General features: G+C 43.4%; 120 protein-coding genes (2 of these 120 cut by a window edge). 58 read left to right on the top strand and 62 right to left on the bottom strand.

The window, feature by feature from the left end:
* Positions 1–64 carry the 5' portion of a thioredoxin domain-containing protein gene (locus tag PHI47_RS05690; RefSeq protein WP_299934803.1) on the bottom strand. 1,853 nt of this gene lie to the left of the window's left edge, so the window shows 64 of its 1,917 coding nt (coding positions 1–64); it begins with the start codon at positions 62–64; its stop codon lies off the left edge, out of view.
* A 147-nt stretch (positions 65–211) separates the two neighbouring features.
* On the opposite strand from PHI47_RS05690, the gene dsbD reads away from it, so the two are divergent.
* From dsbD to PHI47_RS05675, 3 genes are read left to right on the top strand one after another with little or no spacing between them, the layout of a single operon-like run.
* Positions 212–2,050, top strand: a complete 1,839-nt coding sequence (dsbD, locus tag PHI47_RS05685) for a protein-disulfide reductase DsbD (protein WP_299934800.1) — start codon at positions 212–214, stop codon at positions 2,048–2,050.
* A gap of 2 nt (positions 2,051–2,052) precedes the next feature.
* Positions 2,053–2,436 (top strand): thioredoxin family protein, encoded by a 384-nt coding sequence (locus tag PHI47_RS05680; protein WP_299934797.1) that lies wholly within the window; start codon positions 2,053–2,055, stop codon positions 2,434–2,436.
* A 54-nt stretch (positions 2,437–2,490) separates the two neighbouring features.
* The gene (locus PHI47_RS05675) at positions 2,491–2,874 is read left to right on the top strand and encodes a hemerythrin family protein (RefSeq protein WP_299934794.1); all 384 of its coding nucleotides are present in this window, start codon (positions 2,491–2,493) and stop codon (positions 2,872–2,874) included.
* Between the two features lie 4 nt (positions 2,875–2,878).
* On the opposite strand, the gene PHI47_RS05670 is transcribed toward PHI47_RS05675, so the two are convergent.
* Genes PHI47_RS05670 through PHI47_RS05660 form a run of 3 tightly spaced genes read right to left on the bottom strand, consistent with a single transcriptional unit; the run spans position 2,879 to position 4,807 of the window.
* Positions 2,879–3,406 carry a hypothetical protein gene (locus tag PHI47_RS05670; protein ID WP_299934791.1) on the bottom strand — a complete coding sequence of 176 codons (528 nt, stop codon included), beginning with the start codon at positions 3,404–3,406 and terminating at the stop codon, positions 2,879–2,881.
* Positions 3,399–4,448, bottom strand: a complete 1,050-nt coding sequence (gene lpxB / locus PHI47_RS05665; RefSeq protein ID WP_299934789.1) for a lipid-A-disaccharide synthase — start codon at positions 4,446–4,448, stop codon at positions 3,399–3,401. The genes PHI47_RS05670 and lpxB overlap by 8 nt, the downstream gene beginning before the upstream one ends.
* Positions 4,445–4,807: a cytochrome c gene (locus tag PHI47_RS05660; protein WP_299934787.1), complete on the bottom strand. Its 363-nt coding sequence runs from the start codon at positions 4,805–4,807 to the stop codon at positions 4,445–4,447. The genes lpxB and PHI47_RS05660 overlap by 4 nt, the downstream gene beginning before the upstream one ends.
* A 63-nt stretch (positions 4,808–4,870) precedes the next feature.
* Between PHI47_RS05660 and PHI47_RS05655 the strand changes: the two genes are divergently transcribed.
* Entirely contained in the window at positions 4,871–6,088 is a 1,218-nt protein-coding gene (locus tag PHI47_RS05655; protein WP_299934785.1) for an amidohydrolase family protein, read from the top strand.
* A 138-nt stretch (positions 6,089–6,226) separates the two neighbouring features.
* On the opposite strand, the gene PHI47_RS05650 is transcribed toward PHI47_RS05655, so the two are convergent.
* Positions 6,227–6,526 (bottom strand): chorismate mutase, encoded by a 300-nt coding sequence (locus PHI47_RS05650; RefSeq protein ID WP_299934783.1) that lies wholly within the window; start codon positions 6,524–6,526, stop codon positions 6,227–6,229.
* Between the two features lie 318 nt (positions 6,527–6,844).
* On the opposite strand from PHI47_RS05650, the gene PHI47_RS05645 reads away from it, so the two are divergent.
* From PHI47_RS05645 to PHI47_RS05625, 5 genes are all read left to right on the top strand, one after another.
* Entirely contained in the window at positions 6,845–8,203 is a 1,359-nt protein-coding gene (locus PHI47_RS05645) for an FAD/NAD(P)-binding oxidoreductase (RefSeq protein ID WP_299934781.1), read from the top strand.
* 111 nt (positions 8,204–8,314) lie between these two features.
* Entirely contained in the window at positions 8,315–8,785 is a 471-nt protein-coding gene (locus PHI47_RS05640) for a thiosulfate oxidation carrier protein SoxY (RefSeq protein WP_299934779.1), read from the top strand.
* A gap of 13 nt (positions 8,786–8,798) precedes the next feature.
* Positions 8,799–9,131: a thiosulfate oxidation carrier complex protein SoxZ gene (gene soxZ / locus PHI47_RS05635; protein ID WP_299934776.1), complete on the top strand. Its 333-nt coding sequence runs from the start codon at positions 8,799–8,801 to the stop codon at positions 9,129–9,131.
* Positions 9,132–9,149: 18 nt separating this feature from the next.
* Positions 9,150–9,878 (top strand): sulfur oxidation protein, encoded by a 729-nt coding sequence (locus tag PHI47_RS05630; RefSeq protein ID WP_299934772.1) that lies wholly within the window; start codon positions 9,150–9,152, stop codon positions 9,876–9,878.
* 11 nt (positions 9,879–9,889) lie between these two features.
* Positions 9,890–10,327 carry a hypothetical protein gene (locus tag PHI47_RS05625; protein WP_299934770.1) on the top strand — a complete coding sequence of 146 codons (438 nt, stop codon included), beginning with the start codon at positions 9,890–9,892 and terminating at the stop codon, positions 10,325–10,327.
* Between the two features lie 22 nt (positions 10,328–10,349).
* On the opposite strand, the gene PHI47_RS05620 is transcribed toward PHI47_RS05625, so the two are convergent.
* Positions 10,350–10,901, bottom strand: coding sequence for a YceI family protein (locus PHI47_RS05620; RefSeq protein WP_299934767.1), 552 nt, complete (start codon positions 10,899–10,901; stop codon positions 10,350–10,352).
* Between the two features lie 83 nt (positions 10,902–10,984).
* Entirely contained in the window at positions 10,985–12,544 is a 1,560-nt protein-coding gene (locus PHI47_RS05615; RefSeq protein ID WP_299934764.1) for a B12-binding domain-containing radical SAM protein, read from the bottom strand.
* Positions 12,545–12,614: 70 nt separating this feature from the next.
* On the opposite strand from PHI47_RS05615, the gene ppsA reads away from it, so the two are divergent.
* Positions 12,615–15,011 carry a phosphoenolpyruvate synthase gene (ppsA, locus tag PHI47_RS05610; RefSeq protein WP_299934761.1) on the top strand — a complete coding sequence of 799 codons (2,397 nt, stop codon included), beginning with the start codon at positions 12,615–12,617 and terminating at the stop codon, positions 15,009–15,011.
* Positions 15,012–15,023: 12 nt separating this feature from the next.
* On the opposite strand, the gene PHI47_RS05605 is transcribed toward ppsA, so the two are convergent.
* Positions 15,024–15,278: a high-potential iron-sulfur protein gene (locus PHI47_RS05605; RefSeq protein WP_299934759.1), complete on the bottom strand. Its 255-nt coding sequence runs from the start codon at positions 15,276–15,278 to the stop codon at positions 15,024–15,026.
* Positions 15,279–15,488: 210 nt separating this feature from the next.
* Here PHI47_RS05605 and PHI47_RS05600 point away from each other — a divergent pair, with 210 nt between their 5' ends.
* Positions 15,489–17,111 carry a YcaO-like family protein gene (locus PHI47_RS05600; protein WP_299934756.1) on the top strand — a complete coding sequence of 541 codons (1,623 nt, stop codon included), beginning with the start codon at positions 15,489–15,491 and terminating at the stop codon, positions 17,109–17,111.
* Positions 17,112–17,125: 14 nt separating this feature from the next.
* Here PHI47_RS05600 and PHI47_RS05595 read toward each other — a convergent pair whose 3' ends face one another.
* On the bottom strand, positions 17,126–18,919 hold the full coding sequence (locus PHI47_RS05595) for an HD domain-containing phosphohydrolase (RefSeq protein ID WP_299934753.1): 1,794 nt from the start codon (positions 18,917–18,919) through the stop codon (positions 17,126–17,128).
* A gap of 168 nt (positions 18,920–19,087) precedes the next feature.
* Here PHI47_RS05595 and PHI47_RS05590 point away from each other — a divergent pair, with 168 nt between their 5' ends.
* Entirely contained in the window at positions 19,088–19,918 is an 831-nt protein-coding gene (locus tag PHI47_RS05590; protein WP_299934750.1) for a GGDEF domain-containing protein, read from the top strand.
* 32 nt (positions 19,919–19,950) lie between these two features.
* On the opposite strand, the gene PHI47_RS05585 is transcribed toward PHI47_RS05590, so the two are convergent.
* Entirely contained in the window at positions 19,951–20,538 is a 588-nt protein-coding gene (locus tag PHI47_RS05585) for a hypothetical protein (protein ID WP_299934747.1), read from the bottom strand.
* 293 nt (positions 20,539–20,831) lie between these two features.
* On the opposite strand from PHI47_RS05585, the gene cysK reads away from it, so the two are divergent.
* The 8 genes from cysK to cobA all read left to right on the top strand — a co-directional run bounded on the left by cysK (position 20,832) and on the right by cobA (position 28,854).
* Positions 20,832–21,767 (top strand): cysteine synthase A, encoded by a 936-nt coding sequence (gene cysK, locus PHI47_RS05580; protein WP_299934744.1) that lies wholly within the window; start codon positions 20,832–20,834, stop codon positions 21,765–21,767.
* Between the two features lie 23 nt (positions 21,768–21,790).
* Positions 21,791–22,021 (top strand): DUF2061 domain-containing protein, encoded by a 231-nt coding sequence (locus PHI47_RS05575; protein WP_299934740.1) that lies wholly within the window; start codon positions 21,791–21,793, stop codon positions 22,019–22,021.
* A gap of 9 nt (positions 22,022–22,030) precedes the next feature.
* Positions 22,031–22,738, top strand: a complete 708-nt coding sequence (locus tag PHI47_RS05570; RefSeq protein WP_299934737.1) for a phosphoadenylyl-sulfate reductase — start codon at positions 22,031–22,033, stop codon at positions 22,736–22,738.
* A gap of 119 nt (positions 22,739–22,857) precedes the next feature.
* The gene (cysD, locus tag PHI47_RS05565; protein WP_299934734.1) at positions 22,858–23,769 is read left to right on the top strand and encodes a sulfate adenylyltransferase subunit CysD; all 912 of its coding nucleotides are present in this window, start codon (positions 22,858–22,860) and stop codon (positions 23,767–23,769) included.
* Positions 23,769–25,178, top strand: a complete 1,410-nt coding sequence (cysN, locus tag PHI47_RS05560; protein WP_299934732.1) for a sulfate adenylyltransferase subunit CysN — start codon at positions 23,769–23,771, stop codon at positions 25,176–25,178. Before cysD ends, cysN begins: the two co-directional genes overlap by 1 nt.
* 10 nt (positions 25,179–25,188) lie before the next feature.
* Complete coding sequence (locus PHI47_RS05555) at positions 25,189–26,769, top strand: nitrite/sulfite reductase (protein ID WP_299934730.1); 1,581 nt, start codon at positions 25,189–25,191, stop codon at positions 26,767–26,769.
* Positions 26,741–28,048, top strand: a complete 1,308-nt coding sequence (locus tag PHI47_RS05550; protein WP_299934728.1) for an aminotransferase class V-fold PLP-dependent enzyme — start codon at positions 26,741–26,743, stop codon at positions 28,046–28,048. Before PHI47_RS05555 ends, PHI47_RS05550 begins: the two co-directional genes overlap by 29 nt.
* Positions 28,045–28,854: a uroporphyrinogen-III C-methyltransferase gene (gene cobA, locus PHI47_RS05545; RefSeq protein ID WP_299934726.1), complete on the top strand. Its 810-nt coding sequence runs from the start codon at positions 28,045–28,047 to the stop codon at positions 28,852–28,854. The genes PHI47_RS05550 and cobA overlap by 4 nt, the downstream gene beginning before the upstream one ends.
* Here the strand turns inward: cobA and PHI47_RS05540 are convergent.
* From PHI47_RS05540 to PHI47_RS05490, 11 genes are all read right to left on the bottom strand, one after another.
* On the bottom strand, positions 28,847–29,260 hold the full coding sequence (locus PHI47_RS05540; RefSeq protein ID WP_299934723.1) for an Rrf2 family transcriptional regulator: 414 nt from the start codon (positions 29,258–29,260) through the stop codon (positions 28,847–28,849). The two genes, cobA and PHI47_RS05540, sit on opposite strands and share 8 nt — an antisense overlap.
* A gap of 82 nt (positions 29,261–29,342) precedes the next feature.
* Positions 29,343–30,530 carry a hypothetical protein gene (locus PHI47_RS05535; protein WP_299934720.1) on the bottom strand — a complete coding sequence of 396 codons (1,188 nt, stop codon included), beginning with the start codon at positions 30,528–30,530 and terminating at the stop codon, positions 29,343–29,345.
* Positions 30,531–30,640: 110 nt separating this feature from the next.
* The gene (locus PHI47_RS05530) at positions 30,641–31,417 is read right to left on the bottom strand and encodes a polysaccharide deacetylase family protein (RefSeq protein ID WP_299934717.1); all 777 of its coding nucleotides are present in this window, start codon (positions 31,415–31,417) and stop codon (positions 30,641–30,643) included.
* A gap of 54 nt (positions 31,418–31,471) precedes the next feature.
* Positions 31,472–32,608: an ABC transporter permease gene (locus PHI47_RS05525; protein WP_299934715.1), complete on the bottom strand. Its 1,137-nt coding sequence runs from the start codon at positions 32,606–32,608 to the stop codon at positions 31,472–31,474.
* Positions 32,601–33,524 carry an ABC transporter ATP-binding protein gene (locus PHI47_RS05520; protein WP_299934712.1) on the bottom strand — a complete coding sequence of 308 codons (924 nt, stop codon included), beginning with the start codon at positions 33,522–33,524 and terminating at the stop codon, positions 32,601–32,603. The genes PHI47_RS05525 and PHI47_RS05520 overlap by 8 nt, the downstream gene beginning before the upstream one ends.
* Entirely contained in the window at positions 33,511–34,467 is a 957-nt protein-coding gene (locus PHI47_RS05515; RefSeq protein ID WP_299934709.1) for an HlyD family efflux transporter periplasmic adaptor subunit, read from the bottom strand. The genes PHI47_RS05520 and PHI47_RS05515 overlap by 14 nt, the downstream gene beginning before the upstream one ends.
* 339 nt (positions 34,468–34,806) lie before the next feature.
* The gene (locus PHI47_RS05510; RefSeq protein WP_299934707.1) at positions 34,807–35,286 is read right to left on the bottom strand and encodes a rhodanese-like domain-containing protein; all 480 of its coding nucleotides are present in this window, start codon (positions 35,284–35,286) and stop codon (positions 34,807–34,809) included.
* Between the two features lie 139 nt (positions 35,287–35,425).
* Positions 35,426–35,596 (bottom strand): hypothetical protein, encoded by a 171-nt coding sequence (locus tag PHI47_RS05505; RefSeq protein ID WP_299934704.1) that lies wholly within the window; start codon positions 35,594–35,596, stop codon positions 35,426–35,428.
* Between the two features lie 205 nt (positions 35,597–35,801).
* On the bottom strand, positions 35,802–37,061 hold the full coding sequence (locus PHI47_RS05500; protein WP_299934701.1) for an NAD(P)/FAD-dependent oxidoreductase: 1,260 nt from the start codon (positions 37,059–37,061) through the stop codon (positions 35,802–35,804).
* Positions 37,062–37,072: 11 nt separating this feature from the next.
* Positions 37,073–37,351: a peptidylprolyl isomerase gene (locus PHI47_RS05495; RefSeq protein ID WP_299934698.1), complete on the bottom strand. Its 279-nt coding sequence runs from the start codon at positions 37,349–37,351 to the stop codon at positions 37,073–37,075.
* Positions 37,352–37,383: 32 nt separating this feature from the next.
* Positions 37,384–38,043 (bottom strand): GNAT family N-acetyltransferase, encoded by a 660-nt coding sequence (locus tag PHI47_RS05490; RefSeq protein WP_299934695.1) that lies wholly within the window; start codon positions 38,041–38,043, stop codon positions 37,384–37,386.
* Between the two features lie 188 nt (positions 38,044–38,231).
* Here PHI47_RS05490 and PHI47_RS05485 point away from each other — a divergent pair, with 188 nt between their 5' ends.
* Positions 38,232–38,441: a hypothetical protein gene (locus PHI47_RS05485; protein ID WP_299934693.1), complete on the top strand. Its 210-nt coding sequence runs from the start codon at positions 38,232–38,234 to the stop codon at positions 38,439–38,441.
* A gap of 37 nt (positions 38,442–38,478) precedes the next feature.
* Here the strand turns inward: PHI47_RS05485 and PHI47_RS05480 are convergent, their stop codons facing one another.
* Entirely contained in the window at positions 38,479–39,393 is a 915-nt protein-coding gene (locus tag PHI47_RS05480; protein ID WP_299934690.1) for a DUF234 domain-containing protein, read from the bottom strand.
* 29 nt (positions 39,394–39,422) lie between these two features.
* Positions 39,423–40,895: a HAMP domain-containing sensor histidine kinase gene (locus PHI47_RS05475; RefSeq protein WP_299934687.1), complete on the bottom strand. Its 1,473-nt coding sequence runs from the start codon at positions 40,893–40,895 to the stop codon at positions 39,423–39,425.
* A gap of 224 nt (positions 40,896–41,119) precedes the next feature.
* Between PHI47_RS05475 and PHI47_RS05470 the strand changes: the two genes are divergently transcribed.
* The gene (locus PHI47_RS05470; protein ID WP_299934684.1) at positions 41,120–42,490 is read left to right on the top strand and encodes a phospholipase D-like domain-containing protein; all 1,371 of its coding nucleotides are present in this window, start codon (positions 41,120–41,122) and stop codon (positions 42,488–42,490) included.
* Between the two features lie 11 nt (positions 42,491–42,501).
* Entirely contained in the window at positions 42,502–43,239 is a 738-nt protein-coding gene (locus PHI47_RS05465; RefSeq protein WP_299934680.1) for an endonuclease/exonuclease/phosphatase family protein, read from the top strand.
* Positions 43,240–43,241: 2 nt separating this feature from the next.
* Here PHI47_RS05465 and PHI47_RS05460 read toward each other — a convergent pair whose 3' ends face one another.
* From PHI47_RS05460 to PHI47_RS05445, 4 genes are all read right to left on the bottom strand, one after another.
* Positions 43,242–43,817, bottom strand: coding sequence for a hypothetical protein (locus PHI47_RS05460; RefSeq protein ID WP_299934677.1), 576 nt, complete (start codon positions 43,815–43,817; stop codon positions 43,242–43,244).
* A gap of 8 nt (positions 43,818–43,825) precedes the next feature.
* A complete protein-coding gene (locus PHI47_RS05455) occupies positions 43,826–44,527 on the bottom strand; it encodes a thioredoxin fold domain-containing protein (RefSeq protein WP_299934674.1) in 702 nt (233 codons plus the stop codon).
* A 61-nt stretch (positions 44,528–44,588) separates the two neighbouring features.
* Positions 44,589–44,795, bottom strand: coding sequence for a hypothetical protein (locus PHI47_RS05450; RefSeq protein ID WP_299934672.1), 207 nt, complete (start codon positions 44,793–44,795; stop codon positions 44,589–44,591).
* 258 nt (positions 44,796–45,053) lie between these two features.
* Complete coding sequence (locus PHI47_RS05445; RefSeq protein WP_299934670.1) at positions 45,054–45,722, bottom strand: hypothetical protein; 669 nt, start codon at positions 45,720–45,722, stop codon at positions 45,054–45,056.
* Positions 45,723–45,862: 140 nt separating this feature from the next.
* On the opposite strand from PHI47_RS05445, the gene PHI47_RS05440 reads away from it, so the two are divergent.
* Entirely contained in the window at positions 45,863–46,330 is a 468-nt protein-coding gene (locus tag PHI47_RS05440; protein ID WP_299934668.1) for a heme-binding domain-containing protein, read from the top strand.
* A 14-nt stretch (positions 46,331–46,344) separates the two neighbouring features.
* Here PHI47_RS05440 and PHI47_RS05435 read toward each other — a convergent pair whose 3' ends face one another.
* From PHI47_RS05435 to PHI47_RS05420, 4 genes are all read right to left on the bottom strand, one after another.
* Positions 46,345–46,698, bottom strand: a complete 354-nt coding sequence (locus PHI47_RS05435; RefSeq protein WP_299934665.1) for a 4-fold beta flower protein — start codon at positions 46,696–46,698, stop codon at positions 46,345–46,347.
* Between the two features lie 339 nt (positions 46,699–47,037).
* Complete coding sequence (locus PHI47_RS05430) at positions 47,038–47,283, bottom strand: hypothetical protein (RefSeq protein ID WP_299934662.1); 246 nt, start codon at positions 47,281–47,283, stop codon at positions 47,038–47,040.
* Between the two features lie 83 nt (positions 47,284–47,366).
* On the bottom strand, positions 47,367–48,164 hold the full coding sequence (locus tag PHI47_RS05425; RefSeq protein WP_299934659.1) for a family 1 encapsulin nanocompartment shell protein: 798 nt from the start codon (positions 48,162–48,164) through the stop codon (positions 47,367–47,369).
* 10 nt (positions 48,165–48,174) lie between these two features.
* Positions 48,175–48,549, bottom strand: coding sequence for a ferritin-like domain-containing protein (locus PHI47_RS05420; RefSeq protein WP_299934657.1), 375 nt, complete (start codon positions 48,547–48,549; stop codon positions 48,175–48,177).
* 173 nt (positions 48,550–48,722) lie between these two features.
* On the opposite strand from PHI47_RS05420, the gene wrbA reads away from it, so the two are divergent.
* Positions 48,723–49,334: an NAD(P)H:quinone oxidoreductase gene (gene wrbA / locus PHI47_RS05415; protein WP_299934654.1), complete on the top strand. Its 612-nt coding sequence runs from the start codon at positions 48,723–48,725 to the stop codon at positions 49,332–49,334.
* 42 nt (positions 49,335–49,376) lie between these two features.
* Here the strand turns inward: wrbA and PHI47_RS05410 are convergent, their stop codons facing one another.
* From PHI47_RS05410 to PHI47_RS05400, 3 genes are all read right to left on the bottom strand, one after another.
* Positions 49,377–49,820, bottom strand: a complete 444-nt coding sequence (locus tag PHI47_RS05410) for an SRPBCC family protein (protein ID WP_299934652.1) — start codon at positions 49,818–49,820, stop codon at positions 49,377–49,379.
* A gap of 3 nt (positions 49,821–49,823) precedes the next feature.
* Entirely contained in the window at positions 49,824–50,210 is a 387-nt protein-coding gene (locus PHI47_RS05405) for a hypothetical protein (protein ID WP_299934649.1), read from the bottom strand.
* Between the two features lie 207 nt (positions 50,211–50,417).
* Positions 50,418–51,626, bottom strand: coding sequence for a diguanylate cyclase (locus PHI47_RS05400; RefSeq protein WP_299934646.1), 1,209 nt, complete (start codon positions 51,624–51,626; stop codon positions 50,418–50,420).
* 251 nt (positions 51,627–51,877) lie between these two features.
* Between PHI47_RS05400 and PHI47_RS05395 the strand changes: the two genes are divergently transcribed.
* From PHI47_RS05395 to PHI47_RS05385, 3 genes are read left to right on the top strand one after another with little or no spacing between them, the layout of a single operon-like run.
* A complete protein-coding gene (locus tag PHI47_RS05395) occupies positions 51,878–52,525 on the top strand; it encodes a CPBP family intramembrane glutamic endopeptidase (RefSeq protein WP_299934643.1) in 648 nt (215 codons plus the stop codon).
* A 58-nt stretch (positions 52,526–52,583) separates the two neighbouring features.
* Positions 52,584–52,802 carry a hypothetical protein gene (locus tag PHI47_RS05390; RefSeq protein ID WP_299934640.1) on the top strand — a complete coding sequence of 73 codons (219 nt, stop codon included), beginning with the start codon at positions 52,584–52,586 and terminating at the stop codon, positions 52,800–52,802.
* Between the two features lie 55 nt (positions 52,803–52,857).
* Positions 52,858–53,043, top strand: a complete 186-nt coding sequence (locus PHI47_RS05385; RefSeq protein WP_299934637.1) for a hypothetical protein — start codon at positions 52,858–52,860, stop codon at positions 53,041–53,043.
* Between the two features lie 64 nt (positions 53,044–53,107).
* Here PHI47_RS05385 and PHI47_RS05380 read toward each other — a convergent pair whose 3' ends face one another.
* The 12 genes from PHI47_RS05380 to glmU all read right to left on the bottom strand — a co-directional run bounded on the left by PHI47_RS05380 (position 53,108) and on the right by glmU (position 64,579).
* Positions 53,108–53,572 carry a hypothetical protein gene (locus PHI47_RS05380; protein WP_299934635.1) on the bottom strand — a complete coding sequence of 155 codons (465 nt, stop codon included), beginning with the start codon at positions 53,570–53,572 and terminating at the stop codon, positions 53,108–53,110.
* Between the two features lie 4 nt (positions 53,573–53,576).
* A complete protein-coding gene (locus PHI47_RS05375; RefSeq protein WP_299934632.1) occupies positions 53,577–53,858 on the bottom strand; it encodes an XRE family transcriptional regulator in 282 nt (93 codons plus the stop codon).
* Complete coding sequence (locus PHI47_RS05370) at positions 53,855–54,193, bottom strand: type II toxin-antitoxin system RelE/ParE family toxin (protein WP_299934629.1); 339 nt, start codon at positions 54,191–54,193, stop codon at positions 53,855–53,857. The genes PHI47_RS05375 and PHI47_RS05370 overlap by 4 nt, the downstream gene beginning before the upstream one ends.
* Before the next feature lie 473 nt (positions 54,194–54,666).
* Positions 54,667–55,437, bottom strand: a complete 771-nt coding sequence (locus PHI47_RS05365; protein WP_299934626.1) for a hypothetical protein — start codon at positions 55,435–55,437, stop codon at positions 54,667–54,669.
* Between the two features lie 235 nt (positions 55,438–55,672).
* Positions 55,673–56,602, bottom strand: a complete 930-nt coding sequence (locus tag PHI47_RS05360; RefSeq protein WP_299934623.1) for a hypothetical protein — start codon at positions 56,600–56,602, stop codon at positions 55,673–55,675.
* A 176-nt stretch (positions 56,603–56,778) separates the two neighbouring features.
* Positions 56,779–58,659: a molecular chaperone HtpG gene (htpG, locus tag PHI47_RS05355; RefSeq protein WP_299934620.1), complete on the bottom strand. Its 1,881-nt coding sequence runs from the start codon at positions 58,657–58,659 to the stop codon at positions 56,779–56,781.
* A gap of 184 nt (positions 58,660–58,843) precedes the next feature.
* On the bottom strand, positions 58,844–59,572 hold the full coding sequence (gene truA / locus PHI47_RS05350; protein WP_299934617.1) for a tRNA pseudouridine(38-40) synthase TruA: 729 nt from the start codon (positions 59,570–59,572) through the stop codon (positions 58,844–58,846).
* Positions 59,569–60,591, bottom strand: a complete 1,023-nt coding sequence (locus PHI47_RS05345) for an LptF/LptG family permease (protein WP_299934614.1) — start codon at positions 60,589–60,591, stop codon at positions 59,569–59,571. Before PHI47_RS05345 ends, truA begins: the two co-directional genes overlap by 4 nt.
* The gene (locus tag PHI47_RS05340; RefSeq protein WP_299934612.1) at positions 60,584–61,336 is read right to left on the bottom strand and encodes an A24 family peptidase; all 753 of its coding nucleotides are present in this window, start codon (positions 61,334–61,336) and stop codon (positions 60,584–60,586) included. Before PHI47_RS05340 ends, PHI47_RS05345 begins: the two co-directional genes overlap by 8 nt.
* Positions 61,333–62,010 (bottom strand): di-trans,poly-cis-decaprenylcistransferase, encoded by a 678-nt coding sequence (locus PHI47_RS05335; RefSeq protein ID WP_299934609.1) that lies wholly within the window; start codon positions 62,008–62,010, stop codon positions 61,333–61,335. The genes PHI47_RS05340 and PHI47_RS05335 overlap by 4 nt, the downstream gene beginning before the upstream one ends.
* The gene (coaBC, locus tag PHI47_RS05330) at positions 62,007–63,275 is read right to left on the bottom strand and encodes a bifunctional phosphopantothenoylcysteine decarboxylase/phosphopantothenate--cysteine ligase CoaBC (protein ID WP_299934606.1); all 1,269 of its coding nucleotides are present in this window, start codon (positions 63,273–63,275) and stop codon (positions 62,007–62,009) included. Before coaBC ends, PHI47_RS05335 begins: the two co-directional genes overlap by 4 nt.
* Positions 63,275–64,579 carry a bifunctional UDP-N-acetylglucosamine diphosphorylase/glucosamine-1-phosphate N-acetyltransferase GlmU gene (glmU, locus tag PHI47_RS05325; RefSeq protein ID WP_299934603.1) on the bottom strand — a complete coding sequence of 435 codons (1,305 nt, stop codon included), beginning with the start codon at positions 64,577–64,579 and terminating at the stop codon, positions 63,275–63,277. The genes coaBC and glmU overlap by 1 nt, the downstream gene beginning before the upstream one ends.
* Positions 64,580–64,719: 140 nt before the next feature.
* On the opposite strand from glmU, the gene fliP reads away from it, so the two are divergent.
* Genes fliP through PHI47_RS05310 form a run of 3 tightly spaced genes read left to right on the top strand, consistent with a single transcriptional unit; the run spans position 64,720 to position 67,528 of the window.
* Positions 64,720–65,427 (top strand): flagellar type III secretion system pore protein FliP, encoded by a 708-nt coding sequence (gene fliP, locus PHI47_RS05320; RefSeq protein WP_299934832.1) that lies wholly within the window; start codon positions 64,720–64,722, stop codon positions 65,425–65,427.
* A gap of 17 nt (positions 65,428–65,444) precedes the next feature.
* Complete coding sequence (gene trmA / locus PHI47_RS05315; protein WP_299934600.1) at positions 65,445–66,560, top strand: tRNA (uridine(54)-C5)-methyltransferase TrmA; 1,116 nt, start codon at positions 65,445–65,447, stop codon at positions 66,558–66,560.
* Positions 66,557–67,528 (top strand): IMCp domain-containing protein, encoded by a 972-nt coding sequence (locus PHI47_RS05310; RefSeq protein WP_299934597.1) that lies wholly within the window; start codon positions 66,557–66,559, stop codon positions 67,526–67,528. The genes trmA and PHI47_RS05310 overlap by 4 nt, the downstream gene beginning before the upstream one ends.
* A 3-nt stretch (positions 67,529–67,531) precedes the next feature.
* Here the strand turns inward: PHI47_RS05310 and PHI47_RS05305 are convergent, their stop codons facing one another.
* Positions 67,532–68,044, bottom strand: a complete 513-nt coding sequence (locus tag PHI47_RS05305) for a rhodanese-like domain-containing protein (protein ID WP_299934595.1) — start codon at positions 68,042–68,044, stop codon at positions 67,532–67,534.
* Positions 68,045–68,149: 105 nt separating this feature from the next.
* Between PHI47_RS05305 and PHI47_RS05300 the strand changes: the two genes are divergently transcribed.
* The 5 genes from PHI47_RS05300 to PHI47_RS05280 all read left to right on the top strand — a co-directional run bounded on the left by PHI47_RS05300 (position 68,150) and on the right by PHI47_RS05280 (position 72,708).
* A complete protein-coding gene (locus PHI47_RS05300) occupies positions 68,150–70,048 on the top strand; it encodes an ATP-binding protein (RefSeq protein ID WP_299934593.1) in 1,899 nt (632 codons plus the stop codon).
* Positions 70,049–71,371 carry a methyl-accepting chemotaxis protein gene (locus PHI47_RS05295; RefSeq protein ID WP_299934590.1) on the top strand — a complete coding sequence of 441 codons (1,323 nt, stop codon included), beginning with the start codon at positions 70,049–70,051 and terminating at the stop codon, positions 71,369–71,371.
* Positions 71,371–71,739, top strand: coding sequence for a response regulator (locus PHI47_RS05290; RefSeq protein ID WP_299934587.1), 369 nt, complete (start codon positions 71,371–71,373; stop codon positions 71,737–71,739). The genes PHI47_RS05295 and PHI47_RS05290 overlap by 1 nt, the downstream gene beginning before the upstream one ends.
* 121 nt (positions 71,740–71,860) lie before the next feature.
* Positions 71,861–72,304, top strand: a complete 444-nt coding sequence (locus PHI47_RS05285; RefSeq protein WP_299934584.1) for a DUF4395 domain-containing protein — start codon at positions 71,861–71,863, stop codon at positions 72,302–72,304.
* On the top strand, positions 72,304–72,708 hold the full coding sequence (locus PHI47_RS05280; RefSeq protein WP_299934581.1) for an Rrf2 family transcriptional regulator: 405 nt from the start codon (positions 72,304–72,306) through the stop codon (positions 72,706–72,708). Before PHI47_RS05285 ends, PHI47_RS05280 begins: the two co-directional genes overlap by 1 nt.
* A gap of 12 nt (positions 72,709–72,720) precedes the next feature.
* On the opposite strand, the gene PHI47_RS05275 is transcribed toward PHI47_RS05280, so the two are convergent.
* The 3 genes from PHI47_RS05275 to recO are packed head-to-tail and all read right to left on the bottom strand — an operon-like array spanning position 72,721 to position 75,094.
* On the bottom strand, positions 72,721–74,166 hold the full coding sequence (locus PHI47_RS05275) for a helicase HerA-like domain-containing protein (protein WP_299934578.1): 1,446 nt from the start codon (positions 74,164–74,166) through the stop codon (positions 72,721–72,723).
* A 9-nt stretch (positions 74,167–74,175) separates the two neighbouring features.
* On the bottom strand, positions 74,176–74,421 hold the full coding sequence (locus PHI47_RS05270; RefSeq protein WP_299934576.1) for a hypothetical protein: 246 nt from the start codon (positions 74,419–74,421) through the stop codon (positions 74,176–74,178).
* Positions 74,422–74,476: 55 nt separating this feature from the next.
* On the bottom strand, positions 74,477–75,094 hold the full coding sequence (gene recO, locus PHI47_RS05265; protein WP_299934573.1) for a recombination protein RecO: 618 nt from the start codon (positions 75,092–75,094) through the stop codon (positions 74,477–74,479).
* Positions 75,095–75,278: 184 nt separating this feature from the next.
* On the opposite strand from recO, the gene gltB reads away from it, so the two are divergent.
* The 11 genes from gltB (at position 75,279) to PHI47_RS05210 (ending at position 86,986) form a co-directional block, all read left to right on the top strand.
* Positions 75,279–79,712 (top strand): glutamate synthase large subunit, encoded by a 4,434-nt coding sequence (gene gltB, locus PHI47_RS05260; RefSeq protein ID WP_299934571.1) that lies wholly within the window; start codon positions 75,279–75,281, stop codon positions 79,710–79,712.
* A gap of 4 nt (positions 79,713–79,716) precedes the next feature.
* Entirely contained in the window at positions 79,717–81,099 is a 1,383-nt protein-coding gene (locus PHI47_RS05255; RefSeq protein ID WP_299934568.1) for a glutamate synthase subunit beta, read from the top strand.
* Positions 81,099–81,827, top strand: a complete 729-nt coding sequence (locus PHI47_RS05250) for an inositol monophosphatase family protein (RefSeq protein ID WP_299934566.1) — start codon at positions 81,099–81,101, stop codon at positions 81,825–81,827. Before PHI47_RS05255 ends, PHI47_RS05250 begins: the two co-directional genes overlap by 1 nt.
* Positions 81,824–82,666, top strand: a complete 843-nt coding sequence (gene accD, locus PHI47_RS05245) for an acetyl-CoA carboxylase, carboxyltransferase subunit beta (RefSeq protein WP_299934564.1) — start codon at positions 81,824–81,826, stop codon at positions 82,664–82,666. Before PHI47_RS05250 ends, accD begins: the two co-directional genes overlap by 4 nt.
* Positions 82,666–83,223 carry a thiamine phosphate synthase gene (locus tag PHI47_RS05240; protein ID WP_299934561.1) on the top strand — a complete coding sequence of 186 codons (558 nt, stop codon included), beginning with the start codon at positions 82,666–82,668 and terminating at the stop codon, positions 83,221–83,223. The genes accD and PHI47_RS05240 overlap by 1 nt, the downstream gene beginning before the upstream one ends.
* A complete protein-coding gene (locus PHI47_RS05235) occupies positions 83,220–83,678 on the top strand; it encodes a 23S rRNA (pseudouridine(1915)-N(3))-methyltransferase RlmH (protein ID WP_299934559.1) in 459 nt (152 codons plus the stop codon). The genes PHI47_RS05240 and PHI47_RS05235 overlap by 4 nt, the downstream gene beginning before the upstream one ends.
* A gap of 9 nt (positions 83,679–83,687) precedes the next feature.
* A complete protein-coding gene (gene dksA, locus PHI47_RS05230) occupies positions 83,688–84,041 on the top strand; it encodes an RNA polymerase-binding protein DksA (protein WP_299934556.1) in 354 nt (117 codons plus the stop codon).
* 12 nt (positions 84,042–84,053) lie between these two features.
* Positions 84,054–85,076, top strand: a complete 1,023-nt coding sequence (locus PHI47_RS05225; protein WP_299934554.1) for a hypothetical protein — start codon at positions 84,054–84,056, stop codon at positions 85,074–85,076.
* Between the two features lie 54 nt (positions 85,077–85,130).
* Entirely contained in the window at positions 85,131–86,120 is a 990-nt protein-coding gene (locus tag PHI47_RS05220; protein WP_299934551.1) for a tRNA-dihydrouridine synthase, read from the top strand.
* Entirely contained in the window at positions 86,114–86,440 is a 327-nt protein-coding gene (locus PHI47_RS05215; protein ID WP_299934549.1) for a hypothetical protein, read from the top strand. Before PHI47_RS05220 ends, PHI47_RS05215 begins: the two co-directional genes overlap by 7 nt.
* Positions 86,441–86,518: 78 nt before the next feature.
* Positions 86,519–86,986, top strand: coding sequence for a tetratricopeptide repeat protein (locus PHI47_RS05210; protein ID WP_299934546.1), 468 nt, complete (start codon positions 86,519–86,521; stop codon positions 86,984–86,986).
* A gap of 9 nt (positions 86,987–86,995) precedes the next feature.
* Here PHI47_RS05210 and PHI47_RS05205 read toward each other — a convergent pair whose 3' ends face one another.
* Genes PHI47_RS05205 through PHI47_RS05195 form a run of 3 tightly spaced genes read right to left on the bottom strand, consistent with a single transcriptional unit; the run spans position 86,996 to position 88,662 of the window.
* Positions 86,996–87,892 carry a hypothetical protein gene (locus PHI47_RS05205; RefSeq protein WP_299934543.1) on the bottom strand — a complete coding sequence of 299 codons (897 nt, stop codon included), beginning with the start codon at positions 87,890–87,892 and terminating at the stop codon, positions 86,996–86,998.
* Positions 87,889–88,236 carry a flagellar motor switch protein FliN gene (gene fliN, locus PHI47_RS05200; RefSeq protein WP_299934540.1) on the bottom strand — a complete coding sequence of 116 codons (348 nt, stop codon included), beginning with the start codon at positions 88,234–88,236 and terminating at the stop codon, positions 87,889–87,891. Before fliN ends, PHI47_RS05205 begins: the two co-directional genes overlap by 4 nt.
* 3 nt (positions 88,237–88,239) lie before the next feature.
* A complete protein-coding gene (locus PHI47_RS05195; RefSeq protein WP_299934537.1) occupies positions 88,240–88,662 on the bottom strand; it encodes a chemotaxis protein CheX in 423 nt (140 codons plus the stop codon).
* Positions 88,663–88,789: 127 nt separating this feature from the next.
* Between PHI47_RS05195 and PHI47_RS05190 the strand changes: the two genes are divergently transcribed.
* The 8 genes from PHI47_RS05190 to PHI47_RS05150 all read left to right on the top strand — a co-directional run bounded on the left by PHI47_RS05190 (position 88,790) and on the right by PHI47_RS05150 (position 102,720).
* The gene (locus tag PHI47_RS05190) at positions 88,790–89,527 is read left to right on the top strand and encodes a sulfite exporter TauE/SafE family protein (protein WP_299934535.1); all 738 of its coding nucleotides are present in this window, start codon (positions 88,790–88,792) and stop codon (positions 89,525–89,527) included.
* Positions 89,528–89,533: 6 nt separating this feature from the next.
* Positions 89,534–92,350, top strand: a complete 2,817-nt coding sequence (gene uvrA, locus PHI47_RS05185; RefSeq protein ID WP_299934532.1) for an excinuclease ABC subunit UvrA — start codon at positions 89,534–89,536, stop codon at positions 92,348–92,350.
* A 31-nt stretch (positions 92,351–92,381) separates the two neighbouring features.
* Positions 92,382–93,200, top strand: coding sequence for an HDOD domain-containing protein (locus PHI47_RS05180; RefSeq protein WP_299934529.1), 819 nt, complete (start codon positions 92,382–92,384; stop codon positions 93,198–93,200).
* Positions 93,201–93,209: 9 nt separating this feature from the next.
* On the top strand, positions 93,210–95,939 hold the full coding sequence (gene polA, locus PHI47_RS05175) for a DNA polymerase I (protein ID WP_299934526.1): 2,730 nt from the start codon (positions 93,210–93,212) through the stop codon (positions 95,937–95,939).
* A gap of 16 nt (positions 95,940–95,955) precedes the next feature.
* Positions 95,956–97,050: a YqiA/YcfP family alpha/beta fold hydrolase gene (locus PHI47_RS14560; RefSeq protein ID WP_366882596.1), complete on the top strand. Its 1,095-nt coding sequence runs from the start codon at positions 95,956–95,958 to the stop codon at positions 97,048–97,050.
* A 14-nt stretch (positions 97,051–97,064) separates the two neighbouring features.
* Positions 97,065–98,417 carry an NADP-specific glutamate dehydrogenase gene (gdhA, locus tag PHI47_RS05160; RefSeq protein WP_299934523.1) on the top strand — a complete coding sequence of 451 codons (1,353 nt, stop codon included), beginning with the start codon at positions 97,065–97,067 and terminating at the stop codon, positions 98,415–98,417.
* Between the two features lie 75 nt (positions 98,418–98,492).
* Complete coding sequence (gene ccsA, locus PHI47_RS05155) at positions 98,493–101,618, top strand: cytochrome c biogenesis protein CcsA (protein WP_299934520.1); 3,126 nt, start codon at positions 98,493–98,495, stop codon at positions 101,616–101,618.
* Position 101,619: 1 nt separating this feature from the next.
* Entirely contained in the window at positions 101,620–102,720 is a 1,101-nt protein-coding gene (locus tag PHI47_RS05150; RefSeq protein WP_299934517.1) for a hypothetical protein, read from the top strand.
* A 3-nt stretch (positions 102,721–102,723) separates the two neighbouring features.
* On the opposite strand, the gene PHI47_RS05145 is transcribed toward PHI47_RS05150, so the two are convergent.
* Positions 102,724–104,463 (bottom strand): HD domain-containing phosphohydrolase, encoded by a 1,740-nt coding sequence (locus PHI47_RS05145; RefSeq protein ID WP_299934514.1) that lies wholly within the window; start codon positions 104,461–104,463, stop codon positions 102,724–102,726.
* Positions 104,464–104,513: 50 nt separating this feature from the next.
* The gene (gene dnaJ / locus PHI47_RS05140) at positions 104,514–105,629 is read right to left on the bottom strand and encodes a molecular chaperone DnaJ (RefSeq protein WP_299934511.1); all 1,116 of its coding nucleotides are present in this window, start codon (positions 105,627–105,629) and stop codon (positions 104,514–104,516) included.
* 116 nt (positions 105,630–105,745) lie between these two features.
* On the opposite strand from dnaJ, the gene recR reads away from it, so the two are divergent.
* Positions 105,746–106,315 (top strand): recombination mediator RecR, encoded by a 570-nt coding sequence (gene recR / locus PHI47_RS05135; RefSeq protein ID WP_299934508.1) that lies wholly within the window; start codon positions 105,746–105,748, stop codon positions 106,313–106,315.
* An 83-nt stretch (positions 106,316–106,398) separates the two neighbouring features.
* Here the strand turns inward: recR and hrpB are convergent, their stop codons facing one another.
* From hrpB to PHI47_RS05115, 4 genes are read right to left on the bottom strand one after another with little or no spacing between them, the layout of a single operon-like run.
* Positions 106,399–108,909: an ATP-dependent helicase HrpB gene (hrpB, locus tag PHI47_RS05130; protein ID WP_299934505.1), complete on the bottom strand. Its 2,511-nt coding sequence runs from the start codon at positions 108,907–108,909 to the stop codon at positions 106,399–106,401.
* Complete coding sequence (locus PHI47_RS05125) at positions 108,906–110,567, bottom strand: NAD-binding protein (protein WP_299934502.1); 1,662 nt, start codon at positions 110,565–110,567, stop codon at positions 108,906–108,908. The genes hrpB and PHI47_RS05125 overlap by 4 nt, the downstream gene beginning before the upstream one ends.
* Before the next feature lie 11 nt (positions 110,568–110,578).
* Positions 110,579–110,956 carry a DUF6394 family protein gene (locus tag PHI47_RS05120; RefSeq protein ID WP_299934499.1) on the bottom strand — a complete coding sequence of 126 codons (378 nt, stop codon included), beginning with the start codon at positions 110,954–110,956 and terminating at the stop codon, positions 110,579–110,581.
* 31 nt (positions 110,957–110,987) lie between these two features.
* Positions 110,988–112,196 carry a putative glycoside hydrolase gene (locus PHI47_RS05115; protein WP_299934497.1) on the bottom strand — a complete coding sequence of 403 codons (1,209 nt, stop codon included), beginning with the start codon at positions 112,194–112,196 and terminating at the stop codon, positions 110,988–110,990.
* Between the two features lie 118 nt (positions 112,197–112,314).
* On the opposite strand from PHI47_RS05115, the gene PHI47_RS05110 reads away from it, so the two are divergent.
* A complete protein-coding gene (locus tag PHI47_RS05110) occupies positions 112,315–113,694 on the top strand; it encodes a DEAD/DEAH box helicase (protein ID WP_299934496.1) in 1,380 nt (459 codons plus the stop codon).
* Between the two features lie 24 nt (positions 113,695–113,718).
* The gene (arfB, locus tag PHI47_RS05105; RefSeq protein ID WP_366882629.1) at positions 113,719–114,138 is read left to right on the top strand and encodes an alternative ribosome rescue aminoacyl-tRNA hydrolase ArfB; all 420 of its coding nucleotides are present in this window, start codon (positions 113,719–113,721) and stop codon (positions 114,136–114,138) included.
* Between the two features lie 6 nt (positions 114,139–114,144).
* Here the strand turns inward: arfB and PHI47_RS05100 are convergent, their stop codons facing one another.
* The 3 genes from PHI47_RS05100 to PHI47_RS05090 form a co-directional block, all read right to left on the bottom strand.
* Positions 114,145–114,336: a hypothetical protein gene (locus PHI47_RS05100; protein ID WP_299934490.1), complete on the bottom strand. Its 192-nt coding sequence runs from the start codon at positions 114,334–114,336 to the stop codon at positions 114,145–114,147.
* 1 nt (position 114,337) lies between these two features.
* Complete coding sequence (locus tag PHI47_RS05095; protein ID WP_299934487.1) at positions 114,338–115,105, bottom strand: hypothetical protein; 768 nt, start codon at positions 115,103–115,105, stop codon at positions 114,338–114,340.
* Between the two features lie 110 nt (positions 115,106–115,215).
* On the bottom strand, positions 115,216–115,343 hold the 3' portion of the coding sequence (locus tag PHI47_RS05090; RefSeq protein ID WP_299934485.1) for a hypothetical protein. 76 nt of this gene lie beyond the right edge of the window; the window shows 128 of its 204 coding nt (coding positions 77–204); its start codon lies beyond the right edge, outside the window; it ends in the stop codon at positions 115,216–115,218.

The following is a 115,343-nucleotide window of genomic DNA, read 5'->3' as shown; positions in this document are numbered from 1 at the left end:
CCAGTGGATTATTTTTGTGTTGTTGGAGATAAGGAGAATCCTCAAGGGCTAGGCGGTTTGACATAATTTATTCCTTTTACGTTCAAAACAATGTCTGTAGTGTAGCATTTGAGGCTATGTCTAAACTGAAAAATATTAACAATGTTGCTCTGTGAGTTTGGACACAGTTACTTGTGATAAAATAGAGATGAAATTTTCATAAGGTTTATGCATGCGTTGGCTATTGTTTTTACTTATTTCATTAAATGTTTTTGGAGTTGGTTTTTTACAGCCTGAAGAGGCTTTTAAAGCTTCAGCCAAAATGGTTGACTCCAAAACAATCGGTGTCGAGTTGACAATGGGGGATCAAATTCACATTTACGCCGATAAGTTAAAAGTGGAGGACACTGATAACAATGACGGGATCGATTTTAGAACGATCACGATGGCTAAACCGACTCAACTGGATGGAGAAATTGTCTATGAATCTTCACCTGCTATCCGTATTGCTTTGGTAAAAACCAAAGAGCTCAGCGGTGAAAAAAAGGTAAACGTCAAACTCTCTTATCAAGGGTGTTCATCGGCAGGATTGTGTTATGAACCGATCGAGAAAACGTTGGAAGTCACGCTTAATGCTGATGTGATTCCGTTGAAACAATCAGTAGAATCTTCCTCAATCCTAAAAACGCCTGTCGCAGAGACCAAAATGGTTGAACCTGCACCGATGCCTCAGCTAAATACTGAAGTAAAAAAAGAACCAATAATTCAGCCGAAAGGGTCTGAAACCGATCAAATTGCCGGAGTTATCAAAGGGGGAAGTCTTTGGTTTATCATCCTTAGTTTTTTTGGATTCGGGCTTCTTTTGGCACTGACACCGTGCGTTTTTCCAATGATACCGATTATTTCATCGGTCATTATGGCTCAGGGGGCAGGATTAGGGACGAAGAAAGCATTTTGGCTCTCGGTTGTGTATGTTCTCTCTATGGCGGTTGCTTACACGATCGCCGGTATTTTGGCAGGATTGTTCGGTGCAAATTTACAGGCGGCCTTTCAAACACCATGGATTATTACGTTGTTCTCTCTGATTTTTGTTGTTTTGGCGATGTCGATGTTCGATCTATTCGAACTTCAAATTCCCAATGTGATTCAGTCTAAAATTACTCAGATTAGCGGATCGCGCAACGGTGTTATCGGTATTGCGATTATGGGATTTTTATCAGCGTTGATCGTCGGACCGTGTGTCGCCGCACCATTGGCTGGAGCTTTAATCTATATCGGTCAAACGGGAGATGCACTTCTGGGTGGGGTGGCTCTATTTTCACTTAGTATCGGTATGGGAGTCCCTTTGATCGCAATCGGAACGAGTGCTGGTAAATTCATGCCTCGCCCCGGCGTATGGATGGATAACATCAAATCGATTTTCGGAGTGATGTTGATTGGTATTTCAATTTGGATGATCAGCCGTATCCTCGATGAGAATATATCAATGATGCTGTGGGGAGCCTTGGCGGTATTCGTAGCGGTCAATATCGGAGCTTTGGAACCGATTCGCGGACGATGTATCCGGTGTGCACGTGCTAATAAAAAAGCGCTCGGAATTGTCATTTTCCTTTATGGTATGTCGCTGTTGCTAGGTGGTATGGCAGGGGCAAAAAATCCTCTCCATCCATTAAATCCGTTTCTCCCCACACAAGCACCGGCTGCTGTAAGTGCGCCGCAGCATAAAACATTTGAAAAAATCACTTCGATCGAAGAGTTGGATGCCATCTTGACTAAGAACAAAGGAAAAAAAATAATGGTCGATTTTTACGCCGATTGGTGTACGGCATGCAAAGAACTCGAAGAGAAAACGTTTAGCGATGAGAGTGTAAAAACGGCAATGGACAGTTACGTGCTTGTACAAGTGAACCTGACTGCCAACGATGAAGCGGCACATGCGATCAGCAGCAAATTCGGTATCTTCGGTCCTCCTGCGATCTTGTTTTTCGATGAAAACGGGGTACATCAGAAAGATGCCGATATCGTCGGGTTCAAAGAACCGCAAGAATTTATCAAACACTTAGGAAAATAAGCATGGGAAAAATAATCTTAGCACTTTCATTATTAGCAAGCTGCGCTTTGGCAGAACTTAAATGGGCACCGTCGTATGATGCCGCATTGGCACAGGCGAAAAAAGAGAAAAAAAATGTGATGGTAATGCTCTCCAAAGAGAATTGTCCGGCATGTGAATATATGACCGACGTAGTTTTCGAAGAGAAAATGGTGATGTCCGAAGTAGCAAAATCGTACGTTCCGGTGCATATCGATATTCACAATGATTTTATTCCGGAAGGATTGGGGTATATCGGAACCCCAACATTTCATTTTCTTGATGCAAGCGGCAAAAAAATCGGTCGTTATGACGGCGCTGCGAATGTCCCGTCGTTTATGGGCATCTTGGGAAAATACAAAAAGTAGACTCTCCCCTAGAGTAGAACGATAATTGAATACCTTTTATAAAAAAGGCTCTCTATGTCACCTTTGCCGGATGCTCTGAAAGTCGGTGTAGATTCTATCGATAAAAGACACGAAGAGTTCTATACTCTGTATGATATCCTTAAAAATAGTGCCGATAGCGAGTTTCTAGAGGCTTTTGATGCCGTTATTCTCCATACACAGGGGCATTTCGCCGAAGAAGAAGCGGATATGGAAGGGATCGTTTATCCGAACAAAGCCGAACATAAACAAGAACATCAAAAAGCGCTCGAAGAGATGAATTATTTTAGAGAGAAAGTATCAAGCGGAAAGCTGATGTTTGCCAAAGCGTATGTGAAGGATCGTTTGGGGGATTGGTTTCGTAATCACTTGCTCAACATGGACAGCGATTTGGCTCGGGTAATTGCCCTAAGCCGCTGAAATTTTACTTGTTTTCGACCAGTTTATCCAAAATATAGAGCTGCATGTTTTTATGCGGTATCTCTTTTTCTAATGCTTCCGAATAAATCCTTGCAACTTCTTTGGCATGAAGGTCATAATCAAAATGGGGAAAATGGTTCTCCCATGCACTTCTGATAATCTTCAAGGCGACGGTGTCGATCAAATACTCTTTATAGAGGGCATACGTTGCAAAAAACATCCCGGTAAATACAATTGCCATAATAATCAATAAATGGCAGTCTATTTTGGCTAAAAACGGATGAAATGCAACCGAAATTGGCAAAATGATCAGATGCCAAAGTCCAATAAAGACCAGAAAACTTCTCCCGGTACTGAGACGAAATCCCGGTATTTTCCCTTCTAATTTCAATCCCTCTTGATACATTTTATTGGTTTTGAGCAAATCCCGAAAGAGCATCGGTCCATCACTCAACGTAAAGACGTAGGGGATGATTTTCTCATCGCTAAAGGTGCTTATCTTGGTTTTGATCCATGAAAAAATTCTAAACATTATGTTCCTTAATAATCTGGCTGACACGAGCGGCACTGCCATGTTCTAATAGGCCGCGCAGATGTCCGGCATCGTTAAAAAAAGCCTCTTTGTCCATTTTACAATAGGCATTATACAGATTTTGAGCATTGACTTCGTTTTGGATAAATTCCGGATGAATAGAACGATTGTATTCGTGCGAAAATAAGATGTTTCCAAGGCCGACATAATCAAGCTTTACAAGTGCCTTGGCAATGCTGTAATCGAGTTTTTTGGCGATGTATGTGAGGATAAATGGGGTTCCGATAAGGGCAGCTTCAAGTGTCGCCGTACCACTGCAGATAAAAGCAAAATCTGACTCTGCCAAACTTTGATGTGCTTCATGGGTGATTTCAAAGGTTGAAATATCACCGTAAAGTTCTGCAATTTGTTCAGAGCTAAAATGAGATGGAATTACAAGCAGTGCTTGTGTATCTAACAGCAAGCGCAGCTCTCGAAAAACCGGCATAAGCCGTTTGATTTCTCCCGGTCGGCTTCCGGGCATAAAAGTGATCTTGCCGGTAGGAATAAGGCTCTCTTTTCGGATCGTAATCTCATCGAGAAGCGGATGTCCGACGTACTCGATAGGAGCGGATGGAGAATAATATAACGGTTCGAACGGGAGAATGGAACACAGTCGTGTAATTGTCTTTTCGAGGACGGGGATCCGTTTTTTCTTCCATGCCCATGCTTGAGGAAGGATATAGTAGATGATCTCTTTTTTTGGGTAGCGTTTGCGTATCGCTTTGGCCAGCGGAAGATTAAATCCTGACGAGTCAATCAGTAATACTTTGTCCGCTTCGGCGGCTAATTCAACCATTTGATCTTTGAGCCGGAAGAAGAAAGGGAGTTTTGTGAGGGCATCGACAAATCCCATCACGGAAGTGGCACGCAGATCAACGATACTCTCTCCCAACGATGAGTCAAAAATGCCGGAGAGAGCTACTTCGTCTCCCAACTCTTTTGAGAGATATTTTAAATGGACATTAGCAGAGTGTTCGAGTGCACTGACGAGGAGTTTCATGAGCTGCCATCCCCGGTATTGGAATCATCAGGAGTATACTTTTCTTTAGTGTTTTCGTGATAGTCGCTTAAAAAAGTGGTCAGGGCATCGATTTGCGTGTCGGTAAGTGCCATCGCAAAGGGGATCATCATGGGTGCCAGCTGAGTATTGCCTTGTTTGGATCGAAGCTGTTTGAGTCTGTAGACCAAAAAGGCTTTACGGCGATAAGCGAGTGCAGGATAGATGTTGGTTCCGCCGGCGGATACACCGTGACAGCCATTACATCCTTTTGCAAAATAGAGTTTTTTACCTTGATCATAAGCCGATGGAGCAGCCATAAGTGCCATCATCGGTAAGAACAAGAAGATGATTTTGCGCACTCTAATCCTTTTTCAAACATTCTTAGACTAAAATGGCGTAATTATACCGAACGGGAGCTAATTATGGTCATTTCTGACGTCATTATCTGTGATGCACGAGGGCAACGCAAAGGGGATGTGAGAATCGAAGAGGGGGTAATTACTCAAATCGGAGAGAATCTTAGCGGCGACGAAATTATAAAAGGTGAGGGATGTTATTTGATCCCCGGTCTTGTGGATACCGATGTGCGGCTTAAAGATGCGCAGCTAAGCCGTACAAACCTCGAAAAGCTTTCAACACGCGCACTTAGCGGTGGGGTAACAACGGCTGTATTATCGAGTGATTCTCACCCTCGAATCGACAACGAAATTACCTTGGAGTTTGTCCAACAACATCGTTGCTTGCCACATGGCGCAACGATTGAGAGTACGGTAAGTGCATTGAACGAGACAGACGCTTTGAGCAATATTGCTATTATGCTTAAAAAAGGCTCTCTAGCCGTACATACGGCGACACTTGCCGATTACAATCTAATCACTCGAATCGCACAATATTTAAAAATGGCGGATAAGGCTCTTTTTTATAAAGCGGAAGAAAAAAGTTTGACTGAAAGCGGTGTCATGTCTGATGGAGCGATCGCTTCACAGCTCGGATTACCGGGGATATCTCCACTATCTGAAGTGGTTCATGTTGCGTCGATGATCGAAATTGCACGCTATTTCGGGATAAAAATCGTATTTAAAAGTATTACGGAGCCTCGATCGATTGAGTTGATCTCTGAAGCACGTGCATTGGGGGTGAGTGTAGAGTGTGAAGTGGCCATTCACCATCTCTTTAAAAACGATTCGGCATGTTTGGGCTTTGATACAGATGCTAAAATTAATCCGCCGTTGGTGAATGAATCGAAACGCTTGGAGCTTATTGATGCATTGAGACGAGGCGATATACATTCTCTTACATCACTGCATCAGCCAAACTCCGATATTCATAAAGATATTACGTTTTATGATGCGCATGTGGGAACTACATCAATCGCCGAATATTTACCGTTGCTTTATACCTATTTGATTCTAACGAATGTGATTGAGATGCCAAAACTGGTGGATGTTGCTTCCAGCGCTCCAGCACGACAGATCGGGATAAGGGCAGGGGAGATTAATGTAGGTTCATCGGTGGATATGATTCTGTTTGATCCATCCCAAACGACGCAGGTTACACACCATCACAGCCTCTATAAAAATGAAACACTGCAAGGCAAAGTAATTATGTCATTCTGCCGAGGCGAAGTGACACACTTTTAAGGAAGAAAATGGGAGAAGCTATTCTCCCCTCTCTCCAAAAAAACTGACTACAATATAAAGTACTGCGAAAACAAAGGGTACAAAATACAATAACATATAGGGGTTTTCAAAATCTAAAATGTTCATATTGAATTTCCTTTATAGTGATTTTGCATTCCGGAACTCAGAGATTTCAGATTCTACCATCGCGTCAATCATTATAGAATAGAGTTTAGTGAGAAGATTCGGAGAGACGCCGAATTCCATTGCTTTGTAACGAACTCGATCCATGACCGCTTCCATTCTCTCATTGGCTTTTATATCTTCTATGGAATGTTTGAAATTTGCGGCTTGTTTGACGTAAGAATTTCGAGCAGCGATCAGTTCGACAATTTGATCGTCCAAGTCATCAATATATTGACGCACCTCTTCCAAACTCTGGCAATCGTTAATTTCCATACTCACATCCTCCTTGCTCAAATAATTTCCTTTATCATAGCATTTTGTACTTTAAGGAGTTATCGATTTTTATATCACATTTATATCACTCATAATTGCAAATTGATACTACAATTATTTAAATTTTATTTGTTATTAATGTGATAATTGACTGTTTTTTCGCTATTTTCAGGCTATTTTAGTGATAAGTATGTGAGATTTAACTCGTGTTGATAATTCCTATAAGATAAGTATTAATAATATTTAAAAATCATTAAGGTTACCGTAGATACACTGCCGGCTGATACAAAAATCTTATACTTAACGAAGGAGTTAACGATGGCGCTATCAAGAAGAGATGCGATGAAATTTACCGGATTGGCGGCGGTTACGGCTGCAGCATCAAGCGGTTATGCAGCAGGGAATGAGGGGGGAGCTAAAGCGGCAACGCAAAGTATTTTACTTTCACCTGCTCCGATCCCTGCAGCAAAAGGACCGCGTGTAGTTATCGTGGGTGCAGGACCGTCAGGTTTGACAATTGCTAAATATGTCAAAAAGGCTAATCCGAAAGTTGATGTTGTTTTGATGGACAAACGTTCCGTCTTTATGTCGGGCTTTATCAGCAACTTGGTAGCGACAGGTGTTTTACCACTTGATTTTATCACGCACGATTTTCTAGAAGGTGCACGCAACGGTAACTATACCTTTTTACAGGCAACTGCACACGAAATCGATCGTACGTCTAAAACCGTCTATACCAATGAAGGGATCGTAAAATACGATGTATTGGTATTGGCTCCGGGGATTGATTATGATTACTCTAAATGGACTAAGGGTGATGTTGAACTCGAAACAGCGCTTAGAACAAAATTCCCGGGTGCATTCATCGCAGGTAGTGAAACGTTGACCCTCAAATCTAAAATCGAAAACATGGAAGGCGGTGTGTTTGTTCAAACCGTTCCCGGCGGAAACTACCGTTGTTTGCCTGGGCCGTATGAGCGCAGCTGCTTGATCGCTGATTATATGAAACGTAATAAAATCAAAGGTAAAGTGGTCATCTTGGATGAAAATCCGAATATCACGATTAAAGCCGACGGTTTCCACTCAGCGTTTGAAAAATTGTATAAAGATTATATTACGTATATGCCAAGTACGACGATTACAAGTATCGATCCAAACAAACAAAAAATTGTTACGGAACTTGGTGAAGAAATCGATTTCACCGATGCTGCACTTTACAGCCGTGTTCGCGGTAACAAATTGCTCGAAATTGCCGGTGTTGCGAAAGACAGCGTATTTAACAAAGGTGAAGCGAACATCGATCCGTTTACGTATCAAGTTATCGGTGATAAAAACGTATTCTGTACGGGTGACGTTCGTCCGATGGGATTCTCTAAATCAGCGAATACGGCGAATACCGAAGGTAAAATCGTTGCTAAAAACATCGTTAAATATCTTGCAGGTGAAGAACTCAGCCAAAAAACATGGAGCTCTCCGCTTACTGTATGTTATTCTGCAGTTGCAGGTGATCCAATGCGCGCTATTTCGGTTCATGCTGAATACGCATACGATGAAACCAAAAAATCATTCGGATTTGCTAATGCAGGAACGATGGAAAAATGGGACGGAGCTGACGGTCTTGCCGGCGGTAAAGGTCTTGTCGAATGGGGTAAAGGTCTTTACAGAGACTTCTTCTAAATCATACTTCTTGCACGGTGATACCGTGCAAGGCAAATTCAAGCAATTATGGATTGTTTAGATTTGTCTTGCTGTTATAATACAAGATGATTTTTTGAAAGAGAGGAAGATATGCAAAGACGTAGTTTCATAAAAGGGACGTTTGCCCTTGCAACGATCGGTTTGCTCAATCCGATTCTTTTCCGCCATGGATTAAGTGCGGCAGAAGAAGCGGTTGAGATGCCGTATACTGAGTTATTAAATGAGTATTTATCAGGGAAAAAAGCGGAAGACGGAAGCTCTATCATGACGCTTAATATCCCTGAAGCACCTGAAAACGGTGCGGTTGTACCGATTGAAGTGACGATTAACCATCCGATGAATGCCGATAACTACATTAGCAATATCACAGTGTTGACGACGAAGAATAAAGCAAACAAAGCAATCTCTTTTGATTTGACTCCTGCGAGCGGAATCGCATACTTGTATGTCAACGTGAAAATGGGGCAAACTCAGGATGTCGTTATTTTGGCAAAGACCAATAAAGGACAAATTTTTAAAGCATCACAAAACGTCCGAGTCGCTCTCGGCGGATGCGGTTGATAAGGAGATTGGAATGGAATTACGCGGAACAGTAAAAATTTTAGATCAAAATTACAAAGTCGGTGATGTTATAAAAGCCAAGATCATTGTCATTCATAAAATGGATACGGGATTTACCAAGGATAAAGAATCGGGTAAAACGTTTCCTCGCTTTTACATGAAAGAGATTACGGCCACTTTTAATGGTGCGGTTGTTGCCCATTTTGAATTGGATGTGGCTACGAGCCAAAATCCGGTTATCCAATTTCCGTTTAAAGTGACAGGCCCGGGTACATTGGTGGTGGATTTCGTTAATTCGGATGATGACAAAGCACAAAAATCGGTAGCTATCGCCCCTGCGGGTTGAGAGAGGGGATAATTGAGAATGGAACGCAGAAGTTTTTTGAAAGTTATGGCGGCTGGGGCTACGATTGTAGCGGTAAACCCTTCATTGATTCGCGGTACATTATACGCGGATGACGGACGCCTCTATAGTGCGTATGAAAAAGCGCAGATTGTGGATGGGGCAGGTAATCCGATCAAAGCTTCTTCCCTTGAAAAAGAGGTAACCTATATTTTTAACTATCCTTATGCTTCGACACCGAGTATGCTTATCAATCTTCCTGAACCGACACAGCAGGAAGTGGCGTTAAAATCGGAAGCGGGCGAAGAGTATGTTTGGAAAAGCGGTGTTGGAAAAGAGCGGACAATTGTGGCGTACAGCGCAATCTGTGCTCATCAGTTGACACACCCGACCCCTAATGACAGTTTTATTAAATACGTCCCTAAAGCAACACCAACGATGGCATACAGCAAAAGCGGCATTATCGTTTGCTCATCCCATCTCTCGGCGTACGACGCGTCCGCCGGTGCGAAAGTACTAGGCGGAGCGGCAAGTCAGCCTCTTGCGGCGGTTGTTTTGGAAGTGGCTGCAGATGATACGATTTGGGCGGTAGGTGTTTTGGGATCGGATAAATTTCAGGATTATTTTAAAGCATTCAAACCTGAATTTAAAGAGTTTTTTGGAGGACCTGCGCAAGCGAAACAGCTTGTTTCCCTTTCGGCTAAAACGGTTAAACTGACCGAATATTCCAAAGAAATCATTCAATACTAAAAGGCACATACATGAAAAAAGCAGTAACAGCATTGGTACTTTCTTCCCTTCTTGCAGGATCATCACTTTGTGCCGCTGATAAGGCTTCCAGCGAAGCCACTGAGAGAGTTCATCGAACAATGTTGATGAAAGATATGCGCAGTATGCTCGATGCTATGGAACAGATTCAGCGTGGCGGATTGTACAGTTCGTCAGAAGATATGAAATTAGGGGTTAAGAAACTTCAAGGGACACTAAAAACGCTTGAGAGTGATGAGATAAAATTCATCCTTCCGAAAGATCAAGTGTACGCTTATAAATTTGCCCAAAAAACAGCGAGTATGCTCAGACTCTATTCGGATGATATGGTAACATCCATTGAAGCCGGGCGTATGGATGATGCTTTGGAAGATTATACACAGCTTCTAAAGCAATGTACGTCGTGTCATATTCGTATCCGAAACTGGTAGGTATTTCTCCAAAGAGAAATACTTAGTAGCAATTATTGGCTACAGGAATTTCAAATCCTATTTCTACATCCTGCCACGTTTTTCCGGCATGGAGTGTGAAGCAGGTAGTGTTGATGGATTGCAGTGCTTTTAACATGCTAAAGTCACTGAGGTCGATCACCCCTTTCCCCACAATTTTCCCCTCTTGAATCGCATAACTCATCGGTATGGGTTTTGTAATCCCATTCATGCTGATTTCTACTTGTGCTTTGGATTCTTTGGCAGAGAGGATTTTAGCCGTGATCGTATCGATATTTTGGACTTTGAAGAATGAAGCAACGAGGGTAGCATCGCGGCCTTGATTTCCGGAGTTGACACTGGATGTTTCGATACTCATATGAGCACCGGTCAAGAATTCTTCGGCTGTTTTTGCTGATTTCGGGGAGAAAACTGCATGATCAAATGTTCCTCCAACCCCAATTTTTTCATAGGTTTTAAATGCTTTCCACGTTACTTTCGCATTTTCTGAATAATAGGTGCATTCGGCAAATGCACTGGATGCGAGTAATAGCCCGGCTAAAATAAATGCTCTCATGTATATCCTTTAATCTTTGGTATTTCTAGTTATAGCCCAAAAACTTTTCCAAACGATTAAGGAGAGGAGATTAGCTCGACTCTTTAAGCCGTAGGTTGCGCCCGCTTGGCTTGGCGTTTTGGGGTGACGCTATTATCTGCACTTTTTGGGCTGGCTTGCGTTTTTTGTCTGAGAAAAAACGGAATGGTTTTCTCCGGTCGTGTCGATAAATCTTCCATAAGCGCTTTTTGTACCTGCTCTTCATCATGAGTAAGGATCAAATATTCATATAGCAAGGTAATCTGACGCTCCAGTGCGATTTTCCACGTCGAAAGTGTTTGGGTATAGATCCATTCGCTAAAGGCGTAAAATCCGTCAAATACTTTATCCTCACTCCAAAGTAACTGTACGCTTGTATTAAAGCTGCCGCTATTGTAAAAAATATCCCAAAAACGGGCAAACCGCTTCATCTTTTGAATCTGAACAAAACTCAGCAGGTTGTTTTGGAGGATATCATACGGCGGTGTATCGCTGTAAATCATTCCGTGTTCTCGGTCGTGACGAGAGAGGGTTGTACCGGAGAGATTTTTGAGTATGCCGATCTGAATTTCGCTGTGGGTGAGAGAGACTAGTGTATCAAGATTGCGTCCGAATCCTTCGATACTCTCTCCTGGAAGACCAACGATGAGGTCGAGATGCATGTGGGCGGAAGTTTCGTTTTCCAAAAATCGCAAGTTGTCATAAATCTTTTCGAGTTTTAAAGGACGGTTAATCCCTTTGGCAATGATCGGATCGAGGGTTTGAATCCCGATTTCGAGTTGCAATGATCCTGCGGGAAAACGGGCGATTTTTTCTTTGAGTACTTCGGGAAAATGGTCAGGGATCACTTCAAAATGGGCAAAATAGGGCGGCTCTTTGGAAAGAAAAAAATCTAAAATTCGGTTGGCAAATGTCATATTCAGATTAAAGGTGCGGTCGATGAATTTGAAGCTTCGTGCCCCTCTTTGCCATAAGACTTCAAACTCTTCGAGAAGTTGATCGAGGGGGAAGTTACGGACCTTTTCATCGATGGAGGAGAGGCAGAACTCACATTCAAACGGACAACCGCGCGATGCTTCGACGTAGATATATCGGTGTGCTACGTCTTCGTCATCGTATGCCGAGTAGGGGAGATGAATCGATTTTAGATCAGGGAGTGGGGCTTTAATGAAATGGGGAACTTCCGTTCGTGGTGAGCTTGTCGAACCATGAACCCCTTCGACAAGCTCAGGGCGAACGGGAGAAAGCAATTCCTTGCACAACTCATAAAAAGCCACTTCCCCCTCACCGCTGATAATGTAGTCCGCTTTGCTCAAATCGACACGATGAGGGAGATGTCCCGCTTCAGGTCCGCCGAGGACGATAATGGTCTGGGGAGAGACTTTTTTGAGGGTTTGGATTAGTTCAGCACATTGTGAAGCATTCCAAATATAGACACCGATACCGATGATGCGGGGAGAGTGGATAAGGAGTCCCTCCGCGATGCTCTGAATCTGCTCGTTCATCGTAAATTCGACGATTTTTGCATCGGATTGTAACTCGTGAAGGTTGGCATAGAGATAGCGCAGACCTAACGCGGTATGGGCGTAACGGGCATTGAGAGTGGTAAGCACTATGGATGTCATAAGTATTCCGATACGATATTGAAAATTGTATGGTATTCTATCCAAATGTGTTGTTTCTAAAGGAGTATTTATGGACTATATTCGCAGATTAGATTCATTGAGATTAGAAGATATTGCTTTAGTCGGAGGGAAAAATGCCTCTTTGGGTGAGATGATCAGCTCCCTCAAATCACTGGGGGTAAACGTTCCCGAAGGGTTTGCCGTGACCGCCGATGGATACCGTCTTTTTATTAAACACAACGATTTCGAACCGAAAATACGTCATTTTTTTGAGGGGGTTGATCTCACCGACATTGAAGCGCTGAACCAATGCGGAGACGCTATCCGTTCTTTGATGCTCAGCGGTGAGATGCCGGATGTTTTGAAAACGGAAATTGCTGAGAGTTATCGTGTGATGGAACACGAGTACGCGATGGTGAGTGTTGATGTTGCGGTACGTTCATCCGCCACGGCGGAAGATTTACCCGATGCGAGTTTTGCCGGTCAGCAGGAGAGTTATCTCAACGTTCAGGGCGAGGTGATGCTGATAGAACATGTCAAGCGGTGTTTTGCTTCCCTCTTTACCAACCGTGCGATCAGTTATCGCCACAGTCGAAATTATGATCATTTTGCCGTCGCTCTCTCGGTGGGGGTACAGAAAATGGTACGCAGCGACCTTGCCAGCAGTGGGGTCATGTTCACGATCGATACTGAAAACGGTTCTGAGAATCTGATCCTCATCAACTCGATATGGGGATTGGGTGAGAATATCGTCGGAGGCAAGGTCAATCCGGATGAATTTTATGTATTCAAACCGACCCTTAAACAGGGAAAAACAACCATTCTAAAACGTCAAATCGGTTCCAAAGCCCTCACGATGTGTTACGATGAACGTCACCACACGATCAATCTTGCTACTCCAAAAGAGCTGCAAGAGCATTTTTCGATCAACGATGATGAAGTAGCAACATTAGCGCGTTATGCGCTTCTGATCGAAGAACATTACACTGCCATCGCAGGGGAATATCGACCGATGGATATCGAGTGGGCAAAAGACGGCCAAAGCGGAGAACTGTTTATCGTGCAAGCCCGTCCTGAAACGGTACAAAGCCGCAAGATGGGTGATAACAGTTTTGAGCAATACCACATAAAAGAGGGTGCTGAAGCTAAAATACTTCTCAGCGGAAAAGCGATCGGTGAGAAAATCGGCTCGGGCAGAGTCAAAATTATCCACTCTCCCCATGAGGGGGATCGATTTGTTGAGGGAGATGTCCTCGTCGCCGATATTACCGATCCGGATTGGGAACCGATCATGAAAAAAGCTTCAGCGGTCATTACCAATCGCGGAGGGCGAACGTGTCATGCGGCAATCGTAGCGCGTGAGATCGGGGTTCCGGCGATCGTGGGAACGGTCAATGCGACTGAACTGCTTCACGATGGCGATGAAGTGACCGCAAGCTGTGCCGATGGCGAGAGCGGTCGGGTTTATGCGGGATTGTTGGAGTATGAGACGACGCGTATCGATTTGGGTAATCTCACGCAGACGAAAACAAAGCTTTATATGAATGTCGGTAATCCTGACATCGCATTTAAAGTGGCAAAACTTCCCAATGACGGAGTAGGGCTGGCTCGGATGGAGTTCATTATCACCCATTATGTAGCGGCTCACCCGATGGCATTGGTAGAGCTTTCGCAGGGTAAAGAGATTCGTGATATCAAGGACGTGCACCGAACGATGCGCGGGTACGATGATCCGAAGAAGTTTTTCATAGACAAGATAGCCGAGGGGGTAGGGATGATCGCGGCGGCATTTTATCCCAGACCGGTTGTTGTTCGTACGAGCGATTTTAAGTCCAATGAATACAAACATATGGTCGGCGGCGCAGCGTATGAGAACGATGAAGAGAACCCGATGATCGGCTTTCGCGGAGCCAGCCGCTACTATTCACCACAGTACAAAGAGGCATTTGTGTGGGAATGTGAAGCGCTTAAACGGATACGCGACGACATGGGGCTGGGTAATGTCAAAGTGATGCTCCCGTTTGTCCGAACTCCTGATGAGGGGCGCAAAGCCATAGCGGTCATGAACGAAGCGGGATTGGTACAGGGGGAGAACGCATTGGAAATATACGCGATGTGCGAAATCCCCTCCAACGTTATTCTCGCGGACCAGTTTCTGGAAATATTTGACGGCTACAGTATCGGTTCCAATGACCTCACTCAGCTTACCCTCGGAGTCGATCGTGACAGCGCATTGGTCGCGGCGGTATTTGATGAGCGTAACGATGCAGTGACACGGATGCTCTCCATGGCGATACGCGCGTGTAAAGAGCGGGGAAAATACATCGGTATCTGTGGTCAGGCTCCGTCGGATTATCCTGAAATCACCCGATTTTTGGTCGAAGAAGGGATCGATTCGATCTCGCTCAACCCCGATTCGTTGTTGAAAATGCGGCAGGTAGTGAGTGAGATAGAAAGTAAGAAGTAATCGTATATAAGATTACGCTTTTTTGGGATCTTTTACGTAAAACGTACACCAACCTTCAGGATTTATTTTTCCTTCTACGAGTTTACATTCGTTTGAAGCTGCTAGAAAATGGAGACATTCTTTGCATTTTTTGCCGTTGGTGGATTTTTCCTGATATTTTACGGACATTTTAGTCACTTTAGCATATAAAGGAGAAGTCAAAAAAGTAACTGCCCCGATTGCCAACATATGTTTGAAAAAGCTTCTGCGGGATAAGGCTGTTGTCATTTCATATCCTTTTGGTTTAGCAACCGTTATGAGAGATGTAATACATGAAAATCCTACAGCGCAATCTATTAATGTATTATTATTTTTAATATATAATAAACTTGTTTCATAACGATAACGCTGTAAATATATTTTTCGTTATACTTTCGGTATAAGCGTAAGGGTCTTGGTTTCTCCGATTCACTGCACAATTTACTCATAGGTGAACCCATGAATCTACTCTCTAAAAATGCCCCAGTCGAAGAATCCATCAAGCGAATGCAGAACATATTAAACGAGATGGGGTGCAATGTCACCTACTCACGTGAAAAACATCCGCTCAATCATTGCTATTCGGTGAATCTCGCATCGATCGAAGCTCCGAAACATATCTATTCCAACGGCAAGGGGATTTACTCTGAAGCGTCTACGGCGAGCGCGCTGGGTGAATACATCGAACGGCTCCAAACCAATAACTTTTTTATCGATTTTCATCTGCCCCAGCGGAAATATTATCCCGATGAGGTGGCGTTTGATTTTGAGGGTGGATATCTCAACCCTCAATTAATGGAAGTCTATGATCCCAACCATGAACTAAGTCAGGATGAGCTGATCGATTTTAACAGTGATTATGAAGATAAAATTGTCGCATTGCCATTTCATAAACTCTCTTCGGATGAGGTGGTCTATTTCCCGATCAATATTCTCAGCAATCTTTATGTCAGTAACGGTTTGGCGACGGGGAATACGGCAAAAGAGGCACAGGTTCAGTCGATGAGTGAGATTTTAGAGCGGTATGCGAAAATCGAGATCATTAAAAACGGCTATGCTCTTCCGCACTACCATGATGAGTTTTTGCAGCAGTTCGAACGTCTTTACAGTGATTTGACAAAGTTGCGCGAACTCGGCTATATCGTGAATGTTTTAGATGCATCATTGGGGGGAAAATATCCTGTTACGGCGATTTCGTTTATCAATCCACTCAATGCTACCCTTTTCGTTTCATTCGGAGCTCACCCGATTTTGGAAGTATCGCTGGAACGGACGATGACCGAGTTGATGCAGGGACGCGGATTGGAAAATCTGGAGAGTTTTGAAGTACCGACATTTGATATGTCGATTATCTCGGAGAGTTTTAATCTGGAATCACATTTCATCGACTCAAACGGCAAGATGGGAATACAGTTTCTAAGCGCGAAAAAGAGCTTTGAGTTGGCTCCTTGGAAATACAGCGGAAGCAGTACGGAAGATGAGTTTGCCTACCTCACAGGAATTTTTGAATCCATGGGAAAAGAAGTCTACATCCGTGATTATAATTATCTCGGCTTTTACTCATGCCAGATGATCGTTCCCGGAGTCTCCGAAGTGTATCCGATCGATGATCTGATCTATAACAACCGAAATCGGGGCAAAATGTACCGCGAAGTAATTTTGAACTTTGAACAATTCGATCCTGAAGTCGTACTCGATGAGATCGAAGCACTCGAAGATCATCTCAATGTGGAAAAATTCATTGGGGTGATTTTTGAGGAGAATTTTACGATCGGAGAACTCAAAGCGCAGATGCATCTGTCGTTAGGGAATATCGAAGAAGCAGTGAGTTATTTGGAATTTAGCATCACACCGATGAATGTATTGGTGGTTGAATTGATCAAAATGGCGGAGTTTGGTCTTGAATTCAGTGATTACAGCCAAGCTTTGTATGATCTTTATAGCGTAGATCGGGTGGATAAAGCGGTCGAGATTGTAAGCGGAGAAGCGTTTTTAGTCAGCACGGCATTACATCGTGATTATGACAATATGCTTGAGATGTACGATCGGCTTGAAGTGAAAAAAGGGTTGATACTAAACTAATAGATTCTTTCTCTTTAGAGAGAAGGAATCTGTTTGCTGATGATAGACTCTTCGAGTTTACTGATACTGTCGATTTTCTTTTCGAGGAGATGGATGCTATTGATTGAAGTTGTAATATTTTTATCATGTAATAACTCTTCCATGAATGCATAAGAGGGAGTCATATCGATGAATTCTTGGCTCAGGATGATAAAGGTATCTCCGAATATACGGTAAATATGATAGTGTTGGAAGCGATTTTTTAGCAGATCACTAAATTTTTCAAGCAGAATATTTCCACTATGCCATCCCTTTTCACGATTGAATGCCATCAAGTTTTCCAGTGTGATGACCGTTGCAAACCGATATTCGAAAGTATGCTGATTTATTTTTAGAATGGATTCAAGCGCCCAGTGATTGTTCAATCCGGTCAATTGATCTTTGAGATAATAGGCAAATCGTTCTTCTTCCAAACTTGTTTTCGGGAACTGCTCGGCTGCATTGATTGTGACATCTTTTAAAACAGCGATGGCTATATCCGCAACCTCAGGATCAAATTGCGAACCTTTGTGCAATTCAAGCTCTTTAATTGCTTCCTCAACACTTTTGCGTGGTTTATAAATACGGTCAGTCGTCATAGCATCAAAAGCATCGGCAACAATCATAATACGAGAAAGCGGAGGGATTTGATCACCTGAAATCCCTTGGGGATACCCTTCTCCATCGTAGCGTTCATGGTGATAGCGCATGATTTCGGCGAGCTCTTTGTACATATCTACTTTTGAAAGAAGATCGTATCCTGCGGTGAGATGGTAATTGATTAGCTCTTTTTCAGTGGGCGTAAGCTTTTCAGGTTTCAGTAATATAGAATCGGGGATTGCGATTTTACCCACATCGTGTAATACGGCTGCCTCTTTGATTTTGTTAACGAGGGATTCATCGTGATACATGGCTCTCGTAATGATTTCACAGTAATGCGATACCCTCTGAGAATGTCCGGCGGTGTAGGAATCTCGTTTATCTATCAAATCAATGACGAGGGAAATCATACTTTGATAATTTTTGATTTTTTCAACCTCAGTGGCATGAAGCTGAAGCGATTTTTTTTCCATTGCTTTTGAAGCGGCAATAATCGCACCACTTACCAATATCCAAATGAGAAAGAACCAGATATAGGCATTAATCAATGTCTGCCGTGTCATGTCTATAAATGCTTTTAAGGGGACAGAGATAGAAACACCACCGCGTATATCACCGACTTTATTTTCGGATGGGTTGTGACATTTGAGACAGCTTATTTCGACATACATCGGAATCATCATCCGGATGTATTCACCCTCATTGCTCTGGTGCAGCTCATAAAAATCTGTTTTTGTTGGATTGGCTTGGAGATAACGAAGTGCTTTTTCCTCCCAAGGATTGGCCCTATTTACGGGATTAAGCGGTTTTAGGGACGATATTCTCGTTTTTTCACCGTAGAGTGTTCCGTAGCTTTCCATCATTTGTCGTAACACGTAGGATGAATTCATTAGAGTAAGTGATTTTTCAGCCGGAGTTTTAATATCTCGTTCAGGAACGTGAGACAGCCAAGGGCTTGGGGGAGTCCTATTATCGATCGGAACGTAAACCCCGCCGTGTGAAATGACCCATTCACGGCTTGCAAGATCTTTGTTAAGGGCTGTTTTGGCTGTATTTTTGGCGAGTTCAATAATTTCTTGAGAGTGTTCGTGGTGATAAAAAAGGGCTGCGATGAGAACTAAAAAAGTCCATCCAATCACTTTGATCCATTGTGATCGTCGATAGGCTGAGACGATGTCCTGATCTTCCATATTTAGCCTTTTTTGTAACTATAGTATATATTATAAACTAAAAAAGGGGTATTTTAACCTTTATAATTTTTATAAATAGTTATACAAAAAATCGTAGTAAATTACACTGTTTTAGCTATACTTTTAAAAATATATACTTATATATTGTACAAAAGGAGGAGAAGAAGAATGTATGAAAATCAAGACATTTTGCAACGTATTTCTACTGAAACGATCAACTCTGCTAATGCTTTAAGCGTTGTCACCCCAAGTATTTATTCCAGTTTATTTTTTAAATTTGCAGCAGAACATGGATTAGAGATAGAGGATGAAGTCAATATCGCTGAGAATGAATTAAATGAAAAAATTTCACTATTTACCAATTTAAACAACGAAACATCCAAAAATATGCAACAGTTGAGCGAAAGTACCAATAAAGCTATACATGCGATTCAAGAGAAAGATGAAACTGTACTCAATGAGGTTTTATCGGAGACCAAACTGCTGCGTGAAGAGATTGAAAAGCTCAAAGCCTCTGTCTATAAAGATGAACTAACGGGTGTGTTTAATCGAAAATGGCTGCATGATACTTTTTTAGACGGAGAGACTCAGCGTTTTAAGTGTGCAGGAACGTTTGTGATGATCGATTTAAATTATTTCAAAATTATAAATGATACTTTCGGGCATATTATCGGGGATAAAGTTTTAATCTATATCGCAAATAATTTAAAAAAAGTAGATAAGAATATCATACGATACGGAGGAGATGAATTTATGATTCTCTTTTCGGATACGGTTTCAGAAACGGATGCATTACATAAACTTCATAGTTTAAGAGAAGATATTTTAAGTAAGAAGCTAAAGGCACACGAAACGACGTTTAAACCAAGCTTTTCATTTGGAGTGAGTAAGTTTCAAGTACATGATAGCCTGATCGATGTTATAGAATCAGCCGATAAGAAAATGTATGATGACAAAATCGCGATCAAAAAAAGAGTCACCGGTATTGAAATCGGTTAGAAGTACAAAAGGGTTGGATTCCCAATCTACCTTCAAGGGGTATGTGAAGTCGGGAATGACGAATTCTCTTCGGTAAAAAGCTTCAAAATCTTCGAATATTCTCCAAATGCTTGCTTATACAGATGTTGAGTGTGATTGTTGCTCTCATACAGCTCCGTTGCACTCATCCCGCTCTCCAGTGCATTTTTTAGTAATTTTGTCCGTCGCAGGTAGGTAAAGGCAAGATTCGGGAAATGCTCATGAATTTTATCACGAATCATCACTGCGTCATTGGGATTTTCTATCATATTAGCAAAAACCAAAATCGTTTTCTCTCTAAAATGTTTAATGAATATTAGACTTTTCATAATAGAGTTAAGATCATTGGTCGTCGGCAGAATAATAATATCCGATTCTTGCAGTATTTCATTGGCATGAGGGTTTTCAAATCCTCCGAAATCGTAAACCGTATCAGGGTAGAGGGGAATTTTATTCGGATAATAACGGGCATTTTTATATTTGTTAAGGACGACCGACATATCGTTTGTTGCATAACGGTAACGAAGATCTTTTGCGAGTGAGAAAGCAAGAGAGGTTTTACCCACCCCCCCTTTGGTTGAAGCAATAGAGATAATAGCCATATATATCCTCTAATTTTTTGGGAATGGTAGCATAAATAGTAAAATCGGGTTCAAATTATAGCAATTTTGCTCTATTTAGAGCTACTAACTCTATATCCTTAGTAATTCACTATGAATTGTATGCTTTTTAAAAGTCCGTAAAATAGGGCATCAGAAATAAAATACGCAATAAATACAACTAATTCAATAGAATTACTTGACAATAAAAAAATATCCTCCTATAATTTCTCAAATTTAAAAAATGAATGAGAGTTCATCTTTAGAGAGAATCTCATCCGCGAAAGGAGTGAATTATGAAAATTGCAGCCAATGTTACGGAACTTATCGGGAATACACCGCTCATTACGTTAAATCATTTTTCAAACGGATCGACAACGATCATAGGAAAATGCGAATTTATGAATCCATCAGGTTCGGTCAAAGACCGGATCGGATGCAATATGATACTCCAATCCTTGCAGCGTGGTGAGATTACGGATGAGAGTGTCATCATCGAACCGACAAGCGGAAATACAGGTATTGCGTTGGCGAGTGTCGCCGCAAGCCTAGGATTGAAGTTGATATTAACAATGCCAAGTTCAATGAGCTTGGAGAGACGACGCCTTTTAGCGGCGCTTGGAGCGCAAATCGTTTTGACAGAACCGGAAAAAGGGATGGGCGGAGCGGTTGTAAAAGCAATCGAATTGGGAGCCTCAATTCCCGGTGCAATCGTTTTACAACAGTTTAATAACTTGGACAATCCTGAAATCCATCGTCAAACGACGGCAGAAGAGATATGGAGAGATACCGACGGGAAAATCGATATCTTTGTTGCGGCTATCGGAACAGGCGGAACGATTACAGGTGTGGGGGAAGTACTCAAAAAGTACAACCCGAACATTCAAATCATTGCGGTTGAACCGGATGCTTCGGCAGTCCTTTCGGGCGAACCGGCAGGTCCGCATAAAATTCAGGGGATCGGAGCAGGGTTTGTACCTAAGGTTCTCAATCGTGAAATATACGATGAACTCGTTCGGATAACCAATGCGGAAGCAATGGAAACGGCACGAACAATAGCGAAAAGAGAGGGACTTTTGGTAGGTATTTCTTCCGGAGCCAATGTTGCTGCGGCTGAGAAAATCGCGGCACGGGCGGAAAATAAAGGGAAAACGATTGTAACAATCCTGTGTGATACCGGTGAACGGTATTTGAGTACTGAATTGTATGAATACCCTCCTGAAAATGTCTGATTGAAGAGAAAAGTAGGATAACCATGCAAGAGAAACACTATCGCAGTATTATCAAAGCCATTTCATGGCGAACGGTCGGAACGATCGATACGATGGTCGTATCTTTTTTTGTTACGGGAAATCTTGTGATGGCGATTTCGATCGGATCGGTCGAAGTAGTGACCAAGATGGTTCTGTACTATTTCCATGAACGAGCGTGGAATAAAACAAATTTCGGAAGATTAAAAGTTGTCGAAAACGATTATCAGATATAGGGTGAAGAGATGAATGGAGATTTTAATTTATTAAATGAATGGTTTGCAGATGTATCGGTAGAAAAGGTACTCACCCATTTTTTACAGACCTATAAAGCGCGTATCGCTTTGGCTTCGAGTTATGGTGCGGAAGATCAGGTTCTAACCGACATGATCGCAAAAATTGACCCTGTAGCAAAAATATTTACGCTCGATACGGGTCGTCTTCCCGAAGAGACGTATACGGTGATGGATCAGACCAATAAAAAGTACGGTATCAAGGTCGATGTTTATTGTCCACAGCAAAGTGAAGTGGAGAAACTCTATCAAATGCAGGGGATTAACGGATTCAGAGAGAGCGTTGAAAACCGAAAAATGTGTTGTCAGGTTCGTAAAATCGAACCGCTTCGCCGAGCTCTGGAAGGTCTTGACGTATGGATTACAGGTTTACGACGTGCGCAATCTCCGACGCGTGAGACGATGCAGCTTATCGAATGGGATGAAGCTAACTCTCTTATAAAACTTAATCCGCTTATCGAGTGGAGTGAAGAAGAAGTTTGGGACTATATTAAAAAGAATAAAGTCCCTTATAACGCGCTGCACACGCAAGGCTATCCGAGTATCGGATGTGCTCCGTGTACGAGAGCGATACGTGAAGGAGAAGATATCCGCGCCGGCAGATGGTGGTGGGAAAATCCTGAGCACAAGGAGTGTGGACTCCATTTAAAAGGGAACTAACAATGAAAAAGTTGTTGGATTTTTTATATGGAATACTCGATGATGACGAGTATTCGCATCGCAAAGAGTTGGCTGATTGGGCTATTTTTATTTAATCAATAGGTAGAAAAGGAGAAACGATGATACCTCATGAGAGAAAAACACATTTGAAGGCATTAGAAGCCGAAGCGATTCACATTATGCGTGAAGTGGTTGCGGAATTTGAGAATCCGGCAATGCTTTATTCGATCGGTAAAGATTCATCGGTGATGCTCCATTTAGCGATCAAAGCATTTTATCCGGCGAAGCTGCCGTTTCCACTGCTGCATGTCGATACGACATGGAAGTTTAAAGAGATGATCGAATTCCGTGATAAACGGATTAAAGAACTTGGATTGACTTTACTCACGCATGTGAATCCTGAGGGGATTGCACAGGGGATTAACCCCTTTACACACGGGAGTGCGGTTCATACCGACGTGATGAAGACGGAAGGGTTGAAACAGGCATTAAATTATTATGAATTTGATGCCGTTTTCGGCGGAGCGCGACGGGATGAAGAGAAAAGTCGGGCGAAAGAGCGGATCTATTCCTTCCGCGATAAAAACCATCGCTGGAATCCGAAAAATCAGCGTCCGGAATTATGGAATATTTACAATGGACGGATTCACAGCGGGGAGAGCATTCGGGTATTCCCTCTTTCAAACTGGACGGAGCTGGATATTTGGCAATACATCTATTTAGAAGGTATCCCGATCGTACCGCTTTATTATGCGGCACCGCGTCCGGTAGTCGAACGTGACGGAGTGAAAATCATGGTGGACGATGATCGTTTTCCGCTTAATGAGGGAGAAGTCCCTACGATCGAAAACGTCCGCTTTAGAACCTTGGGATGTTATCCCCTAACCGGAGCGGTGGTGAGTGATGCGGTCACTTTGCCGGACATCATCCAAGAGATGCTTTTGACAAAAACGAGCGAACGCCAGGGTCGTCTGATCGATGCCGACAGTTCTGGTTCAATGGAAAAGAAAAAAATTGAAGGATATTTTTAATGGCACATCAATCCGATTTGATAGCCACCGATATCGAGGGCTATCTTCATGAACAACAACACAAAGAGTTGCTCCGCTTTATTACGTGCGGCAGCGTAGATGATGGCAAAAGCACCTTGATCGGTCGTCTTTTGCACGATTCAAAAATGATTTTCGAGGATCAACTCGAAAGTATTAAAAATGACAGTAAAAAATCGGGGACGACGGGGGATAAAATCGATTTGGCCCTCCTCGTTGACGGTTTGCAGAGTGAACGGGAACAGGGAATTACGATCGATGTAGCGTATCGCTATTTTTCGACTGATAAGCGCAAGTTTATCATCGCTGATACTCCGGGTCATGAACAATATACCCGAAACATGTCGACAGGGGCCTCTACGGCAGACTTAGCGATTATTTTGATTGATGCTCGATACGGAATAGTGACACAGACGCGTCGCCATTCGTATATCGTCCGTCTTTTGGGAATACGCAATGTCGTTGTTGCCATCAATAAAATGGATTTGGTCAATTTTGATCAAGAGGTCTTTGATAAGATCAATGCGGAATATCATGCCTTTGCCAAAGAATTGGGGATTCAGGGGATTTATTCCGTACCGCTTTCGGCGTTGGACGGAGACAATGTAGTCACGAAGAGTGAACGGAGCCCTTGGTATCAAGGATCAACGCTTTTGGAGATTCTTGAAGAGGTTCCTCTCGCCACTGCGGCAGTTGATGCGCAATTTCGAATGGTAGTGCAATATGTTAACCGGCCAAATCTTGATTTTCGGGGATTTTCGGGGACAATAGCCTCCGGAACGGTTCGTGTAGGTGATCGTATCACGACGTATCCTTCCGGAAAACAGGCAACGATAAAATCGATTGTAACCTATGATGGCGATTTGGAATCTGCCTCTACCGGTGATGCGATAACGTTGCTTTTGAATGAAGAGATCGATATCAGCCGCGGAAATGTTTTGGTTAAAACGCACGAGAGTATTTTGCAGAGCAATGCGTTTAGTGCCAATTTGGTTTGGATGGATGAGGAGAAGTTTCTCCCAGGTAAGAGTTATTTATTTAAACGTGCATCAACAGTCACAACCGTGTATGTTGAGGGGATTGACTACCGCGTGGATGTTAATACTCAAGAACGTCATGATGCCGAGTCTTTAGGACTCAATGACATAGGATCGGTACGTTTGGTGTTAGCCGAATCGATTGCATTTGATTTGTATGAAGAAAATCGAGAGATGGGGGGATTTATCCTCATCGATAAAATTACTAACAATACCGTAGCAGCCGGAATGATTACCCAAAGCACGGAGAAGGAGAGAACGGTACAAAAAAGTGCCGTATCTGAATTTGAGATAGAGCTCAATGCTCTTATTCGGCGGCATTTTCCGCATTGGAATGCCGCGACAATCGTTTAAGGAAGATGTTATGGCGAATGAAACAAAAGCGGAGCGTATCGAGCGTATTAAGCGCGAGAAAGATGGATTGGAGGTCATCGCCGACATCTATCGATATGCTACAACAGGTGACGTGATTGATCCTGAAGATATCGATCGGTTTAAATGGTACGGTATCTATACCCAAAACCGAAATCTTCAGGAAGCGGATGATGAGACACAGTATTACATGCTTCGTGTCAAGCTTGAAGGAGGATATTTATCCTCTCAACAAGTCGAAGTATTGGGAGAAATCTCGGTTCAGTTCGCTCGTGAAAGCGGCGATCTTACGACACGGCAGGACATACAGTTTCATTGGCTTAAAATAGAGGATTTTCCGGAAATTTTGGAACGTCTTTCGAGCGTTGGTCTGAGTGTGCTTGAAGCATCGGGAGACTGTCCTCGTAATATCGTGAGCTGTCCGGTGAATGGTATTGATCATGCCCAAATTGATGATGTCCGTGACGTTGTACTTGCGTTGAACAATTTGTATCGGGGAAATCCCGATTTTTCGAACTTGCCAAGAAAGTTCAAAATCGGCGTGAGCGGATGTAACAAACATTGTATCCAGCACGAAGTACAGGATTTGGCCTTCACCGCTGTCAAAAACGGTGATGAGCTCCGATTCAGTGTCAGTGTCGGAGGCGGTCAAGCGAGTAACCGACGTATTGCCGATCATATCGGCTATGTGAAACGTCGGGATATTGTGAAAATTGCCGAAGCAGTAGCTCGTATCTATCGTGATTTTGGTCGGCGTGATAACCGTTCCAAAGCCCGTTTGGGACATTTAGTCGAAGAATGGGGTGTAGAGCGTTTTGTGAGTGAATTGGAAAAAGAATCGCATGTTGACTTAGAACGTTATGATGCAGCGCCGTTTACACCGTATCCGAGACGCAGCCATTTTGGCGTCGGAGCAACGGTCAAAAAAGGGTATAACACGATAGGGTGTGCCTTGACCAGCGGTCGGATCAAGGGTGAAAACCTGTTGAAACTCGGACGTATCCTAGACCTTTACAAGGCTGAGGGGATTACACTGACGACGACGCAGAATTTCGTGATTTTGAATGTTCATACCGATGCAACGGAACCGATGATCGATACGCTTCAAGCGGTTGGATTTCATCCCTATCCATCGGTTTTTGAAGCGCGGACATTGGCGTGTACGGGGCTGAATTTTTGTAAGTTTGCGGTGAGTGAGACAAAAGATTTGGCGATTGAGGTGGTGAACTATCTGAATGGCAAATTCCCCGATTTTGATGAACCGGTGAGTATCAGCATTAACGGCTGTCCGAACTCGTGTGCCCATCCTCATATCGTTGATCTGGGGTTTGTCGGTGCGATCGTAAAGCGGGGCGATGAACGACTCAAAGGGTTTGATCTGATCGTTGGAGGTCATCTCGAAGGTGAACAAAGCCGTTTCGCCGTAAAAACGGGGGTCAAGGTTGCTTCTGATGAAGTCGCTGTGTTGATCGAGTCATTGATTAACGATTTTGAGAGCAGCAACAGCAGCGATTTTGGAAATTTTTTATTGGAGAAATACGATCATGAATCAACTATTTCGTCCACTCCTTGAAAAAGGTGATAAATTTAAGCAGATAGGTCGTAATACGATCGGGATACATAAAAAGACTTATTTCGATTTTACCGCGTCCGGTCTGGCGTATGAACCGATCGAAGCGCGTATTCATGAAGTGCTTGAAACCTATGCAAACACTCATTCGAAAGAGGCGTCGATGGCGGCTCGAACCGATAACTATTATCGTCAGGCACGTGAGCATCTAAAATCGCTTTTGGGTCTGGATGAGGGGTTTGCCTTAATGCCGTGCGGATGCGGTGCTACGGGTGCTGTTAAACGGCTGCAGGAAGTATTGGGACTCTATATCCCTCCCGCAACTCGGGCACGTTATAAGGCGTTACCGCCCCTTAATGAGCTTCCGTTGGTGATCGTTGGACCGTATGAACATCATTCCAATGATATCAGTTACCGTGAAGCGCTTTGCGAGACGGTAAGGGTCGGATTGAATGCCAAAGGGTTGGTCGATCTTGAACAGCTTGAGAGTATTCTCCAAGAGAATGCAGACAGAGAGATTATAGGGACATTTTGCATCGCTTCGAATGTAACCGGAACGATTACTCCGTATGCGGAGATATCGGCAATACTTCGTCGTCATGGCGCGGTTGTCTGTTTTGATGCGGCGGCTTCGTCACCGTATATCAACATACCGTGCGAATTGTACGATGCGATGTTTTATTCACCGCATAAACTTTTGGGCGGTCCGGGATCGTGCGGATTGTTGGCTATCCGAAAAGATTTGTTCGATATGGATGCCAAGCCGACCTTTGCAGGGGGTGGAACGGTGCGTTATGTGAGCCGCACCAGCCACTTTTTTGTGGATGAAGTGGAAGAGCGTGAAGATGCCGGTACACCGGGAATTTTACAGCTTATACGTGCCGCATTGGCATATCAGCTTCGTAATGAGCTTGGGTTCAAGTGGATTGCTTCACGGAAAAAAAGTTTATACAAACGTTTTATCGAAGGGTTAAATAAGATTGAGGGAGCAACCTGCTACGGCTGTCGAAAGGCAGAAAATATCGGGATTGTTTCATTTAATATTAAACATATTGACCCGTATGCATTGTGTGAAATTTTGTCCGAGTCGGACGGATTTCAAACACGTGCGGGATGTTCATGTGCCGGACCTTACGGACATGATCTGTTAGGATTGGAGGATGATACCCCTTTCCAAACGCGGCCGGGATGGCTGCGGATTAGTATCCATTATTCGCAGGAGAGCAGTGATATCGATGCGTTGTTGGAGGCTATTAGAAAATCGATAAAGAGGCTCGAATGACAAAAATTATTCACAACAATTCAGCCGAAACCAATTATTCGTTTTCGGCGAGAAAAGGAAAAGTATACCTCGTAGGCTGCGGTCTGGGGGATGTAGAACAGTTGACGCTCAAAGCGTATCGGATTATCCAAGAAGCTCAGATCGTTTTGTATGACCATCTCATCACGGATGAGATTTTGGCATTGATTCCATCTGAAACACGTAAAATCTATGTCGGCAAACCAAAAAGCTGCCACAGCATCAGCCAAGAACGGATAAATACGTTAATTGCTGATTATGCGGGGCAGGGATTTAGTGTTGCACGCCTTAAAAGCGGTGATCCCTATATTTTCGGACGGGGTGCGGAAGAAGCACTTTATTTGGGAGAACAGGGGTATCAGGTAGAAATTGTGGCCGGTATCTCTTCATCAGTAGCCGGACCGGCATGTGCCGGAATTCCGCCGACCGCGAGAGGATATGCTTCCAGTTTTTCTGTGGTATCGGCACATCTGAAAGATGCTAAGTTTAACACAGATTGGATACCGCTTTTGAAAGTACCCAATCATACGACTGTGGTATTGATGGGGTTAAGTTTGGCAGGCGCTATTCGTAATGCAGCTCTGAAATCAGGAGTAGCAAGGGATTTTCCGATAGCGATCGTTGCCAATGCTTCCCGTCCTGAACAGCAAAGCGTTGTAACAACCTTGGCAGGATTGACAAAAGCGGCAAAATTGGTCACAGGTCCGGCCGTAATCGTGTTTGGAGAGGTCGTAAAACTCTATGGAAAACTGCCGCAGTATCAACTGCAACAGGTGGAAATTAAATAAAATACATTGATTGTTGATCCAGAGCATTCCCTTGATCGACGAGATCTTGGAGTGTTTCGTGAAAAACACCTTTCATATCTTCTCGAATTCGGTTCCAATATATATACAAAATAGCTTGTAACCGCTCATCAGAGGGGTTACAAAGTTCCCCTTCCAAAGCGATTAATATGTCAAATACTGAGATTGTATTGGGAGCTTTTGCGAGCAAGTAACCGCCTCCCGCTCCACGTATACTTTGAATCAATCCTTCTTTACGTAATGTTGCAAGAATTTGTTCCAGATAGTTTTGCGGAATATTGGCTTTTTCGGCAATATCACGAATTTGAAGATGACCTTGTCCATAATGAAGTGCTAACTCATACATAGCGGCGAGACCATAGCTGCCTTTTGTCGAAATACCTGCCAATGTTATCTCCTATTGGATAGTGTAGAGACATTGTATTCGAGTTAGCGTTAATATACCATTAATTAGATCGATTTATAAGAGATTATTCGCTCTCTTTAGGCGATTTGAATGATTTGACGTCTATTCGGCGAGGGGGACGTTTCGGTGTAGCCGGTGCTTCTGCGGGCTTTCGGTCATTGTATGGTTTTTTATCTCCAAACGCTTTTTTGTCACCGTATGGCTTTTTATCACCAAAAGCAGGCTTGTCGCCATAAGGTTTTTTGTCTCCAAATGCTTTCTTGTCACCGTATGGTTTTTTTTCTCCGAAAGCAGGTTTATCACCGAAAGGCTTTTTATCTCCAAACGCTTTCTTGTCACCGTATGGTTTTTTATCACCAAATGCAGGTTTGTCGCCATAGGGTTTCTTGTCTCCAAACGGTTTTTTATCCCCGTAAGGCTTCTTGTCCCCGTACGGTTTTTTCTCTCCATCGGCTGGTTTTCGCCCATCGGAACTTCCGGCTTTGTCACCAAAAAACTTCGGTTTGCTGCTGTAAGGAGTTTTGGTCGCTTTTTCAGTATCGGAGCGAGGTGTTCCGTCGATGTAATGGTTGCGTTCGCGGGTTTTCCCCTCGAAGATCGGTTTACCGCTTTCATCTTTACCGACAAAGCGAGGTTTACTGTTATGCTGTTTTTTAGAAGTAAATCCGTCATCCACACCGCGTGCAGGTCGACGATCACTGCGTGCATCATCGCGTACGCGTTCCGGGCGTGCATTGGTATCACGGATCGGTTTTTTATCACGATTTCGCGGATCTGACGCATCACGAGCTTCCCGCTCATCACGTCGTGCTTTTGCTTCGGCTTTTTGCTGATTGTCTACGGCGATTCCGAAATCGGGTTCGAATCCTTTGACCACTTCTTGAGTAATGGTTCGTCCGTTGAGTAATTCGATAGGATAGAGCCGTTTTTGATCTTGTTCATCGAGGGTGATGAGAGCGTATTCACTCGCTCGGGCAAAGCGTGACATATAGACGATCGCTTTTTCAGGGAGGTCATAACTGATAAGCACTTCGCAGCGAAGATCGGGAGTTTCTGCCAAAGCAGCATCACATAAAACGGTGATGTTTTTTCCGGCGAAAAGGGTAGTGAGTTCTTCGTATTCATTCGAAGTAACGATCAGAATCTTTTTTCCGGCATTGCGTTCGATTAAAAAATGGATAAGTTCATTTTTGCGTGGACGGTTACACGGGTGGATACGATGGTTCTGGCGTTTGATAGGTGTCGATGACATAAAATAGTCCTTGGGTACATAGGCCTCATCTAAGAGGGGGGATAAGCGGTCGTTGAAGAATGTCAAGCGTAGACCGAAGACGCAAATGATTATGTAATTATAGCGTAATTCTATCGGTACGCTTTAATCACCAGTAATTCATCAAGGCGGAGAAAGGTATAACCCAGTTCCGTGAGTTTTTCGATAACCCTCGGGAGCGCACCCACACTGGTCGGATTTCGGTGCATCAGGATAATATCGCCGTTTCGGATGTTGTTTGTGACATTGGTTACAACGGCATCGGGATCTTTGAGTGTCCAGTCTAGCGAATCGAGTGACCAGAGGACGGTGGTCATTCCTTGTGCATTGACAGTATCCACAACGAGGGGATTGATCGAACCATAGGGTGGTCGATAAAGGAGTGGGTAGTGTCCGGTAATCGTCTCGATACGCTCTGCGGCTTGGGTTAGTTGTTGGGTGATGGCACTTTCATTGAGATCGGTGAGACGCGGATGGTTAAACGTATGGTTGAGGACAAGATGACCTTCATCGCTTGCTCTTTGGACTACGGTGGTATTACTATCAACCATGGTGCCGCCGATCATGAAAAAAGCCGCTTTGACATTATGGGTTTTGAGAATATCGAGGAGCTTGCAGGTGTTGTTCTCATCGGGGGCATCATCGAAGGTGAGAGCGATCGTTTTATTCATAGGTGAGCCGTTGACAATCACATTGGTGTAATTTCCCTCTTTAACGGGGGTGATGGTATTCGTGCGCCATTTGTCTAAAAATTGAGTTAGGTTGGCATCCAGAAGGGGAGATTCTCCACGAATGTCATAAATAACACGCGTATCGGCGAAAAGGGCAAGATGAAAGAGGAATGTGAGAATGAAAAAAAGTTTAGACATAGGGACCATTTCAATACAAAATAGGCGAAATTATAGCGAGATAAGGTCTATTTTTTAGTCGAGGGTCTTTTTATAAAACTTGACAGCTAAAATCATCGTTAGCAGACAAATAAGCATAAGAGGCCACATGTTTGGCCATAAGGCCGCAAAATCGTTCCCTTTTAAAACAACACCTCGGATCAGGCGGTTGAAATAGGTGAGTGGAAGCAGTTCCCCTACATGCTGAGCCCAAGTCGGCATTCCTGAAAAGGGAAACATAAAGCCTGAGAGCATGATGCTGGGGAGAAAATAAAAGATGGTGAGCTGTAGCGCCTGCAACATATTTTGTGCCAACGAAGAGATGGTGATCCCGATGGTAAGATTGACGACGATGAAGAGCAGGGCAACACCGTAGGCCAAAATGATTGAACCGTTAAACGGAACGTTAAAGACAAAATACGATGCACATAAAATAAGGGTAGCTTGGAGAAGACCGATAAAGACGTAGGGGATGATTTTCCCTGTCATAATCTCCAGAGGCCGAGCAGGGGTGGCGAGGAGATTTTCCATCGTCCCCCGTTCGCGTTCACGCGTGATAGCCAATGCGGTCATCATAGTAAGGGTCATGGTCATCAGTGTCCCCATGAGACCGGGAATGATATTGTACTGGTTGATACCGTTGGGATTATAGAGGCGATGAATCCGTACATCAAATGGTTTTTGCAGATTGGCAAATCCTGCAAGCGCTCCCGTTAAATCTTTTTTAGCGACCTGTGTGGCTATACCTTCGATCGATAGCAGTGCCGTTGATACGGTAACGGGGTCGGTAGCATCGGCTTCGAGAAGTAATGAAGGTTTTTCACCGCGCAGAAGTTTTTGGGTAAAATCAGCAGGGATGGTGAGGATAAAAAGTATTTTTCCTTTTTTTAATGCGTCTTGCGCATCGTTGGGGGTCGTATAATGGGTATCGATTGCATAGTATTGTGATGTCTGCATAGCCGATATGAGGGTACGGGTAAACTCGCTTTTGTCATACGAGACGACGGCGGTGGGGAGATGTTTGGGATCGGTGTTGATGGCAAAACCGAAAAGTGCAAGTTGGATGATAGGGATTCCAACCATCATGGCGAAGGTGACACGGTCACGTTTGAGCTGTAGAAACTCTTTGATGATAATTCCCCACCATCGTGAGAAGCTGAAGGCATTAAACACTCTCATCTCCAAAATTATCTTGGGTTTGTTTCATCAGATAGATAAAAACATCTTCGAGCGACGTGGGAATGGGCGCAAAGTTTTGTCCTTCTAATAGAGTTTCGATCGCTTGTGGATTTTTTCCGCTCACATGGAGTGTTGTACCGAAAATAACGGTTTGCTCGATGGCCTCATGCCGTTCAAGAAATTTGGAAATATCCATCAGATTTTCACCTCGTATCTCGTAGGTAGATAGACCTTGCGTCTGAATAATATTTTTGGCACTTCCTTGCGCGAGGAGATTTCCATAGGCGATGTAGGCGAGCTTGTGACATCGTTCAGCCTCATCCATATAGTGGGTACTTATAAGTACTGAAACCCCCTTTGAAGCCAGTTCGTGAAGTTCTTCCCAAAAATCGCGCCGTGCACTGGGATCGACCCCTGCAGTCGGCTCATCCAAAAGCAGCAGTTTGGGATGGCGAAGCATACAGGCCGCTAGGGCAAGACGCTGTTTCCATCCGCCGGAGAGTGAGCGTGCGAGTTGGGATGAGCGGGAGGTGAGTCCGAGGGTTTCGAGCGCTTCGTCGACAACGTGCTTACGGTTGGCCAGCTCATACACCCGTGCGACAAAATCGAGATTTTCGCGAATACTCAAATCTTCCCAGTAGGAGAATTTTTGGGTCATATACCCCACTTCGCGCTTGATGGCATCACTTTGGGTTGCTATATTGTATCCGAGGCAGTGTCCTTCACCGCTATCGGGAGTCAAAAGTCCGCACATCATCCGAATGGCGGTTGTTTTACCGCTTCCGTTTGGTCCTAAAAATCCGACGATTTCACCGCGCCCCACTTGGAGCGAGAGATTTTTGACAACATGTTTATCCCCGAAATATTTGTTGAGATCTCGAACATCGATCGCATAATCAGGAGTGTTCAAGAGAAACTTCCACAGGCTGACCGGGATGGAGTAATGGAGCATCGGAACTCAGCGGATAGGCTTCGATCATATAAATGAGTTGATCTTTGGTTTCGTTACTGTAAATGATCGGAGGGGTATATTCCGCTTCCGTTGAAATATAGGTAACATGTGCGGAGAGCTTTTTCCCGTCACTGCGTGAAACGATGGTCAGATTTTGATTGACGGTAAGTTTTTCAGCGATATTCTGCGGCACAAAAAAGCGTATTTTCCGATTTTGCGGCGGGAGTAAACGTACCACGATTCCCCCCATAGGGACGAATTCTCCTTCACGGTACAACGTGTCAAATACGATTGCATCGGAGGGTGATTTACGCGCTTTTTCGCTCAACTTCCACGTGGTTTGGGTGATTAGCGCCTGAATTTGATCTATTTTGGCTTTTTGGGCTTCAATACGGTCGCTACGATCACCGATCTGGGCGACCTTCAGGGTTTTTTGCAGTTCATTCACCAACGCCGCACTTCTATGAGCGGATGCTGTCGTGTTATCGAGTGCTTCTTTGGAGAGAGCGTTAGCTTTATAGAGTTCTTGGTTACGGTTAAGTTGTTCTCTAAAATTATCGGCATCCGCTTTGGCTTGGGTGAGTTTGGCTTTGATAACATCGAGTTCTTCGGTACGGGAACCTTTTTGCATATCGTTTAGCACCGCTTGCGCTGAGGCTAATTCGGATTCATTTTGATGAAGCTGTGCCGTTTCATTTTCAGAATCCAATACAAAGAGGGGTGAATCGGCTTTTACATTGTCTCCCCGTGACACAAACAGCTTATCGAGTCTTCCGCTTTGAGATGAGGCTATGTTGACGTATTCGCCCTCAACATAGCCTTGATACGTTATCGGTTCATCTTTTTTGCATCCGGTAAGTATCAACACGGATAAGAGAAAAAGGAGAAATATTTTTGGCATCGATGACCTTCGTATAAATACGTTAATAGGGTGTAGTATAGCGAAATGAAGGTTTTAGATATCTATCATTCTGACCAACACAAGATAGGGCTCACTCTCCAAGATATTCAAAGATACGCCAAAACGCTGAGAAATGTGTTTTCGCTGTCCCTCGCTCAATTCAGATAAATGGATCTTGTAGTAGTGATGCCCACTGTCTGAATTCACTTGCATATGAAAAGTGTAAATATCTTCAGGGGAGGGGTCATAATGGATGTATTTTTGCACATTGCCCTTTCGAGTCTCTGTTTCATATTTAGAGACTCATTGTAGGGGATTTGAGATTAATATTCCATTTGTCTATTGTGCTTCGATGGGATATTTGTTCTCTTTCCATTCGCCAAATCCGTTGAGTAGCCAGTACACATGGGTATATCCGAGTTTTCGAACGGCTAAAGCGGCTTCATACGAGTTGGCACATGTTTCCCCGTAGCAATAAAACAGAACTTTTTCGTCTTTGTCTTTAGGAAGCTGTATCACGATGTACTCTGCTTTGGAAACATCAAAATAGACCGGATAGGCTCCTTTGATGTGCTCTTTTAGATAATGGCGTTTTTCGCGTGCATCATAAAAATTGCATTTTTGATCGTAAAGTTTTTTTGCCGTTACGACGTCGACAACGTTAACCCCTTTTGCGATGGCGTCATCAACCTGAGGAGGGATGACACATACATCGTATTTGGTTTCGAAAATAACACTTTTTTCACCGTCGTATTCGACACCACTCACTGAGGAAGATAACAATCCGACAAATAGGATAGAAGATAGCATCCGTAACATGACTGACTCCTTGGATAAATATGACACATGATAAAACAGGAAAAATAATTAATATATAAGTTTTCTAAATATAGAAATAGACTAAGGATTTATTTAGCGTGGAGATAACTAGTAGGGGTGCTCAAATGATTTTGTCAGATTATTTGCTATAAATCATTACAATATCGAACATTCCCATAGCCTTCATTAATAGATTGACAAGATATCCTTCCGAAATCCCGGCAAAAACGCCTAAAAGTATTCCATTCTTGATTAATTCCAAGGAATAGGGCGTCGTCCACTCTTGCCATAATACTGATAACTCGTTCATACCTTCCCCTTTAAGTAAAGATGTATACGCTCAATGTATTTTTTTAAAACCAAATATAATAATCTTAGTGCTTGTATACTAAAAGAATATTTAAAAATAATAAATTTTATAGCGTAAAAAATCGGATAATAAGGAGATGAATCTTTTTGCGGTATTTTTATGGAAAATGTATTTGTGTATGTGGACGGAGAGTGTGTTGGCTTTCCTAATGGAAAAGTGATCCCAAATGTCCCGCCAGATATCCGCTGGCAAATGACCATTGTAAATTATATCCGCCGCATGGACCGTCGAGATCCATCACTTCGCCGCAGAAGTAGAGACCGTTGATGATTTTACTCTCCATGCTTTCAGGGCGTATCTCTTTGAGCGATACACCGCCACGGGTGATCATTGCCATTTTAAATCCGTCATGACCGATCACGGTAAGCGGTGTCCATGCTAGGAGCTTGATGAGACGGTCTCGCTGGTAGCCTTCGAGTTTATTAAACCCTTTATCGGGATCGGCTTCGGCAAGTGTGCAGAGTGCACGACTCAGTGATTCCGGCAAAAGGGTCATCATATGAATTAGTATGGATTGTTCGGGATTTCTGTCTATCTCTTTTTTAATATGAGCTCGAATCTGCTCTTCATTCAGCCCTTTGGTCATGTTGATCAGCAGAGGAACGGAGCCGTATTTTTCGATAAGCGGAGTGATATAGCGGGCGACATCGAGGACGACGGGGCCGCGAATACCGTTTTGGGTGAAAATTAGATCCCCATGAGCGCGGATATTTTTGGCTTTAGTCAGATCGATACGAATCTCGACTTTGGGGATGGTGTCTGCACGGCACTGCGCTACCCATATCTCTTTGGTACGAAGAGGCATCATAGCGGGATAGAGTTCCGTAACTTTGTGCCCGATTTGGGATGCAAGATTAAATCCGTCCCCTTCCGCTCCCAGTTGCGGATACCCCAGACCCCCTGTGGCGATGATGACGTTAGGTGCATTATAGACTTGAGAATCGGTACTTACTGCGCAGATACGTTCACCGTTGTGTTCCAGCCCCTCGACACGTGCCGAGGTGATGAGGGTAATTCCCAGCCTTTCCATCTCCTCTTCGAGTGCGGTGATAATAGTGACCGAGCTGTGGGAAATCGGAAAAACACGGTAACCATCCGGTGCATGACTCTCTACCCCGATTTCGGCGAAAAAAGCGATAAGTGCTTTGTGATCCAGTGCGTTCAAAGCAGGGGTCATAAACCGTCCGTCCCGTCCGAATCGTGCCATAAAATCGTCATTTGAGAGGGTGTTGGTAAGGTTACATCGTCCGCCGCCGGTTGCTTTTAGCTTTGCGGCGATTTTGGAGAGTTTTTCGAGGAGTAGGACGCGATGTCCCCGCCGTGCGGAAGTAATGGCGGCCATGATACCTGCCGCTCCGGCTCCGACGACGATTAGATCATATGAAGATTCAGGGGTACTTTGCATACCGGAGGTGATTACCCTCTGCTCGTTACTTCGAGTAAGTGGTAACCGAATTGAGTTTTAATTGGGCCATATAGTACGCCGACATCACCGGTAAATACCGCTTTATCAAATTCAGGAACCATTTGTCCGGGGCTGAATCGTCCCAAATCTCCCCCTTTACGGCCGGATGGACATTGTGAATGTTCTGCCGCTATTTCAGCGAAAGAGGCTCCGTTTTCAATCTCTGCTTTAAGTGCGTTGCACTCATCTGCGGTACTTACTAAAATATGTCGTGCGGTTGCCCATGCCATGAGAATCCCTTTGATTGTTTTTGAAATTCTACTCAATTTATCCTTGGAGATTGGGATAACTCTTTGAAGATTTTCAGTTCCCCCCGAACATAGCTCTTTCCGAGTTTGAGAATATCCGCTTTATGGATCAGGCTTTGAGTTGGGGAAAGATGACGTTCATTGCCATCGATTTTGGCATTGATTTTGGCTAGATTTGATCCGATCAGAGTCTTGATATCCGATTCTTGGACCATTTCTATTATTCCAGCGAGTCCGCTTTTAGGAAGGGGGAGATTGCAGTAGTAATCACCGATATCGTTTACTCCCCAGTAGATAAATCCGAGTATCTGATAAAAATCGAGTGATGCGGAAACGGAAGAAAACGTGATTCGGCGGACGTGTTTTTCGAGGGCTTGATCGAGTATCAGTCGGAGCATGTGCGTGGCGTATCCATTGCGTTGGGAGTTGAGAGGGGTAAAAAGGTTGTAGAGGGTGATGTATTCGCCATAGCGATCGATTTTTGAGAACAGATAGCATAAATGCTCATTTCTTTCATTGCACAGCACCGCACACCCTTGCGCATTCCAGCTGAAATGGCGATCCCACCATGCTAACGACTGATCAGCAAAGCGTATGCTCTCACGGTCTTGGAACTTTGCGATGGAAGTGATATAGGCATCACGTCCCAGCGATTCGATATGGTAGAGGGGCATCGGTATCCTTTTTACCCTCTATGGACGTAAAAAGTTCCCCAAAAAAGGGAGCCGATTAAATGGAAGTGAGTAAAAAGATTATAACCGCTTTATGAGCTGTGAAGGGTTTAAAATTTAAGCAGTTCTCTGTAAGGGAGTCAATTTTGTACTATAATCAATGTCATGAAAAGTAAAACAAGGAGATGATTATGGACGCTGTGCAAAAAGATCTCGAAAATCGAAAAGAAGAGATACAAAAGGCGATGCTAATGATGTTTAAGGCAAACATGACAATTACCGATTGGGACGTGCCTGAGGGTGATGATCGTGAAGCGGCGAAAATTTTGCTTTCCATTATGCAAGATTCGCTTGATACTATCAAAGCGGATATTGAAGCGGGAAAGTACGATTTTTATTAACTTTGAGCACGGGACGACGTTATAGTCCATCGTCTCATTAGTACTTTTTATTGGTATTAACGAGAAGGTCTTTTTCGCTCAGATCGTCCATGAGTATTTTGAGATTTTTGAGGGAGTAGAGCTTAAGCGTATCGCTCTTCTCCTTTTTAAACTCGCTTGAAAATCCGTTTTTGGAGAAAATAACGAAAATATCCGCTTTGAGTTTAGCCTTATCGCATCTCTCTTGGAGTTTTGAAAGTTCAGATTTGTTGGCTTTTGATTTGGAATATTTACACGCACCAGCGAGCGTTTTACCCGATTTAGTTCGTCCTAATATCTCGATTTCACTGTTTTTATCCCAATAGGAACCGACTTTAGCCACCCAGTCCTCTTTGAAACTTTGTTTTACCAGGGCGATAACAAGACCCTCATAGACCGAATCGAAAAAAGCATGTTTGGTATTTTCCCATCGCTCTTTCACCTCAGTAAAGTCCCCCTCTTTGATCCCCTTGTAATACGGAGAGACAGAGGAGAACCAAAAGCGTAGGAACGCAGCGGTAAATACGAGGCGATCGGATACTTCCTCCTTCTCATCGGCTGGCTCTTCTTGGGATTTTTCACGCGTTAGCAAGCCAAATTTGATCAAAAAAGCCGCAGATTCCTCTCCCTCTTTCCGGAGTAAATTGGCTCGTCGATACGCAGAATGTTCCCGTCGATCGCCGAGTGCAAGGGCTGAAAGGAGAGCATGATGTGATTTGTTGCTTTGGGTGATCTTGGTCAAGTCACCATGTATGTATCGATAGTTTGCCAGTATTTTTTCTTCGATCAGCTCTTCGAGAGGTTTCGTCATATCAACATTCCATCCCATCCCTCCGAATACGGCGAAATACTCAATAGCGCTTTCGATATCGGTTGCGTTGTTTTGAAAACAAAATGAGCGGAATTGTTGGAGGAGAGTTGGGTGTTTGGACATAGGGAGAAAGCCTTGCTTATTTTTTACCATTATAACCTAGTTATTGAAGTCGGTGGAAAAGGGAGTTTAATCACGAAGAGTGCCCCCTCGTTAAAATTATGGGCTTCGATGGTACCGTTAAGCTTTATTTCGACAATCATTTTAGCAATAAAAAGACCCAATCCTGTCCCTTGAGATTGGTGTTTTGTCGTAAAATAGGCATCAAACACTCTGTCGATTATTTCAGGAGAAAATCCTCCGCCATTGTCGTATATTTTAAGAAGATTTCCCGTTTTCTCCTGTGTACACTCAATAGTTATGTTATTGCTAAGAGCATCGATGGCATTGTTGATGATGATTAAGATAACCTGTTCTATTTCACTGATTGAACCGTAAGCAGATGCCTTTTCGTCGAGATTAAATGTTATTGATACTTTTTTATTTTCTAACGTACTCCCTATCAACAGCATACTGTCTTCAATGGCTTTTTTAAGTGAAAAGACCTCCATACTTTTATCATGTTGGTCATTATTCAAAAAGTTTTTAAAAATATCAATGGTTTTTGACATGAATTCCACTTGATTATGTATGTCCTTAAACAACTTGTCCTGATAGTGTAGATCGACGGTTCCCATCATCCCTTTTAGAGTTAAATCGGTAATGCACAGTTCAATAACATTTAAGGGCTGTTTCCACTGATGCGCTATATTGTTAATCATGGTTCCCATTTCAATGAATCGTGACTGCTTCATTAAAAGAGCGTCTTTAATTCTATTGTTCTCTTTTTCGATCTCTTTTTTTTCCATCGTTTCATCAATGTTTTGCTGCATATGGAGAAATCCGTTGACAATCTCTGATATTACATCATCCGTATGTTTGCTAAAGGATTCAAAAACAAGTTTATCGCCGGGCATATAACCTTTGATTTGGGAAGCAATTTTTCGTAAAGGGGTGAGAAGCTCTTTTAATAGGCGCATTTCGAGGTAAAAATACAACGTAAGTAATAGGACCAGTATGACGCCGACCGTATAATATTTCATGGAAAGTTCTTTGAGCATATGGTGGGCATACGCTATTTGAAGCTTTCCAACTTTGTTATTTGAGGTGCATAATCCCGGATTATAAACGGCTTTTTCATATGTTAACTTGTACGGATCATCCGGAGTGTATTCGCTTGAGTTGACTTCGGATATTAGGATTCCATTGTTATCTTTGAAGGTTATATTTTCTAAATTATAGTCGATTAGCAAATTTTGGAGAAACTCTTCCATATGCATATGCTCATTATCTTTGTTGATAAAGTACCATATGCCTACTTTTGATGAAAGCGATTCTGAGATTATTTCAATATGTTTTTTTTCGGATTCTATAAATATATTATTGACCAGTGTATAGATAAATACACCGCTTAGCGTAAAAATCATGGAAAGAGCAATAACAACGAACAAAAGTAATTTACGTTGCAGTGAAATAGTGCTGAACGTTTTTAGAAAACCTTTGTATGAAGAGGTATGTATAGCCAAAAAATTATTCCTATATTCTTGAAAAATGGATAGTGATTTTAGACATTAAAATTGAGTATTGTAGGGAGTGTTAGTTTAGATATGTATAAAATATACTTTTTACTGTTATGAAATATAATTATACATATGGTTTTTTTATGAGAATTGTTATAGGCTGAGCATTCGGCTTGTTTTATGAATCAAGAACGGTATAATCAAGGGAAGAAATAGCAGGATGGCCTAGCATGAACTATATAACTATATACGTAGTACTGGTTATAGTTGCACAAGTTATTACCCTGCTTCATATGCTATATTTACGAAGAAACCACAGCACTATTCTTGCCTGGTTTATGGCGATACTGATGTTTCCTTTTCCCGCATTTATCTTCTATTTTGTTTTCGGAAACCGAAAAATACGGCAAAAAAGTAAAAAAAGTACACTGATCCTACATGAACTGCATCAGCCGCAAAAGGCATATCTCAATCCGATAGAAACGGTACTTTCCGCGCATGCTATAGCAGCTAAGAGCGAGTGTAATAAACTACAGCTTTATTTTGACGGGGTTGATGCCTACACTGTTTTGCTGAATGAAATTGCACATGCATGCGAATCGATTTGTATCAGTACCTATATTTTACGAAACGATTCAACAACGAAAGTGATTTTGGATGCATTGACGAAAAAAGCCTCTGAAGGGATTGCTGTGCGAGTATTGATCGATGCGGTCGGATCCTACAAACTCTATTTTAATCAGAGTCCTCTTCATGCGCTGAGAAAGGCAGGGGGGCAAGCGGTTTTTTTCATGCCGATCTTAAAGCATCCGCTAAAAAATTACATCAACCTGCGCAATCACCGAAAAATCTATCTTTTTGATGATCGTGTTGTTCTTGCCGGAGGGATGAATCTTGAAGCGCGATATTTGGGTTCTAAGGCGTTAAAAAAACGATGGATCGATATGATTTTCCGTCTGGAAGGGGAAGCCGTTTTCTCTTACGCGGAGATTTTTACGGCAGATTTCGAATACGCTTCGGGTGAAAAGAGAACAGCGATAAAAAAAGAGTTTAAATGTGCTGAACACAATGGTGTTCAAGTCGTTCCATCCGGTCCCGATATGCACAGTGATGCCCTCTATGAAGCATTGTTAAGCGCGATCCATTCCGCCGGTCATAGGATATGGATCGTCACCCCTTATTTTGTGCCCGATGAGACGATTCTTCGGGCTCTGATCATCGCTAAACACAAAGGGGTCGATGTCCGATTGATCACGCCTCGTATCTCCGATCATTGGATAAGCGATATAGTCCGCAGCAGCTATATGCGTGAAGCCGAAGAGAATGGCATCGACGTGTTGCTTTATCAGGGCAATATGCTTCATACAAAAGCCGTTTTGTTCGATGATTATGCGGTTATGTTGGGGTCGGTTAACATTGATAACCGAAGCCTATTTCTAAATTACGAAGTGGTTAGTTTCGTCTATACGGAGCCGGTCATTGCGCAGATGGATGAGTGGATAAAAAGTCTCATTGCGCATTCGGTATCGGGTATGAAAAAAGGGTCGAAACAAAGGGTGGTATTGGAGAATTTCATGCGGATATTTTCACCCCAATTATAGAGACGAATGATATGAAAACCCTCAAAATAATCCGCAATTGCCTTGACCCTAAGGGAGAAAAATGTTTACCCAATGAATTTGGGCTTTTATGCTGGAATGTCCATAAACAGAATCTCGGGTATCGATTCGATCACTTTTTAAAGAGAGTTCTTGAGGATTACACGATTGATCTATTAGCACTTCAAGAAGTAAAAATTACGTCAAATACTTCTTCTTTATTGGATAGCTTTCATTTTGTATTTGCACCGAATATTCGATTCATAAATCATATGTACGGGGTATTCAATGGCTCTCGTATTCCAGAATATGAGTCATTTTCCCTACTATCCTCTCATCGCGAAAGTATGATTCAAACACGAAAAAGTGCGATTTTCTCCACGTATACGCTTCATAACGGTGAGATGCTTTTGCTGGTCAATCTCCATGCGATCAACTTTAGAGCGACCAAGGTATACCATAAAGAGCTTGAAATGATTTTCGACTCAATACGTCACCATCATGGACCTATAATCCTAACAGGGGATTTCAACAGTTGGAATAAGCAGAGGATTAGTTTTCTGATGAAGCTTTCAGGCTCGTTAGAACTCCAAAATAGTGAGATAGAACACGCTCATTTGATTAAATCGTTTATGGGCTATAAACTGGATCATATTTTTTATCGGGGGTTGGAAGTGGTAGAGAGTTATGCCATCGATGTCAAAAAGCTCTCAGACCATAATGCGTTGTATGCACGCTTTAGAGCTATTTAGCATTATTTGCGTTCGAAATAGTAAATCGAGCTTTCCGATTTAGGTTTTTTATCTTTCCATGCTAAATAGGAACTTTTCAGATGTTTGCCGTCATCGCTGATCTCATGAATGATCTGGTGGACATGATCCTCATCGGATTGGCACAGTTCGGTGGACATATCGCACTCAAAGATGATTTTGGTTTTAGTACTATCGTGAAGATTGGCTAGAAATTCGGGTTGGTTTTGTTTTGTGCAGTAATGGGTCGCTTTGAGGTTGGTACACGCGATATCTTTGCAATGGTACATACTCACCATCTGTTTGGCGGTATTGGGGAGTAAATCTTCTTGGATCGTCACATCTGCACCGATGAGTTTAAATGCCATGGCGGTCGTATCGGTACCTATCATAGGAAGAATTGCTTTATGTTTATACGATTCGGTTCCGATTTGTGCCTCGGCAGGGGAGAGTTTCCATTCCCCTTTCAGCGCAGATTCCATCCAGTCGAACAGTTCCCATGCCGTTGTATTTTCAGAGGCATGAACTGAAGTGAGCAGTAGGAGAGAAGAGGATAGAATGAGGACGTTTTTTTTGAACATAGCGATTCTTAAAGCGTTGGCCAGTTTAATTTTTTCATATCACTGTCCAAAACGGTCGGAGTTCCGCGTATTTCTGCATCTTGGGCTACAGTTATCAAGGTGTTAATGATCTGTGTCAATTGTTTATCTTCTTCAGGAGTCAAGACGAGGTTTTTATACTCTATCGAGCCGTTTGCTATGGCGATCAGTCTTTCACCCTTTTGGGTGCCGTCTTTGCCTTTGAGTATCCATTTGCTCATGGGTATCGCGTTAGCATGAAACGGAAGAGGGAAGAGATAAATTTTAAAGGTGTATTTATCTTTGAGTTTCGGGATCACTTTTTCGAATTCTTTGCAATACGGGCATTCCGGGTCGGTGAAAACATACAATATCTCTTTACCTGTTCCGTAGCTGAAAGCTTCTTTACCGGCAATAGCACTTTTATCTATCGGAAAGCCGACTTTATCTTTGGTATCCGTATGGATAGCATCGCCCATAATAAGGATTTTTTTGTCTTTGGTAATGAAGAAATTAAACGGTTTTTTTGACTGACCTTCGGGTACCCGTGTCGGTTCGCCGTTGATGAGGTATAGATTTCCTTCATCCTGTACTTTGAGGATATGTATTTGACTCTCTTTAATGATGTTCAAGGCACTTAATTCATCGATGAGCGGATCGTTCGCCATCAAAGCGGAAGCCATCGTGAATACAGCTATGAGTATCTTTTTCATTGTCATTCCTTTTTGTGTCATTCTATCAGATTATTATAATGAAAAATAAACACCGTTCTTTCTAAAGGCGCTCAGCGCCTTTTTGGGTTAACAACAACGTCACACCGTCTTCTTTGGTTTCGATCACTCCGTCGTTTTTGAGCTCATCCATTGCGATTTGGAAAGGGCGGTCTTGTTTGGAATCGAGTTTTTTCAGAATATGAGTGATGACATCCTGTTTGCTCATGATATGACCGGCAACGGCTTTGCGAATTTTGAACCAGTTCATAAACATCGCTTTGATCTCATTTTTTTGAGTCGTTTCGACGCTCTCTTTTTTCGGCGGTGCTTTGCGTTGAAAGTTGGGAGAAGGTTTTGAATAGGCTTTTTGTCCGCTAGGCTTTTTCTTATTGACAGGTGGTTTGATGGGTAATCCTTGGTATCCGTTTAATAACCGTATTGTAATGATTTTTACTAAAAATAGAGATACGATGAGCGTATAAAACAGAACTTTGAGCTGTTTCGGGCTGTTTTTATTTTTGCTTTATTAGCGTTTCGAATTACTAAGAATGAGATCGTGAGGTAAGGAAAATTCTATTTTTTCCAAGGCGATCTCTTTTTTTGTGACCATATCAAAAACCCCTTCGACCTCTTTTGGATTTACATTGTTATATTGTCCGATATATCCATCGGAAAGGGTTGTCTCAGCAATATAGTATTTTTTCCCGTTGAACGTCAAATACGAAACCGGTTGTTTTAATATGCTCTCATTAGGTACATGTACGGCAATGAACCCATGATCTTTTGTCGTGACCAATAGACACTCATACTGTTTTTGTAAAAGCAATGTGGCCAATAAAAATGATTTTTCGTCACAATCGCCTCCATTTTGATTAATAACATCGGATGGATTTCGATCGGTTGTACTCTCTTTGTAAGGGATTTTAAGAACATATTGATAGGTATGGTTAATTTCGCAATAGGGATCACCGTTGCACTCTTGGGAGAGCATATCTACTATAGGTTTCATTTCATTATGTTCATAGACGTCGTATTTATAGAATCGGTCATGGATTTTGACCATTCCCTTTCTTTTGCAATACTCTTCATCTGTTTCAGGTTGCACATTTGCTTTTGCATACAGTGAAAATGCGATGATTCCCGCTAACCCATACAATCCAATACGGTACAAAAGCCGTTTATTAAAGAGTGCCATATTGAATGCCTTTGGAAAAGTGGAAAGGATTATTGATTTTAGCAAAATTTGATTTGTTCTTGATTAAGGCTTCATTGAGCCGTTTTGTTACTTTAAACCTGTATGCTTCCGGTAAAACTTTGAATAGATGGGTGAAAAAGATGAAGCTAGTAATGTATTTTGTAATTGGTATTGCGATCGTGATACAGTTTATCCAACCTGATTTTAAAAATCCGGCAGTGGATGAGAAGGTTGCGTTAAACAGTGATCCACATGTTATGAGTGTTCTGAAAACCTCATGTTATGACTGTCATTCCAGTGAAACAAAATACCCATGGTATCAAAACGTTGCCCCTGTCTCATGGGTCATGTCGGATCATATTGTAAGAGGTCGCAAGGCTCTGGATTTTTCAAACTGGGCTAATATAGACGCTAAAGTAAAATTAGAGCGACTGGAACGTGCAAAACAAATGGTCAACAATGAGATGATGCCAAAACATGAATATCTTCTGATGCATAAAAATGCTGTTTTAAATGCTAAAGAAAAACAAACGCTTGAACAATTTTTTGATTCACAGATAAAAGAGCTAGGCGGCACACCAAACACTCTGAAAGCATTTAATATTTAACTCTGCCTCGGCTTTTAGCCGTCTAAAAAAAATTCCCACTTCAACGGATTCCAATGATATGAGGTGTGGGAAACTTTAGGCGGTATAGGTGGAATCGGAGTAGCCGATGGGATTGTTGGAATCGGCGGAGCCGGTGTAATCTCCGGGATAGGAAGTCTCGGATCGGCGGAGGCTTCATCCATATATGCTATACACTGTCCTCTTCTATCACGTAAGATTCCTTGATACATTATTCCAAGATGCTGGGCGTCGTAGGTAAAGATATTGCCGTCACGTATGAACGCTCTATAGCAATTTTTACGGTCATAAATGACACCATTAAAAAGCCATCCGACTGTTTGTCCATGACGGTTAAATATAGGTTCCATTACTACTGATCCTCCCGGTTGGATATTTTCAGGGTATAAATTGTAGCAGACAATTATCAAAAAAATCTATATTTTGTCATTTAAATATCAATAGTTAAGGTGATGTGGCAATGTCACTTCTATAAAGACCGGAATACTGTCGTGAAACAGTATTCCTATCGCATGGCATTTGCAAGTAAAATCAATAAAAACAAATAATGCATATCATAAATAATTGCACAAATCATACTATATTAACTCAAATTCGAGGAGCGGTTGAAACTATATAATTAGAAAAAAAGTAGCTTGTGAAATCTCTCCTTTTTCCTTTTTATTATTCAAATGGATAACGACTGTATATTATGATGGTTTACGTCGGTGCTTTTCAAAGTCGTAACGAACGCCTTTTTTGATATGATGTTTCGTAATCACCTCTTCGAGAATCCTCTCTTGTTCCGCTAGCACCTCGTCGCTTATACTGCAGGTTGAGACCGCCAGCTCTTCAGAGAGATCCGGATCTTTGACTAGCTCACTTCGCTGATCTTTGATCAGGGCGCAGACGCTTAAAATCACTTCCTTTTGTTTTTCCTCTGAGAGGAATTCCATAGCGTCGCCCACAGCTTTCTTGATCTGCCGGGAGCATTCTGAGGTTTCAGTTATAGAGGGTTCCATCCGTTTTCCTTTTTAGCTCACAGAGTGATAAGAAGTGCCGCTTCGGGGTTAATGATGCGGAATGTGCAGCTTTCACTGATAAAAAGGGTATAGCTGTCCTCTTTTTCTTCGGTAAATCCGATGCTGACATCCAGTCCGTTATACAGGAAGAAATCTCCGCCTCTTTGTGAAAGCGCCAGAATTTTGTCGTCACCGATGCTCTCGCAAACCACAAAAAAGTTGGCTCCGATCAGGGTCTCCAAACGGCTTTTGACACTGACTCCCCCTTCGCTTTCTCCGACCATCTTGATCAGTGTTGCGGTTGAGAGGACGAGCTTGTAGGGCCCTTCGACAAATTCGGAACCGAAAGCGGCGATCATCGAGGCGACCGCGTCAATCAGCCCCTTGATATTTTTGGCATGTATCGGTTTACGCGGGATATTGTTCAAAATTCCCTCAATATCTGCTTCTTTCACCCCATCAAGAATCAGCGAATTCTCAACGGCGCTGAAACGGTTGGCAACTTTTTTGAAGATCGAGTCGTCAAAATCGGGTTTGTCCCGCTTGAACGCCTCGACAATCGATTTGGGGAGATCGAAATCGTATCGTATTTCCACCATCGGAATGGGTTTTCTCATTGACAGGGTTAGCGCTTCCGAAGCGGTAATCGTTTTCAGGTTTCCCGTAGCAACGGCATCGGTTTCAAAAGGGACGGGGGTAAACCCGACGAGGCTACGCAGTTTCAGCCGCTGGCTGAGCAAGGGGGTAAACACACTGTCAATCTGAGTCCAGACAGCCGCCGCAATCGGTGACGTTTCGCGATTTAAAAATTTCATTGTCAGCTCCTTAGCTATTGTTGCCGATTTTCAGTGTCCCCGTTGGCGCTGCAACGATTTCGGGACTGCCCTGAACGGTTTGATCCGTATTGCCGGACTCCTGCACGACGATATCCGTAGTTGTGAATAGAAATTTTCGCATCATGGTATCCCATATGATGGAATTGCGTCTGAGCCATTCTAGCCCCATACAGGCGTGCTCAATCTCTTCATCCCTGTTGTGTTCCATGATTGCTTTTGCCATAGGGTCGCTTGCAGCTTCGGCGCGTTGGTTGTACCAGTCTACTGCTTCGAGTTCTTCCATGGTACTTTGGATAATGCGGTGATAATCTTTTGTAAATTCTGAGAGTTTAGTGGGATCTTCGTGAAAACCTTCATGTGCCATAATTGCTCCTTTGCGTTCAATCCTGATATCCCTAATGGTACAGAGGCAAAAGAAAGGATGTCAATAGAATTTATCGGGAAGTGTTTCTTTTAATTTTTAATTAAGAAAGGAATACTGGAAAAGATAAAAAAAAGTTATGTTATTATTGAACAAAATCGACAAGGAGGCAACGTATGACAGTCTTGATTGTGTACTACTCGATGTACGGACATATCTATCGGATGGCTCAGGCGGCAGCGGAAGGAGTCGTATCAATGGAGGGGGCTGAAGCGATATTACGCCGTGTTCCTGAGACGCTTTCAACCGATGTTCTGGACAAGATGGGGGCGACTGAAGCTCAAAAAGAGCAAGCCGGTATTCCTGTCTGTACACTGGATGAACTTGCTGAGGCCGATGCTGTGATCTTCGCCACGCCGACGCGATTTGGTAACATGTGTGCTCAGATGCGTCAGTTTCTCGATGCAACCGGCAAACTGTGGGTCAAAGGGGCTTTGGTCGGCAAGGTTGGAAGCGTAATGACCAGCTCCGGTACTCAGCACGGCGGACAGGAGTCGACGATCCTAACGTTTCACGTTACGCTGCTGCATCATGGTATGGTAATTGTCGGGCTACCCTATACCTTTGCAGGACAATCGTCTTCTGACCAGATCACCGGTTGTTCGCCCTATGGTGCGTCGACGATTGCGGGTGGCGACGGCAGCCGCTTCCCAAGTGATAACGAACTCTCCGGAGCTAGATATCAAGGCAGGCATGTTGCCGCTATAGCCTTGAAACTTACTCGATAGGATGAGAGAATTTTAGCTTCGTCTTTTGTTCTCGATATTCTGTTACTGCTGAATTTCAGGCTCAACAAGCATTGCCAATTGTACAAGCGACTCTTGCCAGCCGAGATAGCACATTTCTAGGGGAATCGCATCCGGAATCCCTTCTTGTATGATGCTCAAGTCTGTACCGCATGAAACCGGCTTGAGCGTAACCGCAACCTGCATGATTCCAGGCAGATTTGGGTCGTCAAAGGTATCGGTATATCGAAGGAACTCGTTGGGTACGAGTTCTAAGTATTCTCCGCCAAACGAATGGCTTTGCTGTGTTGTGAAGTTGGTGAATGACATTTTGAATGTTCCGCCAACGTTTGGTTCCATGTGGTGAACCGTGCAGGTAAAACCAAAAGGCGGAATCCATTTGGCCATTGCTTCTGGTGTAGTGAATGCCCGGTATACACGCTCGGGCGGTGCTTTCAACACATGATGAAGATGAACAGTTCCTGACATGATTTATCCCCCCGTTTTTTCGATCATATGATTAATGACAATACTGTGCTCGTGTTGAGGGCTGAACATTATGATTTCAGCGTCTGCGTCAACCCTCACGTTGTGGCCGGGCGGCCAGTAGAAGAGGTCATTTGCGTGGACTGTTTCTTGGAAACCGTGATTGTCTGTCGTGGTGAGCTGACCGCGTAAGACGAAGCCCCAGTGGGGGCTTTGGCAGGAATTGCTTTCCAGTCCCTGAAACAACGCAGTTGTATCGACACCCGCCGAAAGAGTGAAATATTCGCAACTGATTTTGCCTAGCCCCGTTGCGTCCCCGAAATTCATATGCTGACGAATCACGGCACCTGGAATCTGCATTCTGACGTCTACGTCATCTTTGGCTATACGCATGATATTCCTCCTATCATAGGAAATCTATACTTTTCAACAATTCTACATTTAAACACTTAATACTATTTGATAATTTTATAGGTGTGTTTTTCTTTTTAGAAAAAATAAATATCCAAAAAAGCGTCCTCACACCAGATTATTAACGACTTTACTTTTGTGCTGTGATAGAAAAATAAAGATTGAATATCTGACCCCTATATCCTGATTTTATTTCGTCGTCGGTTGGATAATTATGCTCTCGCTGCGGTTGCGACCTTTTTGCTTGGCAGTATAGAGCGCTTCATCTGCATGCTTGAGCAGGGTTTCGAAAGAGACGCTATCATGAGGAGCAGAGGCAACACCGAGGCTGATGGTCACTACGTCGGCACATTTGGAAGCTTCATTGTTGATTTGCAGCGCTTCAATTTTGGTGCGTAGCAACTCGGCAACCTGAGCACCCCCTTCTGGCATGGTATTGGGCAGCATGATAATAAACTCTTCCCCGCCATAGCGGGCGATGCAGTCCGGAGGTCGTCGCAGCTGATGTTTCATCGCTTCGGCCACCGTTTTTAGGGTGATATCTCCTTCTATATGGCCGTAGCGGTCGTTAAAGCCTTTGAAATAGTCGATATCGATCATAATCAAGGCGATTGGGGTATGGTTGCGTCCGGCACTCCGGAACTCTTCTTCGGCCCGTTTCATAAAGAAACGGCGGTTGGGAATCTCTGTCAGGGGATCGATAATGCTCTGTTCTTCGAGCATTTGATAGGCTCTAGCGAGGCGGCGACCGAAGAACAGAATAAACAGCAGTCCTGCCGCAGTAACTGCCAGATAACCTGTGATGCGTGGTGAGAGGGAAGCGTAGCGGTTGTAGGGGAGGGTGATGCTAATACCGCCGCGGATGTCTCCGACCTTATACCCCTGCTGTTCGTGGCATTTCATGCAGCTTTTTTGCATAAACAAGGGGGCCATGTAGCGATAGTGTCCGTCCGTAAAGGTACCTACTTCGTTGATACCTGTTTCGAAAGATTTCAGAGCTTTGCGTTCCCATGGCGTCGGTGCGTTAGCCGGACGGATGGGTTTGAGACTCGTGATATGGATCTGTGCTCCGTTGTACTGCGCGGCGAGTTCGGAGAGCTGTCGGGTCATATAGGCGGGGTTGATTTTGGTCAGCAGTTTTCCATTTTGTAGGGGAATGTCCCGCTCCGGGTCTTTGACAAGATAGGGATTTGGCGGGGTCTTCTCATCGGCATAGACATACACGCCGCCGTGGCAAGCGTTCCATTCTCGCGTGAGGACAATCTGCCCGAAGAAAGCACGGCTCATTTCCAATATGCTTTGGTCATCCTTCTGGCGGCTGTTGTAATATCCCCATCCAAATGAACAGAGCACGATAACGATCCATCCGAGGCTAAAGTATGCGATCTGGCGATACATGCATTTTTCTCCTACTGGAAATAAGTTGATACTTTGAAAGCTGTTTATCGGCTTTCATAGAATGTTCTTGTATGCTACTATTATCATAATATATCTAAACTACTATCATGATTATTAAAAATCAGATAAGTAATTTGAATTTGTGTCGAGAGTGTTTCGGTGAAGAATTTTAGAAAATATAGTTATGATATTTTGAGCTATAGTAGCGGTTCATGAAATCAAGTTTATTTTGTTCAATAAAGGCTCTATGGATGGTAAAGCTATATTTTGAATTTACGCTCATTTTTTTACTTGTCCCACTGCTTTTGTTTCTTGTCACCCCTAATCCTGTTTTACTATTTTTATGGATAATCACGCTGATTTGTCTGCGTATCCTTGTAAAGGATACTTCATTTGACCGTCAAAATTTTTGGCGGAAAGAGTCGATAGCATCTTTTTTTCAACCTATGCTGATTCAGTTTTTGGTTATTTCTCTGCTTTTGAGTCTATTACTCTATTTTTTGAAGCCTGAATCGCTTTTTTTACTTATGCGTGAAAAGACGTTGCTTTGGATAGCGATCCTCTTTTTCTATCCGCTTTTTTCAGTCTATCCGCAGGAAATCGTTTATCGGGCTTTTTTCTTTCACCGCTATCAAGTGCTTTTTCCCAATCAGCAGGTTATGATTTTTGTTAATGCACTTATATTTGGCTACATGCATATTATCTTTCATAATTGGATTGCCGTAATCCTTGCAATTGGAGGGGGTGTTCTCTTTGCGAGTCTTTATGCCAAAACACACTCTCTTGCTCTCATTTTTTTCACACACTCCCTCTATGGGTGCATGCTTTTTACAATAGGATTGGGGCAGTTTTTTTATATGGGTACTCTTGCAACAATAGTACAGACATTCTCTTTTTAAAGTATCTATCCCTGTCATACTGCTCAAAGGCAACGGTGGGATCACGATCAACAACGAGATGATGGAACTGCTGACGATCACCCTCGCGCACGGGTGCATCGGACTGCCGCTGAAGGCGTTGTATGCGGAGAACGTCTACATCGTAGAAAACAGAGAGTCATTTAACGAGATACACAAACAGATCAAAGAGAAACCGTGCTGTTTTGTCTACGGTATCGATGGACTGGATGAAGAAGATATGAAACGGATCAAAGCACAGAGCATTACGTTTGTGTAGTCTATTAGAATAGAGAATGCATCTGACACTTTAGAAAATAGTACAGGAGTACATTATGGAGTTTTTTTGTCAGGCGTGTGATTTTGTGATCGATGTAGAGATGATAGCAGAACTTGATAAGGGAAAATGCCCAAATTGCGGTAAGTTGGAAGGGTTTGGAAGCGTACCCAAACACTCTATGCCTAACAGTGCAAATTCTCATGTTTTGAATGATTCGGATTTTTTAGAACGGGATTTTTAAATAACGTTGAGATAAGTTATCATTCGCTTCCAAGCTCCAGTTTGGGAGAGCATAATATCTTATTTTAATTTACTGTAAATTTCTGTCTTGTGACGATTCCCCAATACGGGTCATCATAGCTCTCTTCGGTATATTCTGTCTCGACAAAAGACTTTATTGTCTTGCGCCAAAATTTACTGGCGTACTCAGCTCCCTGAATCTGTTTGATCTCCCAATCTCCGGGATAGTTTTTCCAAATAGTGTGGGCGAAGTGCATTCCGATACCACTTTTCCGAAAGTAGGGAACTACGTAAAATTCACATATTTCGTAGGCTTGAGTCTCTTTACAACGGATCGCAGCGATTCCGGCAGGGGCATTGTCGATTTGTAGCAGAAAGGCTAGCGTATCGTCTCCTAAATGGGTATCTAGCTCGAACAGACCCGAAGCGTTTGGTTTCTTCCCAGTGATCGGTGAGAACTCGGCTTCGTAGGATTGTATGAGGTTGTGATAGATAGGGGAGTTGATTTCGGTAATAGGGGTGATTTTCATAGGATTAAACCATCTGAATCTGTAATCGTTTACCCATTGCATTAACCGCACTTTCGATAGTTGCAAGGGTAATCGAGGTATTGAGTGGGTCTAGGAGACGATCGATGGCACTGCGACTGGTTTTCATCCGCTTTGCCATTTCCGTTTTGGTGATATGCTCTTTTTTCATCGTCTCTTCGAGTTGATAGGCGATAACCCGTTTGATTGCAACCGCTTCGGCTTCTGCGAGCATCCCCTCTGCTTCTAAAAAATCATCGAAATTGGTTCCGATTCCTTGAGGTTTCATCGTATCTCCTTTAGGCGTTTGATCGCCAAATCTATCTCTTCTTTCGGGGTTTGTTGGCTCTTTTTGATAAACCCGTGGAGCAGTACCATCCAATCGTCTATTATCGTGAAAATCACCCGTGCGATCCGTTTATCGGAAATATTGCTTCGCACCTCGTACAGTTTGTTTCCGAGCGGGCGTGATACGGGCATACCGATAGGCCATCCGTATTCGACGGTTTTAATATCACTGCCGACGATCTGACGGTCATGCGGCTCTAATGATTTGAGCCATTCGCGCACAGGTTCGTTACCGCTTGGACTTTGATAAAAAACGACGTTTATTTTCTTATTCATTGGATTGTACCATTTTTGGTACGATATGTCAAAGGTGGGGTATATTTAGGGAAAAAGGTTTCGGGCATAGTCAACTCCCTTTTTAAAAAATAGTGTAATACTTTGATAGGGTGTTTTGAAAATATATTGCAGTATGAAAGATTATGTCCTTTTCTTTTTCATAAGAAAAGAACGAAAAGAAAATCGCCTTGCGCCAAATCGCTGGCGGTACGTTTCGCCCTACGGCGAACGACCTTGCTCTGTGTGGTGTCGCAAGGCATGATTCTATTTAAATTATTCCCGCGATCCAATACCTAGAGCCGTTCCGAAGGCAGTAGTGCCGAGAGGAACGAGTGTTCTTGGATCGCGGTATGCTCTTTTGCTACTTTTCGGCTAAACAGAAAAGTAGGGAGGAAGTTTGAAATGTGGAGTGAGGGATTGGGAAAAAAGTATCATAGTCCCTTCTTTATTTTTTTGTAAGCAGTCAAAATCATTTACAGATTAAGTTCTTTGCGTTTTATTTGTATTTCTAATTGATCTTTCTGTAATTTAAGTTGCTCTTTTTGCGTAGCCATATCAGTATTGGATTTTAAGAGTTCTTTTGATTTTTCTTCTGCTTGTTGCAACTTTGTTCCTGCTTCATTTACAATAGCAATAATTGCGCTTTTCATTGTTCCTGCACTGTAGTATCGAATTACATCTCTCATTGCAGCTTCAAGTGGATAATCTTGGCAAGATTGCTTTATGGATTGCTGTATGTCAGTATAAACCTCAGCACGCAGTTGGTCCATTTTGATAACTAACATTATTTCGGAGTTGTTTTGAAAGAAATTTTTATCGATAGAAGCTTTAGTCCCTTGAATAGCAGTAGCTACAGCAGAGAGAACTTGAGGTGTTTCACCTCCTGCAAATGACGCTGTTCCAGTTAATGCTAGTAACAATATGTCGTATGATGTATTCATGGCTGCTTTACCTGTGATTAACTTACCTTTAATTTCACGGTCATAATAGGAATCAATCCCATTGATCATTAGATAAATTTGGCGGTTACGCTCATTTTTCGCTTCTTCTTCGGATCCCATTTTAGACATGAGTTCGTTATATCGATTCTTATATGTTCCATCGATAAAACTTTGAGCAACTTGTTCATTCCAATTTGAACGAATAGATATAATAGGATTTGTTGAAGGTTTAAACTCCTCCATCGATGCACATCCAGTTAGAAGGATGAGAGAAGCAAATAAGGCAATTTTCGAAGATTTCATTGTTTATCCTTATTTCGAAATATAATAATTTTATATCAAAATATAATAAAATTAAATATTATATAGTTTATTAATAGTTTCTACTACTAATTCCTTAAGAATGTAGAGCTATGAAAACACTATTTATTGATGTAATATCTTAAGAAGAAAAGGTTCTCGTAAAGAGTAAAGTACAGAGAAGATTTGAAATGTGGGGTGAGGGAAGGGAAAAAAAGTAGCCTGTCTTCTTTTTTCATTAATCAGATTGAATAATATGTTCAATATTTTCAAGTTCATTAATTGTTATTATTTTTATCTTATTTTTTAGTTCAGAGTTAGTCTTATTCAAGAGATTTAAAGCCAATTGGGATGGCTCTTTATTACTAACAACAATAACTGGGCAACCGATACTTTGAACAAGTGGTATAAGTTTATATATTGTATTAGCTGAAACGATGTTATCAGAGAATTTCACTTCAACTGCAAATACTGGCTTTTTATTTTTCATTATAATGAAATCTACTCCAGTATTAATTGGCCCTTGACGAATAACTGATTCCACTCCATATAGTAATTCAAGTTTTTTCCCAACAAATTCTTCAAACTCAAATGCTTTTTTGATTTTGTCTTGAAAAATTTCATTTTGTTCAATTACGCGTTCTGTAACTTCTTCTTCTCTTTGTTTGCTTACCCTGGAGGCAAGACTATATGTAGCGAATAAAGAAGATATTATTCCTAATAGTGCTGAAAATAGTGAAAGCCAATTGAATTTTTTAGGTTCTTTTAGTTCATTTTGATCTTTGATAGGTTTAATTGTTGCTCGAATTGAATCTATTGTTTCAACCAGTTTTTTTCGTGATTCTAGGGTAATGAATTTATTTGATACAAAACTTTCTTGAACTTGTATAAGGAGTTCATCTACGCTATAAGGGTAATTTACATTATCTCTTAGTTCTTTACCTTTGATCAATGTTTCTATATCGTGAAGATCTATTTGCTGTTGATTATAGACAAGTTCTTGAATGGTGCCTATAAGCTCATTGTTTATTCCTTCTATACGCTTATGTTTTAAATCTTCTGAATATTGAGGAATATAATAGACAGAAAAATAAATCGTTAGTAGAATACCAATGAGTGAGAATAAATGCGATAAGTTGTTTTTGATCCATAAAAACATGTCTTTCATAACTATTTTGCCACTTTCTTAAAAAATAAAATATTTATAACAATTTTAACAAAAATTATTTAAAAACAGTAAAAAGCTTTAGTATAGGAGTAGAGCTAAATTTTTCTTCCCGCCTTCGCAGGAATAACGGGGAAAATGGGGATGGATTCCCGATCAAGTCGGGAATGATGGAGAGATTAGAGCGCTTTCGCCATAATGCGATTTAAACGTGCGATAAACCCTGCCGTATCCGCAAGGGTTTCACCCTCATAGAGTTTCGCTTGATCGAGCAACACATGCGCCGCATCATCGATGAGATTCATATCCGCTGAATCACTAAGTTTTTTGATCAACTCATGGTTCGGATTGATTTGGAGGATCGGTTTCGGAGCCGGGAAATCCCCACCCATATTTCCGAACTGTTTCATCATCTGCGCCATCATGTACCCTTGGTCTTCTTTATCGACTCTCAAGCATACCGCAGAGTCAGTGAGATCAAACGTCGTTTCGACTTTCGATACGTTCTCACCGAGAGCATTTTGGAGCTGACCAACGAATGATTCCATCCCTTTGGCTTTCTCTTCGTGCTCTTTTTTCTCCTCTTCGGACTCTTCGAGTTTCGCATCGGAAACATTGACGAATTTATACTCGTTGTACTCGGTTACCATCGGGAAGACGATCGTGTCGATCTCTTCGTTGAGCACCAATACATCGATCCCTTTTGATTTGAAACGCTCTAACGCCGGAGAGTTTTTGAGCATTTGAAGAGACATTTTTGCACTGATATAATAGATCTCTTTTTTCTCTGCATCTACACCCTCGACGAATTTGCTGAACATGACCGGCTCGGCAGAATTGAGGGTATTGAGTTTGAGAAGCTCTAGGATTTTTTCACGGTTGCCCATGTCGCTGTAGAGTCCCTCTTTGAGAACATTTCCGAACTCTTTGTAGAACGCATCGTATTTTTCTGCGTCGTTTTCAGAGACTTTTGCGAGTTCGCCGAGCACTTTTTTGACCGATGCGTTTTTGATTTTCGCCATAACGCGGTTGCTTTGGAGGATTTCACGGCTGACGTTCAATGGAAGGTCGGCAGAGTCGATTACCCCGCGTAGGAAACGGAGGTAGGTTGGCATAAGCTCTTTTTCATCGTCAGTGATGAAGACACGGTTGATGTAGAGTTTGATACCGCTTTGGTAATCGACGCGGTACAAGTCCATCGGCGCTTTTGCAGGGACGTAGAAGAGGGTAGTGTACTCTAATGTCCCCTCGGCTTTGTTGTGCATCCATAATAGCGGCTCGCTTGAATCGTGGGCGATACTCGAATAGAAATCTTTGTACTCTTCATCGGTGATGTCGCTTTTTGAGATTGTCCATAATGCATTCGCTTTGTTGACTTGGACGTTTTTGGTCTCGTTGTGACCTTTTTCTTCACCCTCGGCTGGGGCTACCCACTCCTCTTTGTCCATGAAGATCGGGAATGGGATATGGTTGGAGTATTTTTTGATTATGCTGTCGATGCGGTGCGTCTCTAGAAATTCGCTCTCATCGTCTTTTAGGTGCATGATGATGCTCGTACCGTGACTGTCGCGTTCTGCCGGCTCAAGGTCATATTCAGAACCTGCCATAGATGACCATTTGTAGGCTTGCTCTTCTCCGGCTTTACGTGAAATAACTTCCACTTTGTCTGCTACCATAAACGACGCATAGAAACCGACACCGAACTGACCGATAAGGTTGGAGTCTTTTTTCTGATCGCCGGATAGTTTTTCCAAGAACGCTTTGGTCCCCGATTTTGCGATGGTTCCGAGGTTTTCGACGAGATCGGCTTCGTTCATACCGATACCGCTGTCGGAAATCGTAAGGGTTTTCGCCTCTTTGTCGATGATGATGTCGATACGAGGAGCGAAATTTACCCCTTTGTAGGCATCGTCGGTGAGGACGAGCATGTTGAGTTTATCGAGTGCGTCGGAGCTGTTGGATACGAGCTCACGGACGAAGATTTCTTTGTTGGAGTACAAAGAGTGAATCATGAGATGTAAGATTTGTGAGACTTCAGTCTGGAACTGATGTTTTGCCATGTGACTATCCTTAAAGGTTAAAATTTGAGCTATGATTGTAACGAAATAGCATTAATAATGCAAGAGATATCAAGTAAGTTTAGTGTATTTGACTAAAGGTGTTCTCTGCCGTCATCCTCGGACTTGATCCGGGGATCCATCCCAAGGTAAGCTGGATTCCCGCCTTCGCGGGAATGACGGGAATTTAGTATTTAATATGTGTCAGATATAAACCATTATGCGGCGCGATATCCGTCGAGTACCGCTTAATGCAATTCAATTGCTCGATAAGCTGCTCTTTCGTCGCTTTCCCTGCTGAGATACGGAGTAAAAAACCGACCATCAGACGGATTTGGGAGCGTAAAAATCCATTCCCCTCGAACACGAGGACAAAATACCCTTTGTGAGAGTAGGCGTAGGCGCGATAGATCATACGGGTAAAGTGCTCCAAGTCGTTGCCGCTTTTTTTAAAGAATTCAAAACTATGAGCTCCCTCGAAACATTTGATCGCATCAGTAATGATCTCACGGTTGAGATTGGGGACGAAGGTGACGAAATTATCCTCGAAAGGGTTGGTAGTTCCCTCTTTGATGAGATAACGGTAAACCCGTTTTTTGGCACTGTAGCGGGCGTGGAATTCGCCCTCTACAAACTCGATGCGTAAAATCCGCAATGTGTTGGGGAGCTGGAGGTTGAGCATATCTTTGAGACGGGGGAGGTCATCCCAAAACAGCGGCAGGTCGATGTGCATCACCTGATGGGTGGCATGAACGCCGCGATCGGTTCGGCCTGAGCCTTTGGGTGCGGAGTTGATTTTGAGCCGTTTGAGGGCGATAAGGAGGGTTCCGATAACGGTTTCGTGCGTCGTGGGTTGTTGCTGTGAGCCTAGAAACGCCGAGCCGTTGTAGCTCATGGTGATTTTGGCACGATTCAAAATCGTTGTCCTACCAGACGTTTATAAAAACCGTACGTGATGAGGAGCCACAAAAGAGCAACTGCCCAGATCGTATGGAAGCCAAGCCATTTTTGGGTGAGTATGGCGGCGGAATAAAATCCGATGATGGAGAGGAAAAGCCATAGGTAAATCCACCGTTTTTGATGACGGGCATGAACGACTCCCAGAGCAATGACCAAAAAGACTGAGATAAGCGGGAAAAGGCTTAGTAGCGTGTTGGTGATAAGGCGTTGATCTTTACGCTCTCGCAAATCACTGTTGGTCCAGTAGTCGATAGCGTCAAGGTAAATAGTCTCTTCACTGCTCATCATGTCATTGATGTACGCGATTTTAAAAATCATTTTTTTCAGGGTTTCATCATCGTAGCTGTAACTTTCCCCTTCACGCAGACGGAGTTGTAATACCCCTTTGTTATTGAGCAATTCGGCACTTTTAGCGGTGATGAGAATCTCGTCTTTCATCTTTTTGTTGAACAATACTACATCACTGAACGCGCGGGTCTGTTCATCGCTTTTGTTGATGAAGAGCATCCAGTCTCCGAAACTGTGCCCGAATTCGGAAGCGGTAAGGTTGAATTTGGCTTCGGCTCTTTTGTGATCGACGAAATTGGCTGAGATGATTTTGATATACGGGGTAACGAGTAAAAAATCGATCAGTAGAAGCAGCGTGAGCAGCAGTGCCGGAACGGCTAATACTCGGGCGATAAACGAGGGTGAAATACCCAGCGAAAAGACGACGACCATTTCGTTGTCATTCGAGAGGCGATAGAGGGTCAATGCGGCTCCGACGACAAATGCGATCGGCAGGGTATAAAACAACAGCTCCGGCAATACAAAGAGATAGAGCTTAGCCATTTCCAAGATACTGAGCTGAATGACCGCCGTGTAGGTAGCGAGTTTGATCATAAAAATGACCGAGGCTATCGCAAAAAGGGGCAAAAAAATCGAGAAAAAGAGAATCGATAAGTTTGATAAAATATAGTGGCGTAATTTATCCATACAACCCCGCCAAATATGCGCTTACATAGGTATCAAACATCAGTACGATCCAGCATCCCATTGCCAAAAAGGGGATGAACGGAAGCTGTTTGGAATCTTCGCTCTCTCCTTGGGTCAGTAATAAGGCCGGAAGGGCGATCACTGCACCTACGAAAATCGCAACGAGTCCCAATTTTACCCCGAGTAATGCTCCCATCGTCGCGGCAATCATAATATCGGCTTCGCCCATCGCCTCTTTTTTAATGGCGTAGGAGAGGTAAAAACGAAGGAGGGTAAATCCTCCGGCAAACAAAAGGGCATTGGTGAAATTATAACCGAGCTGTCCGAGGGAGGTTGCACTGATCATGGCAACCGTCAATGCGGCGAGATTGATACTGTCAGGAACCATTTTGTAGCGGTAATCGATCACTGATAGGGCGAGCAAGAGATCAAACGTCAATGCAACGCCGAATCCTTGAACCGAAACCCCCAGTTTTATAGCACTAAAGACAAAGATAAGACCGCTGAGTGCTTCAATAAATGGGTACTGAACGGAGATTTTTTCACCGCAAAACGCACATTTTCCGCGTAAAAAGAGCCATGAGAGGATAGGGATGTTGTGCCATGCACGCAGCGGGGTATTACAGCTCATACAGTGTGAAGCAGGGAACGAGACACTCTCATCACGCGGGGTACGGAGGATGAGGACATTGAGAAACGAGCCGATGGCCGCCCCAATGATAAAGACAAAAAACAGTTCGCTCAATTTAATCCTCCGAATCGTCTCTCGACGGTTTTGAATTTTTTGATAATCGTTTCGAGTTCATCGGCGGTAAATTCGGGCCACAGCGTGTCGGTAAAGAAAAGTTCCGCATACGCAGCCTGCCAGAGGAGAAAATTCGACAGCCGATGATCGCCGCCGGTACGGATGAGCAAATCGATATCATGGGTACAATCGAGTGCATTGCTGAGAGATTCTTCCGTAATGGATTCTTCATTGCGCAGGGCATTTATGGCTCGGACAATTTCATCACGGCTTCCATAGTTTAATGCCAGACTTTGTACCAATCCGTTGCAGTTTGCCGTCGCATTTTGAACATCATTGATTATCTTGCGAAGCGATTTGGAAAAGAGGCTAAGATCACCGATCGGTTCGAATCGGATGTTTCCCTCCAGATAGGTTGAACATTCGCTTTTGAGGTAGCGTTCTAGGAGTTTCATCAGAAATTCCACTTCGATTTTCGGACGCTTCCAATTCTCGGTACTGAAAGCGTAGAGGCTTAGACGATCGATGTCGCTGTGGCGTGCACAGTAGGTGGTGATGGCGCGTACTGTTTCGGCTCCGCGCTCATGACCGTAGGTGCGACTTTTCCCCTGTGCGGTAGCCCATCGGCCGTTTCCGTCCATAATAATCGCGATGTGACGCGGTTGATTGCTCATAAAGATTCGGCCTGCTCTAAGATACGCAAAGAAACGGTGAGTTTATCGTTTTTCGGGAGATTCACTGTTTCATTTCGCGTAATAAAATCGATAGCGTTGGAATCTCCGCCGAACGGGTTGCTCTCGTCAATAACGTTCAGACATACCGCATCGACCCCTTTGCGTTCCAAAAGAGTGCGGGCATTTGCCGATGCAACGGAAGGATCGGTTTCGGCTTTGAAAGCGACGGTTTTGATCCCCTCTTTATTGCATGCACTCAATAAATCGATATTTTGTTTCATCGGAATGTTCCAGTCTTCCCCAAGCATCTCTTTTTTCAGCTTACCGTTTTGAGGATGGAGCGGGAGATAGTCGCTGACCGCCGCCGCCATAAATAAAAACGGCTCTTTTCGGATCAAAGCAATCGGCTCATCGTGGATGAGGGAAGGTTTGGAAAGTTTCCCTTTTTTAGCGATACGGATCGAGTCGGTGAGGTATTCATTCATCTCTTGGGAACTTTCCACATCGATAGTATGAATCCCCTGTGGCAAATCGTTTTCAAAACGGGTTGCGATCAGGTTGACATCCGCGCCGCGTAAAAAGAGTGCGGTAGCAAGCGCGGAGGCCATTTTGCCGCTGGAACGATTACTGATCGTTCGGACGTCATCGAGTTTCTCGATGGTGCCTCCACCTGTGACGATAACACGGCGGTCAGACCAAAAATCGTTTTTGAGCAAAATTTTAGCGCTCTGCCAAAAAATTTCTTGCGGTTCTGCCATTGCACCTTCCCCGACCACTTGACAGGCCAGTTCTTTGGTTTGGGGAGCGATGATTTCGTAATTCGCGATGGCAAGCATTTTTTGGGAGGCTTGGATCATCGGGTTTTGGATCATATTGGTGTTCGCTGATGGGGCGATGAGTTTGATCCCTGAAAACGCCAAGGCACATTGGGTGAGGATCGTATCAGCGATCCCGTTGGCAAGTTTGGCAATCGTGTTTGCGGTAGCGGGGGCGATAACCATCACATCCGCCCACTGCGAAATCTTGATATGGTTAAAATCGTCCGCCCAGGATTCGTTGGTGTCATCGAGGACACGGTTGCGGCTGAGGGCTTCGAATGAGAGAGGTGCGATGAACTTTTTGGCGGCAGGGGACATAACAACCCGTACCTCAGCTCCGGCTTTGATATAGAAACGGAGTAATTCGAGCGATTTATACGCCGCAATCGACCCGGTAACACCGAGGAGGATTTTTTTTCCTGCGAGCAGATTAGAGGGGATAATCATTAGTTCCCTTTGCCGAAGAATCGGGAGAAAAAGCCGGGAATCTTTTTGATCGTGGTTCGGCTTAGGATGAGGATATCGCTTTCGTATTTTCCTGCGGTTACTGTGGTCCCTGCAGCAATCATAACGTTATCGGCGATCTCTACGGGTGCAACGAGTTGAGTATCGCTTCCGACGAAGACGTTTTTGCCGATAATGGTTTGGTATTTTTTGATCCCGTCGTAGTTGCAGGTGATGGTTCCCGCACCGATATTGCTCCCCTCATCGATAGTGGCGTCGCCGAGATAGCTCAAGTGTCCCGCTTTAACGCCGGTAAGGGTTGATTTTTTCACTTCGACGAAGTTGCCGATATGAGTCCCTTCTAAGACACTCAGTGGGCGCAAGTGGGCGATAGGACCTACGTCAGAGTTGCGGACGACACTCTCTTCGATGACACTGTGGGCTTTGATATGAGAATGAGAGATAAGGGTGTTTCCGCAGAGGCGTACACCGTTTTCAACAATACATTCTCCTTCAAACTGAACCCCTTCTTCGATATAGATCGTGTGGGGAAGCTGCATGATGACTCCGGCATCCATCCATGTACGGCGGATGCGATCCATCATAATTATCTCGGATTGAGCGAGATCGTTTTTGGAGTTGACCCCTTTGAATTCTATCTCTTCGACATACAACGGTGCGATACTTAGCGCGTCGGCACGTGCCATCTCGATTACATCGGTAAGATAGTACTCCCCTTGGGCATTAGCATTGGAAAGGCGCGGGATGTAGGTTTGCAAAACATGGTGTTTGAACGCATAAACTCCGGCATTGACGGTATTGATCGCTTTTTCTTCCTCAGAAGCGTCTTTTTCTTCGACGATACGCAGAACTTGGCCGTTTTCGATTACGACACGACCGTAGCCGCTTGGGTTGTCGAGGGGGATGACCGACATGACGATGTCAGCAGGATTGGCGAGGAATTTTTCAATCGAGGAGCGTTCTATCAGAGGCATATCCCCGTTGAGTACGAGCACGTCATCGTATTTAGGCTGTACGCCCATCATCGCACCGCCGGTACCGGGGAAGTTTTCGGCATCTTGAGTGACAAATGTCAGTCCTGTATAATATTTTTCCATTGCAGCAATCACAGCATCTTTTTGGTGAGCGACGACGACGATGACATCATCAGTGATCTCTCGTGCCGCTTTAATACTGTAGTAAAGCATCTCGCGACCGCATATTTCATGAAGTACTTTCGCTTTGGGCGATTTCATCCGGCTCCCTTTCCCGGCAGCTAAAATAACGATAGAAAGAGAGTTTGACATGGAGGCTCCTGAGATTTATTGGTGCAATTTTATCAGAATTTAATCAAGATACACACTTAGATTGTGGTATTATCGCCTCTTTAAAACTATCTATTTTATGTATGGAGCCTGATTTGGGTCGTTTAGTCTTTTTACTCTTCATGGTCCCCTTTGCCCTTTGGGCTGCCGATCCGCAGGTTCCGGCGATGAATTTCAATCTTACCGCACCCGAATCTCCTCAAGAAGTTGTGAGTTCTCTAAACGTTTTATTGGTACTAACCGTACTTTTTTTAGCTCCGAGTTTGGTATTGGTCATGACAACTTTTACCCGTTTTGTCATCGTATTTGGTTTTTTACGTCAGGCTTTAGGGACACAGCAGGTTCCGCCGACGCAGTTACTTGTTATGCTGGCACTGATTTTGACGGTTTTTGTCATGGAACCGGTTGCGACGAAAGCGTATGATGAGGGGATAAAACCTTACAGTGAAAATAAGATCAGCTACGATGAAGCATTTGATAAAACAACCGATCCGTTCAAAAATTTTATGGTGCGCAATACCCGTGAGAAAGATTTGGCGCTCTTTTTACGGATTCGCCATATGCAAAACCCTCAATCGATCAAAGAAGTTCCGCTTACTATCGTGATCCCTGCATTCGTTATCAGTGAACTCAAAACGGCTTTTGAAATCGGATTTTTGCTCTTCTTACCGTTTCTCGTCATCGATATGGTTGTCGCTTCGATCCTGATGTCAATGGGGATGATGATGCTTCCGCCTGTAATGATTTCGATGCCGTTTAAAATACTCGTTTTTGTCATGGTAGACGGGTGGAATCTGCTGATCGGAAATCTGATTGCCAGTGTTAAATAGAGAAAAAGGCTCATTACGTGCAATGTGAATATTTCGGTGTATGCGGGAGCTGCCGCGATTATGAGGCAGGGTATGAAGGACAGTTGAATCACAAAGTTTCAGCAGTACGGGAATCCTTTCTCTCCCTCTATCAGGGTGATATCACTATTTGCCGATCACCCTCGGCACAGTATCGTTCCCGCGCGGAATTTAAAATCTATCATGATGAGAATGGAATGTCTTACGCCATGAGCCGACTTGATCGGCAAGGGGCTTTGAAAATTAATCATTGTTCTATCGTTTCTGTATTTATTGCCGCTGTTATGGAAAAGCTTCTTATCGAAATCGCTGATTTAGGGATTGCACATAAGCTGTTCGGTGTCGATTTCTTGACCTCCGGTGAGGGTGAAGTTGCGGTTAGTATGCTGTATCATCGTCCATTGGATGAAGAGTGGAAACATAAAGCTCATGAGATCGAAAAGCGATTAGGAGTCTACATCATCGGGCGCAGTCGTAAACAAAAACTGATCCTTTCCCAAGATTATGTCACCGAAAAACTTCAGATCAATACTCGTGAATATCGCTACATCCATATCGAAAACAGTTTTACGCAACCAAATCCAAGAGTGAACGAGCAGATGATTGAATGGTCACTTTCTCAGTTGGACGGTATCGGCGGCGATCTGCTTGAGCTTTATTGCGGTGCAGGAAATTTTACGATTCCTTTTGCAACCAAATTTGATCGTGTATTAGCCACAGAGATTTCCAAAGCTTCCATTCATGCCGCTAAACAAAATATGGAACTTAACGGTGTAGAGAATATTCAATTCGTCCGCCTCAGTGCCGAAGAGTTTACGCAAGCGCTCGATGGCGCACGTGAATTTCGTCGTTTAGAAGGGCTCAAAGTAAGCGATTACCATCTTAAAACTCTTTTCGTTGATCCTCCGCGTGCAGGTTTGGGAGAAGAACCGTGTACGTTTGCGGCACGGTTTGATCATTTGCTTTATATCTCATGCAACCCCGAAACACTGCTGCGCGATTTGGAGATTTTGACACAAACTCATACGATTGTCGCAATGGCGGCATTTGATCAATTCCCTTACACTCATCATTTGGAGATGGGGGTAAAACTGACTCGGAAGGGTTTGAGTTGAAAATAATCCTCCTTTCATTGTGTACTGCTGTATGTTTGAACGCAGTGACGAACGAGTCGCAAGCGATACTCGGAGATGTGGCTAAACTTCGTCAGAAATACGAAGAATGTCGAGCAGGGCAGTGTGTGGTGCAGGGGATTGAACCCAAAGTTCTGGCTGAATGCATCGCAAAAAACAAAGCACTGAGTCAGGAAATAGCGCAAAAAAGCGGTGTTATCAAGAGTCTGGAACAAACGCTCATAGCACGCGACCAAAAGCTGCGTGAAACGCTCACTCGGTATAATGCCCTTAACGAACAGGCAAATACGGCAAAGGTGAGCCGAATCGAGCGACAAAATCTGACGGCTTCTCTTGTGAAAGCAAAAGAGGAAAACGAGCGTTTGCTCAAAGAACTCAAAAAAAGCGCTCCTGCACAATCGGCGGTGCAAGAGAAGATAGTTTATAAAGACCGCCCTGTTGTTCAAGAGAAAGTGATTGAAAAAGTAGTTTATAAAGATCGACCGGTTATTCAGGAAAAAGTGGTTGAAAAAGTAGTTTACCAAGACCGGGCGGTTGTCAAAGAGAAAGTAGTCTATAAGGATCGTCCGGTTGAAAAAGTAGTCTATAAAGATCGACCGGTTATTCAAGAAAAGATCGTGACGAAAATCATAAAGACCCCTGCACTTCCTGAGAAAGTATCAAAAGTAGTTCATACTCCTGAAGCAAAAGCTCCGATTACAGCTTCTATCACCCCAGTAGCAAAAAAAATCGGATTTTCCTCTGCCTATCGTATGGCTTCCAATGCTCCGATCTACAATGCTCCAAACGGTTCTCAAGTCGATACATGGGAAGAACGTCGGTCATTTACGGCAGGAAATCCGTCAAGCGGATGGGTTCATATTACGGGGTATTTTGTCAATCGTGTGTGGACGGCTGCGAGAGAAGATGAAAATCTATGGGTAAAAGAGAGTGATGTTATCCGCAGATAGGTATTAATACCCATCAAACGGCAATTTTGCTTCTTTCCATCCGAACATAAACCCGTTTTCAAGATTGTAGGATTTGATCCCTTCTTTGGCCAGGAGATTAGCGGCTGCTTTGGAACGCGGACCGCTGCGGCATACGAGAATGACTGCATCAACATGACGCATTTTCATCGCACTCATGACATCGGTGACGAAGTTTTTGTTAAATACCTCTTTGGCATCGTAGAGCTTTTGAATATCGATATGGCCTTTTGGTTTATCGGTTTTAAGTTCAAACTCGGAACTTTTTACCCGCTCTTCGATGGATTTTGGAATATAGGTCCACTCATAGGCGGGAATATTGATAAATCCTTCACCGTGGCCCGTATAGATATATTCGAGCGTCGTACGGACATCCACGATGATCGCTTCCCCTTTTTTTTGCATTTCATGTGCTTCGGTAGCGGTGAGATCACCTTCATATACATCATCAGCCCAAAGTGCAGCGCACGCAAGCAAAATGAGCAGTAATTTTTTCATACATAAACTCCTGATCGCTAATTAATATCACAATTATATCTAAAAGTGAATTAACACTTAGATGAATAAAAACAAGGTATTATTTGAAAAAAGCAATGTGAGACTATGGTTGAAGTTATAAAAATCGTTTATGTAACCGATTGGACGATCGGAGATTATAATCTAGCGGATCAAGATCCATTTTTTAATGTCTTAAAAGGATTCAATGCAGATCTGAGTATTCGTAACGACTTACCGGAACTATTTGATGAAATTGATCTTTTGATTCTTCATCCGATGCAGATGGATAGTACTATTTTTGAGACCATTAGCCGCAGCAAGAATCAAAACCCTGCCATTAAAACCGTCGTCATTTCGAGTGCACACGGCAGTGATCTTTTTTTACAAGCAATTGATGTCGGTGTTGATAAATATCTCCTCAAACCTTTGTTGCCCAGTGCGGTTCAAAAAGTAGTTGAACGCCTTATGTCTCAATCGATTGAAGCCAAACAGGCGCAAAAAGCATACCGACAAATCAATATGATGTTCGGATCGATTTCTAAAACGGCTTTGGTGATTCGAATTGCCCATAATGGGATGATTACAGAAGTGAACTCGTTACTAAGCTCCCTGATCGGTTTGGCTCCCGAAGAGATGATAGGACATTATTGGCTGCGATTTGTCGAGCAGCGATTTTGGATTTATCTTAGAACATTGGTTCGGGCTCGTTTGCAATCCGGAGAAATTTATCGTGGAATCATTGAAATTATCGGCCCTAAAAAGCAAATGATCACTGTCGACTCCACAATTTATGCGGTACTTGATAGTCGAGGCAATATCGAAGAAATTGTTTTTATCGGACATGATGTCAGTGAGATGAAGCGAGCTATTTTAGAGAGTATGAAACAACTGATCGATTATGATACCTCTTTGGCGGTTTTATTTGATCATCGATACGAAGCGATCATGGTAAATCGCAAATTTTTGGATGCTAATGGATATGATAATTTTGAGGCGCTGAAGGAGAGCTGTGATTTATGGTCATGGATGGTAGAAACGCAGCAGGGATTACAACCCCTTTTATCCGATAAGTATTCCCAAAAAGACGGGCTTGAATTTATCGTCAAAGAGATGAAAAAAGGGCATATTAACGGACGTATTATTTCTATCGATTTGAACAATACTAAAGCATATTATACGGTTCATATGAGTTCAATGATAAACCCTTTGATCCAAAATGAACAATATCATATTCTTTATTTCGTTGACGTGAGTGATTTTGAGCGCCTTAAAGAAGAAAAAATAAACGATGCGAAGCTGATAAGTGTAGGGCGTTTGGCTGCTGCAATCACGCATGAAATCAATACTCCTATAACCTATATCAAAGGGAACCTTGAACTGCTCAAATGGGAGTGCGATGGAAAAATTGAACAATTAGAGCATTATTTCAAACCGATCGACGAGGGGATTGAACGGATTGAATTTATTGTAGGTTCGATGTACGAATTTGCCGGTACAGGGAAAGAAGTGATGGATGTATGCAGTGTAGATATGACACTGATTTACGGACTGCGAATTGTTATGAACCGTGCAAAACAGATTGTCCCTATCCGATTAAACGGCCAAGTGTTTACACATAGGACTAAATATAATCCAAAAAGCTGTATGACTATGGGGATATCGACACGGTTGGAACAAGTGTGGATTATCATTCTTAATAACGCATTGGATGAATTTGAAAAAGGTATAATGCCTTATGAGCAGCGTCGGCTTGATGTTTGGCTGAAATGTGATAATGATGATGTTACAATAACCATCAGTGATAATGCCGGAGGGATACCAAAAGGGATGTTGGATACTTTGTTTGATTTTGCGGTCGGCGGCGAGAAAAAGAAAAGTATGGGAATCGGACTTAATGTGGCAAAAGCGATCATAGACAAGCATGGCGGCAGTATCCATGTCAATAATGATGAGCAGGGTGCTGTATTTGAAATCAGATTAAAAGTATATAAGGAGAATAAATAGATGTTTTTTGGGGCAGAAGCAAGAAAGCATAAAGAGACGGCTGATTTACTCAGAGTGGAACGTGATATATTAGCCGCTGAACTGGCCCTTTATAAAGAGATTGCCGCTATCAGTGATAAAGAGGCCGTAATTGTATTGAATGAGAATAATGAGGCCGTTTTTTTTAATACCCGTGCTGAGGCAATCAGAGATAAAGATATAGTAGTACGGGAGTTAATCAAAGGATTGGATGAGATAAACGTCGGGGAATGTGAAGCTTCGGTTGTCCAAAAAAATTTGAGTAACGGTGCAAAAGGGTTTGTCTTGGTAAAATCAACCGTTGTCGGCGGTGGAGAAGGCGGATTGCTTGAAATGCACCAAAAAAGTATTCGCGGCTCTTTATACGCTACCCAGAAAGTATTCACCGAAATTCTTGAAAAACTCAAAGAATTGGTAGTGCAATCTCGAGAAACTGCACAAGGATCTGATGAAGGGCTAAAAATTGCCAATCATGTGGATGATCATATGAATCGTCTAGCTGAGTTGATGGAGGGGACCGTGTCAACGACATCCAATCTTGTATCGCGTTCCAATGAAGTTTCGAATGTGGTAGCATTGATCAAAGATATTGCAGATCAGACCAACTTGCTCGCATTGAATGCTGCCATCGAAGCGGCTCGCGCCGGAGAACACGGACGCGGATTCGCAGTAGTAGCGGATGAGGTGCGTAAACTTGCGGAACGGACTCAGAAGGCGACCAAAGAGATTGAGATCGTGATCCAATCAATGCAGCAAGATACCAATGAGATCGAAAACGATACGGAACAATTGTCAGAAATTGTATCTTTCACTAAAAACGAAGTCTCTCAGATGAGCGGTAAAATGTCTGTCTTTCAACGAAATGCTTCACGCAGCGTGTATGAAATTATGGATATCAGTAACTATATTTTCAGTAATTTAGCAAAAATCGATCACGTTATCTATAAAAATAATGTTTATGCCTTTTTATTCGGACAAGAGAGTGATTTTAAAGCAGTTGATCATCATAATTGCCGTTTGGGCAAATGGTATGACACGGGTGTCGGAAAAGAGGAATTTGGAAAGCTCAAATCATACAGCCGTCTTGAAACCCCGCATGCTATCGTTCATACACAAGCGAATGCCCTGATAGCTGATTGCGGTGATGGTAAAATGCTCTGTTCCCGTCATCAAATTGAACAGCGAATCAAGGCGATTGAAGAGGCGAGTCAGGAGGTATTTGGAGCGCTCGATCAATTGGTAGCCGAAAAAACGGATAACCTCATGGGGACTGCTATTGAAGATCTATTTAAGGGAGAAAAATAATGCATATCATGATTATTGACGATGAAGCACCGATAGGGACGATGTTGGAAAAAGCATTGACGCGCTCAGGGGATATCAAAGTGACTTTCTTTGACAACCCCCTAAAGGCGCTTGAGCGATTTCGTAAAGGCGAATACGATGGTGTCTTACTGGATATTATGATGCCGCAAAAAGATGGTCTACGTGTTTTAGAAGCGATAAAAGCCAAAGATCCGGAGTGTGTCGTTATTATGATGACGGCTTATTCAACGCTTGATAAGGTACTAAGCAGCCATAAAATAGGGGCAGATCATTATCTTCTAAAACCTTTTGATTCTCTTGCAAATGTTGAAAAAAAAGTGCGTGAATTGGTAAAAAAACGTTCATAAAACGAAAGGGGAACTATCCCCTTTTTTTTTGTCTTAAAATTTTATACCCTAGTAAACTAATATGGATACTTGACAATAAAAAAAAGCTATATTAATATTGTGAAAAATTTAGGAGAAAACAATGGCTCAACAATGCCCTTTAATCTTTCGACAAGTTGATGCTACGGTTACAAGAATTAATACTTTATTTGTAATTCTAGGCATTATTGTATTTTTAGTGACGCAGAGTTCGATTGTATTGATCGTACTGATTGTAGATTTTGTTCTTCGATTGTATGGCTATAAACATTTAAGTCCAGTCAATATCAGTTCACTGTTTATTCAGAAAAAACTTTCCCTTCCGGTTAAAATGGAAGATGCCGGGGCTAAACGACTTGCAGCATTTTTCGGGACGGGATTTAGTATTGCTTTATTGATTTGTTCATGGATCGGTGCTGATTTAGCTATAGCGTTTATCTCCGGAATATTTCTATTTTGTGCGGCACTAGAACTGTTTTTCGGATATTGTATTGCGTGTAAAATATATTACATTGCTAAAAAACTCTATCCGAATGAGCTTGAGTAATGGCGGCACTTTCGTCCAAAGCAATTTACGGTCTTGCTGCAATGCACGTACTCTCTCATGCTCCGCACGGTAGAGCGATGCAGGTACGCGAGATTGCAGCAATGACACAGATATCACACGGCTATCTCGAACAACTCCTCTCAATTTTACGTCGTAACAACCTGGTAAGCAGCATCCGAGGAGCATCAGGGGGATATAAACTCTCCCGAGCGAGTCATGAAATCGAAGTGATTGAGATTGTCGAAGCGCTGGAAGGGCCATTTTATAAGGTAGAGGGGAATGTCGGTTCAAGTTTGATTCTGGAGTATTTTTGGAGAGATATAGAAGATAAGATGAGAGCACTTTTCGGGATGAAACTTTCCGAACTCGATCAATCGTATCAGCCCCATTATTATGAGATATAGAGGTAAAAGCCTCTATTTTTTAAAGATACTCCCTAATATTCCGCGAATAATTGCACGTCCAAGTTGAGAACCGATGGCTCGGGCAGCTGATTTCGCCAATGCTTCGGCAGCACTTTCACGGCCACGTCCCGAATTTTGCTCTTCTTTAACTTCTTCTTTGATTTGCTCCTCTTGTGTTGCTTGTTCTTTTAGACGCTTTGTTAGATCTTCATACGCTGATTCAGAATCAATCGTCTGAGTGTACGTATCTCCCACAATCGAGGTACTCATAAGCAATGTACGCTCTTCCGCACTGATCGGCCCGATATGCGATAACGGAGGGATAATGAGGGCACGTTGTGTAATACCTGGGGTCCCTTTTTCATCAAGAAAGGATACTAACGCTTCTCCAACACCGAGTTCCATCAATGCCGTATTCTCATCCAATGTTTCATTATCCCGCATCGTCTCAGCCGCTGCACGGACAGCCTGTTGGTCTTTTGGAGTAAAGGCACGCAGTGCATGGGAAATCCGATTACCCAATTGCGCTGCAATTTTTTCGGGAATATCGTTGGGGTGCTGGGTGATGAAATAAATTCCTACCCCTTTTGAGCGGATGAGACGAACGACTTGTTCAATTTTTTCGATTAGAACGTCAGGGGCATCATTAAACAGCAAATGGGCTTCATCGAAAAAGAAGAGGAGTTTTGGTGCTTTACTGTCACCTGCTTCAGGAAGCGTTTCAAAAAGTTCTGAGAGTATCCAGAGTAACAATGAGGCATAGAGCTTAGGGGTATTCATCAGCTTGGTGGCATCGAGGAGATTAACAACTCCTTTGCCGTCGACACTTTGGATAAGATCGTGGATATTGAGCATCGGTTCACCGAAAAGCTTTTCCGCACCTTGAGATTCGAGGGAAAGGAGAGCACGTTGAATTGCACCGATGGATGCCGTAGAGACATTTCCGTAACTTAAGCTCAGTTCTTTGGCACGTTCACCGACATTTTGAACCATTGCACGGAGATCTTTCAAATCCAGCAGTGCTAATCCCTCATCATCAGCTACTTTGAATACAAGATTTAGAACACCCCCTTGAGTCTCATTCAACCCCATAAGACGAGAGAGGAGCAACGGTCCCATATCGCTGACGGTAGCACGTACAGGATGCCCGTTCTCACCCCAAACATCCCAAAACGTAACGGGGCAATTTGTATAAGCTGCTTCAAGCCCCATCAACTCAAGGCGTTGAGCTACTTTTTCATTATTTCCGCCGACTGAACCGATACCGCTCAGATCTCCTTTAATATCACTGACGACACAAGGAACGCCGATCGATGAAAAAGATTCGATCAGTTTTTGAAGGGTAATGGTTTTTCCGGTTCCGGTGGCTCCGGTTATAAGACCGTGGCGATTTGCCATAGAGGGGAGGAGGGTTAAAAAATGATCAGCGGATTTGGCAATGGCTTGCGGAGTGGACATAGGGTTCCTTTACTTTCTATGATTACGTTGTGCTTCAATCAGACGGCGGTTTTGCATCATAATCAATTCGATTTCCTGAGCATTTTTATTGGGGTACAACTGCTCTTGATGCAGCGTATGTTTGGCATGAACCTCATTGTAAAATTCTTCGAGGGTAGACCCTTTTGTTTTTGTACGGATATATGTGTAGGGAGATAATTTAGGTTTTGGAGTGTATTTTGCCAATATGGCTTCGCGGATTTTATGGTTGCGCATAATTGTCTCATTCGGTAGTAATTTTCAACTGCATAATTATAAGCAAAATGTGTGCCTAGAATCCTTCGTTGACGACGTACCACAAGCGATCAATTTCCTGATCGTTCAAGAAAAGGGTTGAAGCGTGTGTATAAAGCCATTCAAGTCCTTTCGAATTAATGGAGAGCGTATGGGAACAATTTTTATGTGCCGGTAAAAAAGCCCGTATCAACGAAATATCATCTTCGATTGGAAGATCGCAAAAAAAGCAATTGAGCTCTTTATGTAAACGTCCTTCATAGTCCAATAAACGAACATACGATTCAATGGCGACGCGTTTTGGATTTTGATCTCTCCATCGTAACGAGGCATCATTCAAAAGTGAGAAATAAAAATCTCCGATCCCCTCAGAGTCTTTCAGATGCGGGTGAAAAAGTGTAATAAACTGCTGCCACAAACGAATCCGTTCATATTGCCCCATCCATGGAAATCCCAGATGAATCACGTCTCGTAATCGTCCGATGGAAGATTTCATGGAATGTTCCGCTTCAAAGTCGATTTTGAATCCCATATTGATAGGGCTGTGGCGTGCTCCGTAGAAGCGATAAAGAGTCTGTAAGTTTTCCTCGGCTATGATAGTAACAATCATATCTTCTTCGCGCACTCGAGTGAGTTTGATAATGAATCCCTGCATGCTTTTGGCTCTACTCTACACATTTTTTTCTTAATGATCAAAAATTATCCATTATTTTAACCTTTTTTAACCTTGTTATCGTTAAAATAAGAAAATTTCATCTCCCCTTTAAACTACTTATGTTTAAAAAGAGATTAAAAAATAACAATTTGCCGAAATTTTCTGGTGAAAGGTGACGATTAGAGTGGAATACCAAGACCTATTACGATCATTTAAAGATAACTGCGGATTTGGATTGATTGCAAATATCAAAAACCGTCCTTCGCATGAAAATTTGGAAAACGCGATTACTGCGTTAGAGCGAATGATGCACCGCGGAGCGGTTGCGGCTGATGGTAAAACGGGCGATGGAAGCGGATTGCTTTTATCTCTTCCGCATGATTTTATGCGTTCAACGGCTTTGGAAGCAGGGGTTGAACTCCCTGAAATGTATGCGGTAGCCGTGGTTTTTACCCGTGATACTTCAAATTTGGCCCGTTTTGAAAAAATTTGTAATGACAATGATCTCAAAGTTGTTTTGGATCGTGTTGTTCCTGTAGATACCAATGCGCTTGGGGAACAAGCCCTTGCAACGTTGCCGGCAATTCATCATATTTTTGTTACACCAAACTCTTTGATGGCAAGCCAACGCTTTGATGCATTGCTGTATCTTAGCCGTAAAGAGATCGAACATGCTCTTGTAGACGATCAGGATTTTTACATCGCCTCTATGTCGGCCAGTGTTGTTTCGTATAAAGGTTTGATTATGCCGACGCATATCAAAGAGTTTTATACCGATTTGCAAAACGAAAACTTTAAAATCTCTTTTGCTCTCTTTCACCAACGTTTCTCAACCAATACTCTTCCAAAATGGCGTTTGGCTCAACCGTTCCGTGCGGTTGCCCATAACGGTGAGATTAACTCTGTCGAAGCGAACCGCTTTAACGTTGCGGTTAAATCCGAATCGATTAAAAGTGAAGTGTTTACCGACGAAGAGATTGCACGCTTGCTTCCGATCCTCCAACCGGGCGGATCAGACAGTGCGAGCGCCGATAACTTTTTCGAGTTTTTGATCATCAACGGAATGGATTTCTTTAAGGCGGCGCGCGCCGTTATCCCCGCTCCGTGGCAAAATGCTCCGCATATGGATCCTCAGCTACGTGCGTTTTATGAATACCACTCTACCGTTTTTGAAGCATGGGACGGTCCGGCGGCATTCTCTTTGACCGACGGACGCTATATCGGATGTGTACTCGACCGTAACGGTCTTCGCCCGTCCAAATACATCATCACTCACGATGACACGCTTTTGATTGCCAGTGAATATGGGGTTATCGATATCTCAGAAGATCAAATCAAAGAACGCGGTCGTTTACAGTCAGGTCAAATGATCGGTCTGGATTTGAAATTCGGAAAAGTGCTTAAAGATGAAGATATTAACCAATATCTAAAATCATCAAATCCGTACATGAAATGGCTGAATGATCATATGATCTATCTCCAAGAACATGTAGAGGAACAATATATTACCCGCTGTGAGTATGATGAAACCAATCTAGTGGAGCGTCAACGCTATTTCAACATCACCCAAGAGGTCGTTGAACAGGTGATTGAACCGATGATGCGTGATGGGAAAGAAGCCGTCGGATCGATGGGGGATGATACCCCGTTAGCGGCATTTAGTACGGTACAACGTAATTTTAGTGATTATTTCAAACAACGTTTTGCTCAAGTTACCAATCCTCCGATTGACCCGATCCGCGAAAAGGTCGTAATGAGTTTGAATACCGGATTCGGAGAAACTCATAATATCTTGGATGAAATTCCTTCGCATGCGAACCGTTTGAAAGCGATTTCACCGATCATTATCCGCGAAAAGCTCGAAGTGCTTAAATCATTCGGGGATAAAAAATCACCTCGACATCAATCATTCTATACCAACCAAGAGTTTTCAACAGCCTATAAAGGTGCGTTGAAACCGGCACTTGAAGCATTGGTTGATCAGGTTATCAAAGCAGTGCGCGAAGAGGGTGTCCGTATTGTTATCCTCGATGACAGCGGCTTTGACAAAGAGCACAAAGCAATCCCGATGGCTATGGCGGTTGGCCGTATCAGCCGTGCATTATTGGATGCACGTATTCGTCATCTTGCATCGATTGTTGCGTGTACATCAGAGGTAATCGACTCTCACGGCGCTGCAACATTGATCGCGTACGGGGCGAGTGCGGTCTATCCGACGCTTCTTTTTGCTACCGTAGCTGCCCGTGCTGAACGAAGCGTCACTGAAGTGAGCTGTTCTGAAGCTTTCAAAGCGGTTCATCATGCCCTTAATGCGGGCTTGCTCAAAATTATGTCCAAGATGGGGATTGCGACGATCGCGTCATACCGTAATTCAGGACTTTTCGATGTTATCGGTTTAAGTAAAGAGATCGTTCATGAATGTTTCGGTGAATCTCATGTAATGATCCCTGGACTTACGTATGACGATATTGATGCACGTTTGGAACGTAATCACAAAGATGCGTTTGAGGTCGGCGGATTCAACCGTATTTTCCCTCTAAAAATCGGCGGCTACTACAAATTTTACAACGGACAAGAGCACCACGATTTCAATCCGGATGTAATTCATGCGATTCACCGTGTTTCGAAAACCGGTAAACGGGAAGATTTTGATAAGTTGAGTGCATTGGTCAACGGCCGTGGACAAAAATTCATCCGCGATTTCTTTGAGTTTAACTCGGATCGTTCACCTATCGATATTTCAGAAGTAGAGCCTAAAGAAAAAATCTTTAAACGTTTTGCTTCGGCAGCAATGTCTCTGGGGTCTATCTCTCCTGAAGCACATGAGTGCATCGCGGTGGCGATGAACACCATTGGCGCACAAAGCAATTCGGGTGAGGGGGGTGAAGATGCCGCACGTTTCGGAACCCTCAAAAACTCTAAAATCAAACAGGTTGCATCGGGACGCTTCGGGGTCACTCCGGCGTATCTCCGTTCTGCCGAAGAGATTCAGATCAAAGTAGCCCAAGGGGCAAAACCGGGTGAGGGCGGACAGCTTCCGGGTCACAAAGTCAGCGGTCTCATCGCACGTCTTCGCTATACGATGCCGGGTGTGACATTGATTTCACCTCCGCCGCACCATGATATCTATTCGATCGAAGATTTGGCGCAGTTGATTTTCGATATGAAACAGGTTAATCCGAACGCTAAAGTAGCGGTCAAACTCGTCTCTTCTGCAGGTGTCGGTACGATTGCGGCCGGTGTTGCCAAAGCATATGCCGATAAAATCATCATCTCCGGCGGTGATGGCGGTACCGGTGCGGCTCCGCTTACATCGATAAAATTTGCGGGGAATCCATGGGAACTCGGTCTTTCGGAAGCTCATAATGCCCTGAAAGTGAATAATCTTCGCGGTCTTGTTCACGTACAAACCGACGGTGGGCTCAAAACGGGTCAAGATATCGTTAAAGCGGCATTGCTAGGTGCAGAGAGTTATGCCTTCGGAACGGGAGCACTCACAATCATCGGATGTAAAATGCTCCGTATCTGTCACGTTAACAAATGCTCCGTCGGTATTGCGACCCAAAACGAAAAATTACGCGGAGAATTTTTCAACGGAACGGTTGAAGAGTTAATCAACTACTTCACTTATTTGGCTGAAGATGTTCGTAAAATTATGGCGAAACTCGGGTATAAAACGATTGAAGAGCTGGTTGGACGCAGTGATATGCTTCGTGTCATCGATACTGAATTCGCAAAAAAATTCGATTTCAGCTCCGTATTGCATCGTGAAGAGGGTGTTAATACCTGTCAATCACCGAGCAACGAACCGTTCGATTTGAATGAATTTGAGCAAGAAGTTCTTGCTGAAGCGATGGATGCGATTAAAAATCCGGAACGTCCGATTAAAATCGTTCGTGATATCTGTAACTTGAACCGTAGTTTCGGTGCTCGAATCAGTGGTGAAATTGCTCAATATTACGGGGACACAGGTCTTAAAGATAATACGATTAAAATCAATCTCAAAGGGATTGCAGGACAGGCACTTGGTGCATTCTTGATTAACGGTGTGTCTATCCGTCTTGAGGGTGTTGCAAACGATTACATCGGTAAAGGGATGCATGGCGGTAAAATCGTTATACGTTCTCAAAATCAAGGTGAAACATTTGCTGCAGGTGGAAATACCTGTCTTTACGGGGCGACTGGGGGAAAACTCTTTATTTCCGGTTCGGTCGGCGAACGATTTGCTGTTCGTAACTCGGGTGCCCTTGCAATTGTAGAGGGGACAGGAGACAATGCGTGTGAATACATGACCGGCGGTGTTGCTGTCATCCTAGGTAAAACGGGAATCAACTTCGGTGCGGGTATGACGGGCGGTTTTGCATTTGTTTATGACCAAGATCACAGTTTTGTTGAAAATGTAAACCGTGAGTTGATCGATGCGTTGCGTATCGATACCGATGACGGTGATGAAGCACGACATTACCTTAAACGTCTTCTTAAAGAGTACGTTGCGGAAACTGAAAGTGAAATGGCGCAGAACCTGCTTAAAAATTTCCGTGTCGAAATCCGAAATTTCTGGCTTGTTCGCCCGAAAAACTTAACCAAATTGCCACTTAATCCGGATAAAGGGGACTAGTATTATGAGAGAATTTTTAACGATTGAGCGTATCGACCCCACGAAACGCCTTGTATTACAACGCTTAAAAGATTTTAGTGAAATTTACGAGCCGATGGGTGCCAGCGATGCCTCTTCTCAAAGTGATCGTTGTATCCAGTGCGGTGATCCATTTTGTTTGAACAAATGTCCGTTGCATAACTATATCCCCCAATGGCTCAAAGCGGTTGCGGAAAAAGATTTGAAATTTGCGTTTAATCTCTCCAATGAACCTTCACCGTTTCCTGAAGTCATGGGACGTGTGTGTCCGCATGATCGTCTTTGTGAAGGCGATTGCACATTAAATGACGGACATGGTGCTATCACCATTGGCGGGATTGAGACTTTTATTAACGAAGAAGGATTCCGTCAAGGGTTAAAACCATACTTTCCAGGGATCACAACGGATAAAAAGGTAGCGATTATCGGTTCAGGGCCTGCAGGTCTTTCGTGCGCTACCTATTTGCTTCGTTCCGGCATTGCGGTAACGATGTACGAGAGAAGTGACCGTGCGGGCGGATTACTCACGTATGGTATTCCAAATTTTAAACTCGACAAAAAAATTGTTGAGCGCCGTGTTAACTTGCTTCTGGAAGCGGGATTAGAACTTGTGGTGAACTGTGAAGTGGGTAAAGATATCGAATTTGATGCCATTGCCGACAACCATGATGCCGTATTTATCGGTATCGGTGCTACGAAAAGCAAAACAGCCAAAATAGCAGGAGAAAATGCTTCCAATGTTTATCCTGCAATGGACTATTTGAGTGCAATTCAGCGTAAGAATTTCGGTTCTACTTACGATAAAAAATTTGATTTCAAAGACCTTGATGTTGTTGTCATCGGGGGTGGTGATACTGCTATGGACTGTGTCCGTACCTCAAAACGCGAAGGTGCTAAAAACGTGACCTGCCTATATCGCCGTGATGCGCATAATATGCCCGGTTCAGTCAAAGAGTATAAAAATGCGATTGAAGAGGGGGTAGAATTTGTTTTCCACGCTTCTCCCAAAGAGGTCATTTTAGGTGAAAACGGCAAGGCAGTAGGTATCCATATGGCTAAAACCGTTCTTGGTTCCAAAGATGAGTCGGGTCGTCAAAAAATGGAAGAGGTCAAAGGGGGCGACTTTAATGTCAACGCCGATGTCATTATTATGGCGCTCGGATTTGATCCGGTAGTACCACCGTTCTTAGCTGAAAACGGAATCGAAGTGAACTCATGGGGCGGCATTATCGTCAATGAGAAGCATGAAACGACTACATCAGGCATTTATGCCGGTGGGGACTGTTATCGCGGTGCTGATTTGGTCGTTACCGCAGCCTATGACGGGCGTGAAGCTGCTCGTTCAATCGTTAAATCATTGTTGGTTTGATGGAGCGTTTTATCCACGCTTCTATTTTAGCGTGTCAAGAGATATCCGCTCTTGTAAAGGAAGGGCATCATACTTTGTTTGCTCTCCATGAACAAGGTTATGGCGGAGATATCAGCAACGGTATCGATATGGAGGCCGAAGCGATCTGCTACCGGCACCTTTCACCGTTTGGATCGGTATTTTCCGAAGAGAGCGGCTGGATGAGTCCTGAATCTTCGATTAACATTATCATTGACCCTATCGACGGGAGTGATAATTTCGTCTCCGGATTTCCCTATTACGGTGTTTCTATCGCCCGTGTTTGTGCAGGGAAAACGACGGAAGCCATCGTCTGCAATCTCGCGAACGGCGATTTGTTCGTTCGTACTTTAGATGAATATTTTCTAACCGCTCTTCAAAATCCCTTGCAAAAAAAAGAGATTGTTCTTAATAAATGGGCTAAAATCGGTCTATTTGAAAAAGCTCCCGAGCACCCTAAATTAATCCAAAAATTGATAGCTAAAAAGCTGAAATTTCGCTCTCCAGGGGGACTTGCTCTTTCTCTGGCGTATGCCCCTTATGTAAAATATGTGCTATTTTTGGGTACAATGCGGCCATACGATATCCAAGCCGGACTCTATCTAAGTCAACACTTGCACGTGTTTCAAGATGATAGATATATTCTCATTAGTGCGGATAAAGAGCTTTTTGAGCAGATACGTTTGATTGTAGAAAAGGAGTATTTTTGAGTCTATTTAACCTGTTCGGGGACTCCGAAAAGAAAAAACAACCCACCAAAAGTGAAGCCCCTTCTCACTGGGTAAAATGCCCCTCTTGTCAGTCGTTAATGTACTATAAAGAGATTGAAAAACAAAATCATGTATGTCCTAAATGCGGGTTTCATCTTCGTATCGGTGTTAAAGAGCGTTTAGCCCTCATTGCGGACGAGGGTAGTTTTGTCGAATTTGATGCCAATCTTCGTCCGGTTGACCCGATTAACTTCGTCGATAAAAAAAGCTATGCGGCACGTGTTGAAGAGGGGTATGCTAAAAATGGAACGTATTCTTCCGTAGTGAGCGGTGAGTGTACGATCCATTCGGTCCCGGCACAACTCGTTGTCTTTGATTTCAACTTTATGGGCGGATCACTCGGTTCGGTTGAAGGGGAGAAAATTGTTCGTGCGGTGAACCGTGCACTAGAGAAACGTATGGGCTTGATCATTGTCAGTGCCAGCGGCGGTGCGCGTATGCAGGAGAGTACCTTTTCTCTCATGCAAATGTCAAAAACTTCAGCGGCATTGGCAAAATTAGCCGATGCGAAACTACCGTATATTTCACTCCTTACCGACCCAACAATGGGAGGGGTAAGCGCCTCTTTCGCAACGTTGGGTGACATTATCATTGCCGAACCGGGTGCGTTGGTCGGATTTGCAGGTCAGCGGGTTATTAAACAAACCATCGGAAGCGATTTGCCGGAAGGATTCCAACGTGCTGAATTTCTCCTTGAGAAAGGGTCGATCGACATGATCGTTGCCCGCAGTGAACTCAAAGAAACCTTGAGTGATATGCTCAAACTGCTTCTCCCTTAATGCAGCTTTACGCTCTTTGTGATGCCGATACGCTCCATACGCGGGGGATTGATCCTCTCTCGTTTGCCCAGCGTGCTAAATCTTTAGGCGCCACAGTTCTCCAATACCGTAATAAACATACTGATATTGCTAGCGTAAAAGCCGATTTAATCACTTTACGACAGATTTGGGAAGGATTTTTGATTATTAACGATCATTATGAGCTCTCAGCGTTTTGCGACGGCGTTCATATCGGTCAGGAAGATTTGTATGCGATTGATCCTGATCCTATACGCGCTATTAAAATATTAAAAATGGCAATCGGGGAAGATAAAATCATCGGTCTTTCCACCCATAACGCCGAAGAGATTACGATTGCCAACACATTGGATGTTAATTACATCGGATTGGGAGCGTATAGAGCCACCTCTACAAAATCGGAAGCCAAAGTGTTAGGGGAGCGTCTCGATGAAATTGCATCTCTTTCTAATCACCCGGTAGGGGCTATCGGCGGAGTTAAGCTCGATGATACCTTTAGTCACGTTACATATCTCGTTATCGGATCAGGATTACTGTGAATATCTCGATTATATCCATCGCTAAAAAAGAGCGCTCTTTGTATGACCCTCTTTATCAAGAACAGATGAAAATGATTTCCCGTTTTGCTAAAGTGGATGACGTTGAATTGTTTCCAAAAGAGATAGTTAAAGCTCACACTATCAGTCCGGAAGCATCACAAACGGCGTATTCAAAACTATTATCACCGATGTTGGGTAAAAATTACTCGATTGTCCTCCATCCTGAGGGTAAAAAAATGGATAGCTTTGCATTTAGTAAGCTTATAAGTGATAAAATTTCGATGCAATTTTTTATAGGAGGAGCCTACGGCTTTGAAAAGAGCTTTGTAGACCAATGCGACGTGGCTATCAGTCTCTCTGAGATGACAATGAGCCACAAAATCGCTAAAGCGGTGCTCTTAGAGCAAATATACCGCGCCTATTCACTGTTAGCAAACCATCCGTACCACAAATGAGGAGCATTGATGAGAGACCATGAGTTGCAGTATTTTGAAGAAATATTGCTGACGCGAAAAGCTCAGATTATCAAAAATATTACCGGTGTCGAGAGCGAGATGAAACAGCTACGTGAGATGGAACTCAACGACGAGGGTGATTACGCATCTGCCAGTAATGACAACATGGTTGAGAATGCTATCGGTGCACAACAGATGCATGAACTCGAGGAGATCGAAGCCGCTCTCGCTAAAATCAAGTCCAAACAATACGGAATTTGTGAAATGTGTGAAGACGATATTGGTTTTCAGCGCTTAAAAGTGAAACCGCATGCAAAATATTGTATTGTATGCCGTCCAATCGTTGAAAAAAACAAACACTAAGGAGGAGAGAAAATGCAACTAAAACGTTACACCATCGCATCGTTCATTTTAATGATGTTAGTCGGTATTGCCGTCTACACGATAGATAATGGTTCGATCGCATTTGATTTATTAGGGATGCATTTTCCAAACCTTCCAGTCGCATTTTGGGTTGTAGTACCTCTTGCAATCATGTACATAGCGAGCATATTGCACATGGGTGTTTATGCTTTGGTCGGTAACTTTAAACTTCGCCGTTTAAATAAAGACCATGAGAAGATGATTGATGCACTGCGTGATTCACTCTTGGGGATTGGTGAGCGAAATTATGTGTACAAAAGTGAAGCGTATAAACTTATGGGCAAGTTGGTTGATAACTCTCTAATCCTCCCGTATGAAACCCTCCGTTCTATCGGAAATGAGAAAATTGATGAAGCGCTTGAGTTAATGCGCGATGTCAAAGAGAAGAAAAAAATCGATATCAAGAAATTTCATTTGCCATCGACGACATCAATTGCGATCCAAAACAACCTTAACCGTCTTGAACGTGGAGAGATGGATGCGGACAGCATCCTGTCACGTCCTGAAAGCTATGGCGAAATCGTATGCGCCAAAGCGTACGAATCGTATGTTAAAACAGCATCGGTCGGTTCGATCATGAAATTTAAACATCTCTTTACAAAAGCCTCTTTGGTTGATTTCGTTCAACGGATAAATGCAGCTGAAAACGGCATCCAAATCAGTAATGAAGAATTAGCAACACTTTTTGGAACGCTTAAACTAACCAGTACGGATTGGATTGACCTTTCTGAGGCAATGTCTAAAAACATGCTCCCTGAGCAACGAATCCGACTTTTCGAAATGCTCAGTGAACACAATGATGAAGCGATGGAAGGGTATCTTTATACCCTTTATGATCTACAGATGATCGACACCGCTAATGAAATTCTAAACAATACGGCAAACAGTGATTATCAGATTTTCAAAGCGTATCGTGACCTTAAACGTGCGAATAAGCACTATGATATCGCGATCTTTTTACGTCCAAACTGTTAACTGACTTTAAAAGGTAGCCCTTTTTGGCTACCTTCTCTTCCAAGGTAATTTTTTATGACTCCTAAACTCTCTTTTGATTTTCCCGTTTATGCGCTTGCTCCACTTGCCGGATATACCGATCTGCCGTTTCGTAATGTCGTCAAAAAATTCGGTGCCGATTTGACGGTCAGTGAGATGATCAGCTCTAATGCCCTTGCATACGGTTCGGCAAAAACGATTCGTATGTTGGAACGAAGTCCGAATGAAGACCCATATTCGGTTCAAATCGCGGGTGCAGAAGAGGATATTGTCCGACGTGCAGTCGAAGTTCTCAACAGTGTGGAGGATATCGATATTATCGATCTTAACTGCGGATGTCCGGTTCCTAAAATCGTGTGTCACGGTTCGGGAAGCTCTCTTCTAAATGATTTGCCTCGTATGGCACGTATCATCGAGATGATTAAAAAGACGTCCAATAAATCGACCCTCAGTGTCAAAATCAGGCTCGGATTTGAGTCGAAAAACCATATTGAGATTGCTAAACTGGTTCAGGATTGCGGAGCTGATTTCCTTGCCGTTCACGGGCGTACCCGTGCGGGTAAATTTAAAGCTCCCGTTGATTACGATGCTATTGCTGAGATCAAAGCGGCAGTCTCAATACCTGTGATTGCCAACGGTGATATAGACTCGTTTGAGAAAGCGCAGTGGGTGTTAGAACATACTAAAGCCGATGGCGTAATGATCGGGCGCGGAGCCGTCGGTGCGCCGTGGATATTTCATCAACTCAAAACCGGAAGCTCCACTGTCGATCCTCTCATCAAACACGCGATTATTATGGAGCATTTAGACGGTATGATAAGCTGTTACGGTGCACGTGGCGTTGTGACGTTCCGTAAACACGTACACACCTACTCAAAAGGGTACGAGGGGGCATCCGCACTGCGTGATCTCGTAAACCGCATCGATGATCCGGTTCATTTTCGCGCCATAGTCGATGAATTTTTTCTCACTCATCGTCAAATAGGCGAAGGATTTAAAGCTTCCGATATGAAATGTGAGTGCTAATACTGTTTATGCATCATAAAATCAAGGCCAAAGCAGAACAGATAGCCAAAAATCCTGCAACTAAAAAAGCATTCATGTCGATGAAACCGGAAAAAAGCATCTGGGGATTTGTCGGGGTAATTCTTTTTTTTATTGTACCTGAGATCATCGCTTTTATTTATGGTGTTGAGATTACCCATTATGCGAAGGAAGGGTTAATCATAGCTTCAAGCGCTGTGGAACGGCAGTACTACAATTTACTGGTGATGCTTTTTGAAGAGGGCGGAAGCTGGTTTAACCTCACCCTCGGATTTGCATTGCTGCTTTGGCTTTTTTTCTAATAAATTCTTATACCTCCCTTCATATGATTACTCTATTGTTAGCCTCTTTGGTTACAATCGCACCAAAAAGGGGATGATGTGGAAATCGATTTTTATAATGCCGGAATGAATGCTTATGCTTCGAAACGCTTTGAGGAAGCGTATGAGTGGTTTATGAAGGGTGAAACGGATCCGCGCTGTTTATTTGCACTGGCAACACTGTATTATAACGGTCAAGGCGTTATGCGTAATTTTACCAAGTCAACTGAATATTATACGATCGCGGCAGAAGCGGGTATTTTACCTGCACAAGTCTCTGCCGGATTTGCGTATGCCAATGCGATGGGAGTTCCTGAAGATTTTGACAAGGCGGCGCATTATCTCAAAATGGCAGTTGCCCAAGGTGAACCGGCGGCCAAGGTGACTTTGGCGGAGATCTATGCAAAAGGGTTTGCAGGAGGAAGTCGTAAAGAAGCTGCTGTATTGATTCGTGAAGTTCTTTCTTCAACCGGAGGAGAAGAAGCTTATGATGTGTATACTCGGTACGATCTTGGAAATGTCAACTAAAGTAGGGGTTTAATAAACCCCTGAAGCTTTTTCTTTATAGGAATCGAATGCTTCGTCTTGTGCGGGAGCGAGTTGGAAATAGCCATCGAGTTCACGGTGTTTGGATTGCAAGAGCGTCTCGAAATCGTTTTGGGTAATGGGAATGTTATCTTGGTATTTGTCCAGTAAAATAGTGTTATTGCCCAACAATACCAAATAACTCATAGTTCCGTAATCGAGCATCGCTACGGTATGGGACGGATCAAGCGTTTTCTGAAATCGGATATGAACGCCTCCAGCATCCCCGGCAGTTTTAATCGGTGCAACCGGTGCAGATTTAGGCTCAGGGACTGTTTTGTTGAAAAGCCATGGTGTTTTAGGCTCCGTTTGGATGGTTGCGGTACGCTTGGCGATACTTTGCTTGAGCCAAAACAAGATGGCGATACCGATTAACATAATAACGATAACGACGTAATAGCTTTGTTCAAATTCAGCGTTGTTTTTAGTTGGAAGTCCTGTAAGCGATGTTTCATCAACAGGCGGTGTTTGCTCAGTTGCATTGCTGGTGGCAGCGGCAGGCATAAAACGGAGTCTTAATCCATACGAATCAGACGTTTTAGACGCTTGCATGGTTACATCGGGAGTAACCTGAGCGACAATCTCAATGTGTTCACCTTGTGGGGCTATGGCTAATTTTTCCAAATACTTTGAATTGACATTTTTGACAGTCGGTGCATCGATAAATGCCTCTTCGAGTTTAATGACAACGGTATCTCCTTGACGATTTTGGCGAAGTACACCCTCATACGGAGTATCGAATGTCAGCATGACATCAACACGATCATTGCGATCATAGACGTTATAGCTTAGGATTTTAGCTCCCCAAAGAAACGCGGGGAGAAGAAGTAAAAGGATCAGATATCTCATAGTCTCTCTTTTGAAAGGTAATAAAGGACGGCGCTCGAATCGAGAACCTCATTGATACGGATAGCCAAGTTTTTTTCATAAACCATTACTTCTCCTTTGCCGATAATACGACGGTTCACGTAGGATTCAACACTTTCACCTGCCGGTTTTCCAAGATCAATGACTGACCCTTTCTCGAGTTTGAGGATATCTCCGAGCGAAAGAGTTGTTTGTCCCAAATCGGCGACGAACTCAACTTCCATATCGAGCAATCCTTCATAGTCCATCCATGAAAGCTCTTTAACAGCATCAAAAGGGTGATCTTTGAGAAGGGAAGGTTCTGCTTTTGTTAGTGTTTCATCCATACGTTAAAGCCTTTTAAGTGCAATCATCATTTCGCCGTTTTCGACACTAAGGTGCTGAATCTCTTCAGGATCGCCTTGGCTTGTTTTATCGCATACGAAAAATGGGGTCATGATAGTCATTGATGTCTTATATGATTCTTCTGCCAACACTTTTGCGCTTCCGACGATCATATTGGTTGTTTCCAAAAGCATATCAATCAGGGTCTGATCATCACTCTCGTCTTCGCCTAAAAATGTTTCGGCGATGGTTTGAATCAGTGTGTAATCACATCCGATATAGACCCTTTGGAAGGTTCCGTCATTAGCTTCAATATCGATATAAGCAAGAAACGTTCTCTTTTTAGAGGCATCACTGATACGATGGTATGGCAGTCGTAACTGATGAATACAAAAGTTTTCGGCCGCTTGCACAATGATCGGTAACATCGTTTCCTCGTTTATCGGGTGTAAGTATAGAAGATTGATTATACCGTAAAATCAGTTGATGGAGAAGGGGGTTTATTGAAGCACGAAACAAGTATAATCGCGCGACACAAAAATTAAAGCAGACAATATGGTGATTGAATTAGCACTTTTAGGTATGACGGTCGGAACGCTATCCGGATTTTTCGGAATAGGCGGAGGGACGGTGAGTGTACCTATCTTGCTGTATTTAGGTTTTGGTATCAAAGAGGCGATCGGTATATCCATGATGCAGATGGTCGCAGGCTCTTTGCTGGCAGCATGGATTCATCATAAAAATCAGACCTATGTGGTACATGAGATCAAATATTTCGGTTATGGCGGGATACTCGGTGCGATTATCGGAGGGTTTATGGTTAAATTACTCGATGCAACAATATTGGAATGGCTCTTTTTGAGTATTGTTGCTTTTACATTGGGACGATTAGCATTTTCCAATCCTGTTCCGAGCCGTTCTGAAGTGGTCAATCGTCCTTTATATACTCTTATAGGAAGCGGGATCGGGATATTTTCAGGGATGCTCGGTGTCGGAGGATCGATTTTAATGACCCCGATACTGGTTAGTTTTATGGGATTTCCTTTGAAAAAAGCTTCAGCAGTAGGACTCTTTTTTGTTATGTTCACCTCTATTTCGGCATTCGCTACCTTATTATTTTTAGGATTCATCAATCTTCAGGCTGGAATCATTATGGCACTTAGCTCGTTGGTTGGGATAATATTGGGAATAGGGTTGCTGCACAAAACACGCATCACCCATTACAAGCAGGTCTTGGTGCTTTTTTACATACTTATTTTTGCCATTACGGCATACAAATTGATCGCGGGGTAAACGACTATGGATATGATTAAAATTATCGGAGCACGAGAACACAATCTCAAAAATATCTCCTTGGAGATTCCGAAGAATAAGCTCGTTGTTTGTACCGGAATCAGCGGTAGCGGAAAATCGACATTGGCATTTGACACCCTTTATGCCGAAGGTCAGCGCCGTTATATCGAATCGTTATCAAGCTATGCACGTCAGTTTTTGGATCGGGTAGGAAAGCCTGATGTTGATAAAATCGAAGGGCTTACCCCGGCCATCGCGATTGATCAAAAAACCACGTCCAAAAATCCCCGTTCAACCGTAGGGACGATTACCGAAATTTATGACTATCTACGCCTTTTGTACGCCCGTATCGGTATTCAACATTGTCATCTGTGCGGTAAACAAATCTCGAAGATGTCGGCACAAGATATCATCACGCAGGTACTCAAACTCCCGGATGGGGCTAAAATTGTTATTTTGGCTCCCTTGATTCGGGAAAAGAAAGGTTCGTTTGCCGATATTCTTGAATCACTCCGTCACAAAGGATATGTGCGTGCGATGGTTGATGGGGTTATGGTACGGCTGGATGAAGAGATCGAGCTTTCCAAAACTAAAAAACATACCCTTAAAGTGGTCATTGACCGCCTTATTATCAAAGATGACAACCATGACCGTGTGGCTCAAGATGTCGAAAAAGCGCTCAAAGAGTCCTACGGTGAGGTAGAGATTGAGATTCAAAACCACGAAGAGATAGGGATGGCTGAAAAGCTGATCCATTACAGTGAGCACAGCGCCTGTTTTGACTGTAAAGTGAGTTTTGATCCGCTGGAACCTCTCTCGTTTTCGTTTAACTCTCCTAAAGGGGCGTGCAGTGAATGTGACGGGTTGGGAATACGATACGCACTTGATTATGAGAAAATCATCGATTCTGAACTCCCCATTGAAAAAGGGGCGATCAAGATTGTTTACGGCTTTAACAAAGGATATTACTTCACCTTTCTAAAAGCGTTTTGTGCCGCATCAGGGATCAGCATTACGGCCCCTTTCTACACCCTCGAAGAGTATCAGAAAAAAGCGATTCTCCACGGCAGTGTCGATGAAGTGGAATTCAAATGGCAAGATCACCCGATCAAACGCACATGGCCGGGGATTGTCCGCATTGCGTATGATATCTTCAAAGACGAAAAAGATCTCGCCGATTACATGTCTGAAAAGCCGTGTAATATCTGTAACTCTCATCGTCTCAAGCGTGAATCGCTAGCGGTTCGTGTCGCGGATAAAGGGATTGGAGAGGTGATCTCCATGCCGCTGAAAGATTCCTATGCATGGTTTTCCGATCCGCAGACTTTTGAAGGATTAAGCGATCAAAGTGCGATGATTGCCGCGTCTATTTTGAACGAAATACGCGAACGTCTTTTCTTTTTGTTCGATGTCGGATTGGGATACCTATCCCTCAGCCGTGATGCCCGTACCATCAGTGGAGGAGAAGCTCAGCGTATCCGTATCGCTTCGCAGATCGGCAGCGGTTTGACCGGTGTCATGTACGTCCTCGATGAGCCGAGTATCGGACTGCATGAACGTGATACTCTCAAACTCATCCGAACACTGAGATCATTGCAGGAAAAAGGAAACACGGTTATCGTCGTCGAACATGACAAAGAGACCATCGAGAATGCCGATTACATCGTTGATATCGGGCCGGGTGCCGGAAAATTCGGAGGAAACGTCGTCTTCGCAGGAACGCTTGAAGAGATGAAAAAATCGGATACTCTCACTGCTCAGTATCTTTCCGGTCGGAAAAAGATCGAATATTTTTATCGACGCGAGCAAAAAGAGTGGATGAGCATTAAAAATGTGACATTAAATAATATTACTAATTTAAGTGTAGAGATTCCGCTTCATAATTTTGTTTGTGTGACGGGGGTAAGCGGAAGCGGGAAAAGTTCGCTGATATTGCAAACACTTCTCCCTGTTACCCGTGAGATATTGAATCATGCCCGTAAAATAAACCGCGTTGCAGGAGTTGAAGTAGAAGGATTGGAGAAGCTCGACAAAGTAATCTATCTCGATCAAAGTCCTATAGGACGAACTCCACGCTCAAATCCTGCAACGTATACGGGAGTTATGGATGAAATTCGTAATCTCTTCGCTAAGACCAAAGAGGCGCAAATTCGAGGCTACACGGCATCACGCTTTAGTTTTAACGTCAAGGGCGGACGATGCGAAAAATGTCAGGGGGAAGGGGAAATCAAGATTGAGATGCACTTTCTTCCCGATATTATGGTCAAATGTGATTCGTGTCATGGCAGCCGTTATAATATGCAGACTCTTCAAGTGGAGTACAAAGGGAAAACTATCTCTGATGTATTAAATATGTCCGTAGGCGAAGCGCTCGAATTTTTTGCTCCTATCCCTAAAATCAAAGTAATTTTGCAAACTCTTAGCGATGTGGGACTTGATTATATAACATTGGGACAAAATGCCGTTACCTTATCCGGAGGAGAGGCTCAACGGATCAAGCTTGCGAAAGAGTTAAGCCGCCGTGATACCGGAAATACCCTCTATATTCTCGATGAACCGACGACAGGGTTACATTTTGATGATGTCAATCGTCTTACCCGGGTACTTCATAATTTCGTTGAATTGGGGAATTCGGTGCTGGTCATCGAACATAACCTTGATATGATAAAAAATGCCGATTTCATCATCGATATGGGGCCTGAAGGGGGAAGCGGCGGCGGATTGCTCGTCGCTCAGGGCGATCCTGAGTCTGTTGCCCGAGATTGGGAAAAAACCGGAAGTTTTACCGGAAAATATTTGGCTCTTGAGCTAAGTAGGGTATAATAACTTCAATTGCTTTTGTAGAGGAATTTTAATGAAAAGCTCGATTATAAACAGTATTAAATCTTTGCCGCCGCTTCCTAAAACCGTTATTGATATGCAGCGTGTCTGTAACGATCCGAATTCATCGATTCAGGATCTGGTCAAAACGGTCGAAACCGATCCGATGATCGTTGCCAACTTACTCAAAGCGGCTAATTCGCCTTTATACAGTTTCCGACGTGAGATTAACAACGTAGGGCAGGCCGTTTCATTGTTCGGTATGAGTATGACCCGATCGATCGGATTAGGAAACTCTGTTCGTAAACTTCTCAATGTCGATATGGAACCTTATGGGGTATCTTCGGATCATTTCGCAGAAATCTCTTCGATGCAGGCGGCCTTGATGCACGCGTGGTACACTAAGATCGACCGTGCCAAAGCTGATAAACTGTTTCTTGCTGCATTTTTACAAGAGACGGGTAAAATCATTATTGCCAGTGATGTTATCCAAGAAGATTTAGCCACCAACTTTAAAGCGGATATCACTTCTGCAATCGATATTTCGCAAGTAGAACGTTCGTATATCGAAGAGACGACAGCGACCGTTACGGCAGCGATTTTTACCCACTGGAATTTTGACAAAGAATTCGTAGAGATGATCGAATATTCGGATGCTCCGGACAAAGCTCCTGAAGAAATCAAAGAATTTGCAACTGCACTTCATATTGTTAAAACGATTCTTCCGATTAATGATCCCTTCGGTGAACACGGGATTGCGTATGGCCTTAAAAAAGCTGAAGCCGCAGGGTATGATTTGACAAAACTTCAAGCGGCGATTGATTCGATTCTTGAAAAAACTCGCGCCATATAAAGGCGCAGGATGGCTCAACAAACCGTTACTGTAATCGATACATTCGGATTTTTTTTCCGCAGTTTTTACGCGCTTCCTCCCCTCAAAAATAAACAGGGTTTTCCTACTGGTCTGTTGACAGGATTTATCAATTTTATAGCCTCTTTACATAAAGATCACAGCAGCGATTATTTGATTTTTGCCCTCGATGCCAAAGGCCCAAGTTTCCGTTCCGAGATCGATCCTCAGTATAAAGCCAACCGTTCTCCTGCACCCGAAGAGCTGATTATGCAGCTTCCGATTGCGATTGAGTGGATTGACAAAATGGGGTATAAATCGCTTATGCAAAGCGGATACGAAGCCGACGATATGATCGCGTCGGTTGTTCGTCATGCACGTTCTCAGGGACATATCGTCCGTGTGGTTTCACACGATAAGGACCTGTATCAGCTTATCGAAGACGATGTGGTCGTCCTCGTCGATGCGATAAGTAAAAAGGTGATGAACGAGCGCCATTGCGATGAAAAGTACGGCGTTCATCCCAAACAGTTTATCGACTATCAAGCTCTTATCGGAGATACGGCGGATAATGTTCCCGGAGTTAAAGGGATCGGTAAAGTAACAGCTCAGAAACTGCTTACTCAGTTCGGGACGCTCGATGAGATGTATGCACGTCTGGGTGAGGTGACACCGCCTCGAATCAAAGGTTTACTGGAAACGTATCGGGATGATGCGTTTCGCTCACGTGAACTGGTAAGCTTACGGGACAATGTATTTGAGACGCTTGATTTCAATGAATTTGCAATGCACTTTGAGAATCCGTTTTTGCCGATTTACGATGATTTGGTTCATTATGAGATGAACGCAGTTCTTCGTACGTTGAAAGCTAAAGCGTTGTTTGAGGAATCGCAAAGTACTTCAACTGCGCGCGTGGCAGAAACTAAACCCCTTGATCTTCCGAAATGTGAGAGCAGTGAAGGATGCACACTGTTGATTGATACAGACGAAGCGTTGGAGCGTCTTATTGCTTCGATTCCTCAGGATGCATTAGTCGCATTTGATACTGAAACGACAGGACTCGATCCTACGAAAGACCATTTGGTCGGTTTTAGTTTCAGCAGTGACGATAAAACAGGCTATTACGTGCCGTTGGCTCACAGCTATTTGGGCGTAGGGAATCAAGTCACCCATAATGCGGCTAAAAGTGCTATAAACGCTATTTTTGAGCGTCGTGTTATAGGTCATAATATCAAATTTGATCTTCATTTCGTCACCCGTTTTTTAGGGGTTGATCGACTCACTATTTATGCTGATTCTATGGTGATGGCATGGCTTACGGACTCTTCACGATCACTTTCTATGGATAATCTGGCTCAAAATCTTTTGAGCCACGAGATGATCCATTTTAAAGACACGGTGAAAAAAGGGGAGAACTTCGCTTCGGTCGCGATCGAAGATGCATGCAAATACGCCGGAGAAGATGCCTATATCACTTATCGTTTGTATGAAGTCCTTAGAGAACAGCTCCTTTTAAAGGGTGGGCAGGACGCTCTGGATGAAGCATTTAACGTTGAGTTTCCTTTTACTATCACATTACTTGGAATGGAGCGAGAGGGGATAGCAGTCGATACGTCGGTATTGGAACTCTTTAAAAAAGAGGTAGCGTTAGAGATCGCCACCCTTACTGAGCAAATCCACACTGCGTGTGGTACGGTATTTAATCTCAATTCACCTAAACAGCTTGGAGTAATTCTGTTTGAAACGCTGGGGCTGGCACACGGTAAGAAAACCAAAACCGGATACAGCACGGATGAACAGGTTTTAGAAGGGCTTAAAGAGGAACACGCTGTTATTACGATGTTGCTCCAATACCGTGAGTATCATAAGCTCTATTCGACCTATATCGAACCGTTGATCGCATTGGCACAAAATGATCCCTCATCCCGCATCTATACCTCGTTTGTTCAGACGGGTACGGCAACGGGTCGGCTCAGTTCCAAAAATCCGAACCTCCAAAATATCCCCGTCAAAACGGCTCTGGGGATGCGTATCCGCGAAGCGTTTGTTGCACCGAAGGGGAAAAAACTGATCGGGATCGACTATTCGCAAATCGAGCTTCGTCTCCTCGCCCATTTTAGCGAGGATAGTGTTTTAGTCAACGCCTTTAATGAGGGGCATGACATTCACATGCAAACGGCGATAGCGCTTTTTGGTGCCGAGGATGCACCGCGTAAGCGTAACATCGCTAAGACGGTCAATTTTGGTCTACTATATGGAATGGGGCAAAAAAAGCTCTCCGATACTCTCGGAATCACCACTAAAGAGGCAAAAGAGATCATCGAGCGTTATTTCGAGACCTTTCCGAGTGTCAAAGGGTATTTTAGCGGCATTGTCGAGCAGGCAAAAGAGATGGGGTATGTAGAAACGCTGTTACATCGCCGCCGTTATTTTGATTTTTCCTCCGCCACCCCGATGCTCAAAGCGGCATACGAGCGCGAATCGGTTAACACCGTATTCCAAGGCTCCGCCTCCGATCTCATCAAACTTTCGATGAACAAGATCGATACGATGATCCGCGCTGAGGGATTACGCGCCCGAATGTTATTACAAATCCACGATGAACTTATTTTTGAGGTGGATGAGGATGTGGCAGAGGTTTACGCCGCGCGCTTTGTCGAGACGATGGAGAGTATTTTAGAACTCCGCGTTCCGCTGAAAACCTCAATGCATATTGGTAATCACTGGGGTGAGTTAAAATAATAACAGAGGGTTAAAAATGATTATCTATATTCACGGATTCGGAAGTCATGGCAATGGATCAAAAGCGGTCGCTTTAAGAGATTTTTGTAAACGCAAAAATATACATTTTATTGCCCCGTCTCTGTCAACAATTCCCGATTTAGCTATTCAAACGTTAGAAGAGTTAATAGAAAGTTTTCAAATGACAGAGAATGTCTCTCTTGTCGGTTCTTCTTTGGGGGGATATTATGCAATGTCCCTCTCTTATAAATACAATCTTCCGTGCGTACTGATTAATCCGGCCATTTATCCCTATAAAACACTTAGCCGGGCACTTGGATTTCCTCCCAATTTTTACGATCAAAGTACCTATGAATGGAACATTTCCCATTTAGAAATGCTCAAAAAGCATGAAGTGAAGGAATACAGCGGAGAGAATGCTCTTTTAATGGTTCAAACTGCCGATGAAGTACTTGATTACACCGAAGCAGTTGAAAAATTGTCTCGTGCACAAATGATTATCGAAGAGGGTGGCGATCATGGATTTCAAGGGATCGAACGCCATTTTCAGACTATTATAGAATTTTTGGACACGGCAACTGAACCGAAATTTGATATCGAAAAGTATAAAAAAGTATTGGAATTTGCCGCGCGTGCTCACGGGGAGCAAAAAACACCGATGGGCTATCCTTATCTCGCTCACATTGTTTCGGTAGCTTCAGAGATTATTGCAGCATCTTCTGAACTCAACAGTGATGAACTTGATTTAGCAATTAGCTGCGCGCTTCTTCATGATACGATTGAAGATACGGCTACGCTTTTTGAAGAGATTGAAGCGGAATTCGGAGAACAGGTCGCTCATGGGGTGTCCGCATTGACCAAAAATAAATCTCTTTCATCAAAAGAAGAACAAATGCAAGAGAGTCTGAAAAAATTGCTGCAACAGCCTAAAGCGGTTCAATCCGTTAAATTAGCAGATCGTATTAGTAACCTTTCGAATGTTCCTGCACATTGGGATGAAGCAAAAAAGAAAAAATATGCACTTGAAGCACAAATGATTTATGATGCGTTGAAAGAGGCACACCTCTCTTTGGCAATGCGGTTAAAAAATAAAATAGAGTGTTATCTTTAAAAAAGGGGATCTCTTTGATCGAAAAAATCTTAGCTAATCTCGAAAAATCCAAGTGTGTGAATGATGATACATTTTTTCAGGCAGTGAGCGAAGTATTTACTTCGTTAGAACCGATCGTCAAAAGCGATCCGCGCTATGAACAGTTTGCCATTTTGGAACGTCTCGTAACCCCGGATCGTATTATCCAGTTTAAAGTTCAATGGCTCGATGATAACAATCATGTCCATATTAACAAGGGCTACCGTATCCAGTTTAATAATTCTCTGGGACCCTATAAAGGGGGGTTGCGATTTCACCCAAGTGTGACAACGGGAGTACTCAAATTTTTAGCATTTGAGCAGATTTTCAAAAATTCTCTGACGGGTCTGCCGATCGGCGGAGCCAAAGGGGGGAGCGATTTTGATCCCAAAGGAAAGAGCGATTTTGAGATTATGAAGTTTTGCCATGCTTTTATGCGAGGGCTTCATCAATACATCGGAGCGCGTGTCGATGTTCCAGCCGGTGATATCGGGGTAGGGAGCCGAGAAATCGGCTATCTGTTTGGAGAATACAAACATATTACCCGAAATTATGACGGCGTTCTCAGCGGTAAGCCCTATGCGTTTGGCGGTTCATTGATGCGACCTCAGGCCACTGGATACGGTGTTGTTTATTTCGCCCGCGAAATGTTGGCACAGGAGTTACAAGAATCTCTAGAAGGAAAAGTATGCACGGTTAGCGGTGCGGGAAATGTCGCAATCCATACGATTGAGAAACTTCAACAGTTGGGTGCCATTGTTGTCACGTGCAGTGATAGTGATGGAACGATATATGATTCGCGCGGTATCGATTTGGCATTGTTAAGGCATTTGAAAGATGAGGGAAAGAGGCATTCTCTAGAAGAGTATAAGCGTCAATTTCCAAGTGCGATCTATACAAAAAAAGCAGATTATCCAAAAGATGCTCATGCAGTATGGCAAGTTCCGTGTTTTGCTGCCTTCCCATGTGCAACACAAAATGAACTTACTGTATCTGATGCACAACAATTGCTTGACAATGGATGTGTCGCAGTAGTAGAAGGGGCTAATATGCCGACTGAACCCGAAGCAATCGAACTTCTGCAAAGGGAGGGTATTTTGTTCGCTCCGGGTAAAGCATCCAATGCCGGAGGGGTTGCCGTGAGTGAGTTTGAAATGTCTCAAAACGCTTCGATGGAGAAATGGGATTTTGACAAAGTGGATCGTAAACTCGATGAACTGATGCGTCAGATTTATAAACGGGTTGCATTGACCGCTAAAGAGTACGCAGTTGAGCGAAACTTCGTAGACGGAGCAAATATTGCCGCCTTTAAACGGGTGGCGGAGGCGATGATTCTTGAGGGCGTTTAACTATTCATATTCAATTAACAAATATTTACCCAACTATGACTACAATTGCGACATATTATACAGACAGGTCTTTCAATGAATAAACTTCACTCACTTTTGAGTTCCATGAAAACCATGGCGGCTCTCATGCTCATATTTGCCGTTTCGATCGGCTATGCTACCTTTATCGAAAACGATTATGGGACAATGACTGCTAAAGCGGATGTTTACAATGCCCGTTGGTTTGAAATTCTCTTGGGTCTTTTGGCTCTCAATTTGGTATTGAATATTATCAATTTTAACATGGCACGAAAAGCCAAACTATTGGTATTTACGTTTCATGCCTCATTCTTGATTATCTTAGTGGGTGCTGCAGTCACCCGTTATGCTGGATATGAGGGGACAATGCACATCCGAGAGAGCGAGCAAAGCGATATTTTGGTCAGTTCTGAACCTTATATTTCCTTTAATGTTCTCAAAGACGGGAAATCGTATCCGTTTAAAGAACCTTTGTACCTGTCTAAACGTACGTCAAATCACTTTGAACGGACATTGGCGGTCGAGGGTGAATCTATCAACGTTAAATTGGATCAGTATATGGGAGATGCACACTATGAAGCGGTTGCTGATCCCAAAGGCTCCCCACTCTTTAATCTGATGGTTACCGGTGCGCAAGGTGCAGAGCAAGTCTCTCTTAAACGAGGTGAATTTGTTGAAGCGAACGATATCGTAATCGATTTTGAATCGAATAAAACATTCGACAAACCGGTCGTTGCCCTCACGGTTGAAGGGGATAAAGCCTATATTGATACTCCTGCTACGTTAAACACACTCAGTATGGATACACAACAAAGTTCCACTTTGGCGGTAGGCAAACATGAAATGACGAAGCGTACCCTTTTCCAAACGGCGCAAAGCGGATTCGTACTTCGTAATTTCTTCCCGAAAGCATCGATGCAGTTAGTTTCCAAAGCTTCCAAAGGGAAAAGCGGACCTATGATGCAGCAAGCGCAATCGCAGGATGCATTAACCCTTAGTTTTGTCAGCGGTGATAAAAAATCGACTGAAGTTGTATTGGGGTCTCCGGGTGATGTCGGTGAACCTAAGCGTATCATGTTAGGTGATACGGTTATCGAAGCATCGTATGGCTCGATTGAACGTAAACTTCCTTTCGCAATCAAGCTGCGCGATTTTGAACTGGAACGTTATCCGGGATCAATGTCCCCTGCATCGTATGCGAGTGAAGTGAGTGTTATTGATCCTGCGGCGCAAAAATTTGATTTCCGTATTTACATGAATCATATCCTCGATTATCAAGGATACCGATTCTTCCAATCGTCATTCGATCAGGATGAACTCGGCACTGTTCTCTCGGTTAACCATGACCCGGGAACATTGATAACCTATATCGGATATTTGTTGCTTGCGATCGGAATGTTTGGGGTATTGATTGTAAAAAACAGCCGATTCAATGCACTGAGTGAAAAACTCAAAAAGATGGATGGTCAAAAAGTCGTAGCTTCTTTGGCGTTGGTGATCATGGCATTTTCGACAACGAATGCCGTGGCATCCGATGAAAACAATCCGGTAATCCAAACGGCTAAAGCGTTTGATAAAACTCATGCGGATAAATTCGGTCACCTGATCATTCAGGATGCGGGCGGTCGTATGAAACCGATCGATACCCTTTCTCATGAAATTTTAGCCAAGCTAAACCGTAACAATTCCTTTATGGGATTGTCGTCCAATCAAGTTGTTTTAGGGATGATGCTTCGCCCTGATGCGTGGCGTGAGATTGCAATGATCCGTACGGGAGACAAAGAGGTCAATAAACTGATCGGACTCTCTCCTGATGCTAAAACAGCGGCATTTTCACAATTTTTTGAGGCTCCTGATCAGATTAGCGGTTATAAGTTATCTGCTTTGGTTGATGAAGCTAATCGTAAAGCTCCCGGGAAACGGGATAAGTTTGATAAAGCATTATTGCAAGTCGATGAACGGGTGAATGTTGCCTATATGGTCTATACCGGTTCGTTGATGCGTATGTGGCCGATACCGAATGATAAAAATCACAAATGGGATGCCACAATCGATGCATTGCAAAACTTTCCTCCGAAAGAAGCTGAAATTGTTCGTTTGTTAGCGATCAGCTATTTCGGTTCAATCGATGAAGCGATGAAAACCCAAGATTGGACCAAAGCGGATGCAGCATTGGAGCGAATCGAAAAATATCAACGTTTCGTGGGTGCGAGTGTGTATCCGAATGACGCGAAAGTCAAGATTGAGATTTTTTATAATCATGCCAATATTTTTGAACAATTATGGCCGCTTTATTTTGTAGTCGGCTTTACCTTATTGATTTTATCGTTTATTAAAATTCTCAAACCGTCTTTTAGTGCCGAATGGCTCCGCAAGCTTTCTTTCGGACTTCTTATCGGTTTCTTTATGGCGCATACGGCCGGATTGATTATGCGCTGGTATATCGCAGGTCATGCTCCGTGGTCAAATGGATATGAATCGATGATTTATATCGGATGGGCGAGTGTATTAGCCGGATTTATCTTCTCGCGTAAATCTTTAATGACGATGGCGGCCACGGCGATTATGACAGGGCTTATCCTCTTTGTAGCGCATCTAAACTGGATGGATCCGCAGGTGACCAATCTCGTACCGGTACTTCAATCGTACTGGCTTGCTATCCATGTGGCTATGATTACGGCGAGTTACGGGTTCTTGGGTCTGGGGGCATTGCTGGGGATGATTACACTTATCCTCTTTATCCTCAAAAAACCGGATAATGCGCAGCGCTTGAATCTTGCGATCAAAGAGCTTAATGCGATCAATGAAATGAGTCTTATTTTCGGATTGGTACTTCTCACTGTGGGGAACTTTCTTGGAGGAGTTTGGGCGAATGAGAGCTGGGGACGCTACTGGGGATGGGACCCGAAAGAGACATGGGCATTGGTCACTATTCTTGTTTACGCCGTTGTAATCCATGTCCGGTTTATCAAAGGTGCGTACAGTGAATATGTGTACAGTGTCATCTCTTTACTGGCATTTACTTCGGTATTGATGACGTATTTCGGAGTCAACTACTACCTGGCAGGTATGCACTCATATGCCAAAGGCGATCCGGTACCGGTGCCTGATTTCGTTCCGTGGACGTATGCGGTAGTGGCTATTGTGATAGCTTTTGCCTATCCGAAACGGGTTACAAAATAGTATGACAGAAGCGTTAAAAGAACTTTTTAACGCGTATAAACATCTCCCTATCGGGGTGATGTTTTTTAAAGATAAGCAACTTTTTTTTGTCAATGATCATCTACGAAGTATTTTATTGCTCCAAAATTTAGGGAGTGATGAAGTTATCCAAATTCTAGGGGATATGGTGGGCGTTGAAAATGCTTCACATGAATCTCTTTGCGATTTTTTCTCCTTCACTGAACTTTTTCTTTATCATGATCGACTCTTACAAATTGATCGGCAACATGTTGATAATATTGATATTTTCGTTATAGTCCGTATAAGCGATGAATCAATTAAAATGGTCGATGATACACGTTCCTTGCGCCAAATGTGTGCAAACAATCTCTCATCCGCTTCCAAACAACAACAGGATGAACATGCGTTATTGAACAAAGCGTTTGGAAATTGGAAAAATCTTACTATTCCTTCGGTGGTTTTATACAAAGGGATTCCGATTAAAGCAGATTGTCTTATTGTTCATGCCCATGAAGGCGAAATCGCGATCAAAGTGGAGAAAAAACAACTTTCAGCCGCACAAATCGGGATTCAATGGCTGATTGGAAATCGACGGGATAAAATGGTTGCTGGAGAGGTTTTGAAGTATGATCTGACACAGTCAGTCGTATGGCTTAACAGCCTCCAAATCGTGAACAGCAGTTTTCACCTTCGTCAAGTTATACGATATGGGGTATCTTCGGAAGACCAGATGATTATCTTCATCAACGGTAAAAAATATAGTTCTTCACTGCATGATATCTCGGAAAAGGGTTCATCTATTCAGACAGATAATGGGGCACTTTTGCTTGCATTATCGTCGGTAAAAGGGAAAACGCTTGAGGCAGAATTGCATCTATCGAATACAAAAATAGTGATTAAAGCGGTTTGGCTTTATTCGATTGCTTTGGGTTCAGGTACCCAAATGAAGGCGGCATTTAGTATCGGGTATGATTTGCACAATGGCAGTTTATTACGGGAATGGCTGAATGAAAAACAGCTTCACCTCATCAAAGAAGTACGTACTTTTGTACAGATGATTTCGACGCCTAGTACAGACTCTGCTGTTGAATGGACTATTTAGCGTTTAGCGCTTGGCTAAACGTGATTGCAAGGTCTCTAAATTCCTAACTGTCTCTTTATCTAAAGTAATAATAGATACGGTAACGGTGATCCCTACCTCTTTTAACCAATGCGCATACAAATCCTCGATTTGAGGTACTTTATCATCCTTACGAAAGATAATAAAGTCATCTCCTTGAAAGCGAATGACGGGGAGTTGCGGATAATACTCTTGCAGCATTTGTGCGTAATGTTTGAGCAAATCATCCCCTTTTTCCCATCCGTATGCTTTATTGAACTGACTGATATTCCCTAGATTTACCAACCATAATTGTTTATATTGATCGAAATCAGGCTCAAAAAAGAGAAAATTGAGATAGGCATAGGTATAAATACCGGTTAGAGAGTCTTTGTAAAAATAGGAGAAGCGTTCCATTTCTAACAGTGTTGTAGGACGCTGTGAATGATTGGCTTCGAGGGAAATCTTTGCAAGAGCAATCAAGGCGGCATCAATGATATCGGCACGAAATTTGATGCCTCTTACTGAAGTAAGTTCCATTAATGCTTCATTTAAGGATTTTCGGGCTTTGTAGATACGGTTGGTAGTCATAGCGTCAAAACAATCCGCTACCGCCATGATTTGTGAAGTAAGCGGTATGCTATCTCCGAAAAGTTTATTCGGATATCCGCTGCCGTCAATACGTTCATGATGATATCGGACGATTTCAGCGATAGCAGCAAATATATCGACCCTCTTCAACAGATTGTACCCTGCATTGACATGCTCTTCGATCAAGACTCGCTCGATCGGTTGCAGTGCTCCGGGTTTAAGCAAGATGGAATCGGGGATAGCTACTTTACCGATATCATGAAGAGCTCCTGCCCGGTACAGTTCATCCTGCTGAGAATGCGACAACCCCATTTGTGCCGCAATAAGCCGTGAATACTCACCTACTCGTTGTCCGTGGCCGGCAGTGTAATTGTCTCTTTGTTCAATAAGTGAAACAAGGGAAAAAAGGTTTTGCTCATACAAGTCTATTTTTTCTTGAATATGCGAAGAGGAGGAACGATATCCCCATCTAAAACTTACCAGTCCCAATATCCATACCCATAGTAAAATGATGATAGTAGTGATAAGCCCTTTGAAAAAGACATCATCATATCGATCCATCGGGAGAGTAATCGTTAAGGCACCTCTGATGTCTCCGATATGGTATCCTTGCTCACCATGGCATTTCATACACTCTTCTTTGACTAAGAAAGGCGTCATATAACTAAGGTATTTTTGGTTGTTGATGGTATGAAATTTATACACATCCTGTTTGGTTTTAAGAAGGGATTGAAGCGACTGCTTTTCCCATGCATCAGGAGCATTCTTAGGATTAATGAACTTATCACTGGATAAATGGCTTTTGATACCGTAAAGAGAACTGTATTGCTCTGTCATCTGACGCAGGGCATAGGCAGGATTGATTAGGGTTAATTGGAGACCTGTAGTAGTATTGAGGTCACGATTTTTGACTTTGAGATAAGGATTAGGCTGCGTCTCTTTGGAGATGGGGACGTAAACACCGCCGTGAGTAGCTACCCATTTGCGGTAGGCAATATCTTTATTGATACTGGTTTTAGCTTCGAGGAGCGCAAGCGCTTGGACTTGCTGATATTTTTGGTAGGTTAAATAAATGATCATCAGAGCAATAAAAAAGGTCCATGACACTCCGACAATGATAAATATTTTGGAAAGTTGTTTTTTTTCTGATTTCATAACACCCTTCCAAATAAAATACTATTAATTATATTAATATTAGCGGCAGTTTATTTAAACCACCCTTTTACTTTTTCAAAGGTTGATTCAAACAAACTCTCATGCGGCTTGGATTCGATACCGAAACTCTCTTGGAGCTTTTGCAAAAGTTCCTCTTGTGAGGCATTCAGACGGTTAGGGTAAGTGAGGTGGATTTGAGCGATCAAATCCCCTTTTCCTCGTCCGTGGACATCGGCAATCCCTTCACCTCGGAAACGATATTGCTGTCCGTCTTTGGTTCCCGTTTCGAGTTCTAAGGTCACTTCGCCGTTTAATGATGGGATCGTAATGTCCTCACCTAAAACCGCTTGGGTAAAGAATACCGGAACTTCGAGATAGATGTCGTTGCCGTTACGGATAAAGTGGCTGTCTTCTTCCACTTCGAAGGTCACGTACATATCACCTCTCACACCGCTTTTACCCGTATTCCCTCGTCCTGATACCCGTAAACGGTTACCGGTATCGATTCCGGCAGGGACTTTGATCGTGACGCTCTCTTTGGTCTCTGTGTAGCTTTTGCCTTTACAATCACCGCATTTCTCACTCGCCATAGTTCCTTCACCATGACACGCAGGGCAGGTTTGTGAGAAGGTCATAAACCCTTGGCGCACATATACCTGTCCTTTGCCGCCACATTGGCTACAGCTTGTGACTTTCCCCTCTTTGGCACCGGTTCCTTTACAGGTTTTGCATGAACTTTTAGTCGTAAAAGTGACCTCTTTTTCGCATCCGAAAACCGCTTCTTTGAAGCTGACGCGCATCTCAACACCCATATCGAGAGGGAATTTATCCGCTGCCGCACGGGATTGTTTACGGCCGCCTCCGCCAAAACCGTTAAACATCTCTTCGAAGATACTTCCGAGATCGTCAAAGCCGCCGCTGCTTCTACGACCGCCACCGCCTTGGAGACCCTCTTTCCCGTAACGGTCATAAACCGAGCGTTGTTGATCGTCGCTTAGGACTTGATACGCTTCATTACAAAGTTTGAATTTATGTTCTGCACTTTCATCACCCGGATTACGGTCAGGATGGTACAGTTTCGCCATTTTACGATAGGCTTTTTTTATCTCATCACCGTTAGCATTTTTAGTGACTTCTAAAATTTCATAATAACTCAAATTTTCCACGCATTGACTCCAAAAACATATTTTTCGCGCAATTATACCATGTCAAAAAGAGTGTTAGCTTAATTGAGTCATAAAGACTAAACTATTTTTGGAACAAGCTTTGCTACAATACGTCCATGAAACGTTCCCTAGAGAAATTTAACCGCCTTGTCGATGCATTGCAGCAACTTCCGACTATCGGACAAAAATCCGCTACACGTCTAGCGTATCATATGGTGATGCATGACAGTTTTGGTGCGCTCAAACTCGCCCATGCTATCGAAAATGCGATTACTTCGCTGAAAAAATGCCGATCGTGCGGCGGGCTGAGCGAAGATGAACTGTGTGCGATTTGCAGTGACGAACGGCGAAATCATGAAATCCTCTGTATCGTCGAAAACGCTAAAGATATTTTGACGTTTGAAGAGAATGCCCTTTTTGACGGGCGTTATTTTGTCCTCGATTCTCTTGAAGAACTCGACCTCGCACATTTGCGCGGTGTCGTTCAAAGCGGGATAAAAGAGATTATTTTCGCCCTGACTCCCTCTATCGCAAATCAAGGGGTAATGCTCTACATCGAAGACAAACTGAGCACGTGCGATGTCCGTTTCAGCCGAATCGCTCAGGGGGTTCCGACGGGGGTGAGTTTGGAAAACGTCGATATCCTCTCCCTGACCAAAGCGATGGAAGATCGGGTGAGTATTTAAGAGCATCAATATAGTCCCGCTCGCCCTGAGCTTGTCGAAGGGTGATGCTCATGGTTCGACAAGCTCACCACGAACGGGTAAAGTTAACTCCCCATATACTTTTTCGTTCTGCTTGTCGCCACGGCATTGCGCGGATCATCCGGCCAGTAATGTTTTGGGTATCTCCCTTTTAGCTCTTTTTTGACATCACTGTACGAACCGTTCCAAAATCCGACCAAATCACGCGTTACTTGTATCGGACGGCGTGCAGGAGAGAGCAGATGTATCAGTAGCGGTATTTTTCCCTCCATGATGCCCGGGTGTTCACTCAGCCCGAAAACTTCCTGAATCCGTACCGCCAAAACGATCGCTTCGGGATCGGAATAATCGAGTACGATAGAACTTCCGGTCGGGGTGGTAAAATGAGTTGGTAAGAGGGTATTTAACCGCTTTGTCTCCTCCCACGTCAGTTGTGTTGAAAGAATCGCGTACAGATCGAGGGATTCGCAGTCTCGGAATGAGCTTTGGGTCGTGATGTGAGGCAAAAGCCATGTTTCCAAAGAACCTATGAGGGCTTCGTCGCTAAAATCGCCGAATGAACCATCCGGAGAATGATAGTGCAGGGCTTGGAGACGGTGGCGTAGTGAGAGTGCGGAAGGTGACCAGACCAGAGCCTCTAATCCGTGAGTGCCTATCGCTTCCAAGAGTGTTTGTTTAATCTTTCTCGCATTGGGATTGGCAAGTGGATGCGATTCGATGATGATGGCTCCGATACGGCGAACCTCTCTGGCTTCGACCCGTTTTAACTCGTTGTTCCATACTATTACTTCTTCACTCTCAAAGAGTTCAGGTGCATGAATTTCTAAGAGAGCGATATCCAGCGGTGCACACCGATAGATTCGAGCCATGGTGGAATCCCCGTCACTCTCGGAGACGACGAGCCATTCTTCGCCGTGCAAATCATCTTCGTGGGATAAAATCGCCTCCTTGCCATTGCAGAGGAGGTATTTTTCCCCTTTAGGTGTACGTAAACGGGCGATACGGTCGGGATACGCGAGGGCGAGTAAGAGGGCGATCATAGAGGAGGGAAAGTCAGGCGATAATCGAAGCGATGTCGTTAAACGCCCTGAGAGTTCCCGTGCGGTTTTTAAGATCATTTCAGCACTCTCGGTTAGTTCTGAAGCGATCCCTTTTCCGCGTATGTAATCCGATAAAGCCCAAAAACGCTCTCGCATATCGGAAGATCGGCTCCCGCTTCTAGAAAAGAGATCCCGTTCGTTGAGCAATGATGCGAGCAAGATGGCCTCACTCTCATAACCCAAAGTTCGTCCGATAATCATCATATGGGCTAAGCGGGGATGAACTCCTAAACCCATCATTGCTTTACCGTGCGGGGTGATTGCACCTTTGAGATCGGTAGCACCCAAGCGGTGCAGCAATACGTTGCCGTGTTCGAGTGCTTTTACCGGAGGGGGTGTAATCCATGAGAGTTCCGAATCTCCCCAAGCACCCAGTTCCAGAGAGAGCGGTGTGAGGTCACAAAGACGAATTTCCGGTTCTTTATGGGGTGTGAGGGCATGATGTCCGGTTGCGCTCCATAGGCGGTAACATTTTCCTGCACTGAGTCGTCCGGCACGTCCGGCACGCTGATCGGCTGAGGCACGGGAAATTTTCTGTGTAATAAGCCGTTCCATACCGCTGCGTGGGTCAAAGGTGAGTACTTTTTCCAATCCTGAATCGACGACGATAGTGATACCCTCGATAGTGAGGCTCGTTTCGGCGATGTTGGTGGCGAGGACGATTTTGCGTTTTTCTGTGGGGGCAACGGCTCGCTCTTGCACCTCTTTGGAAAGTTCGCCATACAGCGCAGCGATAATGATATCCATCGAACGGCAAAGCTCTTTCATCGACGTTTCAACCATTTTGATTTCACGTGTTCCGGGTAAAAAGACGAGGATACTTCCTGTTTCATTGACGATAATGTTTTGGAGGAGACTTACAAGTGCAGGGACGATTTTTTTGGGTTCTACGGGAGGAGAAGAGGGCGGCATGTATTCGACAGTAATCGGATAGCTTCGACCTTCACTTCTAATGAGAGGAGGGTTATCCATTAAAGTTTGTAAAGAATCGGTATCGAGTGTCGCCGACATCACCAAAATTTTCAGATCATCTCGTAAAAATTCCTGAGATTGTAGAGCAAAAGCGAGGGAGAGATCGCTGTGGAGATGACGTTCATGGAATTCATCGAAGATAATGAGTGCGATATTTTCGAGTGAAGGATCATTTTGAAGCATTCGGGTCAAAATTCCTTCGGTGACGACGAGGATTTTGGTGTTATCACTGATCTTTTTTTCGGCACGGATTTGATAGCCGACCCGTTCCCCTACCTTTTCCCCCAGTAGATGTGCCATACGTGCGGCGGCACTTCGAGCTGCGATACGGCGAGGTTCCAGCATAATGATTTGTTTGTTTTTAAGCCAAGGTTCATCTAAAAGAGCAAGGGGAACAGCCGTGGTTTTCCCTGCTCCAGGAGGCGCTTGGAGGATAAGGCGGTTTGAGTTTGATAGTACGGTGCGGATATCGTCAAGGACGTCATAGATCGGTAGAGATGTCATCGTTTAAAAGGGAGTATGAACCGTTGCGCTTCAACACCGTGTATGACGTAATAGAGTTCGTAATAATGGTTTACGATAGTTTGGAACGTTTCCAAACTAGGACGGGTACTCGCAAAGAGTATGTGGTCGTTCGGTTGAAGGAGAGTAGTATCCTGCGGTAAGAGGATAAAATCACCGTTTGATCGTTCAAGTCCTAAAATAACGATTTCTAAATCTTCACCGTCACGGTACGGATTCCGGAGTAATTGTCCAATAGTTACCGATGCTTCGGTTAAATATCGGCTAAGGGCGTACATATGGTGCTCATCGATTTCCATCTCAAGGAGAGCAGGGCGTTTGTTGACCTTACTCGTAATCAGTAACAGGGTGTCGACAAACATCTCTGTGTTCTGCTTGGAAATCTCGTTGATGAACTTAAACGTCATCGGTCGGTCTATGTAGTTATAGCCGTCCAATGCGGCAATTTGATCAAGGATAAAAATTTTATCGACTTTGAGATTACTAAAAAGACTTCGCTCTTCGAGCTCATTTTCCCGAACGATGGCAAAAATAGCGGGATTGAGACTGCGCGCGGTAGCGACGATCGAAAGATTAATCGCATCGTCGTTGGTTCCGGCAATAATGCAGGCAGCTTCCATAATTCCTGCCTGAATGAAGAAATCTTGATCCGAAGAAACCTTTTCATGGGTATCTTTATTGATATCCAGATAGGTGTATTCGATTTGATTGTTGTCGAGGGTATTTTGGAGCGTTTTCCCGAAGCGACCCTTAGCGCATACGATGTATTTTCCCACAGGAAGAATATCGCTCTTACTAACGTGCAGATTTCCCCCCTGTACCCAGCTAAGCAGATTAAAGAGATAGGGAGAACGGAGCGCAAAATCGATCCGTTTTGCGATGATGGAGAACGCGTCGATAATATGATTGACACCGATATTGGCTAAATTTTCTCCCCCTTGTTTGATCCCTGAACGAGCGATAATACAAAGCTTTGAATTCAGAATTCGGGCACGAACGGAGATTTTTAGGTTGAGTTGATCGTCATCGAAAAGTGTTACGAGAAATTTACAGTGGGGAGACTCGATCCCTGAAGATTTCAAAACATCCGTCATCGACGCATCGGCAACAATCGCCGGGATAGAGGGGAGATACATTTCACTTTGCAACGCTTCAATTTTTTCGATGCTTTTATCGATCACAATAATACGGTAACGATTGTCTTTGTTAATTTTGTCAATCAGTAATTTTCCAGCATCGGTATATCCGCAGACGATGATAAAATCTTGTCCGAGATGGTGAACCCTCCGACGGAAGGCATTCATTTTTATCGCAGTGGTAAAAGTTTTTTCCTGCAACAATGCAATGATTGAACCCAATGCGTAAATCCATGCCGGTACGGTGGCATAAATAGTGAGCAGCACGACCATACGCTGCGGATAGCTAAATGCGTAGGGAATTTCTCCGAATCCGATGGTTGTGGCGGTATAACCGACGATATACATCGCATCAAAAAAACTGAGGTAAACAGGCTGTCCGTTATCTCCGGTTCCGGGAACGAGGGTGAGAAGAATCACGGGAAAAGCGTGGGCGAGATTGAGGATAATGAGGGGAGCCCTCATTTTTCGTAAAAAAAGCCAAATGGTCGATTCGTTGCTCATCGATCAGTATATCAACGTTTAAGTAAGAGCGTTTCACCGACGAAGAGGGTGACAGATATAACATTGGCGACCAATGCACCGGCTGCCAAAGAGACGACGATGGTAAAAAGCTCTACGCTCATCACACCGGTCATGTTGACGATTCCCCAAAATAATGCAGCAGCGATCAGTTGTAAATCGGCAACAAAACTGGTGGCAAGGAGAACTGACCCCGTCTGGGTTTTGTCTCCCAATTTCATGATTGTGGCGATAATGTTGACCGTAATAGCGGCAACCAGTTCATACACACTGTGATAGGCTATAACATCAAAATCACCGTAAACAAACCCGAAATTCAGAGTAAGGGCAAGGATGATAAAAAAACCGGAAATCACTTTTTCGGAATTCATAAGACCTCTTTCTTTTTATTGTACTTCATTTTTACTTTAGACCTTGTTCGGTGTAAACATTGCGAGGATTCCATAAAATCCAGCCGCAACTTCCGAACGCTTCACACGCATTGATTTGGTCACGAATCTCTTTGTCCCCATAGATACGGCGATCAAAGGCGTAATCCCGAAACGCTTGGAGCCATGGACGATATGATTTGGATGATCCGCCCGATTTTTCGAGTGCTTTATCGAGCGAGTTTTTCACGATCTCATAATTGGCTTTTACCGGATTCGGATATCCGGGGATACCTGCATTAAAGCCTGATGGATAAAGCATAGGGGAGAGATAATCGACATACGGTGCGAGGGCATCGACCCGTTGCCCGATCTCGATATCGGCATCATGCCAGCTGACGTATCCGAAAATATCAGCCGATAAAAAGACGTTGTAGGGGAGCAGTGTTCGACGTGCCTCTTCTAAAAAGCCTGAAATTGCTTTGACCCGTTCGGCTTGGGTGTTTTCTACCGAAAATTTTACCCCTTTGCGATCAGGGAAACGGACATAGTCGAATTGGATCTCATCAAATCCGGCGGCTGCAGCTTCTGCTGCGATGGAGAGGATATACGTGCGAGGTTCTTTACGTGATGCATCGATCCAGTACAGCCCCTCTTTGTCTTTGAAAAGCGACCCGTCAGTGGTGCGCACTCCGTACTGCGGGTAGGCCGTGACGTATGGGGTGTCTTTGAATGAAACGATACGGGCAATGACGTATACCCCTTCTTTATGCAAATCGGCGATAAACTTTTTTATATCTTTGAACAAGATCAGATCCTGCGCCCCGATTTTATTGGCTGTCGGGTTTGCCGTTTTAAATGCGATCTGTCCCCGATCCATTTTAATATCGATAACAAAGGCGTTGATCTCCGTTGTTTGGAGCAGATGCTTGGCATTTCCCATGATTTTACCGCTTGTTGCACCGAAGCTGGAGAGATAGAGGGCTTTCGGTAAGAAAGGGTTGAGGTACATTTTCCCGCCGCTTTTATAAAACTTGCGGTCATATCCGATCGCACGTACTCCGATTATCCCTGTTGAAGGGACCGTAAATGAGCCGTTACTGTCGGTTCGATACTCTTTGCTGTTTGCGATAATGATAGCATTTGCGATCGGTTTGGAAGTTGCTTTATCGAAAACTGTTCCGCTGGTGTATGCCCCCCATGTCAGTGTTATATACCCTATTAAAATCGCCAGTGCTCTCACCCATCTTCTCCCATTAAATCAATTGCCGTATCGTAGCAAAAAAAATGCCATAAATGGGAGGTTTGAAGCGATAAAATGTTAATATATATTAATAAAATACCAAAAAGGTAATAACCACATGTCATTTACGACTTTAGGGCTTAGCCCGCACCTCCTAGATACTCTTAATGCAAAAGGGTACAGTGAGCCGACTCCGATTCAAGCACAGGTGATTCCTCTCGTATTGCGTGGTCGAGATATCCTCGGTGCCGCCCAAACAGGGACAGGAAAAACGGCTGCGTTTGCCCTTCCGATCATCCAAAAACTCATCAGCGCGACCGATTCCAAACAAGCCAGTGCCAGAGCGTTGGTAATCGTCCCGACACGAGAACTTGCATCCCAAGTGGCAGAGGCGATCCGCTCTTACGCCGAGGGGCTTGAGCTTACGTGTATCGCACTATTTGGCGGGGCGAATATGGCTCGTCAGGCTAAAGAGCTAGAGGAGGGGGTAGATATTATTGTCGCCACTCCGGGACGTCTTATCGAGCTGAATAAACAAGGACATGTCCCTCTATCACGAATTGAGTATCTCGTATTTGACGAAGCCGATACGATCTTCGATATGGGCTTTATCCGTGAAGTAGGTCAGATCATCGATTTACTCCCCGTAAAACGCCAAAATATGCTCTTCTCAGCAACGATGACGGGTGCAGTCAAACAGTTGAGTGAAAAGATCCTGAACAAACCGCTATTGGTTGAAATCGATAACCTCAAAGCCGCCGATATGACACTGCGCCAAGTGGTTCATCCGGTCGAAAAAGAGCGCAAAAAAGAGTTATTGTCGTTCCTAATCGGCTCCAACAACTATCCTCAAGTGCTCGTATTTACCCGTACCAAAGCAGAAGCCGATGAGGTAAGCACGGAGCTCACTGCAAGTGGACTCAAAAATGTCGTGATCCATGGCGATAAAAAACACGGTGCACGCGATCGTGCGCTCAGTGAGTTTAGAGAAGGCTCTGCCCGTATCCTCGTCGCAACCGATATCGCCGCACGTGGTCTCGATATCGAGGGGCTAGACGTCGTTATTAACTACGATATCCCTCACGTTAGCACCGATTACCTTCACCGAATCGGTCGTACAGGTCGTGCAGGCAATGATGGACTCGCCATCACGCTTCTCTCCTCAGCAGAGCATATCTCATGGTCAAAAATCATCACCATGCTCGGCAAAAATGTCGAGACGATATTGGTTCCCGGATTTGAACCGCCTGCGGATAACGCACTGGTAAAAACACGGGGTAAAAGTCTCTCAAAAGAGGGTGAGAAAAAGGGTAAAACGGAAGGGGCATTTGGAAACAAGCGTAAAAAAGCTCCCGTCCAGTCGAAATTTGCCACTAAACGGGGACCCCGCGTCGCACGCGATGAACCTGCCGGTAAAAGCGACTCTTCAGCCAGAGGCAGTGCCTTTGGCAATACCAAAAAACCTTCACCGAAAAAATCGGGCGGACGGGGGAGATAATTTCTCTCCTAGAAATCTGACATGCTGCACATTTCCCACACCGTTAGCATTCCCGACTCTGAGATCGAGATAACCGCTATCCGCTCCCAAGGTGCGGGCGGGCAAAATGTCAACAAAGTCTCCACCGCAATCCACCTACGCTTCGATATTAACGCCTCATCGCTCCCTGATTTTTACAAAGAACGTATCCTTACTATTACCGATCACCGTATCACCAAAGACGGTATTATCAACATCAAATCTCAAGAATCGAGAAGTCAGGAAGAAAATAAAGAAGCGGCATTGGAGCGGCTCAAAGAACTGATTAAAAGCGTCACCATAGTCCAGAAAAAGCGCAAACCAACCAAACCGACGAAGAACTCACAGAAGCGACGGATGGATAGTAAAACGAAGCATGGGAATATCAAGAAGATGCGGGGGAGAGTGGATAAAGGGGAGGGGTAAAAAACTTTATACCGAAACTTTAGAATCGGGTGTGGCAATTTGCCAGTGTTGCTCTTCGTATTTTTCGACCAACAGCGCGAGGATTTCGAGCTCGTCACCTTCACGGCTTCCGATTTCAGGTTCTTGTTCCATCAACACATCGATACGTTCTAATATTTTTTCGTAATCGGCTTCGGTTCGGATAGGGGATAGGTGCATATTAAAAATTGTGCTTATTGAGTGATAATTTTTTTTCAATATCGTAACTAACTCCATCAAACATCATACGATATAGTAAGCCATAAAATGCAATAAACATCATTGGTACTGTCCATATCATCCCAATTCCAAGTGGAATTGAACTTAAAATTGTGATAATTACTAATAAAATATATAAAATTATGATGCTGAAAAAATGGGCAAAGACTGCTTTACGTGATAGCTCCATTGCATCCCATATTTTTAAGCTTTTGTCGGCAATAAGAGGTAAGGTAAACATATATATTGTTGTAATTATCATAGATAATATATAAGACATAATGACGAACCACTTTAAGTGCAAATAATTGCCAATTGAATTTGTAATTAGTGAGATAACATCTTGTATTAAATATACAAATAAACTAGCTAATGATAATTTCCATATGATTGGATAATATTGGAATATAGATTTATAGGATACATTTTTACCCCTTAAATAGTTGATGATAATCATATCAAAACCAGTCATGAGAGGTGCTATTACAGGTATAACAATAAAATCGATGATATTAAAACTTTCTTTAACTTGTTCGGAATAAGGTTTGAGATCAGGAAAAATAAACCACGCTAATTTATACAGAATATACATAATTGTTGCTAATATAAATATAACTTTCCAAGCAGTAGCTTTAAATCCATTTGTATACTGGAAACCTGTTTTTATGATGTCGATAATATTAAAATTATTATGATAAAAAAGAGGTGGAGTTTCTTGCGAGTCTATCATTCTAAGCCTTTATATTAAGAACAAATTTATGTTTGATTATAACTAATAAACACAAAAATGTGAAATAAACGATGCTGAAAAAATGAAATGATATTAGTGTCGCATAACCTCTACCACTTAAAAACATTACGAGGGTAAAACATTCTCCCGATCACAACCACACCAAATAGTATTCCGACATGACTCCACTCAAATGTGGCTCCGATCATCAAAATAACTAAACAATAGAGTGCCGTTA

Source organism: Sulfuricurvum sp. (assembly GCF_028713855.1).
In the GTDB taxonomy this organism is placed as follows: domain Bacteria; phylum Campylobacterota; class Campylobacteria; order Campylobacterales; family Sulfurimonadaceae; genus Sulfuricurvum.
The sequence above is the reverse complement of the archived record's forward strand: the minus strand, read 5'-3'. Positions and strand labels throughout refer to the sequence as shown.

Coding starts and splice junctions, on each gene's coding strand:
- PHI47_RS05400 (WP_299934646.1), bottom strand. CDS start 51,626: ATGTATCGCCAGATCGCATACTTTAGCCTCGGATGGATCGTTATCGTG.
- PHI47_RS05570 (WP_299934737.1), top strand. CDS start 22,031: ATGAATGGAGATTTTAATTTATTAAATGAATGGTTTGCAGATGTATCG.
- PHI47_RS05630 (WP_299934772.1), top strand. CDS start 9,150: ATGGAACGCAGAAGTTTTTTGAAAGTTATGGCGGCTGGGGCTACGATT.
- PHI47_RS05360 (WP_299934623.1), bottom strand. CDS start 56,602: ATGAAAGACATGTTTTTATGGATCAAAAACAACTTATCGCATTTATTC.
- PHI47_RS05495 (WP_299934698.1), bottom strand. CDS start 37,351: ATGGCATGGGCAACCGCACGACATATTTTAGTAAGTACCGCAGATGAG.
- PHI47_RS05295 (WP_299934590.1), top strand. CDS start 70,049: ATGTTTTTTGGGGCAGAAGCAAGAAAGCATAAAGAGACGGCTGATTTA.
- PHI47_RS05280 (WP_299934581.1), top strand. CDS start 72,304: ATGGCGGCACTTTCGTCCAAAGCAATTTACGGTCTTGCTGCAATGCAC.
- PHI47_RS05465 (WP_299934680.1), top strand. CDS start 42,502: ATGAAAACCCTCAAAATAATCCGCAATTGCCTTGACCCTAAGGGAGAA.
- PHI47_RS05470 (WP_299934684.1), top strand. CDS start 41,120: ATGAACTATATAACTATATACGTAGTACTGGTTATAGTTGCACAAGTT.
- recO (WP_299934573.1), bottom strand. CDS start 75,094: ATGCAGGGATTCATTATCAAACTCACTCGAGTGCGCGAAGAAGATATG.
- PHI47_RS05395 (WP_299934643.1), top strand. CDS start 51,878: ATGGTAAAGCTATATTTTGAATTTACGCTCATTTTTTTACTTGTCCCA.
- PHI47_RS05220 (WP_299934551.1), top strand. CDS start 85,131: ATGACTCCTAAACTCTCTTTTGATTTTCCCGTTTATGCGCTTGCTCCA.
- PHI47_RS05410 (WP_299934652.1), bottom strand. CDS start 49,820: ATGTCAGGAACTGTTCATCTTCATCATGTGTTGAAAGCACCGCCCGAG.
- PHI47_RS05190 (WP_299934535.1), top strand. CDS start 88,790: ATGGTGATTGAATTAGCACTTTTAGGTATGACGGTCGGAACGCTATCC.
- PHI47_RS05420 (WP_299934657.1), bottom strand. CDS start 48,549: ATGGCACATGAAGGTTTTCACGAAGATCCCACTAAACTCTCAGAATTT.
- PHI47_RS05535 (WP_299934720.1), bottom strand. CDS start 30,530: ATGTCATCGACACCTATCAAACGCCAGAACCATCGTATCCACCCGTGT.
- PHI47_RS05530 (WP_299934717.1), bottom strand. CDS start 31,417: ATGTCTAAACTTTTTTTCATTCTCACATTCCTCTTTCATCTTGCCCTT.
- PHI47_RS05645 (WP_299934781.1), top strand. CDS start 6,845: ATGGCGCTATCAAGAAGAGATGCGATGAAATTTACCGGATTGGCGGCG.
- PHI47_RS05440 (WP_299934668.1), top strand. CDS start 45,863: ATGAAGCTAGTAATGTATTTTGTAATTGGTATTGCGATCGTGATACAG.
- PHI47_RS05650 (WP_299934783.1), bottom strand. CDS start 6,526: ATGGAAATTAACGATTGCCAGAGTTTGGAAGAGGTGCGTCAATATATT.
- PHI47_RS05095 (WP_299934487.1), bottom strand. CDS start 115,105: ATGATAGACTCGCAAGAAACTCCACCTCTTTTTTATCATAATAATTTT.
- PHI47_RS05375 (WP_299934632.1), bottom strand. CDS start 53,858: ATGAAACCTCAAGGAATCGGAACCAATTTCGATGATTTTTTAGAAGCA.
- PHI47_RS05605 (WP_299934759.1), bottom strand. CDS start 15,278: ATGACAACAGCCTTATCCCGCAGAAGCTTTTTCAAACATATGTTGGCA.
- cobA (WP_299934726.1), top strand. CDS start 28,045: ATGACAAAAATTATTCACAACAATTCAGCCGAAACCAATTATTCGTTT.
- PHI47_RS05335 (WP_299934609.1), bottom strand. CDS start 62,010: ATGAGCAATCAACCGCGTCACATCGCGATTATTATGGACGGAAACGGC.
- PHI47_RS05555 (WP_299934730.1), top strand. CDS start 25,189: ATGGCGAATGAAACAAAAGCGGAGCGTATCGAGCGTATTAAGCGCGAG.
- PHI47_RS05515 (WP_299934709.1), bottom strand. CDS start 34,467: ATGCCAAAAATATTTCTCCTTTTTCTCTTATCCGTGTTGATACTTACC.
- htpG (WP_299934620.1), bottom strand. CDS start 58,659: ATGGCAAAACATCAGTTCCAGACTGAAGTCTCACAAATCTTACATCTC.
- PHI47_RS05490 (WP_299934695.1), bottom strand. CDS start 38,043: ATGCCCCTCTACCATATCGAATCGCTGGGACGTGATGCCTATATCACT.
- PHI47_RS05445 (WP_299934670.1), bottom strand. CDS start 45,722: ATGGCACTCTTTAATAAACGGCTTTTGTACCGTATTGGATTGTATGGG.
- PHI47_RS05225 (WP_299934554.1), top strand. CDS start 84,054: ATGCAACTAAAACGTTACACCATCGCATCGTTCATTTTAATGATGTTA.
- coaBC (WP_299934606.1), bottom strand. CDS start 63,275: ATGATTATCCCCTCTAATCTGCTCGCAGGAAAAAAAATCCTCCTCGGT.
- soxZ (WP_299934776.1), top strand. CDS start 8,799: ATGGAATTACGCGGAACAGTAAAAATTTTAGATCAAAATTACAAAGTC.
- wrbA (WP_299934654.1), top strand. CDS start 48,723: ATGACAGTCTTGATTGTGTACTACTCGATGTACGGACATATCTATCGG.
- uvrA (WP_299934532.1), top strand. CDS start 89,534: ATGGATATGATTAAAATTATCGGAGCACGAGAACACAATCTCAAAAAT.
- PHI47_RS05305 (WP_299934595.1), bottom strand. CDS start 68,044: ATGAAAAAATTACTGCTCATTTTGCTTGCGTGCGCTGCACTTTGGGCT.
- PHI47_RS05680 (WP_299934797.1), top strand. CDS start 2,053: ATGGGAAAAATAATCTTAGCACTTTCATTATTAGCAAGCTGCGCTTTG.
- PHI47_RS05485 (WP_299934693.1), top strand. CDS start 38,232: ATGGACGCTGTGCAAAAAGATCTCGAAAATCGAAAAGAAGAGATACAA.
- PHI47_RS05595 (WP_299934753.1), bottom strand. CDS start 18,919: ATGGAAGATCAGGACATCGTCTCAGCCTATCGACGATCACAATGGATC.
- PHI47_RS05585 (WP_299934747.1), bottom strand. CDS start 20,538: ATGGCTATTATCTCTATTGCTTCAACCAAAGGGGGGGTGGGTAAAACC.
- PHI47_RS05460 (WP_299934677.1), bottom strand. CDS start 43,817: ATGTTCAAAAAAAACGTCCTCATTCTATCCTCTTCTCTCCTACTGCTC.
- PHI47_RS05670 (WP_299934791.1), bottom strand. CDS start 3,406: ATGTTTAGAATTTTTTCATGGATCAAAACCAAGATAAGCACCTTTAGC.
- PHI47_RS05625 (WP_299934770.1), top strand. CDS start 9,890: ATGAAAAAAGCAGTAACAGCATTGGTACTTTCTTCCCTTCTTGCAGGA.
- PHI47_RS05195 (WP_299934537.1), bottom strand. CDS start 88,662: ATGTTACCGATCATTGTGCAAGCGGCCGAAAACTTTTGTATTCATCAG.
- PHI47_RS05250 (WP_299934566.1), top strand. CDS start 81,099: ATGGAGCGTTTTATCCACGCTTCTATTTTAGCGTGTCAAGAGATATCC.
- PHI47_RS05100 (WP_299934490.1), bottom strand. CDS start 114,336: ATGCACCTATCCCCTATCCGAACCGAAGCCGATTACGAAAAAATATTA.
- PHI47_RS05125 (WP_299934502.1), bottom strand. CDS start 110,567: ATGAGCAACGAATCGACCATTTGGCTTTTTTTACGAAAAATGAGGGCT.
- fliN (WP_299934540.1), bottom strand. CDS start 88,236: ATGGATGAAACACTAACAAAAGCAGAACCTTCCCTTCTCAAAGATCAC.
- PHI47_RS05600 (WP_299934756.1), top strand. CDS start 15,489: ATGAATCTACTCTCTAAAAATGCCCCAGTCGAAGAATCCATCAAGCGA.
- PHI47_RS05405 (WP_299934649.1), bottom strand. CDS start 50,210: ATGCGTATAGCCAAAGATGACGTAGACGTCAGAATGCAGATTCCAGGT.
- PHI47_RS05345 (WP_299934614.1), bottom strand. CDS start 60,591: ATGGATAAATTACGCCACTATATTTTATCAAACTTATCGATTCTCTTT.
- PHI47_RS05380 (WP_299934635.1), bottom strand. CDS start 53,572: ATGAAAATCACCCCTATTACCGAAATCAACTCCCCTATCTATCACAAC.
- dsbD (WP_299934800.1), top strand. CDS start 212: ATGCGTTGGCTATTGTTTTTACTTATTTCATTAAATGTTTTTGGAGTT.
- cysD (WP_299934734.1), top strand. CDS start 22,858: ATGATACCTCATGAGAGAAAAACACATTTGAAGGCATTAGAAGCCGAA.
- PHI47_RS05455 (WP_299934674.1), bottom strand. CDS start 44,527: ATGAAAAAGATACTCATAGCTGTATTCACGATGGCTTCCGCTTTGATG.
- PHI47_RS05145 (WP_299934514.1), bottom strand. CDS start 104,463: ATGAAATCAGAAAAAAAACAACTTTCCAAAATATTTATCATTGTCGGA.
- PHI47_RS05255 (WP_299934568.1), top strand. CDS start 79,717: ATGAGAGAATTTTTAACGATTGAGCGTATCGACCCCACGAAACGCCTT.
- PHI47_RS05385 (WP_299934637.1), top strand. CDS start 52,858: ATGGAGTTTTTTTGTCAGGCGTGTGATTTTGTGATCGATGTAGAGATG.
- PHI47_RS05180 (WP_299934529.1), top strand. CDS start 92,382: ATGAAAAGCTCGATTATAAACAGTATTAAATCTTTGCCGCCGCTTCCT.
- PHI47_RS05275 (WP_299934578.1), bottom strand. CDS start 74,166: ATGTCCACTCCGCAAGCCATTGCCAAATCCGCTGATCATTTTTTAACC.
- PHI47_RS05270 (WP_299934576.1), bottom strand. CDS start 74,421: ATGCGCAACCATAAAATCCGCGAAGCCATATTGGCAAAATACACTCCA.
- PHI47_RS05390 (WP_299934640.1), top strand. CDS start 52,584: ATGATGGAACTGCTGACGATCACCCTCGCGCACGGGTGCATCGGACTG.
- cysN (WP_299934732.1), top strand. CDS start 23,769: ATGGCACATCAATCCGATTTGATAGCCACCGATATCGAGGGCTATCTT.
- PHI47_RS05510 (WP_299934707.1), bottom strand. CDS start 35,286: ATGTTACGGATGCTATCTTCTATCCTATTTGTCGGATTGTTATCTTCC.
- glmU (WP_299934603.1), bottom strand. CDS start 64,579: ATGTCAAACTCTCTTTCTATCGTTATTTTAGCTGCCGGGAAAGGGAGC.
- PHI47_RS05285 (WP_299934584.1), top strand. CDS start 71,861: ATGGCTCAACAATGCCCTTTAATCTTTCGACAAGTTGATGCTACGGTT.
- PHI47_RS05365 (WP_299934626.1), bottom strand. CDS start 55,437: ATGAAATCTTCGAAAATTGCCTTATTTGCTTCTCTCATCCTTCTAACT.
- lpxB (WP_299934789.1), bottom strand. CDS start 4,448: ATGAAACTCCTCGTCAGTGCACTCGAACACTCTGCTAATGTCCATTTA.
- PHI47_RS05620 (WP_299934767.1), bottom strand. CDS start 10,901: ATGAGAGCATTTATTTTAGCCGGGCTATTACTCGCATCCAGTGCATTT.
- PHI47_RS05425 (WP_299934659.1), bottom strand. CDS start 48,164: ATGAAATTTTTAAATCGCGAAACGTCACCGATTGCGGCGGCTGTCTGG.
- fliP (WP_299934832.1), top strand. CDS start 64,720: ATGGTCCCCTTTGCCCTTTGGGCTGCCGATCCGCAGGTTCCGGCGATG.
- hrpB (WP_299934505.1), bottom strand. CDS start 108,909: ATGACATCTCTACCGATCTATGACGTCCTTGACGATATCCGCACCGTA.
- PHI47_RS05450 (WP_299934672.1), bottom strand. CDS start 44,795: ATGAACTGGTTCAAAATTCGCAAAGCCGTTGCCGGTCATATCATGAGC.
- PHI47_RS05370 (WP_299934629.1), bottom strand. CDS start 54,193: ATGAATAAGAAAATAAACGTCGTTTTTTATCAAAGTCCAAGCGGTAAC.
- PHI47_RS05655 (WP_299934785.1), top strand. CDS start 4,871: ATGGTCATTTCTGACGTCATTATCTGTGATGCACGAGGGCAACGCAAA.
- PHI47_RS05435 (WP_299934665.1), bottom strand. CDS start 46,698: ATGGAACCTATATTTAACCGTCATGGACAAACAGTCGGATGGCTTTTT.
- PHI47_RS05205 (WP_299934543.1), bottom strand. CDS start 87,892: ATGAGATATCTGATCCTTTTACTTCTTCTCCCCGCGTTTCTTTGGGGA.
- PHI47_RS05120 (WP_299934499.1), bottom strand. CDS start 110,956: ATGAATTCCGAAAAAGTGATTTCCGGTTTTTTTATCATCCTTGCCCTT.
- PHI47_RS05150 (WP_299934517.1), top strand. CDS start 101,620: ATGACAGAAGCGTTAAAAGAACTTTTTAACGCGTATAAACATCTCCCT.
- dksA (WP_299934556.1), top strand. CDS start 83,688: ATGAGAGACCATGAGTTGCAGTATTTTGAAGAAATATTGCTGACGCGA.
- PHI47_RS05300 (WP_299934593.1), top strand. CDS start 68,150: ATGGTTGAAGTTATAAAAATCGTTTATGTAACCGATTGGACGATCGGA.
- PHI47_RS05505 (WP_299934704.1), bottom strand. CDS start 35,596: ATGAACGAGTTATCAGTATTATGGCAAGAGTGGACGACGCCCTATTCC.
- PHI47_RS14560 (WP_366882596.1), top strand. CDS start 95,956: ATGATTATCTATATTCACGGATTCGGAAGTCATGGCAATGGATCAAAA.
- PHI47_RS05110 (WP_299934496.1), top strand. CDS start 112,315: ATGTCATTTACGACTTTAGGGCTTAGCCCGCACCTCCTAGATACTCTT.
- ppsA (WP_299934761.1), top strand. CDS start 12,615: ATGGACTATATTCGCAGATTAGATTCATTGAGATTAGAAGATATTGCT.
- PHI47_RS05430 (WP_299934662.1), bottom strand. CDS start 47,283: ATGGAATTCCTCTCAGAGGAAAAACAAAAGGAAGTGATTTTAAGCGTC.
- recR (WP_299934508.1), top strand. CDS start 105,746: ATGAAACGTTCCCTAGAGAAATTTAACCGCCTTGTCGATGCATTGCAG.
- PHI47_RS05290 (WP_299934587.1), top strand. CDS start 71,371: ATGCATATCATGATTATTGACGATGAAGCACCGATAGGGACGATGTTG.
- PHI47_RS05590 (WP_299934750.1), top strand. CDS start 19,088: ATGTATGAAAATCAAGACATTTTGCAACGTATTTCTACTGAAACGATC.
- PHI47_RS05480 (WP_299934690.1), bottom strand. CDS start 39,393: ATGTCCAAACACCCAACTCTCCTCCAACAATTCCGCTCATTTTGTTTT.
- cysK (WP_299934744.1), top strand. CDS start 20,832: ATGAAAATTGCAGCCAATGTTACGGAACTTATCGGGAATACACCGCTC.
- PHI47_RS05615 (WP_299934764.1), bottom strand. CDS start 12,544: ATGACATCCATAGTGCTTACCACTCTCAATGCCCGTTACGCCCATACC.
- ccsA (WP_299934520.1), top strand. CDS start 98,493: ATGAATAAACTTCACTCACTTTTGAGTTCCATGAAAACCATGGCGGCT.
- PHI47_RS05240 (WP_299934561.1), top strand. CDS start 82,666: ATGCAGCTTTACGCTCTTTGTGATGCCGATACGCTCCATACGCGGGGG.
- PHI47_RS05500 (WP_299934701.1), bottom strand. CDS start 37,061: ATGCAAAGTACCCCTGAATCTTCATATGATCTAATCGTCGTCGGAGCC.
- PHI47_RS05550 (WP_299934728.1), top strand. CDS start 26,741: ATGAATCAACTATTTCGTCCACTCCTTGAAAAAGGTGATAAATTTAAG.
- PHI47_RS05675 (WP_299934794.1), top strand. CDS start 2,491: ATGTCACCTTTGCCGGATGCTCTGAAAGTCGGTGTAGATTCTATCGAT.
- polA (WP_299934526.1), top strand. CDS start 93,210: ATGGCTCAACAAACCGTTACTGTAATCGATACATTCGGATTTTTTTTC.
- PHI47_RS05575 (WP_299934740.1), top strand. CDS start 21,791: ATGCAAGAGAAACACTATCGCAGTATTATCAAAGCCATTTCATGGCGA.
- PHI47_RS05640 (WP_299934779.1), top strand. CDS start 8,315: ATGCAAAGACGTAGTTTCATAAAAGGGACGTTTGCCCTTGCAACGATC.